This window comes from Vibrio sp. YT-17, assembly GCF_033337375.1.
GTDB lineage: Bacteria > Pseudomonadota > Gammaproteobacteria > Enterobacterales > Vibrionaceae > Vibrio > Vibrio alginolyticus.
Window position 1 is genome coordinate 1 of record NZ_JAWOQP010000005.1, and the last position, 115343, is coordinate 115343.

General features: G+C 45.0%; 101 protein-coding genes, 1 tRNA gene and 3 pseudogenes (1 of these 105 running past the window's edge). 61 read left to right on the forward strand and 44 right to left on the reverse strand.

What is annotated here, in order from left to right:
* The first annotated feature begins 348 nt into the window (after positions 1–348).
* Positions 349–1110, forward strand: coding sequence for a hypothetical protein (locus tag R7F67_RS06485; RefSeq protein ID WP_005374276.1), 762 nt, complete (start codon positions 349–351; stop codon positions 1108–1110).
* A 103-nt stretch (positions 1111–1213) separates the two neighbouring features.
* Positions 1214–2245 carry a hypothetical protein gene (locus R7F67_RS06490; RefSeq protein ID WP_005374275.1) on the forward strand — a complete coding sequence of 344 codons (1032 nt, stop codon included), beginning with the start codon at positions 1214–1216 and terminating at the stop codon, positions 2243–2245.
* Between the two features lie 163 nt (positions 2246–2408).
* Here R7F67_RS06490 and R7F67_RS06495 read toward each other — a convergent pair whose 3' ends face one another.
* A complete protein-coding gene (locus tag R7F67_RS06495) occupies positions 2409–2765 on the reverse strand; it encodes a YibL family ribosome-associated protein (RefSeq protein ID WP_005374274.1) in 357 nt (118 codons plus the stop codon).
* Between the two features lie 85 nt (positions 2766–2850).
* Entirely contained in the window at positions 2851–3846 is a 996-nt protein-coding gene (locus R7F67_RS06500; RefSeq protein ID WP_053350830.1) for a 2-hydroxyacid dehydrogenase, read from the reverse strand.
* A gap of 241 nt (positions 3847–4087) precedes the next feature.
* On the opposite strand from R7F67_RS06500, the gene R7F67_RS06505 reads away from it, so the two are divergent.
* Entirely contained in the window at positions 4088–4570 is a 483-nt protein-coding gene (locus R7F67_RS06505) for a murein L,D-transpeptidase family protein (RefSeq protein ID WP_054574480.1), read from the forward strand.
* A gap of 35 nt (positions 4571–4605) precedes the next feature.
* On the opposite strand, the gene R7F67_RS06510 is transcribed toward R7F67_RS06505, so the two are convergent.
* Positions 4606–5316, reverse strand: coding sequence for a glycerophosphodiester phosphodiesterase family protein (locus R7F67_RS06510; RefSeq protein ID WP_054576200.1), 711 nt, complete (start codon positions 5314–5316; stop codon positions 4606–4608).
* A 229-nt stretch (positions 5317–5545) separates the two neighbouring features.
* On the opposite strand from R7F67_RS06510, the gene R7F67_RS06515 reads away from it, so the two are divergent.
* From R7F67_RS06515 to R7F67_RS06555, 9 genes are all read left to right on the forward strand, one after another.
* Positions 5546–6211, forward strand: a complete 666-nt coding sequence (locus tag R7F67_RS06515) for a response regulator transcription factor (protein ID WP_005386018.1) — start codon at positions 5546–5548, stop codon at positions 6209–6211.
* Positions 6211–7584: a sensor histidine kinase gene (locus R7F67_RS06520; protein ID WP_258475482.1), complete on the forward strand. Its 1374-nt coding sequence runs from the start codon at positions 6211–6213 to the stop codon at positions 7582–7584. The genes R7F67_RS06515 and R7F67_RS06520 overlap by 1 nt, the downstream gene beginning before the upstream one ends.
* A gap of 207 nt (positions 7585–7791) precedes the next feature.
* On the forward strand, positions 7792–9885 hold the full coding sequence (locus R7F67_RS06525) for a TonB-dependent siderophore receptor (protein WP_054576198.1): 2094 nt from the start codon (positions 7792–7794) through the stop codon (positions 9883–9885).
* A 74-nt stretch (positions 9886–9959) separates the two neighbouring features.
* Positions 9960–10727: a DUF3450 domain-containing protein gene (locus tag R7F67_RS06530; RefSeq protein WP_005374260.1), complete on the forward strand. Its 768-nt coding sequence runs from the start codon at positions 9960–9962 to the stop codon at positions 10725–10727.
* The gene (locus R7F67_RS06535) at positions 10728–12095 is read left to right on the forward strand and encodes a MotA/TolQ/ExbB proton channel family protein (protein ID WP_042523423.1); all 1368 of its coding nucleotides are present in this window, start codon (positions 10728–10730) and stop codon (positions 12093–12095) included. It begins immediately after the preceding gene.
* Positions 12095–12649 carry a MotA/TolQ/ExbB proton channel family protein gene (locus R7F67_RS06540; RefSeq protein WP_017819708.1) on the forward strand — a complete coding sequence of 185 codons (555 nt, stop codon included), beginning with the start codon at positions 12095–12097 and terminating at the stop codon, positions 12647–12649. Before R7F67_RS06535 ends, R7F67_RS06540 begins: the two co-directional genes overlap by 1 nt.
* Positions 12646–13050: an ExbD/TolR family protein gene (locus R7F67_RS06545; RefSeq protein WP_005374257.1), complete on the forward strand. Its 405-nt coding sequence runs from the start codon at positions 12646–12648 to the stop codon at positions 13048–13050. Before R7F67_RS06540 ends, R7F67_RS06545 begins: the two co-directional genes overlap by 4 nt.
* Complete coding sequence (locus R7F67_RS06550) at positions 13050–13670, forward strand: energy transducer TonB (protein WP_005374256.1); 621 nt, start codon at positions 13050–13052, stop codon at positions 13668–13670. Before R7F67_RS06545 ends, R7F67_RS06550 begins: the two co-directional genes overlap by 1 nt.
* The gene (locus tag R7F67_RS06555; protein WP_005374255.1) at positions 13667–14839 is read left to right on the forward strand and encodes a tetratricopeptide repeat protein; all 1173 of its coding nucleotides are present in this window, start codon (positions 13667–13669) and stop codon (positions 14837–14839) included. Before R7F67_RS06550 ends, R7F67_RS06555 begins: the two co-directional genes overlap by 4 nt.
* Before the next feature lie 67 nt (positions 14840–14906).
* On the opposite strand, the gene R7F67_RS06560 is transcribed toward R7F67_RS06555, so the two are convergent.
* Entirely contained in the window at positions 14907–15395 is a 489-nt protein-coding gene (locus tag R7F67_RS06560) for a hypothetical protein (RefSeq protein ID WP_318057109.1), read from the reverse strand.
* A 729-nt stretch (positions 15396–16124) separates the two neighbouring features.
* Between R7F67_RS06560 and R7F67_RS06565 the strand changes: the two genes are divergently transcribed.
* The 10 genes from R7F67_RS06565 (at position 16125) to R7F67_RS06610 (ending at position 23727) form a co-directional block, all read left to right on the forward strand.
* Positions 16125–16754, forward strand: coding sequence for a PepSY-associated TM helix domain-containing protein (locus R7F67_RS06565; RefSeq protein WP_054576210.1), 630 nt, complete (start codon positions 16125–16127; stop codon positions 16752–16754).
* Between the two features lie 21 nt (positions 16755–16775).
* Complete coding sequence (locus tag R7F67_RS06570; RefSeq protein WP_054576196.1) at positions 16776–17315, forward strand: DUF2271 domain-containing protein; 540 nt, start codon at positions 16776–16778, stop codon at positions 17313–17315.
* Positions 17316–17330: 15 nt separating this feature from the next.
* Positions 17331–18161, forward strand: coding sequence for a DUF4198 domain-containing protein (locus R7F67_RS06575; RefSeq protein ID WP_025768070.1), 831 nt, complete (start codon positions 17331–17333; stop codon positions 18159–18161).
* Positions 18162–18203: 42 nt separating this feature from the next.
* The gene (locus R7F67_RS06580; RefSeq protein ID WP_005374251.1) at positions 18204–18524 is read left to right on the forward strand and encodes a hypothetical protein; all 321 of its coding nucleotides are present in this window, start codon (positions 18204–18206) and stop codon (positions 18522–18524) included.
* Entirely contained in the window at positions 18521–19072 is a 552-nt protein-coding gene (locus R7F67_RS06585; protein WP_054576195.1) for a DUF6162 family protein, read from the forward strand. Before R7F67_RS06580 ends, R7F67_RS06585 begins: the two co-directional genes overlap by 4 nt.
* Before the next feature lie 22 nt (positions 19073–19094).
* Positions 19095–20021, forward strand: a complete 927-nt coding sequence (locus tag R7F67_RS06590) for a metal ABC transporter solute-binding protein, Zn/Mn family (RefSeq protein ID WP_005374249.1) — start codon at positions 19095–19097, stop codon at positions 20019–20021.
* Positions 20021–20749, forward strand: a complete 729-nt coding sequence (locus tag R7F67_RS06595) for a metal ABC transporter ATP-binding protein (protein WP_017635536.1) — start codon at positions 20021–20023, stop codon at positions 20747–20749. Before R7F67_RS06590 ends, R7F67_RS06595 begins: the two co-directional genes overlap by 1 nt.
* A complete protein-coding gene (locus R7F67_RS06600; RefSeq protein WP_005393560.1) occupies positions 20749–21624 on the forward strand; it encodes a metal ABC transporter permease in 876 nt (291 codons plus the stop codon). Before R7F67_RS06595 ends, R7F67_RS06600 begins: the two co-directional genes overlap by 1 nt.
* A gap of 22 nt (positions 21625–21646) precedes the next feature.
* Entirely contained in the window at positions 21647–22516 is an 870-nt protein-coding gene (locus R7F67_RS06605; RefSeq protein WP_053307119.1) for a metal ABC transporter solute-binding protein, Zn/Mn family, read from the forward strand.
* Positions 22517–22731: 215 nt separating this feature from the next.
* Entirely contained in the window at positions 22732–23727 is a 996-nt protein-coding gene (locus tag R7F67_RS06610; protein WP_017635534.1) for a porin, read from the forward strand.
* Between the two features lie 215 nt (positions 23728–23942).
* On the opposite strand, the gene R7F67_RS06615 is transcribed toward R7F67_RS06610, so the two are convergent.
* The 4 genes from R7F67_RS06615 to speA form a co-directional block, all read right to left on the reverse strand.
* The gene (locus tag R7F67_RS06615; protein WP_081008300.1) at positions 23943–26108 is read right to left on the reverse strand and encodes a S9 family peptidase; all 2166 of its coding nucleotides are present in this window, start codon (positions 26106–26108) and stop codon (positions 23943–23945) included.
* Positions 26109–26418: 310 nt separating this feature from the next.
* Positions 26419–27624 carry a multidrug efflux MFS transporter EmrD gene (gene emrD / locus R7F67_RS06620; RefSeq protein ID WP_005374234.1) on the reverse strand — a complete coding sequence of 402 codons (1206 nt, stop codon included), beginning with the start codon at positions 27622–27624 and terminating at the stop codon, positions 26419–26421.
* Between the two features lie 410 nt (positions 27625–28034).
* Positions 28035–28955: an agmatinase gene (gene speB, locus R7F67_RS06625; protein ID WP_005374233.1), complete on the reverse strand. Its 921-nt coding sequence runs from the start codon at positions 28953–28955 to the stop codon at positions 28035–28037.
* A gap of 1 nt (position 28956) precedes the next feature.
* Complete coding sequence (gene speA / locus R7F67_RS06630) at positions 28957–30867, reverse strand: arginine decarboxylase (protein WP_031778854.1); 1911 nt, start codon at positions 30865–30867, stop codon at positions 28957–28959.
* Positions 30868–31190: 323 nt separating this feature from the next.
* Between speA and R7F67_RS06635 the strand changes: the two genes are divergently transcribed.
* Complete coding sequence (locus tag R7F67_RS06635; protein WP_005384195.1) at positions 31191–31916, forward strand: MBL fold metallo-hydrolase; 726 nt, start codon at positions 31191–31193, stop codon at positions 31914–31916.
* A 66-nt stretch (positions 31917–31982) separates the two neighbouring features.
* Here the strand turns inward: R7F67_RS06635 and R7F67_RS06640 are convergent, their stop codons facing one another.
* The 3 genes from R7F67_RS06640 to R7F67_RS06650 form a co-directional block, all read right to left on the reverse strand.
* Complete coding sequence (locus R7F67_RS06640) at positions 31983–32411, reverse strand: ATP-dependent zinc protease (RefSeq protein WP_005384193.1); 429 nt, start codon at positions 32409–32411, stop codon at positions 31983–31985.
* A gap of 65 nt (positions 32412–32476) precedes the next feature.
* Complete coding sequence (gene rimK / locus R7F67_RS06645; RefSeq protein WP_005374224.1) at positions 32477–33382, reverse strand: 30S ribosomal protein S6--L-glutamate ligase; 906 nt, start codon at positions 33380–33382, stop codon at positions 32477–32479.
* Positions 33383–33711: 329 nt separating this feature from the next.
* Complete coding sequence (locus R7F67_RS06650; RefSeq protein WP_054576193.1) at positions 33712–34326, reverse strand: TetR/AcrR family transcriptional regulator; 615 nt, start codon at positions 34324–34326, stop codon at positions 33712–33714.
* A 155-nt stretch (positions 34327–34481) separates the two neighbouring features.
* Here R7F67_RS06650 and R7F67_RS06655 point away from each other — a divergent pair, with 155 nt between their 5' ends.
* Both R7F67_RS06655 and R7F67_RS06660 read left to right on the forward strand, forming a co-directional pair.
* On the forward strand, positions 34482–35495 hold the full coding sequence (locus R7F67_RS06655; RefSeq protein WP_318057133.1) for an MBL fold metallo-hydrolase: 1014 nt from the start codon (positions 34482–34484) through the stop codon (positions 35493–35495).
* Positions 35496–35590: 95 nt separating this feature from the next.
* Positions 35591–35935, forward strand: a complete 345-nt coding sequence (locus R7F67_RS06660; protein WP_017635527.1) for a DUF5329 family protein — start codon at positions 35591–35593, stop codon at positions 35933–35935.
* Here the strand turns inward: R7F67_RS06660 and R7F67_RS06665 are convergent.
* Both R7F67_RS06665 and R7F67_RS06670 read right to left on the reverse strand, forming a co-directional pair.
* On the reverse strand, positions 35903–36802 hold the full coding sequence (locus R7F67_RS06665) for a LysR family transcriptional regulator (protein ID WP_017635526.1): 900 nt from the start codon (positions 36800–36802) through the stop codon (positions 35903–35905). The genes R7F67_RS06660 and R7F67_RS06665 overlap by 33 nt on opposite strands.
* A 1338-nt stretch (positions 36803–38140) precedes the next feature.
* On the reverse strand, positions 38141–38479 hold the full coding sequence (locus R7F67_RS06670) for a YggL family protein (protein WP_005374208.1): 339 nt from the start codon (positions 38477–38479) through the stop codon (positions 38141–38143).
* 266 nt (positions 38480–38745) lie between these two features.
* Here R7F67_RS06670 and R7F67_RS06675 point away from each other — a divergent pair, with 266 nt between their 5' ends.
* On the forward strand, positions 38746–40782 hold the full coding sequence (locus R7F67_RS06675) for a PhoX family protein (protein ID WP_017635525.1): 2037 nt from the start codon (positions 38746–38748) through the stop codon (positions 40780–40782).
* Positions 40783–40881: 99 nt separating this feature from the next.
* On the opposite strand, the gene R7F67_RS06680 is transcribed toward R7F67_RS06675, so the two are convergent.
* Complete coding sequence (locus R7F67_RS06680) at positions 40882–42273, reverse strand: 6-phospho-beta-glucosidase (RefSeq protein ID WP_318057110.1); 1392 nt, start codon at positions 42271–42273, stop codon at positions 40882–40884.
* A 148-nt stretch (positions 42274–42421) separates the two neighbouring features.
* Complete coding sequence (locus R7F67_RS06685; protein ID WP_064369501.1) at positions 42422–44482, reverse strand: sensor histidine kinase; 2061 nt, start codon at positions 44480–44482, stop codon at positions 42422–42424.
* Positions 44483–44660: 178 nt separating this feature from the next.
* On the opposite strand from R7F67_RS06685, the gene R7F67_RS06690 reads away from it, so the two are divergent.
* Entirely contained in the window at positions 44661–46010 is a 1350-nt protein-coding gene (locus tag R7F67_RS06690; protein ID WP_053349389.1) for a sigma-54-dependent transcriptional regulator, read from the forward strand.
* A 43-nt stretch (positions 46011–46053) separates the two neighbouring features.
* On the opposite strand, the gene R7F67_RS06695 is transcribed toward R7F67_RS06690, so the two are convergent.
* A complete protein-coding gene (locus tag R7F67_RS06695) occupies positions 46054–47262 on the reverse strand; it encodes a GGDEF domain-containing protein (RefSeq protein ID WP_005374203.1) in 1209 nt (402 codons plus the stop codon).
* A gap of 103 nt (positions 47263–47365) precedes the next feature.
* A complete protein-coding gene (gene brnQ, locus R7F67_RS06700; RefSeq protein ID WP_005374201.1) occupies positions 47366–48676 on the reverse strand; it encodes a branched-chain amino acid transport system II carrier protein in 1311 nt (436 codons plus the stop codon).
* A gap of 837 nt (positions 48677–49513) precedes the next feature.
* Between brnQ and R7F67_RS06705 the strand changes: the two genes are divergently transcribed.
* From R7F67_RS06705 to lhgO, 3 genes are all read left to right on the forward strand, one after another.
* A complete protein-coding gene (locus R7F67_RS06705) occupies positions 49514–50524 on the forward strand; it encodes a TAXI family TRAP transporter solute-binding subunit (RefSeq protein ID WP_017635521.1) in 1011 nt (336 codons plus the stop codon).
* 88 nt (positions 50525–50612) lie between these two features.
* Entirely contained in the window at positions 50613–52736 is a 2124-nt protein-coding gene (locus tag R7F67_RS06710; RefSeq protein ID WP_104040461.1) for a TRAP transporter permease, read from the forward strand.
* An 8-nt stretch (positions 52737–52744) separates the two neighbouring features.
* Positions 52745–53971, forward strand: coding sequence for an L-2-hydroxyglutarate oxidase (lhgO, locus tag R7F67_RS06715; RefSeq protein WP_104046218.1), 1227 nt, complete (start codon positions 52745–52747; stop codon positions 53969–53971).
* 47 nt (positions 53972–54018) lie between these two features.
* Here lhgO and R7F67_RS06720 read toward each other — a convergent pair whose 3' ends face one another.
* The 3 genes from R7F67_RS06720 to R7F67_RS06730 all read right to left on the reverse strand — a co-directional run bounded on the left by R7F67_RS06720 (position 54019) and on the right by R7F67_RS06730 (position 56995).
* Positions 54019–54423: a hypothetical protein gene (locus R7F67_RS06720; RefSeq protein WP_017635518.1), complete on the reverse strand. Its 405-nt coding sequence runs from the start codon at positions 54421–54423 to the stop codon at positions 54019–54021.
* A 174-nt stretch (positions 54424–54597) separates the two neighbouring features.
* Positions 54598–55596, reverse strand: coding sequence for a cytochrome d ubiquinol oxidase subunit II (gene cydB / locus R7F67_RS06725; RefSeq protein WP_005374173.1), 999 nt, complete (start codon positions 55594–55596; stop codon positions 54598–54600).
* Between the two features lie 10 nt (positions 55597–55606).
* Positions 55607–56995: a cytochrome ubiquinol oxidase subunit I gene (locus tag R7F67_RS06730; protein WP_017635517.1), complete on the reverse strand. Its 1389-nt coding sequence runs from the start codon at positions 56993–56995 to the stop codon at positions 55607–55609.
* A 159-nt stretch (positions 56996–57154) separates the two neighbouring features.
* Here R7F67_RS06730 and R7F67_RS06735 point away from each other — a divergent pair.
* Positions 57155–57906 (forward strand): annotated as a pseudogene (locus R7F67_RS06735) (RnfABCDGE type electron transport complex subunit D).
* A gap of 298 nt (positions 57907–58204) precedes the next feature.
* On the forward strand, positions 58205–59605 hold the full coding sequence (locus R7F67_RS06740; protein WP_053307136.1) for a tryptophanase: 1401 nt from the start codon (positions 58205–58207) through the stop codon (positions 59603–59605).
* 78 nt (positions 59606–59683) lie between these two features.
* On the opposite strand, the gene R7F67_RS06745 is transcribed toward R7F67_RS06740, so the two are convergent.
* Together R7F67_RS06745 and R7F67_RS06750 are read right to left on the reverse strand one after the other, a co-directional pair.
* Positions 59684–60295, reverse strand: coding sequence for a DUF2913 family protein (locus tag R7F67_RS06745; protein WP_005374167.1), 612 nt, complete (start codon positions 60293–60295; stop codon positions 59684–59686).
* A 32-nt stretch (positions 60296–60327) separates the two neighbouring features.
* Positions 60328–60411: transfer RNA gene (locus R7F67_RS06750), tRNA-Leu, on the reverse strand.
* A gap of 561 nt (positions 60412–60972) precedes the next feature.
* On the opposite strand from R7F67_RS06750, the gene R7F67_RS06755 reads away from it, so the two are divergent.
* Positions 60973–62181, forward strand: a complete 1209-nt coding sequence (locus R7F67_RS06755) for a NupC/NupG family nucleoside CNT transporter (protein WP_017635515.1) — start codon at positions 60973–60975, stop codon at positions 62179–62181.
* 54 nt (positions 62182–62235) lie between these two features.
* Here the strand turns inward: R7F67_RS06755 and R7F67_RS06760 are convergent, their stop codons facing one another.
* Positions 62236–63324 (reverse strand): DUF3541 domain-containing protein, encoded by a 1089-nt coding sequence (locus R7F67_RS06760; RefSeq protein WP_213914966.1) that lies wholly within the window; start codon positions 63322–63324, stop codon positions 62236–62238.
* A 69-nt stretch (positions 63325–63393) separates the two neighbouring features.
* Complete coding sequence (locus R7F67_RS06765) at positions 63394–63999, reverse strand: alpha-ketoglutarate-dependent dioxygenase AlkB family protein (RefSeq protein WP_065275108.1); 606 nt, start codon at positions 63997–63999, stop codon at positions 63394–63396.
* A gap of 132 nt (positions 64000–64131) precedes the next feature.
* Between R7F67_RS06765 and R7F67_RS06770 the strand changes: the two genes are divergently transcribed.
* Positions 64132–65487, forward strand: a complete 1356-nt coding sequence (locus R7F67_RS06770) for a sensor domain-containing diguanylate cyclase (RefSeq protein ID WP_258477699.1) — start codon at positions 64132–64134, stop codon at positions 65485–65487.
* A gap of 387 nt (positions 65488–65874) precedes the next feature.
* Here R7F67_RS06770 and R7F67_RS06775 read toward each other — a convergent pair whose 3' ends face one another.
* The gene (locus tag R7F67_RS06775) at positions 65875–67431 is read right to left on the reverse strand and encodes a DUF3612 domain-containing protein (RefSeq protein ID WP_225466069.1); all 1557 of its coding nucleotides are present in this window, start codon (positions 67429–67431) and stop codon (positions 65875–65877) included.
* Between the two features lie 174 nt (positions 67432–67605).
* Between R7F67_RS06775 and R7F67_RS06780 the strand changes: the two genes are divergently transcribed.
* A complete protein-coding gene (locus tag R7F67_RS06780) occupies positions 67606–68184 on the forward strand; it encodes a malate synthase (RefSeq protein WP_005374156.1) in 579 nt (192 codons plus the stop codon).
* A gap of 90 nt (positions 68185–68274) precedes the next feature.
* On the opposite strand, the gene R7F67_RS06785 is transcribed toward R7F67_RS06780, so the two are convergent.
* Positions 68275–69288: a GGDEF domain-containing protein gene (locus R7F67_RS06785; protein ID WP_005374150.1), complete on the reverse strand. Its 1014-nt coding sequence runs from the start codon at positions 69286–69288 to the stop codon at positions 68275–68277.
* Between the two features lie 349 nt (positions 69289–69637).
* On the opposite strand from R7F67_RS06785, the gene R7F67_RS06790 reads away from it, so the two are divergent.
* The 3 genes from R7F67_RS06790 to R7F67_RS06800 are packed head-to-tail and all read left to right on the forward strand — an operon-like array spanning position 69638 to position 73241.
* On the forward strand, positions 69638–70990 hold the full coding sequence (locus R7F67_RS06790; protein ID WP_182015789.1) for a DASH family cryptochrome: 1353 nt from the start codon (positions 69638–69640) through the stop codon (positions 70988–70990).
* Positions 70990–72534: a cryptochrome/photolyase family protein gene (locus tag R7F67_RS06795; RefSeq protein ID WP_005374147.1), complete on the forward strand. Its 1545-nt coding sequence runs from the start codon at positions 70990–70992 to the stop codon at positions 72532–72534. The genes R7F67_RS06790 and R7F67_RS06795 overlap by 1 nt, the downstream gene beginning before the upstream one ends.
* The gene (locus tag R7F67_RS06800) at positions 72534–73241 is read left to right on the forward strand and encodes an SDR family oxidoreductase (protein ID WP_017819732.1); all 708 of its coding nucleotides are present in this window, start codon (positions 72534–72536) and stop codon (positions 73239–73241) included. The genes R7F67_RS06795 and R7F67_RS06800 overlap by 1 nt, the downstream gene beginning before the upstream one ends.
* Positions 73242–73302: 61 nt before the next feature.
* On the opposite strand, the gene R7F67_RS06805 is transcribed toward R7F67_RS06800, so the two are convergent.
* Both R7F67_RS06805 and msrB read right to left on the reverse strand, forming a co-directional pair.
* A complete protein-coding gene (locus R7F67_RS06805; protein ID WP_005374142.1) occupies positions 73303–73449 on the reverse strand; it encodes a DUF2256 domain-containing protein in 147 nt (48 codons plus the stop codon).
* Positions 73450–73482: 33 nt separating this feature from the next.
* Complete coding sequence (msrB, locus tag R7F67_RS06810) at positions 73483–74625, reverse strand: peptide-methionine (R)-S-oxide reductase MsrB (RefSeq protein WP_005374134.1); 1143 nt, start codon at positions 74623–74625, stop codon at positions 73483–73485.
* 202 nt (positions 74626–74827) lie between these two features.
* Between msrB and R7F67_RS06815 the strand changes: the two genes are divergently transcribed.
* Positions 74828–75226: an OsmC family protein gene (locus tag R7F67_RS06815; protein WP_005374132.1), complete on the forward strand. Its 399-nt coding sequence runs from the start codon at positions 74828–74830 to the stop codon at positions 75224–75226.
* 129 nt (positions 75227–75355) lie between these two features.
* The gene (locus R7F67_RS06820) at positions 75356–75916 is read left to right on the forward strand and encodes a sugar O-acetyltransferase (protein WP_053304653.1); all 561 of its coding nucleotides are present in this window, start codon (positions 75356–75358) and stop codon (positions 75914–75916) included.
* 520 nt (positions 75917–76436) lie between these two features.
* Here the strand turns inward: R7F67_RS06820 and R7F67_RS06825 are convergent.
* From R7F67_RS06825 to R7F67_RS06845, 5 genes are all read right to left on the reverse strand, one after another.
* Complete coding sequence (locus R7F67_RS06825) at positions 76437–76628, reverse strand: hypothetical protein (protein WP_230856630.1); 192 nt, start codon at positions 76626–76628, stop codon at positions 76437–76439.
* 838 nt (positions 76629–77466) lie between these two features.
* A complete protein-coding gene (locus R7F67_RS06830) occupies positions 77467–77649 on the reverse strand; it encodes a hypothetical protein (protein WP_021035913.1) in 183 nt (60 codons plus the stop codon).
* A 164-nt stretch (positions 77650–77813) separates the two neighbouring features.
* On the reverse strand, positions 77814–78500 hold the full coding sequence (locus R7F67_RS06835) for a helix-turn-helix transcriptional regulator (RefSeq protein ID WP_053304651.1): 687 nt from the start codon (positions 78498–78500) through the stop codon (positions 77814–77816).
* Positions 78501–78547: 47 nt separating this feature from the next.
* On the reverse strand, positions 78548–78862 hold the full coding sequence (locus R7F67_RS06840) for a hypothetical protein (protein WP_021452372.1): 315 nt from the start codon (positions 78860–78862) through the stop codon (positions 78548–78550).
* A gap of 120 nt (positions 78863–78982) precedes the next feature.
* A complete protein-coding gene (locus R7F67_RS06845) occupies positions 78983–79906 on the reverse strand; it encodes a LysR family transcriptional regulator (protein ID WP_005374110.1) in 924 nt (307 codons plus the stop codon).
* A gap of 138 nt (positions 79907–80044) precedes the next feature.
* Between R7F67_RS06845 and yjjG the strand changes: the two genes are divergently transcribed.
* Both yjjG and R7F67_RS06855 read left to right on the forward strand, forming a co-directional pair.
* Positions 80045–80719, forward strand: coding sequence for a pyrimidine 5'-nucleotidase (gene yjjG / locus R7F67_RS06850; protein WP_005374109.1), 675 nt, complete (start codon positions 80045–80047; stop codon positions 80717–80719).
* Positions 80720–80770: 51 nt separating this feature from the next.
* Positions 80771–81310 (forward strand): NUDIX domain-containing protein, encoded by a 540-nt coding sequence (locus R7F67_RS06855; RefSeq protein WP_258457514.1) that lies wholly within the window; start codon positions 80771–80773, stop codon positions 81308–81310.
* Positions 81311–81389: 79 nt separating this feature from the next.
* Here the strand turns inward: R7F67_RS06855 and R7F67_RS06860 are convergent, their stop codons facing one another.
* The 4 genes from R7F67_RS06860 to R7F67_RS06875 all read right to left on the reverse strand — a co-directional run bounded on the left by R7F67_RS06860 (position 81390) and on the right by R7F67_RS06875 (position 84617).
* Positions 81390–81824: a hypothetical protein gene (locus R7F67_RS06860; protein WP_005480927.1), complete on the reverse strand. Its 435-nt coding sequence runs from the start codon at positions 81822–81824 to the stop codon at positions 81390–81392.
* Between the two features lie 20 nt (positions 81825–81844).
* A complete protein-coding gene (locus R7F67_RS06865) occupies positions 81845–82396 on the reverse strand; it encodes a YtfJ family protein (protein WP_005480925.1) in 552 nt (183 codons plus the stop codon).
* 79 nt (positions 82397–82475) lie between these two features.
* Positions 82476–83195 carry a carbonic anhydrase gene (locus R7F67_RS06870; RefSeq protein ID WP_017819741.1) on the reverse strand — a complete coding sequence of 240 codons (720 nt, stop codon included), beginning with the start codon at positions 83193–83195 and terminating at the stop codon, positions 82476–82478.
* Between the two features lie 78 nt (positions 83196–83273).
* Positions 83274–84617, reverse strand: a complete 1344-nt coding sequence (locus R7F67_RS06875; protein WP_025768039.1) for an OmpP1/FadL family transporter — start codon at positions 84615–84617, stop codon at positions 83274–83276.
* 771 nt (positions 84618–85388) lie between these two features.
* Here R7F67_RS06875 and R7F67_RS06880 point away from each other — a divergent pair.
* Genes R7F67_RS06880 through R7F67_RS06890 form a run of 3 tightly spaced genes read left to right on the forward strand, consistent with a single transcriptional unit; the run spans position 85389 to position 89921 of the window.
* Positions 85389–86564: an efflux RND transporter periplasmic adaptor subunit gene (locus R7F67_RS06880; RefSeq protein WP_005384341.1), complete on the forward strand. Its 1176-nt coding sequence runs from the start codon at positions 85389–85391 to the stop codon at positions 86562–86564.
* 1 nt (position 86565) lies between these two features.
* On the forward strand, positions 86566–88530 hold the full coding sequence (locus R7F67_RS06885; RefSeq protein WP_258476061.1) for a MacB family efflux pump subunit: 1965 nt from the start codon (positions 86566–86568) through the stop codon (positions 88528–88530).
* A gap of 14 nt (positions 88531–88544) precedes the next feature.
* The gene (locus tag R7F67_RS06890; RefSeq protein ID WP_199267647.1) at positions 88545–89921 is read left to right on the forward strand and encodes an efflux transporter outer membrane subunit; all 1377 of its coding nucleotides are present in this window, start codon (positions 88545–88547) and stop codon (positions 89919–89921) included.
* A 96-nt stretch (positions 89922–90017) separates the two neighbouring features.
* Here the strand turns inward: R7F67_RS06890 and R7F67_RS06895 are convergent, their stop codons facing one another.
* The gene (locus tag R7F67_RS06895; protein WP_005374097.1) at positions 90018–90560 is read right to left on the reverse strand and encodes a carboxymuconolactone decarboxylase family protein; all 543 of its coding nucleotides are present in this window, start codon (positions 90558–90560) and stop codon (positions 90018–90020) included.
* Positions 90561–90671: 111 nt separating this feature from the next.
* Here R7F67_RS06895 and R7F67_RS06900 point away from each other — a divergent pair, with 111 nt between their 5' ends.
* Positions 90672–91274, forward strand: coding sequence for a TetR/AcrR family transcriptional regulator (locus R7F67_RS06900; RefSeq protein WP_318057116.1), 603 nt, complete (start codon positions 90672–90674; stop codon positions 91272–91274).
* 151 nt (positions 91275–91425) lie between these two features.
* Here the strand turns inward: R7F67_RS06900 and R7F67_RS06905 are convergent, their stop codons facing one another.
* Positions 91426–92682 (reverse strand): SGNH/GDSL hydrolase family protein, encoded by a 1257-nt coding sequence (locus tag R7F67_RS06905; RefSeq protein ID WP_017635085.1) that lies wholly within the window; start codon positions 92680–92682, stop codon positions 91426–91428.
* Positions 92683–93148: 466 nt separating this feature from the next.
* Between R7F67_RS06905 and R7F67_RS06910 the strand changes: the two genes are divergently transcribed.
* Complete coding sequence (locus R7F67_RS06910) at positions 93149–95179, forward strand: S8 family serine peptidase (protein WP_053304645.1); 2031 nt, start codon at positions 93149–93151, stop codon at positions 95177–95179.
* A gap of 9 nt (positions 95180–95188) precedes the next feature.
* Positions 95189–95551: a hypothetical protein gene (locus R7F67_RS06915; RefSeq protein ID WP_017635087.1), complete on the forward strand. Its 363-nt coding sequence runs from the start codon at positions 95189–95191 to the stop codon at positions 95549–95551.
* Between the two features lie 85 nt (positions 95552–95636).
* Here the strand turns inward: R7F67_RS06915 and phnX are convergent, their stop codons facing one another.
* The 3 genes from phnX to phnW all read right to left on the reverse strand — a co-directional run bounded on the left by phnX (position 95637) and on the right by phnW (position 99051).
* Positions 95637–96452, reverse strand: a complete 816-nt coding sequence (gene phnX, locus R7F67_RS06920) for a phosphonoacetaldehyde hydrolase (RefSeq protein WP_053304644.1) — start codon at positions 96450–96452, stop codon at positions 95637–95639.
* An 89-nt stretch (positions 96453–96541) separates the two neighbouring features.
* On the reverse strand, positions 96542–97921 hold the full coding sequence (locus tag R7F67_RS06925) for an aspartate aminotransferase family protein (protein WP_318057117.1): 1380 nt from the start codon (positions 97919–97921) through the stop codon (positions 96542–96544).
* 26 nt (positions 97922–97947) lie between these two features.
* Positions 97948–99051: a 2-aminoethylphosphonate--pyruvate transaminase gene (gene phnW, locus R7F67_RS06930; protein WP_318057118.1), complete on the reverse strand. Its 1104-nt coding sequence runs from the start codon at positions 99049–99051 to the stop codon at positions 97948–97950.
* Between the two features lie 266 nt (positions 99052–99317).
* On the opposite strand from phnW, the gene R7F67_RS06935 reads away from it, so the two are divergent.
* From R7F67_RS06935 to R7F67_RS06955, 5 genes are all read left to right on the forward strand, one after another.
* Positions 99318–100328 carry a putative 2-aminoethylphosphonate ABC transporter substrate-binding protein gene (locus R7F67_RS06935; RefSeq protein WP_005384363.1) on the forward strand — a complete coding sequence of 337 codons (1011 nt, stop codon included), beginning with the start codon at positions 99318–99320 and terminating at the stop codon, positions 100326–100328.
* A 505-nt stretch (positions 100329–100833) separates the two neighbouring features.
* Positions 100834–101940, forward strand: a complete 1107-nt coding sequence (locus R7F67_RS06940) for a putative 2-aminoethylphosphonate ABC transporter ATP-binding protein (protein ID WP_005432488.1) — start codon at positions 100834–100836, stop codon at positions 101938–101940.
* A gap of 8 nt (positions 101941–101948) precedes the next feature.
* Positions 101949–103673, forward strand: coding sequence for a putative 2-aminoethylphosphonate ABC transporter permease subunit (locus R7F67_RS06945; protein ID WP_258476065.1), 1725 nt, complete (start codon positions 101949–101951; stop codon positions 103671–103673).
* Between the two features lie 9 nt (positions 103674–103682).
* The gene (gene phnR / locus R7F67_RS06950) at positions 103683–104387 is read left to right on the forward strand and encodes a phosphonate utilization transcriptional regulator PhnR (protein WP_005442366.1); all 705 of its coding nucleotides are present in this window, start codon (positions 103683–103685) and stop codon (positions 104385–104387) included.
* 66 nt (positions 104388–104453) lie between these two features.
* Positions 104454–105359, forward strand: a complete 906-nt coding sequence (locus R7F67_RS06955; protein WP_213961604.1) for an EamA family transporter — start codon at positions 104454–104456, stop codon at positions 105357–105359.
* Positions 105360–105452: 93 nt separating this feature from the next.
* On the opposite strand, the gene R7F67_RS06960 is transcribed toward R7F67_RS06955, so the two are convergent.
* Both R7F67_RS06960 and R7F67_RS06965 read right to left on the reverse strand, forming a co-directional pair.
* Entirely contained in the window at positions 105453–106004 is a 552-nt protein-coding gene (locus R7F67_RS06960; RefSeq protein WP_053304639.1) for an outer membrane beta-barrel protein, read from the reverse strand.
* A gap of 12 nt (positions 106005–106016) precedes the next feature.
* On the reverse strand, positions 106017–106943 hold the full coding sequence (locus R7F67_RS06965; protein WP_005384371.1) for a VirK/YbjX family protein: 927 nt from the start codon (positions 106941–106943) through the stop codon (positions 106017–106019).
* A 412-nt stretch (positions 106944–107355) separates the two neighbouring features.
* Here R7F67_RS06965 and R7F67_RS06970 point away from each other — a divergent pair, with 412 nt between their 5' ends.
* From R7F67_RS06970 to R7F67_RS07005, 8 genes and pseudogenes are all read left to right on the forward strand, one after another.
* On the forward strand, positions 107356–107715 hold the full coding sequence (locus R7F67_RS06970; protein WP_054576176.1) for a DUF3316 domain-containing protein: 360 nt from the start codon (positions 107356–107358) through the stop codon (positions 107713–107715).
* Positions 107716–107922: 207 nt separating this feature from the next.
* A pseudogene (locus tag R7F67_RS06975) lies at positions 107923–108257 on the forward strand (transposase); the annotation flags it as partial.
* Positions 108258–108422: 165 nt separating this feature from the next.
* Entirely contained in the window at positions 108423–109961 is a 1539-nt protein-coding gene (locus R7F67_RS06980) for a hypothetical protein (protein ID WP_155489403.1), read from the forward strand.
* Positions 109962–110083: 122 nt separating this feature from the next.
* A pseudogene (locus R7F67_RS06985) lies at positions 110084–110831 on the forward strand (IS5 family transposase).
* A gap of 116 nt (positions 110832–110947) precedes the next feature.
* Positions 110948–112348 carry an FAD-dependent oxidoreductase gene (locus R7F67_RS06990; RefSeq protein WP_017635100.1) on the forward strand — a complete coding sequence of 467 codons (1401 nt, stop codon included), beginning with the start codon at positions 110948–110950 and terminating at the stop codon, positions 112346–112348.
* Positions 112349–112461: 113 nt separating this feature from the next.
* Positions 112462–113586, forward strand: a complete 1125-nt coding sequence (locus R7F67_RS06995) for a M14-type cytosolic carboxypeptidase (RefSeq protein ID WP_017819760.1) — start codon at positions 112462–112464, stop codon at positions 113584–113586.
* 455 nt (positions 113587–114041) lie between these two features.
* A complete protein-coding gene (locus R7F67_RS07000; protein WP_005374035.1) occupies positions 114042–115022 on the forward strand; it encodes an OmpA family protein in 981 nt (326 codons plus the stop codon).
* Positions 115023–115222: 200 nt separating this feature from the next.
* Positions 115223–115343, forward strand: the 5' end (the start) of a protein-coding gene (locus R7F67_RS07005; protein ID WP_318057119.1) for a LysR substrate-binding domain-containing protein. It continues 749 nt past the right edge of the window; 121 of the gene's 870 nt are visible here — the first part of the coding sequence; it begins with the start codon at positions 115223–115225; its stop codon lies off the right edge, out of view.

Below are 115343 nucleotides of genomic sequence, written 5' to 3' on the forward strand. Positions count from 1 at the left end.
GAAAGCACCGGTCTTGAAAACCGGCATACGTTAATAGCGTATCTAGGGTTCAAATCCCTATCTCTCCGCCACTTTTAAAAAAACCGCTGTTCTTACAGCGGTTTTTTTGTATCTGCTGTTTTTTAACCGCTGTTATCGAAACTTCTAATTGATTTTTCTCTAGCTCTTTCTCCAAGTTTTTGCGTACCTACTTTGGGTTTAGTTTACGCAGTAATACCTTCAATCGAAGACATTTCCATACGTCTCATTTGGGCTTCAAATAGAGCTTTCTTAAGTCTCAACGTGGGATGCTTAAACGCATTTTGATAGAGTTCCAGTCTAAATACTGCGGATGCACTTGGAGAAAAAATGAAGCTACTTTACTGGTTAGATGAATGGCAAGCTCTTACTCAACAAGAACAAGAGATGGCTTTACCTATCTCTGGCTACGATTTACTTGATGATGTGTTTGTGAAGTATGAACTCGTCGATCTTAACAAGCCATTGTTGTTTACATTTTCTCCTTCCGGTACTGATGTGCAGGTACAAGATTTAACTCCGGATTTTTCTCCTTGGGGCTACGAGCTCGGAATACAACAACAAGTAAACATTATTGCCTTTCAACATTTAGGACAAAGTAATTGGTTCCGTAGTCGGAATTTGATTTTCTTTCTGGAGCAGCTATCTGAGTTGCTTCATCCCTTCAAATGTCGTTTGGGTTATGGGCAAAGTCGAGGTGGCTTTGCAATTGGCGCGTTCGCTAACTTGCTGAAACTAGAACATCTTTTGTTGTTTTATCCTGTTAGCACTAAAAATAAAGCGTTAGTGCCTTGGGATGATCGGCCGAGTACTGAGCTTGCTCAGCAGTTTGCTTGGGAAAGCGGCTACCATGATCGAGATTTGGGCAATGCCAAAGGTTATATTATTTATGACCCATCCAATCGCATTGATCGTCTTCATGCTGAACGTTATCCAGAGCTTACCCATTTAAAAGTCGTCGGTATGGGACACGGCACTCAATCCACACAATTAGATAAATTAGAATTTTTTAATCTGGTGGCGCAGGAGTTTGTTCGCCATCAAACCTTAGATATTGACCAATTTAATAAGCAAATTCACGCTTTGTTTTAAAAGAGGACTGATATCAGAGTCCCCTGTAACCAGGGGGAGATGATCACACACTAAAAACTAGATTTTTAACACAATTGCTAGGCGCAATTTAGATGGAGGATTAATGAAGTTACTGTACTGGTTGGATGAATGGCTGGCTCTTTCTCGTGAAGAACAGCAAACCAGGCTACCGATGTCCGGGGAGGACTTACTTGATGATGTATTTGTTAAGTATGAGTTTGTCGACCGCAATAAACCGTTGTTGTTCACCTTTTCCCCTGCTGGTACGAATCTACAAGTACAGGACTTACACTCAGACTTTGCGCCTTGGGGTTATCGCTTAGCCCAGAAACAAAAAGTAAATATTATTTCATTTCAGCATCTTGGGAAAAGTAACTGGTTTCGCAGCCGTAATTTGATTTTCTTTCTAGAGCAACTGTCGACTTTACTTGAGCCCTTTGAATGTCGTTTAGGCTATGGACTTAGCCGCGGTGGTTTTGCTATTGGTGCCTTTTCTAATCTATTAAAGTTGGATCAAGTATTGATGTTTCACCCGGTCAGCACAAAAAACAAAGTTTTGGTGCCATGGGATGATAGGCCAAGTACTGAACTTGCCCAACAATTTGATTGGGAAGGAAAGTATCACGACCTCGACCTTGGCGATGCAAAAGGCTATATCATTTATGATCCAACTAATGAAATCGACCGCCTTCACGCCAAACGCTACCCAGAGCTCACTCACTTAAGAGTCTTCGGGATGGGACATGGTACCCACGCGACGTATTTGAATAAATTCGGTTTTTATAAGCAAGTGGCCGTAGACTTTATACGTTATCAGAAGATAGATATAGCGCAGTTTCGTCATCAGACCAAAACGCTGCGCTTAAAAGAAGATTACTATCAGTGCCTTAACAAGGCGAATGCGAGCTCACAGCATCGTTTAAACTTACTGAGCACCGCTCATAATGTACTAATTGAAGAAAAGAAAGAACATGTGAAGGAGCATCAAGCGCAAATCGATATTCAGCCACTTGTTGATATTGCACTTAAGCATGAGTATGACAACCCGCAAGATGCGGTACAGCTTTTGGAAGTCGCTCAGCAGTTGGTTCCGAATGATCCCGTTGTGGAGCACAAGTTGCAGCAACTGTCGTAACGTTGAGATGTAATGCGGACGATATTGGTCGAAATAGGTCAGTGGCTTTTGTCGCTGGCCTTTTTAATAGCTTATGGATTGATATTTCGATGAAATCTAATGAAGCAGTACAAAATAAAAAGCCCAAGCAAATGCTTAGGCTCCATAAATGTTAATGCGAGTTTTAAAACTCTTTTGGCGCAAAGCCTGTCATCACATCAAGGCGAAGTTCTTTACCAACTTTTGTTAATGGGTGAACGATTACTAAGCCGCGTACGCGTTTTTTTAGTTTGCCTATGTCCGCTTGTTCTGCTTTGGTGATTTCACGAGAGAAAGGCATATCAAGTAAGCTTTTACGTTCTTTGTTCAGCTCATAGTTTTGCTTGTGCTTTAACTGGTTAAGCTTTTTGGTCAGCTGTTCTACTTCATCCGTGAACTTTGTAATCATTTCGTGATCACCACGAGAACGTGCCGCATCAAGTTTACGTTGGCATGTATCTAAACGGTTGTGCAGCTTTTGAATATCAGTTTTTATGCTCATGGTAATTTGGCTCAAATTTTAAATAGTCGAGGAGTATAGCATAGCTGAGATCACACGCTCTACTATACTTCTCGATTGTCTGGCTTTAGTTAATCAGTTCATTGCCCGATACGTTACCAGAGAAAAAGGCTTCGACGTTATCAAGCGTCACAGAGGCAATATTATTAAGTGCTTCGTGAGTCAAGAATGCTTGGTGGCCAGTAAACAGCACGTTATGACAAGCCGATAAACGGCGGAAAACATCATCTACAATGACATCGTTAGATTTATCTTGGAAGAATAAGTCTTTTTCATTGTCATACACGTCTAGGCCAAGCGCACCAATCTTACCTTGTTTCAACGCTTCTATCGCCGCTAGTGAATCTAGCAACTCGCCTCGACTGGTGTTAATGATCATTACACCATCTTTCATTTGCGCGAAGGCTTTTTCGTTCAATAAGTGATAGTTTTCTTCACTCATTGGACAATGGAGAGAGATAACATCCGCATTAGCGTAGATTTCTTCAAGCGAACAGTAACGGGCTCCCATTTCTAGCGCTAATGGGTTTTCGTAGGGGTCGTAGCAAAGCAGCTCCATGCCAAGCCCTTTGAAGATACGCATCGTCGCGATACCAATCTTACCCGTACCAATAACACCAACAGTTTTTCCGTAAAAGTTAAAGCCAACAAGACCCTCTAGCGAGAAGTTGGCGTCACGTGTGCGTTGGTAGGCCTTGTGAAGACGGCGGTTTAGGCACATCATTAAACCAACCGTGTGCTCTGCCACTGCTTCTGGTGAGTAAGCAGGAACTCGAACCACTTGTAAACCTAGTTCTTTGGCTGCTTGTTGATCAACTTTATCAAATCCCGCGCAGCGCATAGCAATAAGTTTGGTCCCGCCCAGAGAAAGCTGTTTAAGGACAGGAGCTGAAAGATCATCATTAACGAACGCACATACAACATCACTGCCGTGCGCCATCTTGGCTGTTTTTTCGGTTAGTCGGAAGTCGTGATAGTGAAATTCAAAATCGCGGTTATTTTTAATTTTATTAAAAGAGGCTTCGTCGTAGGATTTTGCACTAAAAAAAGCAATGTTAATCATGGTTCCCTCTCAAAAAGTACGGACTTTATAAATAAATATGCTTATAAAGTAATGCAACTTAGCCGCAATGAATAGAGAAATCTTCTTTTTGACTTTGTTGTATCAAATAACGATAAGAAGTACGCCTTTCAGCGAGTGCTATCTTACGGTTCCGCATTAGATACTGTTTGCTTTACGAGCATTAACTGACTAGCATTATCGCTCTTTTCTTGTTCACTTTATTAGCTTAGGCGTTACGACAATGTCAGTAAAATGGTTCTCTATGTTCTTGTGTTGTGTGTTTGCTTCGGGCACTCACGCAGCTGTTGACCTCGTTAAAGTCGACAAGTCTAAGCGTCGAATGTATTTGATGGAACAAGGAGCAGTGCTAAAAGAATACCGAATTGCTTTAGGAGCGAACCCGCAAGGACATAAACAAGAAGAGGGAGACAATCGCACGCCGGAGGGCGAGTACACTCTAGATTATGTTATAGAGGACTCTGCTTTTTATCGTTCTGTGCATATCAGTTACCCTGATGCGATTGATACGTTGGAAGCGAGGCGCCGAGGTGTCTCCCCTGGAGGGAACATCAAAATTCATGGCTTAAAAAACGGTGAGAGTCAGTTGCCGATTTACATCCAAAGTTTTGATTGGACTAATGGGTGTATTGCGATTACCAACGAGGAAATGGACGAATTTATCCAGCTCGTCGAGATGGGGACACCAATTCAGATTGAGTGGTAATAAAAGGTCCCCTTTAATGTTCTGGCTCTTATAGGCTATGGCATAAAGCGCTGTGGATGATCACTAAAAATACCGTCTAACTGAGGCAGGTATTTCAGTTTATTTGGATTGTTCACCGTATAGCACATCACTTTGTAACCGGCTTGTTGGAGTTTGTTTATCTGGCGAGTGCGAACCCAGTTAATGTTTAGGTTGCAGCTATAGGCACTAACTTCTTCCAAAAGGCGTTTATCTTTTCTCGTAAAGAATTCACTTAACACACCCAATCGGTAGCCACTGCAGTATTTGTGCATCGCTCTAATGACGTCATGACTAAAGCTGGATAGGAGTACATTCTCTTGCGGCATTGGACTTTTTGCTAACGCATTGGCTAGAGTCTGCGCCACTTCTTCCGCTGGATGGTTGTCTACTTTAACTTCGATATTCAAGTTAAGCTTATTCTCAGTAGCTAAAGTGAGCAGTTCATCTAGTGTCACGATCTTCTCGCCTGAAAAGTCTGTGCTAAACCAACTACCGAAATCTAATGCTTTTAAGTCTTCCAGGGTGAGCTCATCAACACGCCCTTGTCCATTGCTGCATCGATTGACGGTATGATCATGGCAAACCACTAAAACATTATCTTTGGTAGGCTGTATATCCACTTCCACCCACTTCAACCCCAGGTCAATGGCTGCCTGAATGCTTATTTTTGTATTCTCAGGGTATGAACCTGCCACGCCACGGTGACCAATTAATAACGTTTCCATTCGCTTTATCTTTTGCTTTGCGGTGGCCAGATTGTACTCGTTTTTTCTATGAAGATATATCTAGGTGCATATTGTTAGGAACCTTTAGTAAAAGTGAACATTAAACTCTAATGGCACGTTGCTGCTTCTTGGACTGAGTCCTGTGGACTTAAAGCATTAGAGTGTTAGTTGTTTAATTGGTAAATGAGTAATAAAATGCGAACCATTTTTATTTGAATGGTGAGTGGTAATGTCACGAGTTTTGATAGTCGATGATGACGTTCCTTTGTGTGAGCTGTTAGAAGCGGTTTTGCAAGAGGAGGGCTACATCGTCTCTTCTGTACATTGCGGTGAAAGTGCGCTGCAATATATGGAAAAAACGCCTGTAGATCTTGTATTGCTTGATGTCATGTTACCAAACCTTAACGGCATGCAAGTTGCTCGTAGGATCTGTCAGCGCTTCGCGACACCTATTCTAATGCTTACCGCTCTCAACGATGAAAACTCGATGCTTGATGGTTACCAAGCGGGGGCCGATCAGTATATCGGAAAGCCTTTTAATGTCGCTGAGCTTCTAATGCGCATCAAAGCGATTCTTCGTCGTGTTGGCTTGGAACGTCAACGTCAGACGATGTGTAGTACCGTTCAAACGATCAGCGACCAGCTTAATAGCTTACCCCTCACAAGTACGGAAGCTGAACTATTGAGCTACTTGGTAAAAAACCAAGGAGTCGTGATTTCAAAAGCAGAGCTTCAAACTGAAGTGTTAAAGAAAGAGCTGAGTCCTTTTGATCGCAACCTTGATATGCACATCAGTAACATACGTCGCAAGTTAGTTGAAGCGGGGCTTTCCAAGCAACATATCAAAACCTTCCGTGGCAAAGGTTACAGTTATTTAGAGGCTGTAAACCGTTAATGAAGCTCCGATGTCCACCTTTTATTGCAAAACGTAAAGATAGCTTAGCGTTCAAGTTATTTAGTTGCATGACCGCAATTGTCATTAGTATTTTGGTCGTGCAATCCTTAGCGGAACAAGCTCTGGTGAAAGCCATGTTGAAAGTGCCCGATAGTGTGCGAGAAGAAATGCTAGACCTTGCACATCAAGCCAATGTATTGATTGAGCACGGAGACATGGACGAACTTGCTGACTGGGCAAATGCGCAAAACTTTTATTTATTTGTGTTGAATGAACATCAGCAACCAGTTACGCACCGTCTGATGCATCCGCACTTCGAGTTCAAACTTCAATTTAAGAGAAGCATTGATGATCAACTTGAGGGGAAAGTGAATCGCCCCATCATCAATATTCCTTTAGTTCATGGCAATACTTTAGTGATTCAATTGCCACATCGACTGCACCCTGCAAATGACTTCATTCTGTATTTCTCTATTCTCAAAGTCGTGATTGCAGTGGTTATTTTGGCGCTCTTTTCGCTGCTAATGGCACGTAACTTACAGCAACCATTGGATCGATTGAGAGAAGCAAGCAAAAAGCTATCTAATGGCGATTTTAATGTCAGTGTCGTGAAAGAGCTGAAGTCGAGCACGCGTGAGTTTAACGAGTTAGCGCAAGATTTCGATCACATGACGCAACAGATTCATTCTCTCGCTGAAAAGCAGCGACTGCTTATAAGAGATGTCTCTCACGAATTGAGAACGCCGTTAGCGAGGCAGAACTTGGTTCTGCATCTTTTGCGAAAGCGTGTTGGAGAAAGTGAGCAAAGCCTAGTGGCAAGGCTAGGAGATGAAGCAAAAGAGCTAAACCATTTGATCAGCGATATATTGGAGTTCAGTCGCTTGGAAAATGCGCGCTTCGACAAAGCCACGAAACGCTGTGATTTAGAAGTTTTGCTCTCCCCGCAAGTAGAACGTTGCAAAATAGATTTGAAGTCAGAACAGACGTTGTCTTTCCGCTCAGAAGCTGTATGTGCTAAAGCCATTTGTGAAGAAACGCTGGTCATTCGTTGTTTGAACAATCTTATTGGTAATGCCATTAAATATTCAGGACCAGCATCTCAGATAGAAGTTTCTCTGGAAAATTATGTCAAAGAAGGGCAGCAGTTCACCACCATGTCAGTATCTGATGATGGGCCTGGTATTCCAGAGAACAAGCTGGTCGATATTTTTGATCCGTTTACACGCTTAGATGCTTCTAGAGATAAAAAGCTTGGTGGCTACGGTTTAGGTCTTGCGATTGTCAAAGAATCCATGCGTATTATGGGTGGAGCAGTCACGGCGAAAAACCGTGAGCAAGGCGGTTTGAGGGTTACTTTAGTGTTCAAGCAATAAGTATGATTAAGTCGTAATTTTTGTTATTAATGTCACATTATCATGGCGCATCATCAGAGAGTACTTTACAAAAGTTTGCAAATGCAAAGAATGTAAATTTAATGCAAATGGTAATACTTATCACTTATATTCACCCGCGAAATAATTAAGAGGGAATCGCATTCAACAAGTATGTGACCCGAAAAATAATAATCGGAGTGAAAGGATATGTTTACTAAGAGCCATTTGGCGTTAGTGATCGGTGCAGTGTTAGCAACACCTGCAGTGGCGGAAGTTCAAACAGACGAACATGTAGTTGTAGAAGGTCGAGAGTTCGGCTACAAGGCAGATACAAACAGTACAGCAATGCGCATGGAAATGACGCAGCTGGAAACGCCGGGACAAGTAGCGGTTATCGATGAAACGGTAATTGATGAGCAGCGTGCAAGTACACTTGGTGAAGTGCTACGTAACGATGCAAGTGTTAGCGCGGGTGGTACAAGCCGTAACCGCGAACGTTTCTCTCTACGTGGTTTTGAACTTAGCAGTTCAGACGGTTTTCTTCGTGATGGTCGTCAACACTGGTCACACTACCGTCAGCCAATTGAGCTTTTAGAGCGTGTTGAAGTGCTTAAAGGTCCATCAGGTCTGCTATACGGTAAATCTGAGCCGGGTGGTTTGGTAAACATGGTTTCGAAAAAACCAACAACTCAAACACAAGCAAGTTTGAGTCAAGATCTAGGTTCGAATGATCACTCACGCACTGTGCTTGATGTGAGTGGCGCGCTAAATGATGCAGAGACACTGCGAGCGCGCGCAATTTTTGCCAAAGAAAGCTACGGCTCTTGGCGCAGGTACGGTGATGGCACTGAGCCTAGAACAGATCGTACGGTAGCGGGCCTAGTGGTTGAGTACGACATCACCGACAACTTTATGGTGTCAGCGCATTACGATCGCACGAAAGACGATGGTAGCGTAGACTCTGGCGCATACATTGTTGATGGCAAAGCGGTTCGCGGTGATAAGTACATTTGGGATGCGCAGTGGTCTGAAATTGATAACGAAGTAGAAAACTACGGTGTCGATATTAATGCGCAAGTCACGGATAACGTGAACGTAAAAGCAGGTTACAACCGTCAAGACTTTAAGCGTTTTGATGTGGAGTCTTACCCAGGTTTCGAAACTTATGACCAAGATACTAAGATCGACCATTCTGGTAACGAACGCAAAGATAATTGGGTGTTTGATACTGCATATATAGATGTGACGACGGACTTTTCTCTGTTTGGTACAGATAACACGTTTTTGGTAGGTGCGAACTATCTAGAGTATACCTATGACCGTTTCCAAAAGTATTACAACCCTATAAGTATAGAAGCCGGTCAGACAGTGCCTCGTCCTGGCTACTCTGGGAAAGTTAAACAGTCCACAAGCGAGCACGATACTTGGGGTATCTACGCGCAAAATATGATGACTATTAATGATTACTGGCAAGTGCTTGCAGGTGTTCGTTATGACGAAAAGCGTGATGATGAACTGACCGAAAACCAAGTTTCTCCAAAGTTAGGTGTGATATTCCACCCATCGACGAATGGCTCGGTTTACGTTCAGTATTCTGAAAGCTTTATGCCGCAAGGTGAAGTCAGCAACGGTAGTCGTACCTACATCAATGAAGGTGAGAAACTCGACGCTGAGCGTGGTATCTCTTATGAAATCGGTACGAAGTGGGAACTGTTTGATCAGCGTTTATTTGTATCTGGTGCTGTGTTTGATATCACGTTAGAGAACATCTCGCTGGATGTTGAAAGCGGCAAAGACGCGGGCGGCAATCTCCTACACAAGAAAACGCAAGGTGGTGAGCAAGTTCACAAAGGCGCTGAGTTAATGGCTCAAGGTTTTGTGACCCCAGAGTTGTCGCTAACCGCTTCTGCAATGTATTTGGATGCAGAGCTTAAGAAGGCAGAAAGATATGAAGGTAACCGCCCTGTAGACGTGCCAGAGTTCTCGGCAAGTCTATGGTCTAGCTACAAGGTTCAAGACAACACTAACTTAAACCTTGGTTTGATTTATGAAGGTGATCGCTACGGTGATGCAAAGAACACCTTCAAGAAAGATGGCTACGCTCGCGTTGATATGGGCGTGTCATACAAACATAAGTACGATGAAAACTTGGATATTATTGCTCGATTCAATGTCGAGAATTTATTCGATACCGACTACTTCGCAGGTGGTGGTAGCACGAATGGCGAGCAAAAAGGTGCGAGTGGGGTTGTGGTTGGAGAAGGCCGCAACTACATGGCAACAATCCAGTTCAAGTACTGATAACAATTTGATTATTAAAGGGGAAGGGTAGTCTTCCCCTTTGGTCGTTTTTGGAACACAGAAATATAACTCGTATGAATCTAATGAAATCAAGTATCGCTCTGTTGATATCATCGGTTTTGATTCCCGCTCACGCGGCGAACTTAAACGATGCACAAGCTGTGCAGAGTAAAACAAACCAGTCGTCGGCGGTAAGCCAAAAACGTATTGATGCAAGCGCAGAAAAATCACTTACTCTAGAAGCTGAAATTGAGCAGCTGCAAGAGGAAGTCGGTAACTTGAAGATTTATCGCGATCACCTTGCAAGCCTTGTTGAAAGTCAAAATCAAGAAGTTGATAGCTTGAACGAGCAAATTGAGCAGATTGCTCAAACTCGTCAAGGTGTCGTGCCTTTGATGTATCACATGCTTGAGGGCTTAAAAGTGCTCGTCGCTAACGACAAGCCTATACGCAAAGCGCAACGTGAGGAGCGAATTGCAAAGCTGGATTCCATGATGACGCGTGCAGACGTTGCGGATGCAGAGAAGTTTCGTCGTATTTTAGAAGCGTACCAAATTGAAATGGATTACGGCACCAAGCTTGGCGTTTACCAAGGCAAGATTAACCTAGGTGACAATGAAGCTGTGGAGGCGGACATTCTCTATTTAGGGCGTTTGTCTTTGGTAGCGCGTAGCTTATCTGGTGACACATTTTGGAGCTGGTCACAGCAACAACAAGCATGGCAACAAGTGGGTTCTGAGCAAAAATCAGAGCTAGACAAAGCGTTCGCTATGGCGAATAAACAGATCGCGCCGAGCATGTTAACTCTACCAGTGTCGTTAACCGCTGCGGAGGGCAAATAAATGATGAAAAAATGGTTATCGGTTGCATTAATCTCGACAGCCGCATTAATGCCTTATACAACTTTTGCTAGTGATGCGTTGTTACAAAAGGCGCAGCAAGAAAATCGTCAACAGCAATCGCACAATGTCGCGCGTGAATCAGGTTTTAAGCAAACAGAGCAAGACCTACAGGCTATAAAGAATAAATTGGTGGCAGAGCGTGCTGCTCTTCAAGCAGAGGCGGACTCATTAAGTGTTACCTTCGGTGAAAATGAAGCAGAACTGGCACAGCTAGAAGAAAAGTTGCGTCTAGAAACCGGGAGCCTAGGTGAGTTATTTGGCGTCGTTCGCCAGAACGCAAAAGAGCTAGAGTCTGAGCTAAAAAGCTCAGTAACCGGTGTAGATGCAAACTCATATCAGAAAGATATCGATGCTATTGTTGCGGCTAAATCACTGCCAACGTTGACCCAACTTCAGGCGATGTGGCGCAGCATGGAAGAACAAATCAAAGCAAGCGGTGAAATGGCAAACGTCTCTTTCACACTGCTAAATGGCGAGGGTCGTGAACAAACGGTTAGTGGTGTTCGTCTTGGTTCTATGGCGCTGCTGGATGACACTGGCTACGTTAAGTGGAATGGTCAACGCGGAGATGCGGTAAACTATCTTCGTCAGCCTGAAAGCGGTCCAACAGCGAATACTATTTCCTCTGGTGACATTGATGCGCTTGTCATAGATCCGTCACGTGGCATTCTTCTTGAGCAGCTCGCAAACTCACCGACTTTGGCTGATCGCCTAAATGCGGGTGGCGTTGTCGGCAAAATCATCCTTGGTTTATTGGCTATCGGCCTATTGATTGCGCTCGTACGTGGTGCATCTCTGATGATTTCGCGCCAGAAAATCATGAAGCAACTGAAAACCCCAGCGCAGCCAGGAAACAACCCTTTGGGTCGCGTGCTTGCGGTATACCAGAAAGACAAGCATCGCAGCGTAGAAGCGTTAGAACTACGTCTTTTGGAAGCCGTTGTTGATGAGCAAACCCACCTAGAAAAAGGGTTGTCGATGCTTAAGCTTCTTGCTGCTCTAGCTCCTATGCTTGGCCTACTAGGCACGGTAACGGGTATGATCGAAACCTTCCAAGTCATCACTCAATTTGGTAATGGTGATCCGAAAGTAATGGCGGGTGGCATTTCGATGGCACTTGTGACTACCGTACTTGGCCTTGTTTCAGCCATGCCTTTGCTATTAGCGCACAACGTATTGAGCTCTCAAGCAGAAAATATTCGCAGTATCTTAGAAAAACAAGGCATCGGTTTAGTTGCAGAACAAGCTGAGCGTGATATGCCGAATAACAAAAGTCACTCTAACACCTTAGCGGAGAACGCAGCGTAATGGAGCAGATCCTACTCAGCACATTGGGTTTGATCAGTGAGGATTGGGCCACAACCTTGATGAGCTTTATGCAGCAAGGTGGTCAAATCCTATGGTGGCTGGCCGCCGTCGTGGCGGTGTGCTGGCTGTTGGTTATGGAGCGAGTTATTTATCTCACAACGGTTTTCCCTGGGGTAAAAAAACAGCTTTGTGAGCAGTGGCACGCAAGATCAGAGCACCACTCTTGGTACGCGCATCAAATCCGTGAAGGATGGATTGCAAAAGCGCAAATCGAACTACGCCAAAACCTATCGACTATTAAGCTACTTGTGGCGGTTTGCCCAATGCTAGGGTTGTTAGGGACGGTGACAGGCATGATTACGGTGTTTGACGTAATGGCATCGCAAGGCAGCAGCAATCCGAAATTGATGGCTTCTGGTATCTCACTTGCTACGCTGCCAACCATGGCAGGTATGGTAGCAGCGCTTGCGGGCATGTTTATTCATGCTCGCCTTAGCAAAGTGTGTGAACGAAAAGCTATCCAGTTAGAACAATCTTTAAGGAGTCAAAAGTGAGACTCGGACGCAGACCTAACCAACAAGATGAAGCTCAAGTCGATTTAACCTCGATGCTTGATATCGTCTTCATCATGTTGATCTTCTTCATTGTGACCAGTTCGTTTGTACGTGAATCCGGTGTAGAAGTGAATCGCCCCCAGGCTTCTAATGTAGTAAGTCAAAAAGACGCGGGCATTTTTATCGCAGTAACGGCAGCGAATGATGTGTACATTGACAAACGAGTGGTTGATATTGAGCGTGTTGAGGCCTCTATTGAGCACCTGTTACTTGATCAACCTGATGCCTCGTTAGTTATCCAAGCTGACGAGCATGCTTACAATGGCACTGTCGTGAAAGTGATGGACGCTGCAAAGGCGGCGGGTGTGAAGAACATTGCATTGGCGGCGGAGAAACCTTAATGGGCAGGCTGTTACTTGCACTACCAGCATCACTGTTAATTTCTGTGAGCTTGTTTAGCTTTATGGCGTGGATGGTTGATAAAGGCAACCAGCGTGCACCAGAAGCTTCAGAAGCCGTTCGTTTTGATATGGTGATGGTAGAGAATGAAGCAGACGTGCAGCGTCGTCAACGTTCAGTGCCGGAGCAACCCGAACCACCTCAAGCGCCGGAGCCAATGGATCTGTCTCAAGCTGACACTCAAATGGAACCAATGAGTCAGATGACGCCAGTCAGTGCTTTAGGTTTAAACACAGCCCTTGAAGGCATCGCGATTAGCGCCCCAAACTTGAAGGGAACAATGGGCAACCAGCAAGCACTGCCGTTGTATCGTGTTGATCCTCGTTATCCAAGTAAGGCGCTGAAACGTAGAGTGGAAGGTTATGTCATTATGCGTTTCACGATCGATGCAACTGGACGACCAAAAGATATTGAAGTGATCGAGGCTGAGCCCGAGCGCATGTTTGAAAGGGAAGCAATCCGTGCGCTTAAAAAATGGAAGTATCAGCCAAAAGTTGAGGATGGTGTGTCAATTGAGCAGTTCGGACAAACCGCTAAAGTGGAGTTCAAGTTAGCCAAATGATGAAAAAATTCTTAATCGGTACGGTATTAAGCCTGAGTGCACTCTCAACCATTGCCAGTGAGTTAAGCCAATACACCGCAGCGAGAGTTCAACGAGCACACAACTTGGCTCAAGAGGAGAAACTAAAAGAAGCGATTTCATCTCTTGAAGCTATGGAGCTTTCTCGTGGATATGACCAAGCTTATGTCGCTCGAATGTTGGGTATTTTTTACTGGCAGAACGAGCAAACTCAAGCGGCGATTAAGCAACTTGAGTTGGCAGTCAATAGTGGTTTGCTACAAGATGAGCAAGCATGGCAAACCCGAAAAATGTTGGCTGATATACTGCTGAACGAGCAACGTTTTTCTAAGGCTTTACCTCATTACTATGCCTTGAGCAAAAACATTCCTAAAGGTCAAAAAGCGCATGAACTATGGCTGCGTATTTCCCAATCTCATTATCAACTGAGTCAGTGGCAAAAAGTGCTTTCAGCAATGGCTCGTTATGAGAAGTTTGGTCAGCCAGACAAGCTTGGCGCATTGTCGATAAAGCTTTCTGCTGAGCTAGAACTGAAAAAGTGGAAGCCGGCAATCTCGACCATCAAACGCTTAATAGTGATTGAACCTGAGCGAATTGAATGGTGGCGTCAGCTTGTTGCTCTATATCTACGGGTTGATGACAACAAACGTGCCCTAGACTCTTTGGCGTTGGCAAAACTGAAAGGGTTACAACTTAGCCAAGATGACTTAAAGCTGCTGGCACAATTGTACGCGAAACGAGGTATTCCTGAGAGAGCTGCATTGGTGATGAACGAGCTAGAGGATGTAAACTCGAATAGTAAGCTAAAAGCTCAGCAAGCAACGTATTGGCAAATGGCAAAAGAGTGGGAAGAGTCTATTGATAGCTGGCGTATTGCAGCTCAGCTAGATAGGCAGTATTACTGGAACTATTCTCAACTGCTGGTGCAAGAAGGCCATTATAAAGATGCCATTGCCGCGCTCGATAATGTCAGAGGTCGTAAAGCGGATGTTGCACTTATCAAAACTCGCGCTTACTACAAACTTAAGCGGTTTGACGATGCGCTCGCTAATGCCAAAAGAGCGAATGAGATTAAGCCATCGAATCAGGCAAAAAGTTGGGTTAAGTATCTATCTCAGCTGCGCAAAGTAGAATCGACGCAGAACTCATAGCGAACATTTTTATTAAATACCCGAGCTCAGTCTCGGGTATTTTTTTGTCTAAAGTCATAAAGGCTATTTACTGCATGAGTTTTTCATAAAAGGCTAACGCATCAAATGGTCGGGAGAAAAAGGGTTTTTTCTCTATATATTCTTGATGTACTTTGCTCAGTGTTTCAAACTTTTCTATAAATGTAGGTTCGATATGAAAAGTAAGGCTTTCAGTCGATTCTACAAGCTTTAATGTTGAGGTTCTTGAAGCGTTATTTTTTGCTATTAATAAGTGATATGCTAGTTCTTGTTTCTCTTTTAAGACACAAGCTTCAAAAGCTTTTTCGCTTAAAAAAGGCAGAACAGGAGTTAATGCTTCTATATGGTTCTTTGAATACTCTAGGATTTTTTTGTCAGGCGTATTCTGTTTTGCCATAGATTCACACTGCTTTATCTTAGCACCATAATTATCAATAGATTGGCTTACATTTTTAAATAAACTGTCTTCAAATTTTGCATTTGCTAAAGCGACACTTGAGAAAAATGATAAGAGTATTATTACAGCGTTCTTGTTCATATTTTACATCCATCTGAGATCGCTTTCCAAAATCTATATTGCTTGCTATCGTGTACATGATCAAGTGCTTGGAAAGTGGCGATTTTTTCGATTTCTCTCAGCTTGATCTGATCTAAGGCACTATATGATTTGAAGTAATACTCCCAATTAGCTTGTGATATACTCCAAGCAGTTTGGCTTGCATCAGAAGAAATTCCTCTTCCTAATCCAATGCTAACATTTTTAGCGGTTTCCCATCCTGGTTTGGCGGGAATAGCAGTAATTGCTTTAGATAGGCCACTACTCGCTGTCCCCTTCAGGGAGTTTCCTCCAAAAATACTCCAAAGGTTACCCTAGCTAATAAATACTTTGGCCGATCTCTCTAATTCATGTAATTCATTTATTCTATCGATAGCTTTCAAACTCTTTTCATCAAATACAATACCGATGATCGCAGGACATTTATTCATGTTTTACACCGAAAGTAATTAGGTTAAAAGAACATAGTAACCTACGTTTATATGAGATCTATGTCATTTTTGCGAACTGAGGAAGTGGTTTAACTTTTAGTTATTTTAATTGAGATGATTATTATCTAAAAGGTAGGCAACCTGTAACTCGCATTGGCCCAAATAGCTAAAACATGCGCAAGCCAAGCTGAATTGAAAAAGTAAACAATGTAAATTAAATGCCAATACGAATGATTATCACCTAAATTATGCCCCACATTTATTGGTGATGATTGTTTCTATGTTGCTTAAAAGCAAAGGTGTTCAAACTTGGGCTCGCCGCCTACATATCTATATTTCGATGGCTCTTCTCTTAGTTACGCTGTTTTTTGCAGTAACTGGTATTACCCTCAATCGCCCCGAATTGTTTGAACGCAGTGAACCTATCATTCAACAACATACTCTGACGGTTCCGCACTCAGTTTTATTCTCACATTCAGATACCTTTCAACCTAATCGTGAAGGGCTGGTGGCTTTCTTGACTAAAGAAACCGAGCTTCGCGGCACTCCCTCCGCACTAGATGTGTATACCGAAGTTGAGCAAGGTGAGTTGTTACTCGGAGAGCTTTCTATGGATTTTAAAGGCCCGGGTTATAACGCTACGGTCTTTATTGATATGACTACTGGTTTAGCAGACGTCGAAACGACGCACTACGGTATTGTTGCGCTGCTGAACGATCTACATAAAGGACGCAACAGTGGTGGGATTTGGAAGTGGTTTATCGACGTCACTGCGCTTTTGATGGTGTTTTTTGTTCTTACTGGCGTGTGCTTGTTACTGCCTAAGAAGAAGACGCTCAGAACGTCAATGCAATGGATGAGCTTTGGTACGTTACTGTCGCTCGTAATTTATTTTGTTGCTGTTCCATAACAGCTTTTTTAGAGAACACTTATGTTGAACACAGGAAGATTTTTCCGCCGTAATCACTTTTGTAAAGCCGCTTTGATCGCGGCTTTTACTCCTTTCTCTCTTTCCGCGGCGCCTCTACCAGATAACGCGAAGGTCGACTTCGAACTCGAACTTCCAAAGATAGATACCTCAATGTATGCACGCCCTTATGTGGCGGTTTGGGTTGAAAACGATCAGCGTAAACCGGTTAAAACCATTCAGTTATGGGTAGGGAAAGACGAATGGTTAAAAGATCTACGCAGCTGGTGGAGAAAAGCGGGTCGTTATGATCGTGAACTTGTTGATGCGGTGACTTCTGCAACACGTCCTGCTGGTCAATACCGCTTTGTCTGGGATGGAACCAATGACTCAGGGGAGCGTTTGGAACAAGGAAATTACACGTTGTACGTCGAAGTCGTTCGTGAACACGGTGGGCGAAACTACTTACGTCAAAAAATAACGCTAGCGGACAGTGACGTGCGCTATGAGCTTAAACCAACACAAGAGACGGGTGTCATCACCGTCAATTATCAAGTTAAGTGATTAAAGGACACAACAATGAAAACCAAAATGAAAGCAGTGGCATTGGCGAGTGTAATGGCAATGGGATTGGCTGTAACCACCACCGCGCAAGCACATCCACGTTGGGTTCTGCCCTCTCACTTTACGGTTTCTAAAGAAGGCGGTGACTGGCTGACATTTGATGTTACTGCCTCTCACGGAACGTTTGTTTTTGATAAGCCTGCGGGTAGTGATCAGGCATTTGTGGTGATGCCGGATGGCCGCTCTGAGCGTCCTAACTTTGTTGTTCGTGGCAAGCGTCGCTCTATGTTTGATTTCTTTTTTACAGAAGAAGGCACGCACAAAGTTGCGATTAATAATCAGCCGAGCTACTACACACAATACAAAGCGGGCCGTCGTGATACGGTGAAATGGGCGCGAGCAAGCAAAGCTGAGCGTGGTGATGTGCTTCCCGAGCAAGCGCGTGATGTGGTTACTCAACTAAGTTACACCCGAGCAGAAAGCTACATTACGGTTGGTATGCCAACGGACAAAGCGTTGGAGATTGAAGGCAAAATGCTGGAGATGAAACCGATCACGCATCCATCGGACATCATTGAAGGTGAGCCTGTGACTTTCCAGTTTTTCTTTAACGGAGAGCCACAAGAGGGCGTTACTGCTGAGATTACACGTGAAGGTACTATGTACCGAAACCATCAAGAACAAATCGATGTGGTGAGCGATAAAGATGGCAAAGTGATCTTCACGCCAGAAGTCGCCGGGCGCTACTTAATGAAAGCGAACTACAAAGGTGAATTGAAAGATAATCCATTGGCGGATAAAGCGAGTGCCAATGTTCACCTTACGTTTGAAACTCAACTTAACTAATCGAATTAGGCTCAGCAATTGCTGGGCCATTTTGGAATTATCATGAATAACACTTCTCTTCTAAAAGCGGTTTTGCTTTTTTCTGGATTTGCGTCCTTTCACGCTGCTGCACATTTTCCTCTGATGAGCTGTCACTTGGCGCAAGATAAAGTGATTTGTGAAGCGGGCTACTCGGATGGATCGACAGCGGTCGACTACGATGTCGAAATGTACGATTACGACGACAATCTGATCGCCAAAGAAAAAACAGATAAGCGTTCCATCGCAGAATTTACTCACCCTGAAACAGATTTCTATTTGGTATTTGATGCCGGACATGAAAGCCCGGTGGAAGTGGATATCGTTGAGCTGAAAGAGAAATGAGCGTTCAGAAAGTTCGCCCTGATGATGGTAACCGAGAAGGAAAGTGGGTCGCACTGACAATCGCAGCGATTCTCAGTTCAGCAGCCATACTTATGCCCTACCATCAGGTCGCGACTGAAAAGCCAGACATGCAGTCTCATCAAGTGTTAATCACGGATTTACATCAAAATGAGTTGGGGTTGATCGCTGAACTTAAGCTCGCTCATGAAGAGATTCGTGATTTGCAGTTAGATACCGGAACTTGGCCTGAGATCTCTGATATGGAGGCGCTTTGGATTGCTCCATTCGTGAAAGACCAAAACTGGAAGCGTAAAGGCTCTCATCAGTGGCAACGAATTGATGACGGTGTCTACATTGGCGTGAAGACCAGTGCCCAAGGCTCTGCTTCCATGCTGTTGGATAGCCGCAGTTCTCAAGCTGATATTTGGTTTAATGATTCTAGCCGTTCGTTAAATGTGGAGGGATTGAGCGAGCTAGCAAAACGCCACGATTTCGGTTGGAAACAAATCATTCTGTCAGACTCTTCCTCTCACTCTCACGCCCATTAAGACAACATAATTGATAAGTACTATGATCAAACGCTCTCTTTTACGTCGTATTCTTACAGCCACCGCGTTATTGACGGTGTCTTCTACTGGCTTTGCTGCCGATAAACTCAGTATTGGTATTACGCTTCAACCTTATTACAGCTATGTTAAAGCCGTTGTTGGTGAGAAGGCGGACATCGTTCCTTTGGTTGATGCTGGTTTTAATCCTCACAACTATTTGCCACAACCTAATGATCTTAAGCGCTTAAATGAAATGGACGTAATAGTGATCAATGGTATTGGTCATGACGATTTTGCACTGAAAGTGATCAAGGCTTCTCAGCGTGATGATCTCGTGGTTATCGAAGCGAACAAAGAAGTGCCTTTATTGCCCGCTATGGGGCAGTCTGTTGGTCAAGGAGCAGTGAACCCTCACACCTTTGTCGGTTTATCAACAACCATTCAAAAGGTTTACACCATCGCGAGTGAGCTAAGCCAATTGGACCCAGACAATGCTACGTTCTATCGCCAAAATGCTCGTAAATACGCGAAAACATTTCGCCTGATGAAGCGTGATGCAATGTTGTCTCTTGGTGAGTTGGACACGGCTGGTATGAAGGTGGCGACAACCCACAATGCTTACGGATATATCCTTCAGGAGTTTGGTGTTGACGTTGCCGCTGTCATTGAGCCTGCTCATGGTGTTGAACCAAGTGCAAGTCAGCTACAGGAAACGATAGAGAAAATTCGTGAATCGGGCATTGATGTGCTGTTTTATGAGCTCAATATGCCGAATCGCTTTGTTGATACCATCGAAGAGGCGACTGGGGTGCAGCTTTATCGCTTTTCTCACATGACTCACGGTGAGTATGAGGCTGATAAAGTCGAGGTTGAGATGCGAGATAATGTGGAAACACTAATCGAAGCCATGAAATTTGTGGCGAGTAAGCGAGCAGGGGAAAAGGCGTAATGACTGGACCTTCCGTTTCCTTAAGTAACGTGGGCCTAAAATACGCCGACAATATCATTTTGCAGAACATCAGCGCCGAATTCGAGAACGCGAAATGTCACGTGATTATGGGACCGAACGGCGGTGGTAAAACCTCTTTGCTTCGTTCGGTACTTGGACTCACGCCATTTTCGGGAAACATAGCGCTCAATTGGCCAGAACCATCAGCTGCATCGGGGAAGATAGGGTATGTGCCACAAAAAGCGATGTTTGAAGCAAGCCTCCCGTTAACCGTGATGGATTTTGTACTGCTTAACCAAACTCGTATCCCTCTATTTTGGCGACGTAAAACGAAACAAACTCAACATGCCCTGGCCCAGCTGGATCGCGTGGGTATGGCAACGCGTAGCGACCGTCGTATGGGGCAACTCTCTGGCGGTGAGCAACAGCGTGTTTTGTTTGCGCAAGCTTTACTGGATGAGCCCAATTTATTGGTTTTAGACGAACCTACAACTGGCATGGATGAGCAAGGTGTTCGATATCTTGAAGGTTTGATTCATGAAGTCGTTGGAGAAGGCAAAACGGTGCTGGCAGTACATCATGACGTGACCGCAGTGCGCCGTTTAGATGCGCAGGTCCATGTCGTAAATCGTCAAATTGTGGCGTCAGGTCACCATTCAGATGTGCTAAGCCCTGATCGTATAGAAACATTATTTAAGCACTACACAGCAAAAGTGGAGGCTGCATAATGGATTGGTTGCGAGAGTTAGCGGTTAGCGGCGTTGAAGCTGGATGGTTAAGCGATAGCTTTTCTTATGCTTTCATGGTGAACGCAATTGTGGCAGCGCTGATATTAGGGCCATTACTTGGTGGTCTTGGTACATTAGTCATCGCCAAGCGACTGGCTTTTTTCTCTGAAGCGGTTGGGCATGCTGCGCTTACCGGAATCGCGATTGGTGTGTTGCTCGGTGAGCCGCCAGAGAATCCGATCATCGGATTGTTTAGCTTTTGTATGATTTTTGCGCTGTTGCTTCACTTTGTTCGTAATCGTACGAATGTACCTTACGACACACTGGTTGGGGTTTTTCTTGCACTAGCGTTAGCGGTTGGTGCTGCGCTGTTAATGTACGTTGCTCGCAAGATCAACATTCACATGTTGGAGAACGTGTTGTTTGGCTCGATCTTGACTGTGACGGACAACGATATCCTTATTTTAGCGATCAGTTGTTTGATCATATTACTGCTTCTTATTCCAACGTTTAACCGCATTTTGCTGACTTGTATTAGCCCGGATATTGCACGTGTACGCGGCTTTAATACCAGCTTTTATGATTACTTATTTGTCATGATGATCACCTTGGTCACCATCGCCGCGGTAAAGATTATTGGCGCGGTATTGGTTGGTGCATTGCTACTGATTCCTGGTGCAACGGCTCGGTTATTGACTAAACGCATGGGCAGTTTTGTTCTCCTTTCTTCTTTATTGGCAACCATTGCGTGTTTAGTAGGAACCATACTGCCGATGGAGCTTGAGCTACCAGTGCCATCAGGCGCATCCATCATCATTGTTTCTGCGGCATTTTTCCTAACAGCAACGGTTTACCGAATTATCCAAAAAGCGTAACCCTTTTTATAAAGTAATGAACATGAAGATAAAAAAATTAGCGATAACTTTTGGTTTGGTTATAGCGACGACACTTCCATCGTTGGCAAGCGCCAAAGACATTTTAACCAGCACTCCCGTCACGTACATGTTGTCTGAGCAACTCATGAAAGGTACAGGGATAGAGACTCAGTATCTGCCTCCAAAGCGTTACGGCGTTGAGCGTCTTGAGAACTGGTTCGCAAATAAAGGTACAGAGCAAGTTAAGCAAGCGGGTCAAGCCGCGACGGTTGCTGTTACTCTTGGTGCGATTTGGAAACAAGACCCGACTTATGTTTACGCTCGACAGGGCAACATTCACTTGATTGAAATCGATGCATCGCAGGCCATTTCTCCTAGAGCTCAAGGAGTTGCAGTACTGACATTGGAAAACGGGTCAACATCGAAGTACGCATGGCTGAACCCTACAAACTTAATCCGAATGGCGGGCATTGTTGGAGAGGATCTACAACGTGTATATCCTGAACACCAAAAGGCGATTCAAACGAATCAACAGGCTCTTATGCTCAATGTGCGTGAACTGATCAACCAACAACAGGCAGAGATCTTCGATAAAGGCATCGATTCAGTGGTACTGATGAGTGAGTCATTAGAGGACTTTGCCTCTGGCAACCAATTGTTTGTGGTTGGGCGCGAATTTAAGCCGGAACTCGAGTGGACAGAAGAAGACAAATTATCTTTAAAAGCTCAGTTTGAACAAGATAAAACGCTATGGTTAGTGACGGATAAACGACCGTCGAAAACCTTGACATCGCTTATTAAACCGAGCCGCATACTGCAAATTGATGTTATTGACCGCTGGGGCAGTAAGGGTATCAAAACTGAGAAGCCACTCGCACGTTGGGAGATGTGACACGTAAAAAGCCACAGATTTTATGATGGGGAATGAAAAGTTCCCTATTTTTTTGTGACTCAGTTCAAAATGTGAGCATTAATACCACTGGTTGCATAAGAAAGTGTTTGTTTCATTTCTATTTCATTACTACTTTGTTATGTGTTCGTTGCGATTGATTCGGATTTAATCTGTTTCTAAGCGAACCGGTACAAACAACTATACGGATGTTAACAATGAAAATGAAAACTCTAGCCGTTGCAGTGGCGGCACTAGCATGTGGTTCACAGGCCTTCGCAGCAGAAGTTTACAACAGCGATGGTACATCTTTATCGATCGGCGGTCACGTTTCAGTTGGCGTGGGTGAGTATTTCGAAGAAGATGTAAAAGTTCACCAAGTGTCTCCACGTATTAACGTTGCGGGTAAGAAAGACATTGGCAACGGTATTACTATCGACGCTAAAGGTGAATGGGCGCTTAACTACCTAAATGGTGGTGAACAGTCATTCAAAACTCGTCTAGGTTACATCGGTGCTACTCATGAGCAGTTTGGCCGTTTAGTAGCAGGTACTCAATGGTCACCTTACTACGATGTCGCTGGCGTTGCGGATCTACCAATCGCGTTTGCGAACGACTTTTTGTACGACAACCACGGCAACCTAGGCTCAGCTCGTGCTGATAAAATGCTTAGCTACCGTAAAGGTTTTGAATTTGGTGAAGGTTTTGCTTTCAACCTAGGTCTAGGTTGGCAAGGTGAGCAAACTTCAGATGCAACAACATACGAGCAACGTGGTCAAGTTGCATTGAGCGGTTCTGTAGCTGGCTTTGGTCTAGGCTACGTATACAGCGGCGGTGATGTTAAAAACGCGACTCTAGGTACTAAGAATGCTGAATCACACCTATTCTCTGTAAACTACGGTCAGTACGGTTCAGGTCTATACGCAGCAGTAGTATACGGTATGAACGAGTACTTCTACCAAATGCGTAAAGACACTTCTCAACTTGAAGCTCTTTTGGCATACGGCGTAAACGATTGGACATTCAGCGTTAACTACGAAGGCGTAGAAGACGAAGAAGACAATAAGACAGTTTCAAGCGAAACTGCGCTACAAGCAGAGTACGCTGTAACTCCTGCTTTCGTAACGTTTGCAGCTTACCAGTTTGATCTAGGTAACGACTACAACAATGAAGAGAACGACTACTGGACTCTAGGTGCTCGTTACTACTTCTAATAAATAGGCCAGTTTCTACTGCCTAAACACATTTATTGTGTTAACGCCTACTCGTTGTGAGTAGGCGTTTTTCTTTCTGCTATCCTTTGGCTATAAGAGACGCTAGTCATTCTGTGCTTAGGTAACCCCACTCTTTGTTTAGAGAGTGCGTCTATAAAAATGCCCGCAACTTGCGGGCATTTTTTGTTGTTAGAGATACAGTTCTATTAATACGCTTATTTTTTATCGAGTAAATCGAGGAAGAAGGCATACTCTAGCGCATCTTCTTTTAAGCGCTTAAATCGACCAGATGCGCCGCCGTGTCCGGCTTCCATATCGGTTTTGAACAACAAGACGTTATCGTCTGTCTTCATTTCACGAAGTTTGGCGACCCACTTCATTGGTTCAAAGTACTGTACTTGAGAGTCGTGCAAGCCAGTCGTTACCAACATGTTCGGGTAGTTTTGCGCCTTGATGTTGTCGTAAGGCGAGTAACTCAACATATAGTCATAGTATGTTTTGTTATTTGGGTTACCCCATTCATCATACTCGTTGGTGGTCAATGGAATTGATTCATCGAGCATAGTGGTTACCACGTCCACAAACGGAACATGAGCGCCGATACCGCGATACAGTTCTGGTGCTTGGTTGATGATAGCCCCCATTAAGAGGCCTCCTGCAGAGCCACCAACAGCGAAGACTTTATCTTTCGCGCCATAGCCTTGTTCAACCAAACCTTTAGTCACATCAATAAAGTCGTTGAATGTATTTTGCTTGGTTAGTTTTTTACCGTCTTCATACCAAGGGCGGCCAAGCATTTCAGATCCACGAATATGAGCAATGGCGTAAACAAAGCCGCGATCCAATAGACTCAAACGTGTCGAGCGGAAAGTTGGCTCAATGGTTGCGCCATAAGATCCATAACCATATTGGTAGAGTGGATTCGTACCATCTTTCTTAAATAAGTCTTTACGATACACCAAAGAAACGGGTACTTCTTTACCGTCACGGGCTGTGACCATGATGCGTTCTGATTGGTAATTGTCAGGATTAAAATCACCAAGTACAGGTGTTTGCTTCATGATTTCTGACCCGCCCGTTTTTAGATCGAAATCGTAGTAGGTTCCTGGAGTGGTTAAACTGCTGTAATAAATACGAACTTTCTCGTTATCCAGCTCTAGGTTACCTGTCAAATAGGCAGCAAACGCATCGTCATTAAATGTGAGGGGGAATTCTTTTCCTGTTGAAAGCTGACGTACAGTGACGCTTGCTAGGCCGTTAGAGCGCTGCTCATAGACGATGTGATCATCGAATAACTCGAAGTCGACAAGTTGATTGTTGTCGTCTGCGGCAATCACATCTTGCCATTTAGAGCGGTCATGCATGTCATTTTGATGAACTTTCATCAAACGGAAGTTGACGGCTTGATAGTTAGTATAAATGTAGTACCAATCGCCTAGCTTAGAAATACTGTATTCAATGCCATCTTCACGAGGATAGAACGGTTTCGCCTTTGCTTTAGGGTTGTTCGCATCAATGATAGAGACCCCACTGGTTTCTGTACTCGAATGCCAGATATAAATATCTTCGCCATCTTTGCTTTTGCTTAGTGAGGTGTAATAGGCGCTGTCGGTTTCCTCAAAAATCAGCTCATCGCTGCTTTGTGGTGTGCCCAATACATGACGATAAACTTGGTAGCCCAATAAGGTCTGTGGATCTTTTTTGATGTAGTAAAAGGCGTTGTTATCGTTCTGCCATGCGACAGCGCTTGAGGCCCCTTCGATTTCATCTTGTAGGTAATTGCCTGTTGTCAGGTCTTTGATCTTAAGGGTGTACACGCGGCGGCTTAATGTGTCTTCGCCATACGCCAATAAGTTTTCATTCGGACTAACGTATAGGCCGCCGATACTGAAAAATTCATGTTCTTTTGCTAGTTCATTGACATCTAAAATGATTTGTTTGTCTTTGCCTGCAAAGTCTTTAGCTCGCAAATGGACTTCGTACTCGTTATCTCCGGTCACTTCACTGGAGTAGAAATAGTTGCCTTTACGAACCGGTACTGAGTTGTCGTCTTTTGCGATGCGCCCTTTAATTTCTTCAAATAGCGTATCTTGAAGTGTTTCAGTGTGCTTTAGAACGGTTTCTGCGTACTGATTTTCTTTCTCTAGGTGCTGTAAAATTTCAGGGTCTTTACGTTCGTCGTCACGCATCCAGTAGTAGTTATCAACGCGGGTATCGCCATGAATAGTCATCGAGTGAGGGACTTTTTTCGCAACCGGAGCTTGAGTTTGTTGAGCAACGATCTGTGTTTGGGAGTATTGAGTCATGCTGGGGATTCCTTGATTGCTGCATCCGGCGACAAGCGCGACCGAGACGGCCAACGTAGTTAAAGTGAAACGCATCTGATTTTATCCTTATTGTACACCCAAGTGGCCTCATCCTGAGGGCTGGGCTTTCATTTTGTTAGTGGTTTTCAGTTGTCCATTCTTTGTTATGGGGTATACCGAAAAAGTGAGAATCCTCAATATTTCGAGTTGGATACTCAATTTGAAGGGAGCTGAAAACACATTGTGTAAGCAGCTGTTATTTTTAACAAATATCAATTCGAAAGTTAAATCATTCTCATCGGGAAATCGATATAGTGTGATATGAAAAAAGGGACACACTTGTTGAGTGTGTCCCTTTTGGACTTTGAAAGTAAGCTGATAATGATCAGATAACTTGCGGTACTTCGTTTGAGTGATTGTGTGCTCGATTCACCCACATTAACCCAAGCATTGCAATTACCGACATTGCCATCATCAAAATGCCCAAAGGCATCTGGTTATGCGCTGGAAATAGTGACGCGAGCAAAGTTGCGACACCTGCCCCCAAGTTTTGCATGCCACCCAATGTCGCGCCTGCTGTTCCTGCATGGTATGGGAATGGCGCAATCGCTCCAGTTGTTGCTGCTGGGAAGAGAATACCTGCACCCAAAAAGTACACGGTTGCGCCTCCAACCAGCGTTAATGCAGTGGTTAAACCAAACAAGCCTGGGATGAGCACAATAGCAGAGCCCACAAAAATAGAGACCAAGCCTACATTTAAAGCACGACGCTCAGAGCGACGTCTTGCGATGTAGCTAGATAAGCCTGCACCCACCAAGTAACCTGGGATCGGCAATATAAACAGCAAACTTACCGTTGTTGCCGGTAATTCTAATACCCCACCTAACAACACCCCAGCCGCCGCTTCGAATACACCCACACCAGCGAATGTTGCAACCAGGCAAATCAAAAAGCCTTGAAAGCGACGGTCAGACAAAACGTGTTTGTAGCTTTTGGCTACTGGTTCGAATTTGCGTTTCTCTTTTGGTAGTGTCTCCATCATGCTTGTCATCATGGTGATCACAACCGCGATAGCAAATAGCGCTAAGAACAAGTAGCTTGACCGCCATCCGAAAGCTTCTGTTAGGTAACCGCCTAATACTGGTGCCATTAATGGTGAGAAAATCACACACATGCTAATTAAGCTGTTTGCTCTGTGTAGATCAGAGCCTTCAAAGCAATCGCGAGTCAGAGTGCGTGACATCGCACCGCCGCAGCCAATACCTAAGCCTTGGATAAAGCTACCGATCAAGAACCATTCAAATTGATGTGCAAATAATGCCACCAGTGTACCCGCGATGTAGATAAGCAGCCCGACGATGATGATCGGTTTGCGTCCCAAGCGGTCCGATAGTGTGCCATACGCAAATTGCGACAAGCCATATGGGATTAGGTAACAAGCCATCACAGCTTGAAGTGATGACGCAGATACCAAAAACTCGCCCGCCATATGACCGATTGAAGGCACGTACATTGTCTGGGTCATTTGACCCACGGCAGTCAATATAGCGATTAAAAAGGTAAGTTTCGCTAATGGAAACGAAGCAGACATTTGCGTATCTCTCCAAAAAATTTAAGACGTAAAAACCCTTAGCACTCTTTTACAGAGTGCTAACTGAATTCTTGTGTTGCGGGGGGTATTTGCGCGAGATAATAGTGCTTGCTTGTATAATTAGCAATCGAAAAGTGTGAAGTTGAGCAAGATAAAAATCTATGATTTCAATTAGAAAAACTAATCCGATTTTGTTTTCAAAAAGAGATGCATTTCTTTGTCTAATTAAGTTAAATCTTTTACTTTTCGTGAATAGAATGAGCCTTATAGGTAACTGGTTTTAATGGTTAAAGTGCAAAAATAAAGCGTCTGCTCGGTTGATCTGAGTTCAAGATGAAACGAGTGAATAAAAGGTAGAGGAAGGCATCAGAAAGAAAAGGGAGCCGAAGCTCCCTTAGAAATGATTATGTCTATTCGCGCTCAGATGCGTATGCGTAAAGCATTTCTAGTGCGATGGTTGCTCCCGCTAGTGCGGTAACATCACTGTGGTCGTATGGAGGCGATACTTCGACAACATCCATACCCACGATATTCATGCCGGCTAAACCACGAATAATTTTCAGCGCTTTGTCTGAGTTCAAGCCACCACAAACTGGTGTACCAGTTCCCGGTGCGAAGGCCGGGTCTAAGCAGTCGATGTCAAAAGTGACATATACTGGCTTGTCTGCGACGGTGCGACGAATTTCTTCTAGGATCTCGTTCACCGACATGTCATTCGCTTGCATCGCATTAATCACATTGAAGCCGTGATCTTGCTGTTTGTACTCCGTACGAATGCCGATTTGTATTGAGTTCTTTGCTGAGATCAAACCTTCTTTCGGCGCATGGTAGAACATCGTACCGTGGTCGTATGAACTGCCATTTGCATAGGTGTCCGTATGAGCATCAAAGTGAATCAACGCCATTTGGCCATGATGCTTCGCATAGGCACGCAGGATAGGTAGCGTAATGAAGTGGTCACCGCCCAATCCCAACATGGTTTTACCACTTTTTAGAATTTCACTGGTTGCCGCTTCAAGGCGGTAAGTAAAATCTTCCGCATCACCGCAATCGAACACGAGATCACCTGCGTCGATCACTTTCAGTTTATCCAATACGTTGAAGCTCCAAGGGAACTTCTTACCTTCCCATGCCAAGTTGACTGAGGCACGGCGAATTGCATCTGGACCCATACGCGCACCTGGACGACCAGATGTTGCCATGTCCAGAGGGACTCCCAACACCACAACGTCTGCGTCTGCCGATACCGGGTTACGAATGTACGGCAGACGTAAAAACGACATAGAGTTGGAGTAAAGCGAATAATCAGTTTTAGTAAACAAATCATTCATATCAGAAGTCCTCTAAATAGGTGTATCCTGCTAGACCTTGTTCTAGTTCTGCTAGGATTTGTGCTTGTTCATTGGCTTCAACTCGCTGTGAAACCAATTGTTTATAATTGTCACGAATCGCATCCACGTCGATATGAACGTAGCGCATCATGTCTTCTACACTATCACCTTCGTTGATGTAACTGATCTCAAATTGACCATGTTCATCAACATTGACTACAGCACTGTGGGTATCACCAAATAGGTTGTGCATGTCACCAAGGATTTCTTGGTATGCGCCTACTAGGAAAAAGCCCATTAAGTACGGTTTGTCTTTGCTCCAAGCTGGTACAGGTAGCGTGCTCTCGATGCCTTGACCATCAACGTAGTGATCGATCGCGCCATCAGAGTCACATGTGATGTCCAACATCACTGCACGACGTTCTTCCGCCTCGCCAAGACCAGAAAGTGGCAGAACAGGGAACACCTGATCAATACCCCAAGCATCTGGTAGAGATTGGAAGAGAGAGAAGTTCACGAAGAACTTATCCGCAAGACGTTCGCTCAACTCGTCCAGAATCGGACGGTGGAAGCGATTCTTAGTGCTCATCTTTCGGCTTAATTCGAAGTAAATGCGCAGTGACAATTGTTCTGCCCACGCACGTTGTTCCAAGTTAAGCACACCTGTAGCAAATTGAGAGTGCACTTCTGCCAAATCACTTTGGGTATCATTGTAAATCTCAATTAACGCACGAGCGTCTGTACCATCTTGCAAGTTTTCCCAGTTTCGCCACATGTTTTGTAGCAAAAGCGGAGCGTCCTCATCAAGCTCATGTACTTCTTCCGGTAGGTACGACTCGGTACCAATTACGTTAGAAATCAATACAGCGTGGTGCGCTGTTAGCGAGCGACCCGATTCCGAAATGATCACTGGCATTGGTTGTTCGTATTGCAGACACACATCGCCCACTGTGTTCACAATATTACGTGCGTATTCTGCAAGGCCGTAGTTCATCGAATTCGATGATTGGCTGCGTGTGCCGTCATAATCCACTGCCAAGCCGCCGCCCACATCGAAGTACTCGATGTTTGCACCGAGTGCGCGTAGTTCGCAGTAGAAACGTGCAGACTCGTTCACACCATTGCGTACATCACGGATGTTTGCCATCTGTGAACCAAGGTGGAAGTGAACCAGTTGCATCGCGTCTAGGTTGCCTTCGCGTTTAAGACGTTCAATAACGCTAAGCACTTGCGATGCTGATAAACCAAACTTCGATTTTTCACCGCCACTTGCTTGCCATTTCCCTGCGCCTTGAGAGGCGAGGCGAATGCGTAAACCAAGGCGCGGTTTTACGCCCAAACTTTTCGCTTCTTCTAGTACCAGATCCAGCTCAGAAAGCTTCTCTAGTACGATGAATACCTTGTGACCCAGCTTTTCACCGATCAGTGCAAGACGCACATACTCACGGTCTTTGTAGCCATTACACACGATCACGGAGCTACCTTGTTGAGCCAATGCAAGTACCGCCAACAATTCTGGCTTGCTACCCGCTTCAAGACCAAGCTGCTTGGTTTCTAGTTGAGCTTGGCTCGCTAGAATTTCATCCACCACTTCACGTTGTTGGTTTACTTTAATTGGGTACACCAACAAGTATTTGTTTGGATATTGGTATTCTTCAATTGCTTGGTTGAATGCGTGGCAAATACCATGCACACGTTGGTGCACGATTTGCGGGAAGCGTACTAATACAGGCAGATTTAACTGCTTCGCTTCTAGCTCATTTACAATAGCGCTGAAAGGGATTTGATGTGCACGATCACTACGTGGTGATACATATACTTCGCCTTGGTCATCAATGCCGTAGAAACCTTGGCTCCAGTAGTGAACGTTGTAGTCCGCGCGGATGCGGTCTAATTTAGTTGCTTTTTCCAACTCGATTCTCACAAAAATGTACTTAACTCCTTAATTAATTAGAAGGAAAAGTACAAAAAAGCAAATCATGAGGCATTTACCTCATACCCTGACACGAACTCCGTGTGCGCGCATTAACGGATAAAAGTGCCTTTGAGTCTAATGATTAAAATCTATCATCTCGATTATGATTTGTTGTCGTCGCTACGTGTGAATATTTGTTTACCGAAGCGTCCATTCTGCTGTTATAGTTGGTCTGACCAGTAAGGGTTCGGTCATGAAGCATCTCACTAAAATAAGGACATATTTTGCAGCTGCACAGAATTCAGGGGTACATTCAGACCATGTATCTCGCCGAATATCCCGATAAATTATTGTTGCTTGATGGTGCCAGTCGAGCAGACATTCCTCATCTTAAAGACTTTATTGAACATCAACTCCATCGTCCTTTTTCTGACCTAAAGTTGGTTGTTGTGACCCACATGCATCCAGACCATGCTGGTGGTGCGCACAAACTACGTGATTTAACAGGATGTAAGCTATTGGCCGCAAAGCGAGAGAGCCAGTGGTATAGCGGTGTAGACGGTTGGCTAATGCATTTGACCGATTTAATGTTAGCACGCTGGATGGCGAATCGGATGCGTAAACCAAAGCAAAACCTTTGGTATTCCCGCAAGTTAAATCCAGATATTGAACTTATTGATGGAGAGTTTATTCCTGGATTTGATGATTGGCAGGTGCTAGAAACGCTAGGGCATACTGATCGAGATCTGTCGGTTTATCATTCTGAACAAGATGTGTTGTATGTGGCGGATTTAATGGTGCAGGTGAAAAAGCATCTGATTGCGCCGTTTCCCATATTTCATCCGAATCAATATCGGCAATCATTAAAGCGTGTGTTTGAGATGAATCCGCAATGTTTGCTTTTGGCACATGGGGGAGAGGTGACTTTGGATGAAAAAGCGTATCAGCACATTTTGAATACAGCGCCAACTAAGCCAATGACGCACTGGCGAGTGACAAAAGTTAAAGCGAAGGGATTGTTGTTTGCGTTATTTCGTAGGAAGTAGGCGAAGATAAAGCCAGACGAGTGATGCTCAACAAAAACGTTCGATCACTCATCTGAAGCTACGGGGTTAAGATGCCAATAAGTGAGATTGGCTAGGATCAACGAGCACTTTGTCTGCCATGCCCTGACGACCTAACAACATCATGTAAGTCATTTTTTCACGGTTAGTCAACGTAATGTCGATTGGCCATTGTTGGTCGCCCATACGCAGCATCGTTGTGATCACGCAGCGGTGCTCAAAAGTACCGTTAGAAGATTTAACCTTACGGTTTGCTTTTAGTTTCGCTGTGCAGCGAACCACTTGTTCTAAATGGTATACATCTGGGTGTAGATCGAATGCAACATAAGACTGACCATCTTTTTCAAAGCAATCAATATTGTCTACATGTAATGAAGAGGTTTGAGCGCCTGTATCAATACGCGCTTCAAGGTGAGTAATCCCTAACTCTGGCAAGCAAATAGCTTCGGCATTCCCAATGATCATTTTCTGATTCATAGTGTCATCCTAGCGACGAGTAACAAGAGAGCCGGTTTTTGGCTCTCTTGTGCGTTAAACAAAAATCAACCTTTACCGCGAGTACGGTTTGAATTTGGCTTAGCGTTTTTCTCGATAAAATCGAAGATCATACCTGCAATGTTTTTACCCGTTGCTAGTTCGATGCCTTCTAGACCAGGGGAAGAGTTCACTTCCATTACCACTGGGCCATTTTTAGATTGAAGGATATCCACACCACAAAGGTTCAAGCCCATCACTTTCGCTGCATTTACAGCGGTCGCACGCTCTTCTTTGCTCAAACGCACGAGTTGTGCAGAGCCACCACGGTGAAGGTTAGAACGGAACTCGCCTTCTTTTGCTTGGCGCTTCATTGCGGCAATCACCTTATTTCCGACAACAAAACAACGGATGTCCGCGCCTTTTGCTTCTTCGATAAATTCTTGCACCATGATGTTAGCTTTCAAACCCATGAAAGCTTCAATCACGCTTTCTGCCGCTTTATTTGTTTCAGCAAGTACAACACCAATGCCTTGAGTGCCTTCTAGCAATTTAATTACTAGAGGTGCGCCACCAACGTTTTTGATCACGTCCTGAATGTTGTCAGGATGGTGAGCAAAGCCAGTGCGTGGCAAACCGATGCCTTTACGTGATAGCAGTTGCAATGAGCGCAACTTGTCACGAGAGCGGCTGATCGCGACAGATTCGTTGACACAAAATGTACCCATCATTTCAAACTGACGTACAACAGCAGTGCCGTAAAACGTAATAGATGCCCCAATACGTGGAATAACAGCATCGTATTGCGGTAATTCTTCACCCTTGTAGCGGATCTTAGGGTTGTTGCTCGTAATGTCCATATAACAGTGAAGCGTGTCGATCACATCGATTTGATGCCCACGTTCTTCACCCGCCTGTTTTAGGCGCATGGTTGAATATAAATTCTCATTACGAGAGAGAATAGCAATACGCATGGCAATTCCTTAGTAAGTCAGTACCAAATTAAAATATAAGTATAGAGCATAGAATGCAGTAGGCAGGTGATCATGTTATGACATAACCTACTTACTTCAACGATTTAGAATTGTGGTTGAACAACCACGTCGTCAGAGGTGCGCACCTTAGGGCGTTTTTTTGTGAGATGAAAACGAAAAAGCATCGTCGACACGACAAAAATATTTTATCGAACGCTCACGCCTTGCGGTATGAGACTGTCAAGGGTGAGATAAATAAAATTGAGCAAAAATTTCATCGCTTTGTCACGAATTATCGCTTAAAAAAGCGGCCAATTTGACCGCTGTTTTTAGCTGTTTTGATAGTGACTTAAAAAAAGTTCCGCCGTTTGGGTAGCTAACAGCCTAGATTCTTCATTCGACAAAGAGGGGCGAATTCCCATTAACTGCGGCCAGAATGCACTGCCTTTAAGTAAGTTGTGCAATTGAGTGCTTGCTATATGTACATCATCAATTTGCAAAGCGCCACTGTTCGATTTCTCAGTAAGCCAGCGGTACAGGGCGGTTTCCTGTTTCGACATTTGTTCTGCTTGTTCTTTGAGATCTTCTGGCTTAAATAAGAAGTGCCCAAATGCCACTTTTGCCAGCTCAATATAGTTTGGTTCCGTCACCACAATGATCTCGCTGTAGAGTAATTCAATCAATTGACCTTTGAGTGGCAGAGTGGCCAAGCGTTTAATATCGCTTTCCATCATTGACGAACGCCAAAGCTCAGTCAGCAACTCCGTCACGATCGCTTCCTTAGAAGGGAAGTGATTATAGACCGTGCGCTTAGAGACTTGTGCGATTGCAGAGAGCTTATCCATGCTGGTGTTTTGCACCCCAAACTCTTGGAACGCTTGCCTTGCCGCGCACAAGATGGCTTCTCTTTTGGTTTCGCTACGACTTTTTCTTTTTACATTCATAAGCTTGCTAAGTTAAGAAGATCATTTCTTGATCTATTTTACACTAAGTAGTTTACTTTTGATAATTAGAATGTAAACTGCACCGTGTAGTTTACTTTTGTTCGGGTTAACTTTTTATGAAAAAAACTTTGCTAGCCACAGTAGGAGCGTTCGCGATGGGTACATCCATGATTTCTTGTTCTAATGTTGATACTGAAAAAGCGCCAACATACCCGGACAAATTTGCAAATACAGAGTTGGAATACAAAAGCGGTTTGGGCGACATGTTCGAAATCATGAAAGCGTATTTTACGACTGAGCGCCTTAACCCAACACCAACGATTGAAATTCCAGTGCATGCGATCACAGCGCGGCAACTGTTAGAAGAGCAAGATGACGTCATCTATCGTCTGGGTCACTCAAGCGTATTAATGAAGCTCGACGGAAAACTGGTGATGACCGACCGTGTATTCAGTGATCGCGCGTCTCCTGTACAATGGGCAGGGCCAAAACGCTTTCACCAAACCCCCATCACGATAGAAGATTTGCCAACTATCGATGTGGTGGTGATCAGTCATGACCATTACGATCACCTAGATAAAGCTTCTATTAAAGTGCTAGGCGACAAGGTGGGCACTTTCTTGGTACCGTTAAAAGTTGGCCAATTACTGGTGAATTGGGGTGTGCCGAAGGAGAAAGTGATCGAGCTAGATTGGTGGGAGTCACATTCTGTCGACGGTATTGAATATACATTGACTCCGACTCAGCATTTCTCCGGTCGAGGTTTGACAGACCGCGATACGACACTGTGGGGCAGTTGGGTTATTAATGCACAACAACACAAAGTGTTCTTCAGTGGTGACTCTGGTTACTTCAATGGCTTTAAAGAGATTGGCGAAAAGTACGGTCCGTTTGACTTCACCATGATTGAAACAGGTGCGTACAATGAACTCTGGTCAGACATTCACATGTTCCCAGAGCAAAGCGTTCAAGCACACATCGATGTGCAGGGCAAAGTGATGATGCCGATCCATAACAGCACGTTTGATTTATCAATGCACGATTGGAATGAGCCAATGCAACGTGCGTTAGACATCAGTGAAGAGCGCGGTGTTACGTTGGTGAGCCCTGAGATTGGTCAACGCTTGGCGATTGCGGAGCCTCAGCCTGCTAAGGCATGGTGGCAATAATTGCTGAGCTAAACAGCCAAACACCAGAATAGTTAAGTCACTTATCAGTAGTTACTATTAGTAGTTACGTGGTCAGGGATAAGGATAAAGGTGCGATGAAAGCAAAGTGGACGTTATTACTTACATTAAGCATTCTGCCCACCTTTGCACTAGCAGGGGTAGAGCAAGATATCTCGACGTTGATAAAACGAGTTGAGCAATCCTCTTGCACCTTTATCCGCAACGGCAAGGCGTACACTAATCAAGAAGCGGCAGAACACATGCGCAATAAATGGGATTACGCCAAAGATGACGTTGATTCCGTGGATGTGTTTATAAAAGAAGTTGCGTCGAAAAGTTGGTTATCTGGCAAACCATATTGGGTGGATTGCCAAGAGGAACGCATTACCAGCGAAGAGTGGCTAACATCATTGATGCGCACCACCGATCACATCCAATAACACTTCTTTGATGGTCTGATAGCGCAGAGGTAGAGCACGACTGCGCTTACGAACCAGAAATAGCTCTTCACATACAGTGTTTTTCAGTTGAGCAATGTATAACGTGTCTTTTAGTGGAAAATTGTCGACCGCACTTTGAGGCAGCACGGTGAAGCCAAGTCCTTTGCTGACAGGCAGCAAAATTTGGCTCAATTGATTTACGTAGCCGGATAATGGTAAATCGCTCATCTTAATTTCTTGGAGCTGTGGTTCTTCACATTGGTCAAAAAACAGCGTCATGTAATGCTCGGCATCAGGGTGGCTAATGACACCACAGTCATGCAAGAGTTGTGGCGTTATCTGCTTATTTTGATAATGCTTTGGCAGAACCAAGCACAACCTCTCTTTACCAATTCGCTCACTGTGAAACAGACCTTTGTTGGGAACATCAGTCACGATACCAATATCGATGTGCCCTTGCGTTATGGCGTTGAGAATAGATTGATTTGGCGCGGCTTCTAAATGTAACGATAAGCTCGGGTGCTGTTTTTGCTTCTCCAAAATGGGCCCATACAACATTAACGCCATTGCACCAGAACAAGCCAGTTTACAGTGGCCTGAAAACGCATCATCAAAACTGAGCTCTTCGAGCAGCTTCTTCTCTCTATCTTCTAACTCGAGCGCATATGCGTAGACAATCCTGCCTTGCTCGGTTAATTCGAAGCTTTTGTTTTCGCGCTTGATCAAGGCATGCTGACAGCTTTGCTCTAATTTTTTGATGTGTTGGCTGACGCCAGGCTGAGTCATAAAAAGTTTTTCTGCCGTTTGCGTAAAATGACCGACTTCAATCAATGTCTTAAATGTATGTAACCAAACAGGATTAAGCATAGTGTGTGATTTTCTGAGAGCTTTGTTGGGAGACGTAAAGAAAATGATAGCACGGTGTTTTATGAAAACAGAGAAGACTTAAACGATAAAAGATGAATCGTTATCAATACATTACAGACAAAATAAAACCCCGCCTGGTTTCCCAGACGGGGCTTATTCTTTTTCGCAGCAATCCAGCTACTAATAGGTGCTCCCTGCATCTATCCTTGATTGTGGCTAAGTCCTTTAACCGAGTTCCTTGTTCATCGCCTTCCTAGCGGTGTCCATTCTTGCCTATCATCCTGACGGGCGAACTCTATCCTAGAGCTTAACTACATCCTTGCTGACAACTCATCCTAAGTTATCAAATCTTCATCCTGAAGATACCCAATCCTTTAGGCTTTTTTCCTGTTCCCGCCAACATCCTGTCGACAAATTGAGTATTGATGTTTTGCTGATTTGACTCAATTAACTTTTCTAAATTATTTTTACTTATTATTTTAAGTGAATTTAAATATTGCTTTTAAATCATATATTTAATGTTTTTTCTGGCATTGCTCTTAGAGGTGATTAATCTATTTGCTTACAACTCTTGTAAGAGATCTCGCACAAGTTTGGTGGTAAATGTATTAATGTGCGCTTTTTGTTCCGAGTTCTGTGGATTGAACTGGATCACAATGCGTTAAAAGGGAGACGATAAAGATGAAAGTGAATTGATCTTGAGTAGAGATTTGTTTGAAAAGAAATAAAAATTCTTGCGGTTTTTATAAACAGTATGGTAAATCTGAAATGCCCACCTTGTTAATCCTTATTAAGATTCAATGACAGTATAAGTAGGGAACTTGATTGCCATTTTTCTGTCATATCTGGTGAGTAAGTTAACCGTGTCAGATAGATAATATGCCGTTTGCCAGTAAAAACATGCTGCAAGAAACCGGTAATTATCATTATGTTGTGAAATTGGTCACGGTTAAATGATTGGTTCCCTTATAGATTGAAGGGGATACGACCTTAGACAATAAGCTCCATGAGGAGCGTTACTTATATAAGATGAGGGACTTTACTATGAAAAAGACTAGAAGAGCTCAGCTACATCGTGTGCGTATTCAATACTGGAAAGACACGAAAGACGCACCAGCTAAAAAATCATAGTTAATTATACCTAAAGGCACGAGCTGGCTGTGGAACGCAGTTTCCCGTTGATTGCCAGCTCAAAAACACCACAATCACATTCACTCCGCGCAACTTCCCAACCCACCTATTTTTACTATCGCATTCTTCAAAAAATAAAAAAGCCAGTCTTAAGACCAGCTTTCTCTACCATTTATTGAGCTCTGCGTATTACAGGTTGCCCTTTAGTTACAGGTAGTTGGCGTCAACTAGTTCGCCCGCTTGCGCGCTTTTCACTTCTGGGCGTGCTTCTAACCATTTGATAACTTGCGCTTTCTGTTCTTCAGTCGCACTGCCGTAACGGTCAGTAGAACATAGGAAGCCTTCAAACAGTTCTAGACCACCGCCACCGAAGCAAAGACCAAGCTCGTCAATGTAGTCGATAAAGTCATCAACGAATGCATCGTAACGGTCGAAGTCGTTAATGTCTGTTTCACAGCTGATCTCGAAACCTAGGATTGCGAACTCACCTAAGAACAGCTTTTTACGGATACGACGGCTCTTGTTATCGATCTTGTCTAATTTCATGATTATCTCTCGTAGATGATTTGATTTCGTACACCTTATACCTTCTATCATACTTTAGCCCAAGTAAAATCAGAATGAAGCGATACAGTTGGTGATTATGTGACCAGAATTTAATTGCTTCGTTAGCTGTGTTGGTTGGTTTGCAGTATTGTTGAAACACAAGTTTCATATGTTTTAAGCACTTTTGTCATTTTTCTTATCCAAACTTCTTGCCGTTCAACTAATCACTTATTTATTAATTAAACTATAAGATCGGGAAAGTAAAAATGAGCAAGGAAACCTTTGACGCGACGCGTTATAACCAAAGTGAAAACAAACCATTTGAAGAAGTATTAGAAGCGAGCCTATCTCGACGCAGCATTCTGAAAGGTGGTTTAGGTATCAGTGCGATGACAGCGTTTGGTGCTTTCGGATTGGCTGGTTGTAACTCGTCTGACTCAGGGAGTACAGTAAGCAGTGGTTCGGGCGCATCTAAAGCCGTTCTTAACTTTGAATCTATCCCTGGCTCACTCACTGACGCAGTTTCAATTCCACAAGGCTACACCGCACAAGTACTAGTACCTTGGGGAACACCACTTAATGCGCAAGGCAGCGCATGGCAAAATGATGGTACCAACACCAGTACCGATCAGTTAAATGCGCTAGGCATGCACCATGACGGCATGCATTTTTTCCCATTGAACGATAGCACTACAGATGGCTTGCTATGTATTAACCACGAGTACATCGACACATCAGCACTGCATCCAAACGGTCCGACGGTTGAAAATGGCGTACGTACCATTGTAGATGAAGTGCGCAAAGAGATTAACGCGCACGGTGTATCAGTGGTTCGCATTCAACTGGAAGACAACATGTGGAAGTTGGTTGATACCGACCCACTAAACCGTCGTTATACTGGTGCGACAGTCATGGATTTGTCTGGCCCGGTAGCCCACACATCTTTAACTGTCACTCGTTTCTCACCAGATGGCAGCCAAGCGCGTGGTACGTTAAACAACTGTGGCAACGGCTACACGCCGTGGGGCACTTACTTAACGTGTGAAGAGAACTGGCCAGGTTACTTTGTTAACGCCGGGACTCGTACAGAAGAGCAAGATCGCATTGGTGTCGATGACCAAAGCACTCGTTACCTATGGGAGACATTAGCAGGAAATGCAGAAGAGCGTCTTGATGAGTTCTCTCGCTTTAATGTGGCTCCAACAGGAGCAAGTGCGATGGATGATTACCGTAATGAAGCCAATGGTCACGGTTACATTGTCGAGATTGACCCTTACACGCAAAACTCACGTGCGAAGAAACGTACTGCGCTAGGTCGTTTCCGTCACGAGGGCTGTACTTTCGGTAAGCTTGAAGAAGGCAAACCAGTGGTATTTTATTCTGGTCACGATTCTCGCTTTGAATACCTATACAAATTTGAATCTGCGGCAGCGTGGGATCCAGCAGATGCTAACCCTGATAACCGCTTGGCGATGGGTGACAAGTACATGGACGAAGGCACACTGTATGTGGCGCGCTTCAATGAAGACAGCACAGGTACTTGGTTACCATTAACGCTTGATAGCGTAACAACCGCTGGTGGTACATTAGCGGATCACTTTGATTCACTGGCTGAAATTATCATCAATACTGCGGGTGCGGCGGATTTAGTTGGGGCAACACCAATGGATCGACCAGAGTGGTGTACGGTTGATCCATTCACGGGTTCAGTATATTTAACATTGACGAACAATACGCGCCGTACAGATGAAACCAATCCTGCGAATCCACGTTTAAATAATAAGTTTGGTCATGTTATTCGTTGGGATGAAGGTGCTTCAGCAACTGACTTTACTTGGGATATCTTTGTGTTTGGTTCGCCAGCAAATGGTGATGCAGATACCAACCGTTCTGGCTTGAATGAGTTAAACCAGTTTGCGAGCCCAGACGGATTAGCGTTTGATGGCCGTGGTATTTTGTGGATTCAAACGGACAACGGCGCAGATGAAGTCACGTCTTACACCAATGATCAAATGTTGGCTGTTGTGCCATCTAAGCTAACAGATGAGAATGGTGATCAAGCTGTGATTGGTGCGGATAATCAAGCTGAATTGAAACGCTTCTTTGTCGGACCAAATGGTTGTGAAGTAACAGGCTTTACCATCAGCCCTGATTACAAATCATTGTTTGTGAATATTCAGCACCCAGGTAACTGGCCATACAGTGAAGATGCAGCCGAAGAAACGCCTGCTGGTGTTTCTGTGCGCCCACGAGCGGCGACAGTGGTTATTCGCCGTGAAGACGGTGGAGAGATTGCAGTTTAATCTCTAAATGAATAAACACCTTAAAATTCAAGCCCTGCAATTGCAGGGCTTGATGGTTTAGGCGAATGCCTAGTTGCACTTTATACCTAGACAACAGGCTTATCTTTTCAATGAACCGCCTGAAGTACGAATCACGTCTTGATACCAGAAAAAGCTTTTCTTGCGTTTACGTTCTAGCGTTCCTTGCCCATCATCATGACGATCGACATAGATAAAGCCGTAACGTTTGCTCATCTCAGCGGTTGAGTTCGCGACCAAATCGATTGGTCCCCAACTGGTGAAGCCCATCAGCTCAACGCCATCAAGAATCGCTTCGTGTGCTTGCACAAGGTGGTCGTTCAAGTAAGCGATGCGGTAATCATCCTGAATCTCACCGTTTTCATCGATTTCATCACGCGCGCCTAAGCCATTTTCTACGACGAACAGTGGCTTTTGGTAGCGATCGTGAAGGAAGTTCAGCAGAACGCGAAGACCTTTTGGATCGATCAGCCAGCCCCATTGGCTCTTTTCAAGATATGGGTTTGGTACGCTATCGACGATGTTACCCACTTCTTTCTGTTTCGGATCCGCGCTAGCACAGCCACTTGCGTAGTAGCTGAATGAGATGAAGTCGACACTCGCAGACGCAATTTCTTCTAAGTCGCCTGCTTCCATCTGAATTTCAATGCCGTTTTCGCGGAAGTAACGCTTCATGTAGCCAGGGTACTGACCACGTGTTTGCACATCACCGAAGAACAACCACTTGTTGTTTTCATGCATTGCAGCAAGCACGTCATCAGGGTTACAGGTATATGGGTAGTTGATTGCGCCAAGCAGCATGTTACCAATCTTGCCGTTTGGTACGATTTGCTGACACAGTTTTACCGCTTTTGCGTTGGCGACTAGTTGGTGGTGAATCGCTTGGTAAATCTCTTGTTCACTGGCGTCTTCTTGCAAACCAACACCAGTAAATGGTGCGTGCAGTGACATGTTGATTTCGTTGAACGTTAACCACAGCTTCACTTTGTCTTTGTAGCGTTCCAGCACAGTGCGAGCATAACGTTCGAAGAAATCGATGACGCGACGATCGCCCCAACCACCGTAGTTCTCGACCAGTGCGTAAGGCATTTCGTAGTGAGATAATGTCACGAAAGGTTGGATGTTATGCTCGGCAAGTTCGTCAAAAATTTTATCGTAGAACGCCAAACCTTCTTCATTAGGTTCTAGCTCGTCACCGTTCGGGAAGATGCGGCTCCATGCTAAAGATAGGCGCAGACAGTTAAAGCCCATCTCCTTGAATAGCGCGATGTCTTCTGGGTAGCGATTGTAGAAGTCGATCGCCACATCTTTGATACCCGGTGTACGTTCTTCACGGGTTTGATACGGACTCAAAATACCGTTTGGCAGCATGTCTGATGTCGATAACCCTTTACCCCCAAGGTTGTACGCCCCTTCTACTTGGTTTGCAGCAATGGCACCACCCCAAAGAAAATGTTCAGGAAACTTAATCATGTTTCTCACTCTTTATATTTAGGAAATGTTTGTGGATTTATTGCTTGAGAATAGTGTAGGAGACACCTCGATACTTGTATCGAGATCGTATTTTTCTCAAACAGCGGGGATGCTTAGTTCTAATGATGATTTTGTAATCAATATCAACCTAGGCTGATTTGAACAATAGAGTGAAAGTCAGCCCATTTTGTTCATTCTTATGCACGGTAATTTGTCCGTTCATATCACGCATATTGTTGGCCGTAATCGCTAAACCCAGCCCCAATCCTTCACCAATTTTCTTTGAGGTTTGGAAGGGTTCGAACATGGATTCAAGCATCTCATTCGACACGCCACAGCCATTGTCACTGACGATCAGTTCGACCTGATTAACAGTTGGATTGACGATCAAGTTGAGCTGCGGGTTGGTGGTGTTGTTCATTGCGTCTAGCGCATTCGAGACAAGATTACCGAGTACCTGAAGCAGTCGTTGTTCTTCACCCATGACGTTAGGTAAGTCATGAGGAACTCGAACACGTACATCCACTTTGTCTAATTGGGTTTGATAAACGCGTAAGGTCTCTTCGAGTGCAGAGGTGAGAGAAATTGCCTGTAAGCTTTCTGGTTTGTTGTAGGCGAACGTCTTTAACTGACTGGTCATGCTTGCCATACGATCAATCAGCTTCTGTACCAAAACATTGTTGGCTTTCATCATCTCGGTTTCGCCACGTTCCGCTAGCAGCTCGTTTGTAGTGAGCAGGGTTCGCAAACCTGTTAGTGGCTGATTGAGCTCATGAGTGATCGCGCTCGACATGCGACCCAAAGCGGCCATTTTGCTCGATTCAATCAACTGGCTTTGTGCTTCTTTTAGCGCTTGAGTTCGCTCTTCTACTCGCTGTGCCAGTTCTTGGTTGACCTGTTGCAGTGACTGTTCGGCTTTTTTCCGCTTGCTGATGTCGATGATCGTTGCAAGGAAATACTGCTCGCCATGCCAAGGGAAACTGGTTAGCGAGAACAGGACAGGGAAGACGCTTCCGTCACTGCGTCTGGCAATGGTTTCGACCGTGCTGATCTCTGCGAGCTCTTTATGTTTAGGTAAGTCTTTCAGTAGCTTAAGTGTGGTGGAATTGGGATTGCCTGCATCGAATAACTCCCAAGCAAAAGCGTGTCGATTGACGCTTTCTGGTAAACAGAACAAACGCTTCGCCATTGGGTTGAGATCGAACAGTTGACCTTGTTCATCAATCAATAGCAAACCAACGTGGGTCTTATTGATCATCTGTTTCAAGCGGCGTTGGGACTCTTCCAACAGGGCTTGAATTCGTTGTTGGTTGATGTGCTTTTGGCGACGTTGTAGACCAATGATGACGAGTAATACAACCAATAAGAGCAACACAGCGACGCTCCAACCAATCACGTTGATGGTTTGTTGAATCGGCTTAGAAGGGGTGAGGTAGCTTACGTACCAATTCAAATCATCCAATTTAACGGTGTGCGCAAAATAGCGTTGCTGGTTGAGCGTCCACACACTGATATTGGTGTTGTCGTATAAGCGTTGCGTTTCTAACTGAACGGTGTTGCTCGGTTCGTTAAACCAGTCAGCGTTATAAAGCGCGCTACTCGATAGGAAAAAGCGTTGTTGACGATTCTGCAACGTGATGATGTCTTGGCTAGTAATGGTCTGTTCGGTCAACAAGCTAAGGTTGATTTGCACCACCACAATGCCAGCGATATCCAGACCATCGTAGATAGGGGCTGCAAGATAATACAATGGGCTCGAACCTTTGGTTTTGTTCACCAAGGAAACACCGCCGCCTTGGTTGTGAATTTGTTCCACAATGGCTTTGCGGTCAGACAGGCTAAAGCGCTCTTCGATTAAACTCGAGACCAATACTTCGCCAGAGTTAGACAGGATTAGCCAACCTTCCGTATTGGCGGCTTTATCTAGCTGAGTCAGTTGGGTTTGCAATGGCTCGTAATAAGTCAGATTCCCTTTCACAAACGCGATGGTTTCTGGGTTATTGGTTACGAGGTAAGGTAAGTGGTAGAAGCGTTTGAGTGCACGGCGAACTTCACCAATATAGTCGAGTAGTTTTTGTTGAGCTTCGGTTTGAGTTTGTACACTCAACCACTGACGGGCAACCTCTCTGCTGGCGCTATAGCAAGACAACATCAGCACTGCCGCAATTGCGACCACAAGCCATGTTTTGCCATTCCTTTTGCGCTGCATACCGACTCCATTCAGCTAGTGCGTTCTCACCAACAGTCATTAAAGAGTGCGCCTAACTGGTTGGATGTTAAAGACTTGTAAGCAAGAAGTGAGATCTAGCTCCTTTTCTCCTCAGTGGTTTTTGCTACCGTTAATAAAGATCGATTTCTTTCCCACCCCACAAAGCAGGCAGTAACTCATGGCTTTTGACGACATCCCTAAAATTGCACTTATCGAAGACGATGACATTGTTCGTCAGGCTACCAGCCAATGGCTGCAACTGGCGGGGTTCGATGTGACCTCATTCAGTTTAGGCGAAGAGGGCAAAGCGGCCATTCTGAGCCAAGAATTTGATGCGATTGTCAGTGACGTTCGCCTGCCAGACACCGATGGTTTGTCGATACTAGAAAGCCTGATTGCCAATCACGTCCCAACGCCAGTTATCTTGATCACCGGACATGGTGACGTCGATATGGCAGTAGGGGCGTTACAAAACGGTGCGTTCGATTTTATTGAGAAACCTTTCCAACCTGAGCGTTTATCCCAACGAGTAACCGAAGCGGTCGAGAGCTATCGCGCACAAACGTCTACTCAAGATCGCCAAGAGTACCTATCTAGCGTTAGCGGCTTAGAAGAGGTGTTGATTGGGCGAAGCCGAGTGATGCAACAGCTTAGAGAACAAGTAGCCAAGTTAGCACGCATTGATACTAACGTGATCATTTACGGCGAAACAGGTTGTGGTAAAGAGCTGGTGGCGACCAGTTTGCATAATGAAAGCCAACGCAGATCCTATCATTTTGTGCCAATCAACTGTGGCGCTATTCCTGAGAACCTGTTTGAAAGTGAGCTGTTTGGGCATGAAGCAGGGGCATTTACCGGAGCGGGTAAAAAGCGCATTGGTAAGTTGGAATACGCGGATAAAGGCACTTTATTCTTTGATGAAATCGAGAGTATGCCGCTGTCCATGCAGGTGAAAGTGTTGCGTTCATTACAGGAACATACGGTAGAGCGCGTTGGGGGCAACCAACAGATCTCAGTTGATTTGAGAGTGATCGCCGCCGCGAAAGAAGATCTCAATGATCATGACGAGTTTCGTCAGGATTTGTACTATCGTCTTAATGTGGCGCAGATCTATTTGCCACCGCTACGTGAGCGAGAAGAAGATGCGTTGATCTTGTTCGAACACTTTGCTCTGAAAAGTAATCCTGAGAGTCGTCTGCTGAGTGAAGCCGATAGAAAGGCCATTCTTGCTTACTCTTGGCCCGGTAACGTACGTGAGCTTAGGAATGTAGCGATGCGTTTTGCATTGGATGAAACCGTCTCCGTGATGGAAATTCTCTCTAGTCGACCATCCTCAACAACCGAAGAGACGCATGCGGGCGTGCCGTTGGCGATTCAGCTACATAACTTTGAACGTAAGGTGCTACATGATTCTTTAGTCAGGCATCATGGACGCATCAATGAGGTGATGCAGGAGTTGGATTTACCACGTCGAACCCTTAACCAAAAGATGCAGAAGTTTGGTTTGAATCGCTCCGACTATACTTAGTGCGATTTCTAGCTAATTCGAAATTACTGGCATAACAAACACGTTATGCGCTTTTGGCTGGAGCTGGGACAAACTTATAATTTAGGTCTTTACCTTCTCCAAACAAGGTAACGAGGTTCCTTCCAGTATGTTTAGAGCTATATAGCGCTTCGTCTGCTTCAGCAAGCGCCTCTTGAAGTGATTGCCCCTCAGATAACTGACTGATACCAAAGCTCATGGTCACTTCAGTTTTAAATGATTGCAAAGCGGTTTCAGTTTCGACCGCAAGGCGAATTTGCTCTGCGACAATTTTGGCTTGCTGTGCTTTTTCGAGCAAAACAATCATGAACTCGTCACCACCAAATCGCACAATGCAGGCGGACTCAGGAAGATGCTTTTTAAAAATAGTGGAGATCGTTGCCATGACGGAGTCGCCAACCGTGTGACCATAGTGATCATTAATCGCTTTGAACTTGTCGACATCAGTCATAATAATGCTGATTGCTTGGCTTTTTTTATGTGCTTTACTAACCAAGTTTGGAACGATTTCTTCCATGGCTCGACGATTATATAGCCCTGTGAGTGCATCTAAATGAGAGAGATCATTAATGGATTGCACCAAGCGTCCGTTAATTAACCACAGCATACTAAAGCTCAAAGCAACGATCAGGCAGATGCTAAATAAGAACGTCAGCTGATGGATAAGGCCTGCGACCATAAAGCTTGGTAACTCACCTGAAAAAGTACTCCAAAGCGCCCTAAATCCCATAAAAAAACTAAATCCAAAGAAAGAGTAAGCCATTGCTTTAACAGGGAGCTTTAAGTCCTTTTGGGTACCTTTAAGCATGGCGACACCACTAAAGAAGGTGACGATACAAATATACATGCTCAGATAAATAATGCGGCTTTTGATAGAAGGGTCATGGAAGGTGAAATAGTAAAATGAACCACTGAAAACAGGTGTTAACAAGGTAAGACAGTGAGCCAATTTTAAAGGGTATTGACGAAAAATGCTTACGCTATATAGCGTAAGCAAGAAGCCGACTAATATGAGAGTGTTGGCTATGACGATGGTCAGCCAGTCTGGCGCAGAGCCTCTAAAGCCAAGTAAAAAAGGGCCTAAACCAATAAACAGTAGTGATATCGAGAAGGTTTTTAAGCCTTTGACTCTACCCTGAGTGTATTGATAACAAAGCAGACTAATAGAGTAAATGCAAGAGAACAGAATAACGATAAAGTTCAGTGTTCTGATGTCTAGATACTGATTATCCATAGGCGACCCATATCAATCTTTCATTCAGGCAACTCCTTTGCCTGATATCAATAAGCGAGCTACATAGTAACGCACTTATTGAGCGATGTCTTATGTTAAACGGCTATTCATTCACCAGCTCGAATTGTTCGGTTTGGTTGGTTTTCGTCGTAAACAGCAGACCAACAATCATCATAAATACGCTAGGCACAATCCAGCTAGCAAAGTCATTGTACAGAGGCATGTAATTACCCATCCACTCATCAGTGGAACTTGGCATGTAACCTAGGATGTGCAGCGCATCAACACAACCAAACGTTAGAGCAGTGAATGCGGTTGCTACCACCATGATTTGCGACATCTTGTTGCGCACTGGTGCCATGATCATCAACGCAATCGCGACTGGGTGAAGCGCCACAACCGCTGGCAATGTGATAGCCAATAGTTGCTCTAGACCTACGTTGGCGATCAAACCAGCCAATACCATGGTCGTGATAACGCAGCCTTTGTAGTTCACTTTGCTGAAAGTGTTGTCGTAGAACTCACTGCCTGCGGTGGTTACGCCGATAGCAGTAGTCAAACACGCCAATACCATCACGGCACCTAGTAGTAGTGAACCAAACGCGCCGAAGTGGCTGAAGGTGAATGCCGTTAAAATGTCGCCACCATTGCTGAACTCAGAACCCAAGTATGAGCTTGTCGAGCCAATGTAAGCCAATGAGATGTAAACAAACGCCATGGCAACCGCGTACATCAAAGCTGCGATTAGCGTGTATTTTGCGGTGGCTTTCGGGCAATCCACACCCATGCTGCGAATCGCGCGGAAGATAATCCAACCAAAACCGATAGAACCTAATGCATCCATGGTCATGTAACCTTGGGTTAAGCCTTCAGCAAATGCACCAGATAGGTATGGTCCCGTTGCGGCAGTTAGCTCACCTGCAGGAGAAACCAAAGCCGTCACAGACATGATGATCAAGATTGCCATCAAGGCAGGCGTTAAGATCTTGCCTAGGTTGTCGACCAATTTACCCGGATATAGGGCAAATAGAATGGTGATAGCACAGAAGGCAATAGTGAAAGGCACCAAAGCTGCATCACCAAACATTGGCGCAAAGCTAAATTGGTAAGCCACGGTAATTGCACGTGGGATCACGAACGCAGGGCCAATCACGATAAACACCATCACCCAAAAACTGGTCGCCAAAGGTTTAGGTAGGGCAGCGGTTAATTTGTCTGAACCGTTTACGATAGCCACCATCACCAGTGCCATCGCAGGCAGACCTACACCCGTCAAGAGGAAGCCAGACATCCCGCTCAGAAAGTTTTCACCTGCTTGGTAACCCAAAAATGGAGGGAAGATCAGGTTACCCGCGCCTAAGTACATGGCGAAAGTCATGAAGCCCAAAGCGGCGATATTGCGTGCGCTTAACATTGTTATTCCTCTTATGTTTCGCTTGGAAGAAACTGAAAGGAATGGGAGGAGTATGTGGTGTTCCCGTCAGCTTCTTCTCAAGCTGACAGAAAGTTTAGATATAGCCTGTCAGCTCTGAATCAGTTTCAGAGAGAGCAGGAGGATCGCAGCAGCAACGCCAGATGGGCGTTTTAAAGCGAATTGTAATTGCGCAGTTGCTGACATGGGTGATCCTTAAAGACGAAAAAATACCAAGGAATACGTTTGCCTTGGCGTGTTGTTACACTAACGAACATAGGGCCATTGGCACAACCCCGAAGTAGAAAATAAGTTGATACGGTCAATGTTTATTTCTGAACTGGTGGATCGAGCTGCTTTTTAAATTAAAAATTAGAATAAATGACTTTTCATTTTTGTAACATGGCTTTCTTTGCTGTATTTTTGTGCTATTTGTAGTCGTTTAGGCTATAAACCTCAGCTGATAAATTGAGCAGTTTAGAATGATGCGCTTTTTCTTCTTATTGTTAAGACGCTCATTAGTTGCAATTCAATCCAAAATTGCATCGGCAAAATATTGCTTATTAGTGAATCGTGCATTTATTTTGTCTTGATCACATTTTATTAACCTTTTGCGATCTAGGCGTGCAACCTTCTCCTCTTCAAATGAGCAAGATCTTGCTCATTACTTTGCTATCAAATCAGCATGATTTTGCTCATTTTTGATGTCTTTCAGCTCTTAGTTCAATAAATACAAAGGGTTAAAAGTTGGCATTTCAATTGCTCTAGGGAATGTGTTGTTAATAAAGGTTTAACATGATGTAAATCCCCAATGGTGAAACGACTACACGGAGAGTAATAATGAAAATGAATAAGCTGGTAAAAGCTTTGGCTGTCGCTGTGACTTCTTTTGGTATTGCTGCTAACGCTGCGGCAGAAGATCGTAGCTATATTCTTGCAACGGCATCGACAGGTGGTACTTACTACCCTGTGGGCGTAGCGTTGGCGACGTTAAGCAAAGTGAAGTTGGCACCAAAGCACCACTTCTCCCTTTCTGCAATCAGCTCTGCGGGCTCTGGTGAAAACGTTAAACTGCTGAATGAAAACGAAGCACAGTTCGCGATTCTACAAGGTCTTTACGGTGCGTGGGCTTGGTCTGGTGAAGGTCCTTATGAGAAGAGCGGTCGCCAAGAACAACTGCGCTCAGTCTCTATGCTTTGGCAAAACGTTGAGCACTTTATTGTTCGCTCTGACCTAGCAAAAACGGGCACAGTGACTGATCTGAACAACCTAGATGGCAAGAAGTTCTCTATCGGTAAGAAGAACTCAGGTACTGAGAACTCTGGTCGCCAAATCATGAAAGGTCTGAAAGTAGATCCTGATAAATTCAATCTTGCTTACATGGGTTACGGCGGCAGTGCGAGCGCACTTCAAAACGGCACCATTGACGGCATGAACACGCCTGCGGGTGTACCTGTTGGTGCGGTCACTCAAGCTTTTGCTGCGTTGGGTAAAGACATTTCGATTCTTTCGTTTACTGACGAACAAATCAAAGAGGCGAACGGCAATTACAACCTATGGACGAAGTACGAGATCCCAGCGAACACGTACCCGGGTCTAGATAAGCCGATCACCACCATTGCACAGCCTAACTTCTTGGCAGTTCGTGAAGATATCTCGGAAGAAGACGTTTACCAGCTAACCAAAGCGATCTACGAGAACCTGCCTTTCCTACAAGGCATCCACAAAGCAACAAAAGCAATGGCGATTGAGAAAGCGATCGCTGGCTTGCCAGTGCCTCTTCACCCAGGTGCGGTGCGTTACTACAAAGAAATGGGCATCGAAATCCCATCAGACCTGATGGCGAAATAACGCCAACTTCGCCCCGAGTTTCGGCTCGGGGCATTTTATCCCTACCGATTTCTAAGATGGAAAAAGCCGCCAGAGCTTGGAGTATGAGATGAGCGACTCAATAGAAAAGGAATTGCAGAAGTTTGAGCTGCCCACGCGCACTGATTTTCCGTGGGTAACCACCACAATCACAGTGTTTGGCGTGGTGTTGTCTGCTTTGCACATTTGGTTTAATACCTTATCGACGTTACCAGAGTTATGGATTTCCGCGACCCACTTTGCTGGCTTTGCGGTGATTTGTGCGCTTTGGTATCCGGCTCATATCTCTCTCAAGCAGAGTAAGATTGCACTCGGCATCGATGTGTTGATTGCCATGGGCGCGGTCGCGTGTTTGCTCTACATTCCCTATGCCGAAGATGCGCTATATGAACGCGGTGTGAAGTTCGTGACCAGCGATTGGGTCTTCGCCATCATGGCAATCCTGATTGTTATTGAGCTTATCCGACGCACCATGGGCTGGTTTATTCCAGTGCTGATTGTGGTGTGTCTGAGCTACGTTGTGCTTTGGGGTAAGTGGGCAACAGGTATTTTCCACTTCCCGGGTTTGAGCATGGAAACCTTGCTCTACCGTAGCTTCTATTCTTCCGAGGGCATGTTTGGTTCTATCTCGCGCATCAGTTGGACTTTCGTATTCATGTTCATTCTGTTTGGTGCGTTTCTTGTGCGCTCTGGTGTTGGTGATTACATCATCAATGTGGCTCGTGCTGCGGCTGGCAAAATCATCGGCGGTCCGGGTTTTATTGCGGTGATTGGCTCCGGTTTGATGGGCTCAGTATCGGGCTCTAGTGTGGCAAATACGGTTTCTACCGGTGTTATCAGTATTCCTTTAATGCAAAAAGCAGGTTTCCCTTCGCGCTTTGCTGCGGGGGTTGAAGCTGCAGCGTCAACAGGTGGTCAGTTGATGCCACCAGTGATGGGGGCGGGTGCTTTCATCATGGCGTCTTACACGCAAATTCCTTATGTTGATATCATTGCGGTTTCTTTCATTCCTGCTCTTATCTATTTCTTGTCTGTTGCGTTCTTTGTGCGTATCGAAGCCAAACGCAGCGGCGTTCAGAAGATCACGACCAGTGATGAGTCTCTATTAAAAGTGTTGATCAGCGGTTGGCACAACCTTATCCCTCTGGCGGTGTTGGTTACTTTGTTGGTTCAAGGTTTTACACCGACTTACGCTGCGGGCTTGTCGATCATTTCTGTGGTGGTGGCTTCTTGGTTCTCGAAAGATCACAAGATGGGACCAAAAGCGATCATCGAAGCACTTTCGCAAGGCGCGAAAAACATGGCGACAACTGCCGTATTGCTGGTGGGTATTGGTTTGGTGATCAACGTGATCAGTACAACAGGCATCGGCAACACCTTCTCATTGATGATCGATGGTTGGGCGAATGGTGACTTGTTCATCATGATCGTTCTGATTGCGCTCGCTTCTCTTGTTTTGGGTATGGGTTTACCCGTGACAGCGGCGTATATTGTATTGGGTACACTGTCTGCCCCTGCGCTTTACAAGTTGATTGCGGAAAACCAATTGCTTGAATTGATGGTGTCGGGTCAATTGCCTGAACAAGCAAAAGCCATCTTCATGTTGGCGGCGCCAGAAAAGTTGGAACTGCTTAATGCGCCAATGGCGTTGGAAACCGCGAAAGAAATGGTGGCGCTAGTACCTGCGGACTTTATGGAAACTCTACTAGAGCAAAGTTTGGGTATGGAAGCGGTAGGCTTGGCGTTGCTAGCTGCTCACCTCATCATCTTCTGGTTATCGCAAGACAGCAACGTTACGCCTCCAGTGTGTTTGACCGCATTTGCAGCAGCAACCATTGCAAAAACACCGCCAATGCGTACCGGTTTGATGGCATGGAAAATCGCTAAGGGTTTGTATCTTGTACCATTACTTATTGCCTACACAGGCTTAGTCAGTTGGGATGTGACGTCAGTGATTACCGTGGGCTTCTTTGCCATCATCGGTACCTATGCATTGATTGGTGCGATTGAAGGCTACTTGGAAGGCCCTCTAAACATTCTGACGCGTCTCTTGTTGGTAGTGGTGGGTACATTGTTGGTTTGGCACGACATCCCAATGTTGGTTCGTGTGGCAAGTTGCGCGGTATTTATCGCGGTGTTCATTTACAGTGGTCGCAAGTTCAAATTGCAACAATCTCAACTATCGGTTTTATAAGAGGTCGTATGAAATCAGTCTATGACTACATCATTGTTGGTGGCGGTATCGTTGGTGTGTCGACGGCATGGCAACTGCAGCAACGTCATCCAGACAAATCCATTTTATTGGTTGAGAAAGAGTCCGGTTTTGCCAAGCACCAAACCGGACACAACAGCGGCGTGATTCATGCCGGGGTGTACTATGCACCGGGCAGCTTAAAAGCCGATTTTTGTAAGCGTGGGGTAGAGCGAACCATTTCGTTCTGTGCTGAGCACGATATTCCGGTGGAGAACTGTGGCAAGTTACTGGTTGCGACCAATGAGCAAGAAGTCGAACGCATGAATGCCCTCTATGAGCGCTGCCATGTCAACGGCATCGACGTAAAGCTACTCGATGAAGTTCAACTTAAGCTGGCTGAGCCAAACATCACGGGATTGGGCGCGATTTATGTCAAAACCACCAGTATTGTCGATTATCGTTTGGTCACGGAGCAGATGGCGGAAGAGTTCAAAAAGCTCGGCGGTCAAATCAGTCTGAGAACCAAAGTGGTGGCTGCCGAAGAGAAAGACGAAGAAGTTCAGTTGACCTGCATTTCAGACGGGCAAACCATGCAGCTCAATGCCAAATTCTTGGTCACTTGCAGCGGCTTGATGGCGGATCGCATGACGAAGATGATGTCTATTCCGACCGATTTCCAAATCATCCCCTATCGTGGTGAATACTACCGTTTAGATAGCAAACACGACCAAGTGGTGAATCATCTTATTTACCCAATTCCCGACCCTGACTTGCCATTCTTGGGCGTCCACCTGACCCGCATGATTGATGGCAGTGTGACCGTAGGTCCAAATGCCGTGCAAGGCTGGAAGCGAGAAGGGTACGACAAGGTTAACTTCAGCTTGCAAGATACCATGCAAATGCTCAGTTTCTCCGGCTTTTGGAAGGTGACACAAAAGCATCTAAAAACCGGACTGGATGAGTTTAAGAACTCGTGGTGGAAGCCGGGCTACCTCAAGTTGGTCAACAAATATTGCCCAAGCATCAAGGTAGAAGATCTCAAACCATATCCTGCGGGTATTCGTGCGCAAGCAGTGTTATCCGACGGAACCTTGGTTCATGACTTCTTGTTTGCCGAGAGCGCAAGAAGCTTACACGTTTGCAACGCCCCCTCTCCTGCAGCGACATCTGCAATGCCTATTGGAGAGTACATTTGCGATAAAGTGAATGAAAAGATAGAGGCGAAAACGGTATAAAACAAAGGCGACGTAACTGTCGCCTTTATTGTATTTGAATCTGGGAATTAGGAGTTGCCATCTTTAGGGCAGAGTTCACCTTTCTTGGCGTGTCTTTCTATCATGTAATCGCCTCGGGCACTGTGCAATACAATTGCATTCCAGACTTGACCATCTTGCAACTCGAACTCAAACGCATAATGGGTGCCGCCGACCATTTTCGTTCTCACCTCATGAATTGCTTTCAATTTATCATCGGCATTCATTTGATAAAGCACCATGTTAAGTGAACGTCTGGCGTCAGGAGTTGCTTCGGCAAGTCGCCAACGGCCCTGCTCGTCTGTTGCGGAGCAAATAGACCGCATTTTACTTTTAATGGCGGATGACATCTGCTTGTCTACGGCCAATGCATTTGGTGAAAACAGTGGAACCGTCAAAGGAATCAAAGTTACCAGAAACCGCTTTAAGGTCATAAAAACACTCCGTTGTTTTACTCTTGCTTGAGTATAGACCTCAATGGCTTCAGATGTGGTGCAGTAGACTCTGGGCCTACAATATCGCAGTTCGTATCAACGAACTGATGATAAACAAGGCGACCACGCTTACCAGCCAAATGCCAATGAACCACAAAATGGGTTTTAGTTTCATCAGTGATATCCTTCTCCACGTTTCATCTTGCCGCGGAAAACCCAGTACGAATAAGCCGTGTAGGCTATGATCAGAGGAAGTAATACCACCGCGCCGGCAAGTAAAAATGCCAAACTTTTGTCTGGCGCGGCGACGTCTTGATAAGTGAGTGCGAATGGGACCAAGTAAGGGAATGTACTGACACCGAAACCCATCGCGGACACAAGAAACAGGCCGATCGCAAGAACGTAGGCTCGGACGGCTTTGTGGTCGAGTAAGGCTTTGAATAACTGCCAAATAAGTGCCGCTGCAATAATTGGTAAAATGAAAAACAGTAGCGAGTTTGGTAATGAGAACCAACGTTCAAATACGATATTTTGGCTCAATGGCAGCCACAAACTGGCGATGAATATACAGGCTACCATCGCTAGCCCCCATCGTCGCGCGACCACGTAATAGCGCCCCATCAGCTCTTCTGGAAGCTTGATTAATAACCAGCATGAACCGAGCAGAATATAAGCACAAACAAGCGCCAAGCCACAAAATACGCTAAATGGTGAAAGCCAATCAAACCATCCACCTGCGTATGCTCGTTCACTAACCTCTATACCTTGGAGCAGGGTTCCGAGCATAATGCCTTGCATCAATGCTGCGGTGAGTGAACCAATGAAAAAAGCGCTATCCCATAAAAACTTTCCGCGTTGTGTTCGGAAGCGATACTCAAAAGAAACCCCGCGCAGAATTAATCCGAGCAGCATTAAAATCAGAGGAGCATAGAGTGCTGGCATAATGACCGCGTAGGCGAGGGGGAACACGGCAAAAAGCCCACCACCGCCAAGAACTAGCCAAGTTTCATTCCCATCCCAAACAGGAGCGATGCTGTTCATCATCATGTCGCGCTCTTCATCGTCATTAGCGCTGAGGAATAGGATACCAATACCGAGATCAAAGCCATCTAACACGACATAAATCAGAACGGCGAGCCCAATCAAAGCGTACCAAATTAATGCGTAATCCATGAGTTAGCTCCTAGGTTAGATGGTTAGAGTGTGTGATGGCATCGGTTTTCGTGCCATCAGGAAGTCGGCTATCTAGACCTTCTTCATATCGAGTTGGAGACTTGCGCATCAAGCGTAGGAGATAGAAGAAGCCAGCTCCAAAAACCACAAAGTAAACCACGATGAACGCCGTCAGGGAGACGCTCACCGCGGCGGCATCAATAGGCGATGCCGAATTGGCTGTGGTTAAAAGACCGTATACGGTGTAAGGCTGTCGACCGACTTCGGTAGTTATCCAGCCTGCTAAAACTGCAATGAACCCCGCTGGGGCAAACAGCACACAAATACGTTGAAGTGCCCTCGAATCAAAAAGTTTGCGACGTTTTCTTAGCCAAAGGCTCCACAAACCAATAACAAGCATGCCAAAACCAAGCGCGACCATGACTCGGAAAGACCAGAAAACGATAGAGACAGGAGGGTGTTCCTCCTCTGGAAAAGCATCTAATCCCTTCACTTCACCGTTGAGGTCATGAGTTAAAATCAAACTACCGAGTTTGGGGATTTCCAGTGCGTATTCCATGCGTTTTTCTTCATCGTTAGGGATACCGAAGAGGATCAATGGCGCGCCTTGGTGAGACTCATAGTGCCCTTCCATCGCGGCGACTTTGGCGGGTTGATGTTCAAGGGTGTTTAAACCATGCATGTCTCCAGCAACGATTTGAATTGGTGTCACGATGGCAGCCATCCACATTGCCATCGAGAACATAATTCTGGCTAGAGGGTTATGGTTTGCTTTTAGTAAGTGATAAGCGGCAACGCCGGCTACAACAAAGGCAGTAGTAAGGTAAGCGGCGAGCAACATATGAACGAGCCGGTAAGGGAAGGAAGGGTTGAAGACAATCGCCCACCAGTCTTCTGGGATAAACTGTCCGGCTTCGTTGATACTGTAGCCCGCTGGTGTTTGCATCCAACTATTAACCGAAAGTATCCAAAACGCAGACAAAAACGTCCCGAATGCAACAATACAAGTCGCGGCGAAGTGAAGCTTCTTACCCACCTTATCCATACCGAAAAGCATCACGCCTAAAAACCCCGCTTCGAGGAAAAACGCAGTAAAAACTTCATAACCCATTAGCGGGCCCAGGATTGGGCCTGTTTTGTCGGCAAACACGCTCCAGTTAGTACCGAATTGATAGCTCAACACGATGCCACTCACCACACCCATACCAAAACTGATGGCAAAGATTTTGAGCCAGTACTTATAGATTTGCATGTACTGTTTGTTGCCCGTTTTTAAGTACAAGCCCTCTAATACAGCGAGATAACTTGCCAAACCAATCGTAAAAGCTGGAAAAATAATGTGGAAAGAGACAGTAAAGGCAAACTGGAATCTAGCTAGGTCAATGGCGAGTGTGTCCATGAGCGGTCCCTTTTTCGTTGGATAAACTGTTCGCCGGATTTAAAGAGGAGACAGAAGAGTGGCGAACAAGGTGAAATACGAAGAAGGAAGACGAAGAGATTAAAAAACGATCGCTTTTTACACATGTGCGTACCATCTTTTAGATAAAGGAGGAGCGTTATGAGCCTTAAACATTACTTTGAGAAAGCGACACCTAAGTTTGGTCCAGGTGGGAAGTATCACAAGTTCTACCCACTTTTCGAAGCTGTCGAAACCATTTTTTACACGCCTGGTAAGGTAAACCAGGGCGCGCGTTCTTATACTTTGCCTATCCTGCCAACATGTCCGGTGGTGCCGTGTGGGTCGCGGCTGATGGTTACTCTGGCGCTACTCCACTTAGCCAATGGTATGAAGGAGGGCAAAGTGCTTTGATAAATAATATGACGGGAGAGCCAATTTCATGGGGAGATGCTTTTGTTGGTAATTTACCAGGCTCGATGGGTGAAGTCTCCACGTTGTTGATCGCACTAACAGGCTTGGTTCTCATCTTTATGAAGATTGCATCGTGGAGAATTGTTGCGGGCGTGTTGGTCGGTTTAATCGGAGCTTCATTACTATTGAATGCGATCGGTTCAGACTCTAACCCCATGTTCTCCATGCCGTTCTACTGGCACTTCGTGATTGGTGGGGTTGCGTTTGGTACCTTCTTCATGGCGACAGACCCTGTCTCGGCAGCTTTTACCAATAACGGGAAATGGGCATACGGACTATTAATCGGCGTGATGACGATTTTTATCCGAGTGCTGAACCCGGCTTATCCAGAAGGCATCATGTTAGCGATTCTATTTGCTAACTTATTCGCGCCACTTTTCGATTACCTAGTCAAAGAAAGTAATATCAAACGCAGAATGAAAAGGGCGAGACCTTCTTAAAATGAGGGTGACCTCACTGAAAATTGATTGAAAACTGCACTATATTGAAAAGGTCAGAGACATGGGGTTTCTGACTTTTTATTTTTATCAGGAGGACGAAGACGATGAGAATAAAGGATATTCTCGATAGCCGTTTGGTGCTGTCGTTCTGGTATAACCTAGACTACTGCTTGTCTCTTCTTAGTAAAATCTCTTCTCGTTGATTTCCTCAATGCAATCGCATTGAAAAGCATTCTATCTATTTGTTTTTTAGTCTTACGTGAAACTGCGTAGGGCAATGCGTATAAGGAAATTAACAATGAAACGTATTCCAGAACCTTTCCGTATCAAAATGGTTGAGCCAATCAAAATGACGACTTTGGCAGACCGTGAAGTCGCGTTAAAAGAAGCGGGCTATAATCCATTTCTTCTTCGTAGTGATGATGTTTATATCGATTTGCTGACTGACTCTGGCACTGGTGCCATGAGTGATAATCAGTGGGCTGGCATCATGATGGGGGATGAATCCTATGCGGGGAGTCGAAATTACTACAACCTGTGTGATGCAGTGGAGCACTTCTTCGGTTATAAGCTCACCGTGCCTGCACACCAAGGGCGTGGTGCCGAGCAAATTTTGTTCCCAGCTTTGATTGAGCGTATGCGTCAGGTGCGTGGTGGCGAAACGCCAGTATTTATCTCGAACTACCATTTTGATACCACAGCGGGTCACATTGAACTCAATGGCGGTAAAGCGATTAACGTGGTAACGGAAGAAGCATTCGACACCACTACGCCTTATGATTGGAAGGGCAATTTTGATATCGATAAGCTGGTGGCAACAATTGAAGCGCACGGTTCGCATAACATTTGTGCAATTATCACCACGATTACTTGTAATAGCTCCGGTGGTCAGCCTGTGTCGATGGAAAACATGCGCAGTGTGTACGAGATTGCAACCAAGTACGATATTCCAGTGGTGATTGACTCGGCTCGTTACTGTGAGAACGCCTACTTTATCAAGCAGCGTGAAGCGGGTTACGAGAATAAATCGATTCTGGAAATCATCCGTGAGATGTACCAGTACGGTGATATGCTCACCATGTCAGCTAAGAAAGACCCGATGGTAAACATTGGTGGCATGTGTTGTATTCGTGATCATAAGGAGTTGTTCCAGGCGGTGCAGACGCGCTGCGTACCCATGGAAGGATTTGTAACATACGGCGGCATGGCTGGGCGTGATATGGAAGCGCTCGCTCGCGGTTTGTATGAAGCCGCGGATGAGGATTTTCTTCACTATAGAATTAGCCAAGTTCAATACTTAGGTGAGCGCTTACGTGAAGGCGGTATTCCGATTCAATACCCAACGGGTGGTCATGCGGTGTTTGTGGATGCCGCTAAGATTTTGCCACATATTCCAGCGGATCAGTTTCCTGCGCAGGTATTGTGTAATGCTTTGTACTTGGAAGCGGGTATTCGAGCAGTAGAGATAGGATCGTTGCTGCTTGGTCGAGATCCGGAAACGGGTAAACAAAAAGTGTCAGAGCTTGAGTTGATGCGTTTGACCATTCCACGTCGTGTCTACACAAACGATCATATGGATTACATTGCGGATGCGATTATCGAACTGAAAAATCGTGCACATGAGTTAAAAGGGCTCACTTTCGAGTACGAGCCACCAGTGCTGCGCCACTTTACTGCTCGATTTAAAGAGATCGATTAACTCAAGTTTAAATCTAGATAAGCAAAAGGCCGCGAGTTTCGCGGCCTTTTTCGATTCGTTTATTTCTTAGCGTTACACTTACGCCAACTCTAATGTGATGCGAACGAACTGGTCGTCTTGATACTGCACTTCATAATTGAAGGTACCACTGGCGTAAATGCTGCCAAGAAAAAGTGAACGTTGACTCATTGGTCCGCGGAACAGCATCGAAATAGGAGCGATTAGGGCGTTATTATCATCGAAGTGCTGATTTAAGTTCTCAGAAAGCACACACAGCAAACAGCCGTGTTGGTCGTGAGATAAGTCGACGTCTTCCGGTCGAGATAATAACACGGTAGTCCCCAGTTTCTTCTCAATCTCGTTGATCAGCAGCAAGTAGCTATCTAGATCGGGTTGAGGGTTGCTGGGTTTGTCTGCACCGACGCAGCGCTCGAGTAATGCTTCCAGATTTCCGTTCTCACCTTTTGCCTGCTGAGTCAAAGATTTTAACGGCTTTTTAATCAGCTTATAGCGATTACTCTTCAGTTTTGGTTTCAGCCATTTCTGAAGTAAGTCATTACGTTCTTTAAGGGAGAGGCCATGCGAGGACGCGTGAATTTTAAAGTGCAGGTGTAATAAAGCGTGAACCGCAAGCTCACTCAGAAGTTGATTAGCATCTGTAGACTGTCTTGCCTGCTTAGAACTTTGCATTACACTCGAACAAAATTAGGGAAGAAGGATAATGGTGCCGAGAGAGGGACTCGAACCCTCACACCAAAGGCACTAGCACCTCATGCTAGCGTGTCTACCAATTTCACCATCTCGGCATCATGATGCTCTGAATACTCAGAGGCCTCGAAAGAAGCAACGCGAATTGTATAACCAAAATCCACCTGTTGGCGAGAGCAAAATGACGAATTTTGGCTCTTTCGAGTTTGATTGCATATTTATTGGTCACTTTTATGTTTTTTACCATCAACGCCTATCCTTATGCCCTTACTTTTATTAATAGTATGACGACAAAAGAGTACTTTTGCCTAAATTTTGAACGCTTGAACGTTTGCGTAAATAAATGTGATGAATATCTCTTTTTGTTGGCTATACTTGCGTCCCGTTTAAGCGGGAATTAGGGTTTAGTTGTTCAGGACCCTTACCCATACAAGCCGTCACATGGAGCAGGCCAAGCAACATGCTCGCCAGCAGTGAATGACCCCACGGACCGGACCAGCTACGTTCAATTGCTTGTATAAGGTAAAAATAAGATGTCGAACTATTCGTTCTGTCTACATTCTGGATCTAAAAGTGAGTTATCACTCGCTGCGTTGTCCCTTTCTTCTGCCAATTCCTTTGGCTCTTTTTTCTTTTTCAACGTTTAGTAGGTCCAGCTCATGAGTGTTCTATTTAGTCTATTTGGTATTGTTGCACTGCTAGGTTGTGCTTTCCTACTTTCTGAGGGTCGTTCTTCCATTAATTGGAAAACTGTATCTCGCGCCTTGATGCTACAAATGGGGTTTGCTGCTTTGGTGCTCTATTTCCCGTTGGGTCAAGCGGCGCTGGCGAGTTTAAGTAATGGGGTCGCGGGGCTACTCAGCTTTGCTGATGAAGGGATTAAATTCCTCTTTGGTGACCTCGCTTCTTCTGGCTTTATCTTCGCTATTCGTGTCCTTCCTATCATCATCTTCTTCAGTGCTCTTATCTCCGCCCTTTACTATTTGGGCATTATGCAAAAAGTAATTCAATTTATTGGCGGCGCTATCCAGAAGTTCTTGGGTACGAGTAAAGCAGAGTCTTTGGTTGCAACAGGGAACATCTTCTTATCTCAAGGCGAGTCACCACTTCTTATTCGTCCATTTCTTTCTAACATGACTCGCTCTGAACTGTTTGCCGTGATGGCTGGTGGTATGGCTTCAGTGGCGGGCAGTGTGCTTGGTGGTTATGCTGGTTTGGGTGTCGACCTCAAATACTTGATCGCGGCAAGCTTTATGGCAGCGCCAGGTAGTTTGATGATGGCAAAAATTATCGTTCCTGAGCGTCAAACGCCAAGCGATTACAACAATATTGAGCTAGATAAATCAGAAGAAAGCAACGTAATTGATGCGCTAGCAAGCGGTGCTATGGGCGGTATGAAAGTTGCTGTTGCTGTTGGTACCATGCTTATCGCTTTCGTGAGTGTTATCGCGATGGTGAACACGGGGCTAGAAAACTTGGGTGAGATACTTGGTTTCTCTGGCGTAACGCTACAAGCGATTTTTGGTTATTTGTTTGCACCTCTCGCATGGTTGATTGGTGTGCCAAGCCACGAAATCCTAGCTGCGGGTTCATACATTGGTCAGAAAGTGGTGATGAATGAGTTTGTTGCGTTTATCGATTTTGTGCAGCACAAAGCGACACTGTCTGAGCATACTCAAATTATTATCACTTTTGCGTTGTGTGGTTTTGCGAACATTGGCTCAATTGCGATTCAGTTGGGTTCTATCGGCGTGATGGCACCTGAGCGCCGCAAAGATGTTGCAAGTCTAGGCCTAAAAGCGGTTGCTGCTGGTACACTCGCTAACCTGATGAGTGCGTGCTTAGCGGGCATTTTTATCTCTCTCTAATTTAGATTGAAGATACACACTAAACACCCGCCTAAATGGCGGGTTTTGTTATTTCTAAGGCTTGGGCATTAAGCCGTAAGGTATCGATTTAAAAGCCTCTGGGTGCTCTTGATAAGTTGGCGCTTTATGTACCCCTTTCCAATCGAGCAGCATGATGGCTAGCACGTTACGGTGTTCGCCGTACTTGAGATCAAAGTTACCGTCGACCGACGGAATCATCCCTTTTTCTGCGTTGATTGCGTGACGAATGGCTTGGCGGGTTTTCTTTACGACCGGATCATGGTCCAAGCCTGCTAACAAAAACGAAATGCCGACTTCCGCAATCACGTCTTCTTTGGCGCGCAGTAGGATAGTGTCGATATTGTTGCGAAAGTAATCATAAATCCATTGGTGTTTCTTCTCGCTTACTCGCTCCTGATAATACTGTGAATCGGCAAAGATGATGTGCGTCATCCCATAGAGTTTGTTCCAATACTGCTGAGCTGAAAGCATCTTATCTTTATCGTCGGGGTAGGTGTCACGGAAGGTTTGAGTGAATTCCTCGACCACATCTTGCTCTCCTAACTGACGAAGCCAGTAGACTTGGTTTGCAAGCTGAGCTGCCCATGCTTCTATCATCTCTTTGTCCGTAACGTAACGCGAGAAATCGTAGCGCCTAATAATTTTTCTCAGCGTTTTGTCTTGTTTATGCTTTAGGTCGTATTCGTTTGCTCTTGCCATTGCGCCAAGCAAATCCACACCAAGATAAAGGTACTCAGGATGGTGTTTAGTCACGGTATAGCGTCGCTGCCCTCGTTCGGTTTCTTTCTCTTGATACGTGGTCAGCCTTTGAGATGAATAGAGAATGATGTCTTCTGGTTCAACAACTTCATTAGCAAATTGGTTTAACCGGCTGGCTACTTGTGCCATGTCGGTCCAAATGGCAGCGTGATATTTCTCATCTAATGTTTGGCGGTACATGCGTAAGCCAAAATGGCCCTCTTTAAACGCCGGGAAAGTGAACAGTTCCTGTTCGTAGGTACTACGAATCAACTGCGCTGATTGAGTATTATCGAGAAGCGGTACCTCTTCCTGTGATGCCTGAGCTGCAAAGGTAAGTGAGCAAGAGAGTAAGACCGCTAAGCTAAGAGGTTTAATACGCATAAATCCATTCCCTATGAAGTCCTGAACCTAAACCTACCATCAATATTAATTGAGAATGTAAAAGCTGAGTCAATAGTTAAAAATTTGCCTAAAAGTCAGGTTGATACGTTCACCTTTGGTTTTCGCGGTTTTTGGTACGCAGTGCTTCCAGTGATGCTGTAGCTCGCCAGCCATAATCAGTAAGGAGCCGTGAGAAAGCTCATATTCAATCTCAGTTTTACAATGTAAATTTCTAAGCAAAAATCGACGTGTTTCACCTAAGTTCAAAGATGCGATAACAGGGTTTCTACCTAACTCTGGTTCATTATCTTGGTGCCAGCCCATTGAGTCTTGGCCGTGTCGATATAAGTTAGCGAGAACAGAATTAAAAGTGACATCAGCAACTGATTCACAACGCACTTTGAGCTGAGTTAACTCAGGAGTCCAAGGGTGAGGCTGCATGGTTAAGCCTGAGTAAGTATATGCTGCATCACCGTGCCACGCTTGTAAGCGAGGTTGAAGTACTGACTTGCCGAACATAGTAATGTGTTCTTGGTGCCATGGCAGTGTCTTTCGAAGTTGGTCAAAGTAATTATCCGCCTCAAGATGGTTAAGAAATTGAGGATCATAATAAAGTTTTCCTCTTTCTACTTCTTGCCATAGATCGCCGCCAAATAAATCGCCTTGTTGATGCATCATCTCACACCTAAAACATAAAAGTTGTCAATCACTGTTACCTTTCTGATTATGATTGGTTATTCTTGTGATAATAAGAATTTTAACAATAAATAAAAAATCTCGTAGTTGTATACGAGTTGTGGGGAGAAAATGCGTTATTTACCCAGAAAACGATGCTATTTTGCATTGTTCTTCCTCACCTTTTTCGCTTTGTGTATTGGGGTTATCGAGCTGTTAAATCGAAACCAGCAAGAGCTTCACAAAGAGCGAGTTCAAGTTGAGGCCAAAGAACAACTTTCCATTCTCCGTTCCAATTTGGAAGCGGTACTTATGGCGGATATCTACAAAGCCAGTACTTTAGCGACACTCATTACGTTACTTCCTAAAAACCAAGAAGAAGAATTGAGTATCGCCGCTCACCGAATCCTAAATAAAAGTAAACATATTACAATCATCGGTATCGCGAAAAATGATGTAATTAGTCATGTATTTCCACGCCAAGGTAATGAGCGCCTAATCGGCCTTGATTACCGCGCAGTGCCACAGCAGTGGGTACAGGTGCAAAAAGCCAAGGATGTACAAGAAATTTTCATCGCAGGGCCAGTGACTTTGATTCAAGGTGGCCGAGGTTTGATCGTGCGTGTGCCTGTTTTTCTTGATCCTCCAATGAATCAGGACTACTGGGGAGTGATCAGTGCGGTGATTGATTTCGATGCTCTGATGAGAGAAACCGGCGTAATTGATTTCTCGTATCGTTACCCTTTAATGATCCGTGGTTACGATAGCGGTGGCTCATTTGGTGATGCTTTCTTTGGCGCGCAAAGTGTAAGTAGCATGGCATATGCAAAAGAGATGGTTCATTTTCCTTATGGTGGGTGGAGTATGGTGGTTTTCTCTGGAGGCAAAGCTGATCGCCAAATCTCTTGGCATCAGTTGCATTTAGCTAGAGTAATCGGCTATCCCATTATATTCGCACTTAGCCTCGCGCTGTTCGCCATTTATCGACTGTATACCATTGCAGATGACAGAGCTTTACACGATGAACTCACGAATTTACCAAACCGTCGCTATTTTATGAAGTTTTACAAGCAGCAGTTCGAAATAGCGAAACGTTATAAAAAGCGTTATAGCTTCGCCTTAATTAATATTGACCTAGATAGGTTTAAACACATTAACGACACCTATGGTCACGACGCAGGTGACAAAGTTTTAATCGCTACGGCTGAAAGGGTAAAAAGCTCTCTGCGTAAATCAGACATCGTGGCCAGAATGGGCGGTGATGAGTTTTTAGTTGTAGTCCATCACCCTGGAACGGAAGAAAATGTTCAGTCCCTTCTACAAAAACTTCGATTAGCGCTATGCTCGACGCCCGTCATTTACGATGAAACGCTTATCTATTTGAAAGCCAGTATTGGGTACGCGATATTTGACCCGAAAATGTCATCTCCTGAGCAAATGATGAAAATAGCCGATGAGAGAATGTATCAACAAAAGCATGGCGGATGAGCCTGAACCCAGTTTCAATAAGGGGTTAGAGGAATGGTAAAGTTGGGAGCCCGAAATCTCATCATCATTGAGGTGCAAGAATATGTGACTTCATATGTTCACAGACACTTTGCTGAGAGAGTCGTTATTAGCAGTGCATTCAGTGGCATATTTGCATAATGTTGCATTTTGCAAATGCAGTTTGCGAAATTAATGGTTAATAAAGCAACGATATGCATCTGGATCTACTAAAAAACGGCTTTTTTAAAGTTGGCACGCATCGTGCTTTACTTAGAGTGACCCTTATTAAGCCGAGGGTCACCTAGCCAACTGACGTTGTTAGTGAATACAAATTGTTCACAAGTATATACCGCCAATCACGTTTATTGTGATTGGCGTTTTTTCTTTCTAAAGCCTGATGATATTCACATCGTTGCCCGTCTCATCAGCTTCTCCGCACTTGCTGTAACAACTAGGTTGTCTTGGACAAACCGCCCCTCTGGAGCAGATCAACCTTGCTTGGGTTTGAATCCCGCGCTCTATCCAGTTGATGTTTAATATCTTAGCGATAGTCGTTAAGTCTTTTTTGATGTGGGGAGGAATAACACTACTTCCGCCGGAAGCGACACAAAGGGACTTAAGTTCTTCCGCTATAGAAACGGCGTCGCCACCTTGTGCAGAAATGGCAGGGTTAAGATCAATACCGGCACATAGCACGCGATTATTCCCCGCAGGATCAAATACGTTGACCGATTCGCAGCAGTAGATACGTGGCTCGTCGCCAACATTTAAAATCGAAATTTGCGCTGAACTGGTATCCAAAGGCTGGGAAAGGCGTCGGAATACGGCCCAGTGCTGGCAAGGGTCGTTCACTTTGCGCATGTTGCCCCAAGGCAATGGAATACCATTTCCGCGATACACGGCTTTTAACTTGCCAGGGCCATAGGCATCAAAATAGTGCCAATGAGGGTAAGGCGAGACCACCGTCATGCGACGCATTGCAACGGAAGGAGAAACCCCCGCCTTTTTGTGAACATCAATCTCGTAACCAGAACGGTCAAGCAACTGACGAAAGGGTACTTTGGGGCAGAGTAGGGCACCGGCAAAGAAGCTGGACTCAAAATCACGCCAAGCTTGCAGGATATCTTGCGAATTGAGTTCAGAGTTCGACACAGGGCTGTCCATTTGCTCCCAATTGTTTTGATGCCCGATAGATAAAACGTTATTCATTGCATCGCTGCTATGGAGCACTCGATGGCCGATATATACCGCCAAGTCATACTTCAATCGGGTTGGATAGTCACGCATTCGTTTATTGAGATAAATAGTCCCAGGTGGCTCCATGAAAGACGTAATCAACTGTTTGGCGCTGACGCCCAGTTCATCAATCACATCTTGTGGCGCTCGGTCTACCCAGCGAATATCCAACCCCATACTCTTTGCAATGTCGATCAGATCTTCCACTGACAGATTAAGTCGCTTTAAGCCCACTTCTTCCGCTGCCCGTTCTAAGTCTGGGAAATGGTTTTGGTGGTTCTCTTGGTGTGCACGGATCAGTAAGTGGGCGAATTGACGCCCTGTGATACCTGTTTGGGAGAGCATTTCTGGTATCGCGATTTGAAGAATATCATTGGAGAACAGGAAGCTCGGCTCCAGCGCCATGCCACTAATCCCACCACGATTCCCTTTGTTGGGTGTGATGGCTTCTAATTCGGGTTCATCATCTAAAAACCACGCAGGATCTTTTTGAAAAACTTCCGCGATCACTTCGAGCATATCGATACTCGGTACGCGTTTTCCGCGCTCAATCATCGAAAGGTAAGAAACCGAAGGAGCGTACTCTGGATTAATTCTTACACAACGGGCAGATAAATCCTCCATCGTTAAATGGTTGTTTTTTCTTAGATTACGAATTTTCGTACCAAGAAAATGAGACTGACGAATAAGGCTTTTTGACACAGACATTTTGTAAAATTCACATTGTAAAATTTTTGTTGTGAAATTGTAGTCAATATTTCGCTAGTCTACATAATGAGCAGGCAAGGAAATTAACCATCCACTTCACAGAATTGCCTGAAACTTAAATAAAGGATTTAAGTTTTTACTCTAGGACGAGTTTTTAAGTGCGAGGATATGACGATGAATATGCTGAACTTCGATAAAAAAGAGATGCAACAACAACAACGCCCATTTATCGCTGAAGCCGTATTTGCCGTCGAAGCGGTAAGTGCCGAGCAGCAGAGTGAGAAACAAGTAAAAGCGAAGCAACTGCTTGACCGCATGTTCCCATTGGAGAACGGGTCGCACCAAGACGTATCAAGTTACGTAATTGATTATCGCCATGTATTGGCTTACTTCAAAGACGGTACGCATAGCGGCCTGAAAAGCCCGAAACATTTTGTGGCGTACACTGGTGAAAAGGAAGATCCAAAGTCGATTTTGTTTAAAGATGATTCGGGCAATCATGTAGAAGTGCTGTTTGGCTGTCACAAAGGCACTGGTTGCGTGGAATTAGTGGACATTGACGATATTCAATTGGAAACTCGCACGACGTTTCATCCTGAACTAACTGGCAATGCACCAACCGCGATGCGCCATTGGATAAGTCTAATCAAAGGCGACAAAAAAGGTAAGCCGATGGCATGCAGTGAAGATAAAGAATATACCGCAAAAAATGGTGACGACTACATTCTAAGTTACTGCTACAGCGTCGATTAAGATACTCATGATTGGATATAAAAACCCCGCACTTTACGTCGCGGGGTTTTCTTTTTCATCGTAAAAGTCGTTTTCGCTTAGTCAGTTTATTTAAATTGGCATCACGCGGTTACGACCGAGTTGTTTTGCTTCATAAAGCTGTTTATCAGCTTTATTGATTAAGGCTTCAGGCGTATCACCCGGCTCAAATTCTGCTACCCCAAAAGAAGCGGTAATGCTGTGAACTTGTGTGCCTGAGCGCTTATCTCTGATACGCAGTTTTTCTATCATCCGGCGTAGTGTGTCTGCATATTGGCGAGCAATTCGCAGAGATTTGTTAGGTACAATTAACGCGAATTCTTCACCACCAAAACGGTACGCACATATCCCATCTCGACAACTTTGTTGTAGCCGGCGGGCAATGGCTTTTAATACTGTATCGCCAAAAAGGTGCCCGTAATTGTCGTTAAATGATTTGAAATGATCGATATCAAGCATGATCAAGGTCATTGCCTGATTTGATGCAATAAGTGAAGAGAGATCTTTGTCAAATGCTCGGCGGTTGTATAGGTTTGACAAACCATCGAACAACGCATCTTGCTGTACTTCAGCCAGTTGGTTTTTGAGGCGAGAAATTTCTTCACTCGCGTTAGTCAATTGGCTATTCAAAAACTTTGTTGAGTGACGAATTTCGTGTGACTCTGCGACAAGTTGACGAATCACTACCATCACTTCTTCAATGCTTAGGCTATTGTCCTCAACTTTTTCCAGTTTATTAAAGCTTTTGTCTACCATCTCAGAAAAGGAGGAAGTATCTGAAATTGTATCGCTCATTGAACTGGATACTTCATGTAGCAGAACTTCTACATTGGTTCTAAGATCTTCAAGGCTGGTTTCTGCTTTGCTGGCCACATAGTTGTTGTAAAGCTGTTTATTGGTTGCTGGCGGGCAAATACCGTAGTTTTCTAACACCGTGTCTAACTCAAAGTTGAGTTCTGGAATGGTCTTGTCAACGTAGGTATACCAAAGCGCGTAGTTGGCTGGCGTGGCAGCAACATGGTTTTTGATCATCAGTGGGACCGCTTTTTTTAAATTAGCGGTTGATTTCTTAAACTCGTCGGTCATTTCTGCGATGGTACTAGCAAAATGGGATTGGGCTTAGATTAACGGATATTAACTAATGTCGCTTTAATTTTTATCACTTTTGCATGGTTTATATAGAAAATGAGTGATTAAGATCGTGATCAATACCGTTGGATTCAAATTTTATAAAATATCAGTATGAAACATGTACAGGCATTTGGTGGTATTGCGTGTTTTGAGATATCCAGCAAATGGATTCCGTGTAAACGCTAGTAACCTAATGATCGTCAAACTCTCGTTTTCGTATAAAAGCAAGTAAATCAAAAGGCTTAACGTCAGGGTCTCCGTGAAAAGAACTCGTAGACGAAGAATTAACATCTGAGGGTGCGAATTGAAAAAGAAAATAGGACTTTATTGGTTCACGAACGACTTGCGATTGCACGACAACCCACTGTTGAAAAGCGCCAGTGTAGAAATGGACGAGTTAATTTGCTTGTATTGCTACCCTTCAATGACGCCTTACTTGCATCACTTTGCGCAGGAAGCCTCTTTCGGGCGCGCGAAATTGCAGTTTCTCGACTCATCGCTTAGTGAACTCAATCAATCTTTGAATCACCTTGGTCAGCGATTATGGGCGGTTGAACTAACGCCCGATCAAGCAATCAAGTATGCTGTTAATCGCTTCGGCGTCACACATATATATGCTGACGCCTTTCCCGGTTCGGATGAGCAACAAGCGTTAGATCGCGCAGTTGAAGGCGCGTCTCATGTAAAAATAAAACAGCAAGCAATCCGGACCCTGTTAAGGGAAGAACAACTGCCATTTGACTTGAGCAATCTGCCTACCACTTTCACGCAGTTTAGAAAGCAAGTTGAAGGTTCAGACATCTCTCGGCCCCACGAGAGTATCCGTTCGTTACCTCCAATTCCTTTAGGTGTGAATCTTCCTTCCGTTACTGCATATTACTTTGACGCAAAAGCTGCGTTTCATGGTGGAGAAAGCCGCGGGCTTGAACATTGTCGCCAGTATTTTGCTTCCACACTAGCCAGTGAATACAAACAAACACGCAACGGTTTAGATGGCATGGATTACTCCACCAAGTTCTCTCCTTGGTTAGCTCATGGGTGCGTTTCTCCGAAAACTATTTATGCCATGTTGAAACGTTATGAAGCGGAGAATGGTGCAAATGATTCAACCTACTGGATTTACTTCGAACTGCTTTGGCGTGAATACTTTTATTGGTATGCCCGTCGACACAAGCGACAGCTCTTCCGATTCGGTGGCATCCAAAATCGAGCACCACTCACCAGCTTTTACGCGCACCGTTTTCAACAATGGAAGAAAGGTGAAACGCCATTTCCTATCGTCAATGCGTGTATGCACCAACTTAATGAAACGGGTTATATGTCGAATCGTGGCAGACAGTTAGTTGCCAGTTGTTTGGTGCATGAGCTTGGCCTCGATTGGCGTTATGGCGCGGCGTACTTTGAGTCACAACTGGTCGATTACGATGTGGCATCAAACTGGGGAAATTGGCAATACTTAGCAGGCGTTGGTGCTGATCCGCGTGGTTCACGACAATTCAACCTCGAAAAGCAAACCGAAATGTACGACCCGCACATGGAGTTCATCGATAGGTGGCAAGGTCGTTGTCCTGGCGCGCATTTGGATAGTGTAGACATGGTCGATTGGCCGATTGTGATGGGCAGCAGTGACAAAGCTTCGTCATCGGAGAAACCGTAATGCAATTTGAAACCGTACGATTGATCTTGGGCGATCAACTTAACAGTGAGCACTCTTGGTTTCAGCAACCGGATGAGCAAGTGCTTTACCTGATTGCGGAGCTCAAGCAAGAGAATACTTACGTCACGCATCATATTCAGAAAGTGTGTGCGTTCTTTTCCGCAATGGAACAGTTTGCGAAAGAGCGTCAGAGTGAAGGTCACCAAGTTCTGCACCTCACGTTGGATGACACACAATCCTTCGACGATCTTGAGCAAGTCTTGCAACACTACGCGAGTGAAGTTGGTGCAAGTAAGTTTGAATATCAACGCCCGGATGAATACCGTCTTCTGGAGCAGTTAGCCAAACTAAAGCTGGATGGGGTCGTGACGCGTTGTGTCGACTCGGAACATTTTTTGTTGCCGTTTGAGGAAATAGAATCGCAGTTTCCTCAAGGTAAACACATCATGATGGAGCACTTTTACCGCCGTATGCGCAAGCGCTTCGACATCTTGATGCAAGACGGAAAGCCCGTCGGCGGAAAATGGAATTACGATGCCAATAATCGTAACAAGCTCAAAGCCAAAGACATTGAACAACTGCCACAACCTTTGATGTTCAGTACTGACATCCACGGCATTATTGAGCGGCTGGCACGACATGACATCAAAACCATCGGAAATCTCGAAGGGGACTTGTTGTGGCCGATTAATCGCGCGCAAAGCCTCTCTTTACTCGCGCATTTCTGCCAAGTCTGTCTGCCGTTATTCGGACGTTTTCAAGATGCCATGACAGGCCAGCACGACGCTAAGTGGAGCTTGTATCACAGCCGAATTTCATTCTCGCTTAACAGCAAATTACTGCACCCGAGAGAAGTCATTGATGCTTCACTCAAGGCATTTCATTCCAACGCGGACATCGACATTTCTCAAGTTGAAGGGTTTATTCGCCAAATCTTAGGATGGCGAGAGTACATTCGAGGGGTCTATTGGGCGAACATGCCTCATTACCCGAAAAACAACGAATTGGGCGCAGAAAGAAAGCTGCCAGATTTCTTCTGGAATGGTGAAACTAAAATGGCTTGTATGCGCAATGCGATTGGGCAGTCCCTCGATTACGCCTACGCACACCACATCCAACGATTGATGGTCACTGGTAACTTTTGCTTGCTAACCGAGATCGACCCAGATCAAGTGGATGAGTGGTATCTCGGTATCTATGTTGATGCGATTGAATGGGTCGAAATGCCGAACACACGTGGCATGGCATTGTTTGCGGATGGCGGCATTGTTGGCACCAAACCTTACGCGGCGAGTGGTTCTTACATCAACAAAATGAGCGACTACTGTAAGGGTTGCCATTACGACAATAAGGCGAGGAGTGGGGAAGGATCGTGTCCGTTTAACAGCCTTTATTGGCGCTTTATGAACAAACACGACAAGCGCCTCGCAGCCAATCCACGAATCGGGATGATTTTCCGCTCTTGGGACAACATGGAAGAACAACAACGCCAAGCGATTCTTGATACCGCAGAGCACTACATAGAAAACGTGGAGAACTTGTGATGGAAATACTCATCGTCGGTGGCAATGGTGGAATTGGTTTGGCGATGGTGAGAGAAGCCGCAGCTCGGTTTCCTCAAGCTCGCGTGCATGCCACTTATCGTAAGCAGCAACCAGATTGGCAACACCCAAATGTCGTTTGGCATCAAGTGGATGTATCGCAAGACGAGCAGGTAAAAGCGTTCAGTGAGCAGATTGAACACGTCGATTGGTTGGTGAACTGTGTTGGTATGTTGCACACCCAAGAGAAAGGTCCTGAGAAGAATCTTAGCTCGCTCGACGCAGACTTCTTTCAGCAAACCATCACGGTTAATACTTTGCCAAGTTTGCTGTTGGCGAAATACTTCACGCCCAAGCTAAAGCGCAGTACTGCACCCAAGTTTGCGACCATTTCGGCCAAAGTTGGCAGCATTAGCGATAATCAGTTAGGTGGTTGGTACAGCTATCGAGCATCGAAAGCCGCATTAAACATGTTCCTAAAAACCATGTCGATCGAATGGCAAAGAGTGGTCAAACATGGCACGGTGCTTTCACTTCACCCTGGCACCACAGATACCGCTTTGTCGGCACCTTTTCAAACCAATGTCCCAGAGGGAAAGTTGTTCACGCCAGAGCGAGTTGCTAAGGATTTGTTAGGCTTGATAGAAAAAGCAACCCCGCAAGATAGCGGGGCGTTTTGGGCTTATGATGGGACGTTATTACCTTGGTAAGAGAACGCGTACAAACGTTAATACAAATGAAATAACATACTCCAGAGAGGGTCGGAGTGACCTACGTTTTCGTTGATTTATTTCTTCGGCAACGCTCAGAACAATAAACGATTTCCTCCCAATTTCGCGCCCACTTCTTTCTCCAAGAAAATGGGCGCTGACAGACCGGACAGACTTTCATGGGAAGGTTGGATTTAAAACCTTTCATCGCGCTGAATGTTCACTCCTAATTTGGTTAAAACTACTTATCAAATAGGTACAGGTAATCGCCGTAGCCTAAACTCGCCATCTTGTTCACAGGTACAAATTTCATCGCAGCAGAGTTCATACAATAGCGTAATCCCGTCGGCTTCGGACCATCTTTAAACACATGACCTAGGTGTGAATCACCAAACTTACTGCGGATCTCCGTTCTAGGGTAGAGCAGTTTATAATCGGTTTTCTCCACGATGTAACCCGGGTTAATTGGTCGAGTAAAGCTTGGCCAACCTGTGCCAGATTTGTATTTATCAGTAGAAGAAAATAGCGGTTCACCGGTCACAATATCCACATAAATTCCCGCTTCTTTGTTGTCCCAGTATTCATTATCAAACGGACGCTCCGTGCCTTCTTCTTGCGTCACGTAATACTGTAGCTCTGTTAAGTTTGATTTGATTTCAGACTGAGCAGGTTTACTGTACGCTTTCACTTTCGAAAGCAGCTTTTTTTCTTCAATCAACTGTCGAAGTGTTTTAGGGCTTTCTTTTCGATCTTCACCAAACACTTCGTCGAGGTATTTATCGCGACCTGATGCGTAGCGGTAGTATTTGTATTTCAGGCTACTCTTCTTGTAGTAATCCTGATGGTACGACTCCGCAGGGTAAAACTTTTCAAACTCGATCAGCTCTGTTTTCAACGGTTTTGGATAGATCATCGCCTTGTCGATTTCCATCATAAACTGCTTAGCAATCTGCTTTTGCTCCGCATTATGGTAGAAGATCGCTGGACGGTATTGAGGACCACGGTCAACAAATGAACCTTTATCGTCGGTAGGGTCGATATGACGGAAGAAGTAGTCCAGCACTTGCTCGTAGTTCACGACAGCAGGATCGTACTTCACCTCAATCACTTCAATATGACCAGATTTACCAGAAGAGACTTGGCGGTAAGTCGGGTTTTCAATATGACCACCTGAATAACCTGATACAACATCGATTACGCCGGGCAGTTGCTCTAAATCCGATTCTGTACACCAGAAACAACCGCCAGCTAGCGTTGCGATTCTTGTATTCTCTGAAGCCTTCAGCTTATCCATCGTATCGGCGGTACCTGTTTTACTCAATAGTAGAAACAAGACTGGAAGTGCGAAGGAGAAACCGGCCAATAACTTAGACATATTCTTCATAGCTACCTCATCGTTATTTTTGTAGAAAGTGTTACTTAAATAAAAAGTGTTACGTATAGAGAAAGGTAACCGAGCGAAAAAATTACAGTAATGTTGAAAATTCCGTTGCCCTTTTATGCGATAGAGCTAAAGTATCGACAAGAAACACACCGCTAGTAAGGGCAACGATGCCTTGAATAAGCGATGCTAAATGAGGTAAATCATGCAAGCTGAAGTTAAATGGATAGAAGATTTTAAATTCCTTGGGCAATCTCAGTCGGGCCACTCCGTAGTGATGGATGGCAATGGTGGTGCAACCGCACCAAGCCCAATGGAAATGGTACTAATGGCTGCTGGTGGCTGTAGCTCTGTCGATGTTGTTGATGGTTTGAAAACGGCAGGCCAAAAGGTCTCGTCAGTTAATGCCAAGCTAACCACAGAGCGTCGTGAAACCGCACCGCGTATCTTTACGCAAGTGAATATCCACTTTGAAGTGTCAGGTGACGAGCTTGACCCAGAAGTCGTAGCAAAAGTGGCGGCTGACTCGCTAGAAAAATACTGCTCGGTTTGCTTAATGCTAGGTGAAGGTGTTGAGATGACCCACAGCTGGGAAATTGTGTAAGCCGACAGACTCCACAAAATATAAAAACAGGAAAGAGAAAAGTCCGGGCTTTTCTCTTTTTTTATTTCGCAATTCACGTACCTTGTGAGGAATCTGAAAGCAGTAATTGCAGGTTGTAGGAGTCTTCCAGTGACAGAACTAGAAAAAATGATGTCTGGCCAGGTCTTTGATGGCATGGACAAAGAAATTGACGCCATTAGAAGCCATGCTCTTCAAGCACTTAGAGCGCTCAATAATAACACCGACGAAAGTCAGCGCGACGAATTGCAAAAGCAGCTATTTGGCAAGGTAGGCCGTTGTATTGTCCAGTCCCCTTTTCATTGTGAATTTGGTAAGACCATCGAAATAGGTGAAGAAACCTTTATCAACATGAACGTGGTCATGCTCGATGGTGCCAAAATTACCATCGGGAACCACGTGCTCATTGGACCGAGCGTGCAATTTTATACCGCTTCTCATTCTGTTGATTACCGAAGTCGTCGACGTTGGGAAACGTTTTGTAAACCTATCACGATTGAAGATGATGTGTGGATTGGCGGAAATTCCGTCATCAACCAAGGTGTAACAGTTGGCGCTCGCTCGGTGATTGCGGCGAACTCGGTCGTTAACCATGATGTGCAGCCAGATTGTCTATACGGAGGCACGCCAGCTAAGTTGATTCGTCGTCTCAACGAAGAAGAATTATTGTAAGAGAGCAAGCGTCGTTGTGACAATTATATAGCTTTCGAGAAGAATATAGCTTATTCGAGTTACATTAAGCCCAAATAAGCTATTTCTACATTATTCAACTTCAAAGTTTCAACTTGAACTTGAAAAACAATAAGGTATTAAGGGTTTAAACTATCTACTAATGCGAGTATTCCAGCTGAAGAGAATACGACTATCAGCATAGAGGAGTTTATAATAATTATTCCTATTAATAGAATTGATAGTGAACGGTACCATCTAGGCACTTCTTTGGAGATATCGGGTAACTTTCGTTTTTTACCTGAGCTAGGTTGGACGATTAAACGAACAAACATCAATGTTCGGAAAAATGCGTAAGGCCATCCCGTAAATAGAGCTAGTTCGAAAGTGTTAAAATAAGGTTCTGTAAAGTAACTATTGACAACTTTTTTTGGCATTAAAATATGCATGATACCTATAAATAATGTCTGGAGAAAAATAATCAATATTCCAGAAAACATTAAGTATCCAATAATATTCCAAACTAATTGCATATGGCACCCAAGTTTGTCTTTGAAACTAAGTCAGGCTGAGAGCCTAAGTTGTTGTATGTAAGCACAGCTGCTTTACCGGAGGCGTACCCAATAGCGGTAGTACCGGCAGCGAGTACAATGGCAGTCCACCAGTCAATAGGGTTTGATACTAAAAATAGACCGACTAACGCGCTGGTACCCATTCCTACAGCTGTGCTAGTTATTGACTCAACAAAAATTTCATTCTTCTCATGTTGGTCTTGTGTATTCGCAATCTGAATGCAGGAAGCCGTTAGACCAACACATACTAAAACATGTCCGCCAACTTTAGATGCTTGAGCTATTTTATTCAGTTTTTCGGCTTGTTTAACTATATGAGCATTCGCAGGTAACCCTCCACTTCGAGCTATGCGAATAGACTCGTAAGCTTTTTATTATCAAGTGATAAATTTAGCCTTTCATATGGAGCACCATACATGTTTAATATAATTGATGATAAGTTATCATGAGTTTTTATTTTATACTCAAATAATCCCGACACAGAGCACCTCTAGCTAATAATTTGTTTGTGCAGATACTAACAAAAAACTATATTTAAAAAGGTTTATTTTTTGCATTCTAGACTTTCATTTTAAAAAGTTACAAATTAGCTGATGTATTTATTATTTGTATGAAATTGTTAATGTGATTTTTTACATTTAAAGTGTGATATTAAACTTGGTTGGATAAGTGAAGGTCATACATGATTTGCTAGTGATAAAAAATACAAGTGCTAACATTGTAGAGTTTATGATAATTACCCATATTGTTATGAAGGATAATAGGCGGTACCACCTAGGCCCCTCTTGGGATACATCAGGTAACTTTCGCTTTTCACCTGAGCTAGGTTGAACGATTAAACGAACAAACATCAATGTTCGGAAAAATGCTTAACGCCAACCTCCAAATATAGTTGGTCGTGTATAAAATTGATAAACTTAAATGGCGAGATGTAAGCCTTGCACAACTAACAAAGGTTGGTTAAACAAGGCTAATAGTCGGTTATGGATGAATAACGATTTGTTGCTCCTCAGTCATCACAAGTGTCGCTTTGCTTTGTTCGATAAGTTGGGCAGCATAAGAAGGGGTAACGGCCTGCATATCACCTTTAGATCGAAGAGTTAAAGACTCCCACGCTTGATCTCGATATTTCCCTGCTTGGGTGTATTGAATCAGTACTTTCATAGCTTCACGATCCGGTGTGGTTGACGTGCTACTTAAGTTAACGATCTTAGGTTGGTTGCGCATCTGTTAAAAATGAAACATTAGTTTAACCAAATGTGCATTTCCAAATATCGCGCATTGAGCAGAGCAATTTATAATCCTTGTGATGGAAGGATGAAGAACACTCAATCTTTCGATTCATACTGCGCAATATAATGTTTGAGAGATTTGGTTTCCGCACTCTGAAACTCTTCATCGTGCATACGCAGTGCTTGGATACGGTCGAGGCGGAACTGGCGGTAGTCGTCGCGCAATTCGCACCAGGCGACCAGCGTCCAGACTTTGCCCCAAAAGAACTGGCCTAACGGTTGGATTTTTCTTTCGGTCACTTGTCCGCTTTCATCTTGGTAATCCAAACTGACCTTTAACTGATGATCAATCGCGTGGCGCAGGAGCTGCCCTCGTTTGGCAGTCTCGGATTGGGTGTGATAATCGGGCACAATCAGCGGACAATCTTCCACTTGTTGCTTGAGCTTATCGGGCAATACCGAAAGTATTTTGGTGGACGCAGAGTGAGACGCTTCGGCGAGTTCGGCATCCGACCAAGCTCGAACCATCCGCATACCCAGTTCAAGCGCCATCATCTCTTTTTCTGAAAACATCAAAGGCGGCAGATGAGAGCCAGCTTGCAATAGGTAGCCAACACCTGCTTCACCTTTAATAGGAACACCAGAACTAAGCAACGACTGAATATCGCGATAAATCGTACGTTCGCTAACTTCCATTCTTTCTGCGAGCTCTTTCGCTGTCACGGCGTAACGCTTTGCGCGCAGAAGCGTCAGTAGCTCAAACAGTCGTTCTGATTTGCTCATGATGTTCCTTATCTAGACCTACTGGTTGTTAGTGGTAGTGTGGCTGATTACTTCTCTAGCTCACTGCACATTTTTAAGTTGTGATGTTTAAGCTCGAAGCTTTCGCAGTCAATCATTGATAACAGAGGCTGAAATTCAGCGGCTTGCTTAATCTGTTTTCCCGCCTGTTTGGCATCGTCCATTGAACGCCAGTAAATGATGTCTGTCCACACATCGTCCGTAGCTTCGTGACTGAGCGAGCGATACAAAAAGCCCGGCAGATTCTTCACAAACGTTTGTGACTGTTTGGCAGCGGCGATCACGTCTTGCTCTGTTGTGCCTGCGGTTAGACGAAATTGCACAGTTTCGATAACGGTTTCCATATTGTGATTCCTTATTGGTTTGGTTTTGGCGGATTGCCTGTTGAGTTCCAAATAAGGTTACGCGGATGGAATGTCAGAACATGTCAGTAGTGAAATCTCACTCACTTATCATCAATATGGTTATTTTTCTGGGCTATTGTAACGATCCCAGTAAGGTAAATCTGTGCCGAGCTTTTCGCTGATAAAATCGATAAAGGCTCTTACTTTCAACGGCATGTGCTTGCGCTCAGGGAACACCGCATAAATGGCGTGTTCTGGTAGAGAGTACTCTTCCATCACCGGTTTTAGATTTCCTGCGGCAAAGTCTCTTCCTGCAATAAATGTTGGCAGTTGCGCAATGCCCGAACCTCTTAACAGCAACTGGCGAATGGCTTCGCTGTTATTGACGATAAAGTTTCCTTTTGGAAGTACCTTGTATTCGCTGCCGTTGTTGATGAACATCCATTCGACGCCGCCACGGAAATAGGAGTAGCGCAGGCAGTTGTGACCGACTAAATCACTTGGTTTTTGTGGTGTTCCAAACTCCTCTAAGTAATCTGGTGAGGCACAAAGCACACTTTTACAAGGAGCGAGACGTTTTGCGATTAGATTGGAAGAGGTGAGTTCACCAATACGGATCCCCAAATCAAAACCATCTTTAACCAAATCGACCATTTTGTCTTCGAGGTTTAAATCCACTTCAATTTTCGGGTAACGAGCGAGAAACTCGCTGATCAAAGGCGCGATATGCAGCACACCGAAAGACATCGGCACGGTAATTTTGAGCCGACCTTGTGGAGAGCCTTGCAGCTCCGATACCGCGTCCACGCCTTGTTGGGCTAGGTTGAGCGCTTGAGAGGCGTACTCAAAATAGCGTTCTCCCGCTTCGGTCAGGCTCAGCTTACGCGTGGTTCGGTTAAGGAGACGAATGCCCAAATCGTCTTCTAGTTGGTTGATGCGTTTGCTGATCGCCGATTTCGTCAGATTCAGCTGTTTGGCCGCAAGGGAAAAGCTGCCGCATTCGACAACAGCAACAAAAACGGGCAGGGAGGCAATCGCGTTCACATCAATCTCCTATTATCGTGAAGCATTTATTGTTGAGCACAAGGATACAATTAATTTCCAATTATAGAGATTATCTTCAAGAAGAAAACAATCTAGACTATGCACCAATATTACGACCTTGATTTTGGGAAGAAGAAAATGAAGTACGATTGGATCCTGTTTGACGCTGACGAAACCTTATTCCACTTTGATGCTTTCAAAGGTTTGCAGCTTATGTTTTCTCGCAAAGGCGTAGATTTTACTGAACAAGATTTTGCTCATTACCAAACCGTAAACAAACCGCTTTGGGTGGATTACCAAGACGGCAAAGTAACGGCAGATGAGCTAAAACATAAGCGTTTTACCGAGTGGGCTGAGAAGTTGAATACCACAACAGCAGATCTCAACAGTGCATTTTTAGAAGCAATGGCCGATATTTGCAGCTTGTTGCCAGGTGCAAAAGAGCTGATGGAAGCGCTGCAAGGCAAAGCTAAAATGGGCATTATCACCAACGGTTTTACAGAGTTGCAAGCAATTCGCCTTGAGCGCACAGGGATGACTGAGTACTTCGATAAAGTGGTGATCTCTGAACAAGTGGGCGTAGCAAAACCGGACTTAGGTATTTTTGAATACGCGATGCAGCAAATGGGCAACCCATGCAAAACGCGCGTACTGATGGTGGGTGACAACCTGCATTCCGATATTCTGGGTGGTAATAATTTTGGTATTGAAACTTGCTGGTTAAATACCACAGGCGCAAGCGTCGATGAGCGTATCGCACCAAATTACACCGTTGAGTCTTTGAGTGAACTAAAGAACATTTTGGTGGCGTAACCGAATCGGGTATTATTCCGCAGTAACCCTCAGAAAAATCAAGGAATAATCATGTCAGATATCAAACAGCTAGACAGCAAAGTCGTTTACCAGAACAAGTGGATGACGGTGCGTGAGGACAAAATTTTACGTCCGAGCGGCGCAGAGGGCATCTATGGTGTGATCGACAAACCTGATTGTGCTGCGATTCTGGCTATCGATAACGGGATGATTCACTTGGTTCAGCAGTACCGTTACACCGTAGGTCAACGTTGTTGGGAGATCCCACAAGGGGCGTGGGAATCAAACCCAGATGCGGATCATCTTGAGCTTGCCAAAGGCGAGCTGCGTGAAGAAACGGGCATGCAGGCGAGCGCCATGGCGTATGTCGGCGCGCAGTTTATCGCATACGGCTTTTTGAATCAGACATGTCACGTCTACTTCGCCAGTGATTTAACGGACGTGGGCAATCAACTCGACAGTGAAGAAGAGGATTTGATCACTCGCGCTTTTTCTGTTGAGGAGTTCGAACAGATGATGATCGACGGTACGATCAAAGATTGTGTCACCATCGCTGCTTATGGTTTGGCGAAGCTGAAGAAATTCATTTAGTTATTCATGACGATTTTTTAATGAAAACAGCGGCCTAGTGCCGCTGTTTTTAGTTTGGGTGAGTTCGTTGAGCCATCGCTTACTCGTCGATTTTCTTACCTAAGATTTCCACTTGCGCTTTTTTGGTCACCCCCGCGACTTGCAGCGCAGTGCTGCCAACCGATTCATAGTTCAACTCGATTTTGTCTAACTTCGCGTTATCTTTTGTTGGTAGGCTTAAGCTTCTTGATGACATGCCTTTAGTCAGAACCCCTAAACTGTCGAACGTCTTTTCCTGACCATCTTTCATGATTACTTTAACGCTTTTCAGATCGACCGTACCTTGCGTACATTTGATTTTTATGTGGCTGAAACGAGCGTTAGCAAATGGTGACAGTGGATTGACTGTGTCGGTTTCCGATTTAAAACTGACGGTCTTATCTGCAATCTTATCCCAATCGTTGTCTCCTGCAACCGATTGGAAAGAGGCTACAGCCGCTAAAAGACAGAGTGCGATGGTGTTGAACAGTTTCATAGCTTTTCCTTACCTTAGGTTTAGATATTCTGTTTAATCAGTTCGATGACGTGTGTGACTTCGTCTTGAGTTAAAGCCCCTTCTTTCACGAATAAAATTTCGCCTTGTTTATTTTGTACGATAATCGCAGAACTTTCTTGCTGTAGATCCCAAGTTGTTGCTAATACGCCATTTTTGTCTAACACCATGGAAGACCAAGAGAATGTCTTTTTGCTGTCCTCTGCCGACGATTTAACAAATGTACCGGTTCCCCAAATGGCGTCTTCTTGGTTGATCACGGTTGTGGTCTGATACTGATCTTCAGGAAAGTGAGCGGCAGTGATTGCTGACATCAGCGGCGCGTTCATCTCTTTGGCTTTACTACGACCTGCAATGGCTTGTATCACACGGACTTTGCCTAACATCTGCTGAGTTGCCCAAGGTTGATAAGCCACATCGTCTCCTTGCAGCGTCATTTCGCCATAGGTATCAATGCTGACGGAAGGGGTGGTTTGACCGACAGAAAGGTTATGAGAGAAGGCGAATGTCGGGGCGAGTGCGAGTAAGAGTGACAGAACAGATGGAGTTTTCATTGGGGGTCCCTGTAACGAAGTGAGGTTAGAGCGAATCAAAATAAGGGGCAAATACGATGCCCCTTATCGGATGTGGCATTTAGTTAGAAAGTACAACGCGCGCATTTAGCGGTTGCAGCGGACGATTGTTTTGTCCCATGACTTCCATCAGTTTCGCGGCTTGATCTTTGGATAAGGTTTGAGTGTCTTTAAGCACAAACCAGCGCACACCTTCTGAACATGGCGGTGTGGTTAAAGAGCCGTTAAATCGATAGTAGTTTGCAGTTTTTGGCAGTAAGTCGTTAATCTCAAACGTATCTTTAAAGAAAGTGGTTTGATTCTCTTGTGGGATTGCGTTGATCAGTTTAGACAGTGCTGCGTTTTGATCGCCAGCATCAAACATCACCGAAATTACCGCCAACTCGCCATCTGCGTTGGCGTGCACAAAGTGCGCTTCAAGTGGATATTGGCGGCCTTTGATTTGGTTTTCTGAAGGTGTGTGGAAATGGAACTGTTGCAGCTCGAACGTCTCGCCATCGATGGTGAAGCTGTTACGTCCGTTCACTTGCGCTTGCAGCGTATGACCATTGTTGGTTAAACCAATGACCTGACCAGTGTACGAAAGGTTCAGTGCTTCCAGTTTTGCATCGGCTGGGTTGTCGATGTTGATTGGGCTTTGGTTTTTCGTGGTTGCGCAGTCTTTGGCGATTTCTCCCCAGTGCTCTGGCCCGTGTTTGTCATTGCCATAGCCCCATTCTGAAGCCTGAGCCGCGCCTAGAGTGAGAAGTGAGAGTGAAAAAGCAAGTAGTGTTTTGTTCATAATAATGTCTCTGTTCGGTCGCTTCGATAAGCGTTGTTACAAGGCAATGACCTAGAGGTTTGATCACTGCCTGACAAATTAGAAACGGTGGCTGAGTTGGGCACCAATTAGGAACGCATTTGAATGGGTCACGCCCGTCACCATCGGTGCAGGAACACCTTCATACGCGTACTCTTCTACGTTGACATCTTCACCAATCAAGTACGTCATGCCGATGTCAACCGTGGTATCTGATGACCATTGGTAAGAGGCGCCCGCAGATAACCAGTGACGGTTCGAATCTGGGATAGAAAGCGAAGTCAGCTCATCGACAGGTGTTTTGTCGAACATGTAACCCGTGCGTAGTGTCCAACGTTCATTGGCGTACCAAGTCGCACCGATGGAGTAGTGCGCGGAGTCTTGCCACTGAAAATCTTTTAGCAACTGATCATCAGCTTTCAAGCTGTCAAATGCTGACCAACCAATCCACTGCACAGAATAGTGCAGGGCAAATTTAGGTAAGACGCGGTGATAACCGGAAAACTCCGCAATATCCGGTAGCGGCATAGCAAGTGAGTCGTACGATTCGCCCGCAAAGTGGATGTCGCCCTTGGCATCTATGTTAGGGCTGTGCTTGTAGCTTAAACCTAAGCGATGACGTTCGTTAAACTCGTACATCATGCCAATATTCGCACCAAGCCCAATGCCGCCTGCTTCCACATCAAGTGCGTTGCCTTTTACGGATCCACAGCGTTGTTCTAGTTCGTTTCCAAGTATGTTCCCACCAACGCAAACACCCACGTCCATATCGCGGTACAGCTCACCAGAGCCGTAAATCACATCAATACCACCACCGATACTAAAACGGTCGTTCACCTTGTATGCCAAGCTTGCGCCAAGGTTGACACTCGCTACGCTGGTGACACCGCCAAAAACAGGTGCGCCATAGTTTGGTTTAAACTCCATGTCGGTTCCGAAGTTGGAATATGCCGATAAGCCTAGATACCAGTCGTCGTTGATAGGGTGAATAAAGTAAAAATTGGGTACAACGGCTGGTTGACCAACGCCATCGACGTCATCAATGTCGGTCACGGTTTGAGAGAAGGACGGGGTAATGTCAACTTGAGGGGACGGAGGAAAACCACCCATACCAACATTGACATCCGCATTAATGTTAGCTCGATGATATTGCGCATTTTTAACGGTAACGTCAGGTTTGACGTAAGTGACACCGAACGATAAGGCATTTTGTTTAAACAGCGTCATCGCTGCGGCGTTGCGGCTGATTACAGACGCATTATCACCAATGACGGCATCACCAGCAAAAGCACGACCAAGACCCGTCGCAGAATGTTCGTTAATTTGAAAACCACCGGCATACGCCGTCGAGGAGGCTAACCCGATTAATAAATAAATCGGTGAAAGAGTTAATTGTCGCTGCATGTTTTTCTCATGAATTAATTAGAAGTTGTATTGCAACGAAAATCAGTAAAATAAACAAATCTGACCAGTGCATTTAAGAGTAAAACTAACAGTGTGTTGACAATAAGTAAATTTAACTTAATAAATATTTATTGTTGAATTTATTAATGCTTCATGGCGTGAATATAGTGGTTATTTTACGTGTAAATTAAATCCTGAACCTCTATTTTTATTTTTGCGGTATTACTTCTCTATTTTTATTGTACTGACTGTTCCCTAACAAATAGAGGGAAATCCAGCGATAAAGTGTCCGTGATGGAAACTCTGAGTCATTTGTATTTCCATTGCATCCCAACGTTGGTAGTTCGAATCAGCAAGAGAACTATCGTTTAAACCCACATGACACACTCCTCTCGGTCTTACCTGTGTTATGTGGGTATTTTTTATTTAACTTGCCACTTAACTCCTCTTGAAATTCAATAATTAAAAATGGCCATAATGAAATTTTGATGGATTGCATATTGAATAAGTTAAGATTTTTACTGGTTTGTTGGTATTTAAAAGTTTTGTTTATAATACTTATAACTTGAATTTCTATATTAAAAATGGTCTTTGCTATACGTATTGAATAATAAATTTTTGAAGTGACTATAATATCTCTGATTTTTCACGTTAGTGAAGTTATTCATTCAGTTTCTTGACGTTAATTTACCTATCTTTACGTCTCGTACCCTGTACGGCTAAGACAAATAGCAGTATAAAATCAAAACGATTATTTACTTCACTCCTGCTATGAAACTCAATAAAAAATGGCTCGTTTTGTGTGGCCTACTTGCTATTGGTGCTGGTGGTTATCATTATCTGCAACGTCCAGAACCCATTTCTCCTTACGCGACAGAAGTCGTTCGCAAAGGCAATATCGAAAAGGCGGTATTAGCTAACGGCATGTTGCAAGCGTCCAAATTGGTGAATGTAGGTGCGCAAGTATCTGGGCAAATTCAACGCCTCGCTGTGAACTTAGGGGATGAGATAAAACAGGGGGACTTGATTGCACAGATTGACAGCCTGACTCAGCAAAACAGCCTCAAAGAAGCCCAAGCGTCTCTTAATAGTCTCAACGCTCAGTACCAGGCTAAGCAAGCGCAGATTAAACAAGCAAACTATGAATACGTGCGCCAAAAAGGCATGTTGGCAGCGAAAGCGAGCTCACGAGCTGATTACGAGAATGCCGAAGCGACGCTCGCCATCTACAAAGCCGAGTTAGCGCAACTGGATGCCGAAATCGAGAAAGCCAAAATCAACGTCGACAATGCGCAGTTAGATCTCGGTTACACCACCATCAACGCACCGATGGATGGCACGGTGGTCTACACCGCGGTGGAAGAAGGACAAACCGTAAACGCCAATCAAACCACGCCAACGATTATCGAGTTAGCCAAGTTAGATACGATGACGGTGAAAGCCGAAATTTCGGAAGCCGATGTGATTTTTGTTCACCCAGGCCAAACGGCGCTGTTCACCATTTTAGGCAAACCGAATCAGCAGTTTAAAGGTACATTGCGCGCCATTGAGCCGGGGCCAACCATCATGGATGGCGATGACAGCGATTTGAGCATTTCAGATAGCGATGCCATTTACTACAACGCTGTATTTGACGTGAAGAACCCGCAAGGTATTTTGCGTATCGGCATGACTGCGCAAGTTTCGATTGTCCTTGAGCAATCGGAAAATACCTTGATTGTCCCTTCACAAGTGCTGCAAAAATCTGGCGGCAAAGGCAACTATACCGTACCAGTGCTTGAACAGGGCCAAGTGGTGCAAAAGCCCGTGACAGTGGGTATCAACAACAAAGTGAACGCAGAAATTCTCTCAGGTTTGAAGGAGGGCGACCAAGTTGTTCTTGGCAATGCTATGGATGGAGAATCATCAAGCCGAGGTGATCGTCGTCGACCTCCAATGAGGTTCTAATATGAGTGACGTGCTTTTAAAAGTTGAGGATTTAACTCGACGATTTGTCTCTGGCGACGAGTCGCTTACCGTGTTGAACCACATTAATTTAGAGATAAAACGCGGTGAAATGGTCGCGATCGTGGGGGCATCAGGCTCAGGTAAATCGACGCTGATGAATGTGCTCGGCTGCTTGGATAAACCGTCCAGCGGTCGATACTTCATTAATGGGCAAGATGTCTCGACGTTGGAATCTGATCAACTGGCGGAACTGCGCCGCGAGTATTTTGGCTTTATATTCCAGCGTTACCATCTGCTGGGGGATTTAACCGCGGTGGCAAACGTGGAAGTACCGGCGGTTTACGCGGGAGTTCCTCATCGTCAAAGAACGGATCGAGCGCAGTCGTTATTGGCTCGCTTAGGGCTGGAAGATCGTTTCACTCACAAGCCCAGCCAACTGAGTGGTGGCCAGCAACAGCGCGTGAGTGTTGCTCGTGCACTGATGAACGGCGGTGAGGTGATTCTCGCTGATGAGCCCACTGGCGCATTAGACAGTCACAGTGGGCAAGAGATGATGGCACTGCTTAAAGAGTTGCATCAACTTGGGCATACGGTCATCTTAGTGACTCATGATATGAACGTGGCGAACTTTGCGGATCGCATCATTGAAATCAAAGATGGTGAAATCATTGCAGATACGCCAAATGCACAAGTTGTAATCAATGAGCAAGCAGTACAGACACCGAGCACGTCTTTTCATCGCCCAGCGCAAGTCGCCAGTAAGTGGTGGAAGTGGGACAGTTTTATTGACGCGCTCAAAATGGCGCTGCTGGCGATGTCTAGCCACAGAATGCGCACGTTTTTGACCATGCTCGGCATCATTATTGGTATAGCCTCGGTGGTTTCCGTGGTGGCACTAGGTAATGGTTCACAACAGCAAATTTTGTCGAATATTTCATCCATGGGAACAAACACCATTGATGTCAGGCCGGGCAAAGGGTTTGGTGACCGCCGCTCCGGACGAGTGAAAACGCTAACCGCCGACGATGCTAAATCGTTGGAGAGTCTACCTTTTGTCGACAGTGTCACGCCGTCTTTATCCAACAGCTTAACCGTGCGTTACGCCAATCAGGATGCAACCGCGTCTGTGGAAGGGGTTGGGGAAGATTATTTCCGTGTGCGCGGTTATGAGATCGCCAAAGGTCAGTTTTGGGATGAAGAGAGCGTGAACTCACTCGCCCAAGAAGCAGTGATTGATGACAACACCAGAAAGGAAATGTTTGCGGATAGAAATCCGATTGGTGAAGTGATTTTTCTTGGTTCATTGCCAGTGCGTATTGTGGGTGTCACGCAGAAAAAAGAAGACGCGTTTGGCAACAGCGACGCGCTGAAAATTTGGGTGCCATACACCACCATGTCGGGACGAATGATGGGACAACGCTACCTCAACGGCATTACTGTACGGATTGATGAGCATGCCCCAAGCGCAGCGGTAGAACAGAGCATCATCAACTTGTTAAAAATGCGCCACGGTACAGAAGATTTCTTCACGATTAACACTGACACCATTCGTCAGAGCATCGAGAAAACCACCGCCACCATGACGTTACTGATCTCAGCGATTGCGGTGATCTCCCTAATTGTCGGCGGAATTGGTGTAATGAACATCATGTTGGTGTCGGTGACAGAGCGCACGAAAGAGATCGGTGTGCGAATGGCTGTGGGTGCGCGGCAAGCGGATATTTTGCGTCAGTTTTTGATTGAAGCGGTACTAGTGTGTTTGTGTGGTGGTATTGCTGGTATTGGGTTGGCGTTTTTGATTGGTTTTGCATTCAGTACATCTGGCAGCAGCTTCCAAATGATTTACTCAATGAACTCGATCATCTGGGCGTTTATTTGCTCAACGTTGATTGGCATCGCTTTCGGCTTTTTACCCGCTCGCAATGCCGCCAAACTCGATCCGATAGAAGCGCTAGCGAGAGACTAAAAATGAGTAACACAATGAAATTCAAAACTCGATTGGTCGCGGCTGCCTTAAGCGCAGTGTGGTTGTCAGGTTGTGGTTCGCTTATGCGTAGCGACTATCAAGCTCCTGAGGTGCAAGTGCCTGCAAATTGGCAACAGATGCATGTTGCGGGTGATGTCAGTATGGATCCTTGGTGGTTGGCGTTTAACGACCCAACTCTTAATCAATACATTACTCAGGTGTTGGCTCAAAATAACGATTTGACGCTGGCAACGCTAACGCTAAAGAAAGCGCGTTTACAGCTGGGTTTAGCGCAAGATGACCTTTTCCCTACGTTGAGTTCTTCCACATCAGGACAAGTTCAAAAATCTCTTGATAGCGGGGAATCGGCAGATAGTTACAGCACTAACTTATCCGTCAATTACGAGTTGGATTTATGGGGAAAAATCTCGGCAGACGTTGACCAAGCCAAGTGGTCGGCGATGGCAAGTCAACAAGATCGCGAGGCGACCGCACAAAGTTTGGTAGCAACGACGGCATCGCTATATTGGCAAATCGGCTATCTGCAACAGCGCTTAAACCTCAGTCAGCGTAATGTGGCAGACGCAGCTCAAACGCTACAATTGATTGAAAAACAGTACCAACTTGGCGCTGTGGATCAGTTAGATGTGCTTGAAGCAAAACGTACGTTGGCAAGCTTACAAGCGCAGCAAAGTGAGTTTGAACAGAGTTTACTTGAGGCAAACAACGCCTTTGCGATTTTGTTCAATCAACCGCCGAAGAGCATCAGTGCAAACATCCAAATGCTGCCTGAAGGCGATATGCCATCGTTGAGTGTTGGTGCTCCGTCTGATTTATTGATCCGCAGACCCGACATTAAAGCAGCGATTTATGAAGTCAAAGCCGCGCTAGCAAATAAAGACGCAGCAGATTTGGACTACTTGCCTAAGCTGACGCTCACTGGGGCTTTGGGGGGATCGTCACAAGCGCTCAAAGACCTGCTTTCCAACCCGATCGGCAGTTTAGGTGCGGATATGACGCTACCGTTTTTGCAGTGGAATGAGATGAAAAACAGCCAAGCCATTGCCGATTTAGACTATCAATCGGCCATTGTGAGCTATCGCCAAGTGTTGTACGCCGCCTTCCAAGATGTCGAAAATGCCTTGTCAGCACGCGAGAAATTGAAGTATCAAGCGGCGCGTTTACAAGAACAATATGATGCCGCAAGTGCCGCTGAGTCCATATATGCTGCGCGGTATCAGTATGGCTCGACATCGATCATGGACTATTTGAATGCCCAAGAAGACACCAGAAACGCACAAGCTTCTTTGTTGGAGAACCGCTACAACCAGTTTCTCACTCAGGTTACGCTTTACCAGTCTTTAGGAGGAACCGACGTTGCGCCGTTGTAATTAGGTGTCAGCTCACACTAGCGAAGCGCCATGCAACAAAGCCTTTTTTGAAGGTATTACTGGTCCCATGAATGGGACCAGTAATAAAAGCTTAAGTTACTTGGCGAACTTCTTGAAAGGTGCATCAACCGGGGTGTCAGCTAGGTGATTGGTGTAGTTACTCATCACTTTTTGCGCTAGACCAAGTACAATTTCAAGCAGTTGCTGCTGTCCGTAACCTGCCGCAAAGAACTTCTCTATCTGAGACTCTTCCACTACACCACGTTGACGCACCATTTGAAGCGTTGTTTCTCGTAGTGTTTCAAGTTTTTCGTCTGCCAATGGTGTTTGGTTGACGAGAGCATCAACAATCTCCTGATCCACTTTCATTGACGCCGCGATCGCACTATGAGCAGGAACGCAGTAGTGACAACCATGTTCAACGTTGATGGTTTGCCATACGACGGTCAATTCTTCTGCGTTAAATGATGTTTGTTGAAAGAGCTCATGCACAACTTGATAACCCTCAAGCAAGGTTGGCGCTTCAGCCATAACAGCATGAAGATTTGGTAGCATGCCAAACGCTTTGACTGAATTTTCAATCAGATGCTTTGATCCTTCGGGTGCGTTTTCTGCGGTATACAGTTTAAATTCTGCCATGTTTAAATCTCCTGTAATTGGATATGAACGAATTAGGCAAGAACAGGATAGTTGATTTTGAGCGGTCGCTCAATATAAAATTGAGCATATGTTCAAAATTGATAATTGCTCATGGCGAATACAAAGAAATTCCAACGTGATGAAGTGGTGAAAGCCGCCTCGGATCTATTCTGGAAGAAAGGTTTTCATGCAACATCTACACGTGATTTGCAAGATAGCGTTAATCTGCGTCCTGGAAGTATCTATGCGACGTTTGGGTCAAAAGAGGGGCTATATTGTGAAGCGCTAAAAATGTACGTTGCGAACTTACAAGCCCTGTTTGAGTTGCATTTAGCTCAGAACACAACGGTTCTAGATGCAATAGAAGCTTTCGCGATTGATGTGGTTATCAATCAGCGAGACTCCACTCCCAGTGAAGTGTGCATGTTAGTCAAATCAGCAAGTGAATTTGCTGAGGATTTTAATGCGCTGCGCAATCAAACAAACAGCTTAGCAAACCAATTTGAATCTTTTCTTGCAAAGCTGTTTGAGCGAGCAATCGAGAATGGCGAAATTGAAGCCCAGGATACATTGCTTCTTGCTCAGTTGTTCCAGGTTCAGTTTACGGGTATACGAGCCTACTCATACCGCAGTGATGATGAAACCTTAAAGACGTTGATCTCTATTATGGTGAACAGCTTCCGCGGTAACGTACCAAAACAGAACGCTGAATGAGACTGCTCAAAGTCAACGTCTCTAAATCAACGGCTTGAACTAAGCGAGCTCAAATAAACCCGTTATCAGGGGTCGATATCGATAAAAAATGACCACGAAGCATCGTGGTCATTTTTATGCAGATTAACTTGCAATGAACAACAACGGCTTATTAAAAGCGAAACTCTTCTAAGTTATTGCTGCTTTCTAACATTTTTTCAGCCACATAACGATGCGTTGCTGTGGTTGGGTGAGTCACATCCCAGAACACGAACTTATCTGCGCCAGATGCTGCACATTCAGAACGTAATGAGTGAGTGTACATGTAGTCAACAGAAGATGAACGGTTGATGTCTAAGCAAGGGTCGCTTGCATTTACGAAACCGTGTTCTTCTGGTGCCGAGGTTAACTTCTCAAACAGTGCGTGTGTATCAAACAATGCGATGTTGTAGCCTTGGGCTTTGTAGTACATCGCTTGTGCTTTGATGAACTCGTTCATCTTCAATACTTTCGCACGAATCGTTTCAATTTCTTCCTGTGTTGAGTATTTGAACTGTGGTGCTTTGGTTGCATCAGGCAGTGTCATCAACATGAAGTTCTTCGCGCCAGCGTCTGTTAAACGAATCAGAGCTTCAGCGTAATCCGCTTTTACTTCCGGCACGCTACGGTTGTAGTTCATGAAATCATTTAAACCAAACTCTAACGTAAACAATGTGTTAGCAGGGTTGTAGTTCTTCGCCAGCTTTGTGTAGGTTAAGTAAGAAGAAACTTGTTCGCCGACACCAGTTAGCGCGATGTATTGGTTTTCACCTGCTGCGCCACCAACTGCCCAGTTGTATAGCGGTAAGTTTTTGGCTTTAGCAACGTATTCCGTCCAAACAAAACCGTTTGAGAAGTGACCCAAGAACCAGCTATTCGGGTTAGGGAAGCGCCATTGGGACGCGTTAAAGATGTTGCCTGTATCAGACAAGCTATCACCCAAAGCCACTACCTTGTTGATTTGATCTGGTTGCATTGCAGCATCATTGCTCCAGATCGTGTGGTTATAAGAATAACGATTGTCAGCAGCAAAAAATGTAATGTCTGCGTTCTCGCTCGCTAGATCTAGTGTTTCTTCACAACGCTGGCGAATTACGTTTTGTGAGGTATTGGTGTAGAACATGTTTTTAAATGAGACAGAGCTCCACCAATAACCATCGATAGTGAAGTCACTACCATCTTGGTTTTTTGCCCATTTCCAATCGGTAGCCGCATCGTCCTTAGAGTGGCTCGTACGATACCAGCATCGAACGTACGTATAAGTTTGATTTTCTTGCGCGCTAACCACTTCAGCCGCAGAAACCATTGCTGGTGATAAAGTTGGCTCCTCTGCAATGGCGGAGGCAAGCGGAAGTAATGCAGTTAATAGTGTGATTGTTTTTTTCATCATTCACTCTTCTTGTAATGGTTATTGTTCCGAATGCGTGAATACGCTCGGCTATAACAGTATTTAGATGAGAATTTTTCTCACTAAACCTTCTAATTCTGAGTAAATGCTCAAGACAGTCAACAACTAAATATTCAATATTTCAGTTTTGGCACCACGGTCAAAAAATCCATTCAGCATAGCAATCGATTAAATGGGTGATATTTAGAATAATTACTCACTAACATTAATTTAACATTCACTTTTTGTTAATTAAGTAATTGCTTTATAAGGTTTTGTCGGTGATTTTTAATGTTAACTTAAAGTGTTTATTGAATGATCTTTTGTACAAATTTGTATATTCATGAAACAAATTGTTTGGCATTTTTGCTCTGTAAACTATAGCTGAAGCTCTCATGCAAACATCATGATGATGACTTTTCATGAGAATATAGTGAATAAAAATTAGCTCAAATAAGGAATAGGGCAAATGCACTACACAACAAGTAAAAAACAAGGCTTATTTTCGTTGTCTGCCGTAGCAATAGCACTGACCACTTCGATGTCAGCGTTTGCGGCTCCACCAATGGGATTTGATGAATCTAAGTTACCGACGAAGTACATCGTCAAATTCAAAGAAGATGCAGTCAGCCGTTCTTCAATGGGTGGTAACTCATTCTGGGGGCCACGAATCGCGCAGGAGTCTGTTCTAGAACAGGTGAAGGCACGTAAGGTGGAAAAACTGGGCAATCGCGCCATTTACAGCGTTGAACTGGATGGCGATGACTTAGAGCCGCTTCGCAATCGTAGTGATGTGGAATACGTGGAAGTCGATCCACCTCGCTATTTGCTCAGCGAAACGACCCCATGGGGATATGAAGCGGTTAATGCTCAACTGCTAGCTGACTTCAATGCGGGTAATCGCACTGTATGTATTATCGATTCAGGGTACGACATTTCGCACAACGACCTAAGCGGTAACCGCGTTGCTGGTACTAACGATAGTGGTACGGGATCATGGAGTGATCCGGGTAACAACAATGCCCACGGTACTCACGTCGCGGGTACGATTGCTGCGATTGCCAACACCGAAGGTGTAAAGGGTGTGATGCCAAACCAGAATGTTAATTTGCACATCGTGAAAGTATTTAACGAATCGGGTTGGGGTTACTCATCTGGGCTTGTTAAAGCAATCCAGACCTGTGCCGATAATGGTGCTAACGTTGTGAACATGAGCCTTGGTGGTAGTCAATCAAGCCGAACTGAGCAAAATGCACTGCAAAATATTTACGATCAAGGCGTTCTATTGATTGCCGCTGCAGGTAATGATGGCAATACAGCGCACAGCTATCCAGCTTCTTATGACTCAGTGATGTCTGTTGCGGCTGTTGATAATCAAAATGATCATGCAGCGTTCTCACAATCTACTAATCAAGTTGAGATCTCAGGCCCGGGTGTGGCGATCTTATCAACGGTTACGGTAGGTGAAGGTAAACTTTCTGATATTACCTTGAATGGTGTAAGCCAGTTTGATCGTGGGATTGTTCCTCACAATCGTTTGATCAATAACGGTTCTTCGTATGTTCCGGATCCAATCGCGGGTTCAGTAACGGCAATGCTAGATAGCTGTGATGTATCTGGCGGTAACGTTAACTGTGGTGATATGTCGGGCAAAATTTGTTTGACTGAGCGTATCGGCAACCAGTCTTCAGGAAACTACCCTGAAGTAGATGCGGTTCAGGCTTGTTACAATGCGGGTGCGCGAGCTGCAATCGTATACAGCAACTCTGAACTACCTGGTTTACAAAACCCATTCTTGGTAGACACAAACAACGCTTATCGTATGGTTTCGGTAACGGTTGATCGTGCATTTGGTCAAGAGCTATTGGGGTATGTTGGTCAGGAAATTACTGTTGCAACAACCTCTGGTGAAGATTACGAGTACTACAATGGTACATCAATGGCGACACCGCACGTAACGGGCGTAGCTGGCTTGGTGTGGAGTTACCACCCAACCTGTACAGCAGCGCAAGTACGTAATGCCCTAGTGAAAACTGCAACAGATATTGATGTTGCTGGTCGAGACAACCGTACTGGCCACGGCCTAGTTAATGCTGAAGCGGCGAAGCTGTTCTTGGACGCTGGCTGTAATGGACCTGATGGTGGTAGCTCTTCGGACTCTAGCTTCTCAAATACCAGCCCTGTTGCGATTCCAGATAATAAATCTTCTGGCGCAATCAGTGCAGTAGAAGTCGATCGCTCTGGTGATTCAGGCACAGTAAGTATTGACGTTGATATTAGCCACACTTACATCGGTGATCTACGAGTGACTTTAACGTCACCGACTGGTGGAGAAGTTGTACTTCACAATAATACTGGCGGCAGCGCTAACGATATAAAAAACACGTTCCAAGCGGATTTTTCTGGTTTTGAATCGCAAGGTACATGGGAACTAAAAGCGGTAGACAGTGCCAGAAGAGACACAGGCACCATCAACAGTTGGACTCTGACCTTTCAATAAGGAGTGACTATGAAGAAGTTGACCTTACTTTCTTTGTCTGCGGTAGGCGCTACCGCACTATTGGCAATCGGACTGAGCTCAAGCAGCTTGGCAAACAATCAAGGATTTCCTCTCGTGGATGAACGCCAAGATCAAGCCGAGCAGCAACCTGAACGTTACTTTATTAAGTATCATGAAGGAAAAGAGAGCGAAGTGAGAGCGCTTCTTCGTCAGCACAACATTGAAGTAGTCGACGCTCTGGTGAAACAACATGTGTTGATTGTGGTGGGTGAACAGGCGGAAGTCGATAAGCTCGCCGCTCACGATGCGGTCGAATACACCGAGCAAGAGCCGACAAGGAAGCTGCTATCTAACGGAACTACGCTTCAATAAGCCAAACCTCCTTAAGATAGTGCCAAAAAGAAAAGCGCCCCTCACGTAAGGGGCGTTTGTTTCATTTATTTGTGGAAGATGAAGACTAAGGACGCTCACCTGCTGCTAGGCGACGTTCGATATCTGCAACCACTTCTGGGAAGTCAGCGATTGTATCGATAAGGTAGTGCGGCGAGCTCTTGAGCAGTTTTGCACGCGCTTTTTCACGAGCGGCATCAAGCGTTGCTTCGTCCGCGGCTTGGTATTCTTCAAAAGTTAGACCTGCTTCGTTACCAGAAAGCAGCAAACCAACGGTCCACATACCAGCGTTATGACCTTCATCGATGCCCGGTGCGGCGTCATCCACTTTGATACACGCATTAACGTCGGTAACATTCAGCTCAATCACGTTTTTCAGTGCCATAAATGGTGCTGGGCGACCACCTTGCGACAGGTCATCCGTTGCTACTACGTAATCCGGTTTGTAGCCGTAATCCGCAGCCACAGGAATCAGCACATCCATCACTTCGCGGGGGTAACCAGAACAAGAACCGATCTTGATGCCTTTGTCTTTCAGACCGTTCACAACTTCAATCGCATTAAGGATTGGGTCTGCATGGTCCGCCACTTTTGCTTTTTGTAGCGGCATGAATGCTGCGTAGATAGCGTCGATATCTTCGCTGGTCATTGAGCGACCAAACTTCTCATTCCAGCGCTTATCAACGGCAGGAATACGACCCACTGCTTGGATGTGATCCCACTTGCCAAGACCCATTGGTTCGCGCGCTTCTTCAAGGTCGATTTCAAAATCAAAGCCTTGTTTGAATGCTTCCACAAAGATGCTAGTTGGCGCAAAAGAGCCGAAATCGACGATAGTGCCAGCCCAGTCAAAGATCACTGCTTGAATTGGTGAGTTGCTCATGTTCAATCCTTTTTCTTGCTTGCCAGAGCGCTGCCTACACATTGGAACCGCGCTCTGGATAAATTGGTTTTTGTTGAGGTCAGTCGACCCTAAAAGTAGTTAAAGTCTTTGCACACTTTGGCGATGGCTTCTTCGAAAATTGCCAACGCTTCTGTCAGTTGTTCGCGAGTGATGATCAGCGGTGGGCTGAGTTGAATCACGTTACCTTGCGATACCTTGAAACTCACTCCGTTGTTGAGGCATTGGTACAGCACAGCTTCCGCTTCGTCATACGCGCGTGCTTTGCTTTCGTGGTCAGTGACCAGTTCAATGCCCCATAACATGCCGATGCCACGCACATCACCAATCACTGGGTACTTAGCTTTCATCTCTAGCAACTTTTCACGCATGAACTGGCTGTCAGCTTTGGCTTTATCTAGCAAGCCGTCTTGCTCAATAGCTTCCATGGTTGCCAGTGCTGCAGCACAACCGATAGGGCTTTTCTCATGAGTGTAATGGCCCATGGAGATTTGCTCGGCGGTGTTGTATTTGTCTTTGGTTACCATGGCTGCGATAGGCACTAAGCCACCACCCAAACCTTTACCGATGCAGAGCATATCTGGCTCGATGTCGTAGGCTTGGTAGGTAAACCATTCACCACTGCGACCCATGCCGTTAGGGATGTCGTCGATGATCAGCATGACATTTTGTTTGTCACAGATTTCGCGGATGCGTTTCCAATAGGCTTTACTCGGCACTTGTACGTCGGTATTACGAACTGCTTCTGCGATAAACGCGCCCACGCCACCTTCTTTCTCAATCACGTATTCGAGGTAATCGGCGTAATGCACATCGCTGCCGTCCGCGACTGGGAAAGCACCACGGTAAGATACGGCTGGTGGGATTCGCTCAACACCTGCCATTAATGGTCCCATACCTTGGCGGAAACACGCTTCGCCGCCCACTGAGATGGCATCCAACGATGCGCCGTGGAAGGAATCCCACAGAGACACCACCTTGTAGTTGCCCGTGATGTGGCGCGCTAGTTTAAGTGCCATGCCCACTGCAGATGTGCCACCTGGAGCAAACAACACGCGGTTCAATTCGCCGCCACAGATTTGGGTGAGTTTTTCGGCACATTCAATCGCGGTCTCGTTGGTAAAACGACGTGGTGAAAACGGCAGTTTGGCAATTTGCTCTTGCACACGTTTAATCACATGCGGGTGACCGTAGCCCAGTTGATGGACGTTATTGCCATGGAAATCCATGTACTTTTTGCCGGTAGTATCTTGGATATAGATGCCTTCCGCTGCTTCCAAGGTATCTAAGCAAGGTGTTGACATGGCTTGATGAAGAAAGACTTCCGAATCACGCTTCAATAATGTTTGCGTGCGTTCGTCGTCCATCGATGCATTCCAAGCTTGGCGCGCTGGTGTCGTGTTGATATCGCCTTCACTACGGAAATGGGTCGGTTTGATATTCTGAGTCATAACGCTCTCTCAATCAGAAGGCTGCTTTACGCAACTTGCCAGTACATTGCTTTTTCAATTGCACCGATTAAGCGCTCGATATCTGCTGGGTAAACTTCGCCAATGTTGCCGATACGGAAGCAATCTGCGTTCGACACCTTACCCGGATAAATCACGAAGCCCTGCTCTTTCAAACGTGTGTAGAACGCTTTGAATTGGTAATCACTGTGCGTCGGAGAGTAGAAAGAAGTGATGATTGGCGAGTGAAGGTCATCACTCAGTAGTGGCTCAAAACCCAAAGAACGCATACCTGCAACCAGTGTTTTCTGGTTAGTTTGGTAACGGTTATGACGAGCCTCAATGCCGCCTTCTTGTTCCAGCTCTAACAAGGCTTGATAGAAAGCGCGAACCGTGTGCGTTGGAGACGTAAAACGCCATTTGCCGTGGTTCACTTCCATGCAGTGCCACTGGTCGTAAAGATCAAGGTTCAAAGAACGTGCCTGACCTTGGCACTTTTCTAGCTCAGTTTGTTTCGCAATCACAAAGCCAAAGCCCGGTACGCCTTGAATACATTTGTTTGCAGAGCTGATCATGAAATCGATGCCTAGGTCGGCGATATCGATAGGAATGCCACCAAAGCTCGACATGGCATCGAGAATCACCACTTTACCGTGTGCTTTTGCCGCAGAAGCAAATGCCTCAATTGGGTTAAGCATGCCAGTGGTTGTCTCACAGTGAACAATTGCCACGTGTGTGATTGTAGGATCCGATGCCAATGCAGTTTCCACCTCGTTCAAGTGTGGCTGTGATGTTTCGCCTGGGGAAACTACATGGCATGGAATATTTAGGTAATCAGCGATCTGAGCGATACGCGCACCGTAAGCGCCGTTGTCGACAACCAACAACTTTCCATCTTTGCCAATGGCACTGCCAATCGTCGCTTCTACTGATGCTGTGCCGCTACCTTGCATTAGTACGCTGGTGTAGCCGTCTTGCTCCGTCGCCAGTTTTACAAGCTTAGTGCGGATCACTTCTACAATGTCTTTGTTGTATTCATCATCCCAAGTACACCAGTCTTTCAGCATGGCTTCACGTACCGTTTCAGAAGTAGATAGAGGACCTGGAGTCAGTAGTAGGTATTCGTTTTTCATCTCGATTTCCATCAGAATAATCTAGTTGGTCTACACCAAATTTCGAGTTCACTCTAGCGAGGAAGAAAAGGGCAGTAAATAGGCGAATCTTCAATTTCATAAAACTTTAACATCCAGAAAATAGCGGATCATTTGAACAATTATTCATCGCAAATTTTCGTAAAACTGCCATTTAATGGTCATGATTTCGTCACAAAGGCTCAGTAGGGTGGTTATCGTCAACTGGTACAGACCAAATGAAAACTTAGCCAAATTAACTGGAGAAAATGATGAAAAACCGTTTGATGAAAGGATCGCTGGCTGCACTTGTCTCTCTGCTAGCTACGAATGCAATGGCAGCACAGGAAGTCACGGTTTACACCGCTTTCGAAACTGACATTCTTGCTAAATACAAGTCTGCGTTTGAGAAAGATAACCCAGATATCAAGATTAAGTGGGTTCGCGATTCAACCGGTATCATGACGGCGAAATTGCTGGCAGAAAAGAACAACCCTCAAGCGGAAGTGGTTTGGGGTCTTGCTGGCTCGTCAATGGCACTGCTTAAAGATGAAGGTCTTCTTAAGCCTTACACACCAAAAGGTTTGGAAGAGCTGCACGCGAACCTAAACGACCCTCAATCAAACCAAGCTTGGTTCGGTAACGATGCGTTCTTTAACGCAGTTTGTTTCAACGAAGCGGTAGCGAAACAACTTAACCTACCGAAACCAACGTCTTGGGAAGACCTAACGAAGCCGGTTTACAAAGGTCACATTGCAATGCCGAACCCAGCGTCTTCAGGCACTGGCTACATGCAGGTTTCTGCTTGGCTACAAAACATGGGTGAAGATCAGGCATGGAATTACATGCGTGACTTAGACAAGAACATTGCACACTACACGCACTCTGGCTCTAAGCCATGTGTTCAAGCGGGTATGGGTGAAGTGGCTATCGGTATCTCGATGGCAAGCCGCGGCGCGAAGCTGAAAACACAAGGTGCACCACTAGCGGTGATCACACCAAAAGGCATCGGCTGGGAATCAGAAGCCGTTGGTCTAGTAAAAGAGTCTGATGCAGCGAAACGTGTTGTCGACTGGTCAATCTCTAAAGCAGCAAACGAGCTTTACGTAGAAATGTACCCAGTGGTTGCACATAAAGAAGTGAAAGCGACTGTGTCTAACTTCCCGAACGTTCAAGAGAACATGGCGAAGATGGACTTCGCGCAAATGGGCAGCAAGCGTGCAGAGATTCTAGCGGCATGGTCTGAGAAGTTCGACGCGAAATCAGAACCAAAGTCTTAATCGAATTTGCTTTGAGTGGAATACTGAAATCCACCTCGGTTGAGGTGGATTTTTTGTTTCTCTGTTATTTCAGAGTTTGCTGAAAGTAGATTCCTAGTCTCACCTAGGTTCGCTGGAATGACGGACTTAAGAAAGTTGGGAGCTTCTATCCGCACTCACAACGTCATTCTCGAGAGCGACGGAGGAGTGAGTCGGGAATCTCAGAAAATAGTGCTTGTAAGAAATTCCGGATGGCTCGCTTAGGCTCGTCCGGAATGACGATATTAAGCATATGGAGTGTAAGTCAAAGCTCGTAATTCTAGGCAATACGTGTGATTCAGAATTTATAATCCACACTCACCACGTCATTCTCGAGAGTGACGAAGGAGCGAGTCGGGAATCTCTAATTGTCACGTAAACAAACTTCGCTTCTCTTCATCTATTTGTCATCTTCTGGCTATAAATTTGTCATTGGAACGTAACACTCCAAAACTAAAGTTGGTATATACCATTTGGAGCATGTGTTATGTCAACTAACCAACATTACCTAAATATTGAAAATGTAGTGAAGCAATTCGGACAGTTCACTGCATTAAAGAAAATCTCGCTAGCGATTGAAAAGGGCGAGTTTGTTTGTTTTCTTGGTCCTTCTGGCTGCGGTAAAACCACTCTGCTACGTGCCATTGCAGGTTTAGACTTGCCAACGTCTGGTGCGATTTTTCAAAACGGTCAAGAGACCACATTCCTACCACCAGAGAAGCGCGATTTCGGCATCGTATTCCAATCTTACGCGCTGTTTCCGAACCTAACTGTGCAAGAGAACATTGCAGTGGGTTTGAAGAACCAAGGCATGTCGACCAAAGAAGCGTTAGAGAAGGTGGATTATTGGTTAGAAACCATTGGTCTTCCAACCTCCGGCGAGAAATTCCCTAACCAACTTTCTGGTGGCCAGCAGCAGCGTGTTGCTTTGGCTCGTGCATTAGCTTTGTCTCCGGGTCTACTGCTGCTTGATGAGCCATTATCGGCGCTAGATGCAAAAGTACGTGTTCACTTACGTGACGAGATTTGTAAGCTGCAACGTAAGCTGGGCATCACCACCATCATGGTTACGCACGATCAGGACGAAGCATTGTCGATGGCGGATCGCATTGTGGTGATGAACCATGGCGTGATTGAGCAAGTCGGTACACCTCAAGAGATCTACCAACAACCAGCAACGCGCTTTGTCGCTGAGTTTGTCGGCAGCATGAACTTTATTGAAACCTCAGTAGCAACGGACTCCCAAGTACGCATTGCAGAAACCCTAATGCCAGCGCCAAGCTTGACCAATCGTAAGATCCAACGTGGTGACCGCTTCGACCTTGCGGTGCGTCCTGAAAGCATCAAGTTCGTTGAAAACTACACCAACTCTTTACCTGTGCGAGTTACCGCAACCGAGTTTCTGGGGGCGTTTTTCCGCATTGATTGCGTATTGCAAAACGACAGCTCAACGAAAACCATCGTCGTGGATGTGCCTGTGGAAACGGTTCAAAAACTCAATATCAAGGCGGGCGATGTACGTTACATCCAGTTTGCTGAAGAAGGGCTGCATGGTTACGCCGTGCCCTCGGTTGATAAAGCGCTAGCAGCGTAGGTGTAAACATGGATGTGAAGACAATGACGATGAATAGCTTGACCACACAAGACAAAGCAAAATCTTTACTCGGACGTGTTAGCCGCGACAACCTTGTGTTGTTTGGTTTGCTCGCTGGCTTGTCGACCATGATGGTGCTGTTCATCTTAATGCCGCTTTGGGCAATGTTGACCAAGAGTGTGCAAAATGCCAATGGCGAATTTGTCGGTCTGGCAAACTTTGCGACGTACTTTTCCTCTTCAAGCTTGTGGGTGTCGGTGGGCAACACCTTCACTTTGGGCGTGATTGTCACCTCGGTAGTGGGTGTGCTTGCATTCGGTTATGCCTACGCGCTGACTCGTTCATGTATGCCGTTTAAAGGTTTGTTCCAAATCCTAGGTACTGCGCCGATTCTCGCGCCTTCGTTGTTGCCGGCGATCAGTTTGATCTTCCTTTTCGGTAATCAAGGCATTGCCAAAGAGATGCTGTTAGGAAACTCGGTTTACGGCGTGATTGGTATCTCGATGGGTTTGATTTTCTGGACCTTCCCTCATGCATTAATGATCTTAACCACTTCGCTGCGTACTTCAGATGCCCGTTTGTATGAAGCAGCGCGCGCACTTAAAACTTCACCCATCAAAACCTTCTTTATGGTGACGTTACCTGCGGCGAAATACGGTTTGATCAGTACGCTTATTGTGGTTTTTACATTGGTTATCACGGACTTTGGTGTGCCGAAAGTGATTGGGGGCAGCTACAACGTTCTGGCGACTGACATCTTCAAGCAAGTCGTGGGACAGCAAAACTTTGCCATGGGTGCGGTGACTAGCATTATGTTGTTATTCCCTGCGGTAATGGCGTTCGGCGCAGACCGCTGGGTACAGAAAAAGCAAAAGAGCTTATTCGACACACGCTCGGTGCCTTATCAGCCAGAACCTAACAAAGCGCGCGACAGCATTTGTTTGGTTTACTGCAGCATCATTTCTATCGCAGTGTCGGCAGTGCTAGGCATGGCGGTGTATGGCTCGTTAGTTACATTCTGGCCTTGGAACAAAGCGCTGACGCTAAACAACTACAACTTTGCCGAAATGAGCACTTACGGTTGGAGCCCATTCTTCAACTCGCTAACGCTGGCAGGTTGGACGGCAGTTATTGGTACAGCCATCATCTTTGTTGGTGCTTACTGCATTGAGAAAGGGCGCGCGTTTGGTCCAATTCGCCAAGTGATGCAAATGCTCAGCGTGGTGCCGATGGCGGTTCCGGGTATGGTGCTTGGCTTGGGCTACATCTTTTACTTCAACGATGCGAACAATCCTTTGAACGTACTTTATGGCACCATGGCATTCTTGGTAATTAACACGGTAGTGCATTACTACACAGTAGGTCACATGACCGCCCTGACAGCTCTAAAGCAGTTGCCATCGGAGATTGAAGCCACGGCGGCATCGGTGAAGCTTCCTCAATACAAGTTGTTCTTTAAAGTGACATTACCTGTGTGTTTACCTGCGATTTTGGACATTGCGACTTACTTGTTTGTTAATGCATTGACCACCACTTCTGCGGTAGTATTCCTTTACTCAACCGATACGATTCCGGCTTCGGTCTCGATTCTGAATATGGACGATGCAGGTCAAACTGGCGCTGCAGCGGCAATGGCTGTCATGATCATGATGGCTGCCGCAATTGCGAAGATTGTTCAGATGACTTTGGGTAAATTGTTAGAAAATCGCACACAAGCTTGGCGCAAAAGATAAGGACACTTCGTGCAATACGTAAAAATTAAAGATTCGATTGTTGAACAGATTGAAGCGGGCATGCTATCGCCGCGTCAAAAACTGCCAGCAGAGCGTAAGTTGGCGGAGTCGTTCGATACTACACGCGTCACTCTGCGTGAAGCTTTATCACTGCTAGAAGCGGAAGGTCGAATCTATCGCGAAGATCGCCGAGGTTGGTTTATCTCACCTGAGCCATTGCGTTACGACCCAACCCAAACGCTAAACTTCCCGAACATGGCGAAAGCGCAAAATCGTGTGCCAAAAACGGAGTTGGTTGCAGCAAAAGGGACGTTGGCAAACAAACAAGCGGCGCGTTTGCTGGACTTGCAGCCTTTCTCGGATGTGTATCGAGTTGACCGTGTGCGATACCTTGAAGACAGACCTGTGGTGTTCGTAACAAACTACATTCGCCCAGAGCTGTTTCCGAACCTGTTGGACTACGATTTATCAAATTCACTGACGGACATTTACCGTGATCATTATGGCGTGACGTATCAAAAGATTCGCTACCGCATTTCAACCAGCACTTTGTTGGGGGAAATGGCTCAGGCACTGCGTGCGACAGCCGGTACGCCAGCGATGGTAGTGGAGCGCATCAACTACAACCAGCACGGTGAGTTGATTGATTGCGATATCGAGTATTGGCGACACGATGCCATCAGCATTGAATCTCTTGCGGAACTCAATCGTTAAGTGGATTTTCTCATCATCTAAGGCTCCATCTCGGGGCCTTTATTTTATTCAGACAGGAACATTGAAATGGATTTGTTGGCGATTGGTCTCGTCGTTTTTTCTGCTGTTCTCCATGCGGGTTGGAATATCCTTGGCAAAAGCAACTCAGGCTCTGGACTCGCGTTTACTATGGCGGCCAGCTTTTCTGCATGTGCCATTCTTACCCCTTATTTGATTTGGTATTTGGCGACCATTGGCTGGACATCATTACCGAGTGAATTTTGGGGATTGCTGTTCATTAGCGGCATTTCACAAATGGTCTATCTAGTCGGTTTGATTGTCGCTTATAAGCACGCAGACGTGGGTGTGGTTTATCCCATTGCTCGGGCACTGCCTGTGATGATGGTCGGCGCAATCAGTGTGGCATTGGGACATGAACTATCCAGTCAGCAGTGGCTTGGGTTCTTGCTGATTACCCTTGGTTGTATGCTGGTACCACTGACGAATTTTCGTCAGATGACATTGGGCTCTTATTTGAACGTTGGTGTGTTCTGGGCATTGATTGCCGCAATAGGCACAACGGGTTACTCGGTGGTCGATAAAGAAGCGCTGAGTTTACTTACAGGGCAAGCGTCAGAGATCTTGAATGATCAGTACAGTGCGATCTTTTACTTAGGCGTGCAGTTTTGGGCAATTGGTATTCCTGCCCTTGTGTGGTGCTTGGCTACAGGCAAGCCAGATGAGATTAAGACAGCGTGGCAGATCCGCAAAACAGCCAGCATGGCAGGGGTAATGATGGCATCCACCTACGGCTTGGTGCTGTTTGCGATGACCATGACCGACAACGTGAGTTTGGTGGTGGCACTAAGGCAAATCAGCATTGTGTTTGGGTTGTTTATGGGGATTTGGTTTCTGTCTGAGAAATGGTATCTCACCCGAGGGCTTGGCGTTACTTCTATCGTGGCGGGGATCATTCTTGCGTTGACGAACTGACTCATATTGATGAAAGAAAAAGGCAGCGATTCAGGCCATTGCTGCCTTTTTCTTTTTTTAGTTTTTGGGGAAGGGGTAGGAGTATAAGGGACGTCAGAAACGCAATTGAGCGCCGAACATCACGCCACCAGAATCAAAATCACTGTTCTTTGAGTACACATACTCTGCGTTTAAACCAAAGTGCTTGTAGCTCCATCCTAATCCTGCCGCCGCTTCACCGCCAACGCTAGTGTGTTCAATGTTTCGGCTCTGTCCATTCACCTTGTAAGTGTACTCAAGGGTGTAGAGCGTCATACCTGCTTTACCGTAAAGTTCGAAACCAGCACCAAGTGGATAGCTGGCATAGCCACTCAAGCGAGGTCCGGAGAAGCTCGTATCGGTGACTTCTGAAATCGGACTCACGAGTATCGAGCCGATACCGTCAAACGCGCCTTTATAACCTGCTTCGATACCAAAGTTATGTGTTGGCATGTAGCGGTAATATATTTCACCTAAGAACATGTCGCCTGATTCTTTGCTTGTCGGAGCATCGTAGTTCACATCGCCATAGCCAATGTTTGTACCTATGATGTGCTCACTGGTTTCTGCATTGGCTGACAAAGAAAAAGCCGACAGCACTAAAGCAGTAATGAATGAATAACGCATGAACGTTTCTCCTTAGCTTTTAGCTTGCTCGCCTTTTAATATTTGTTCGAAAGTGATCTTGGTGTTGTCTAGCCATTCATAACGGCGACGATACATCGAACGCTTAGAGCGCGACATGCCTTCGATATCTCGACGGGGTGCATTTACATCAATTGAGTAAAAATGACGATTGTATTCGGTGCCGCCCAATTCTTGCCAGAGTGCATCGTAATCCGTTTTTATTCGCCCTTTGCTGTAACGTTTAGCTGCGTAAGTATGGGACTGCGTTTTCACCGCTAGAATCGTATTTACTTCCCAAATTTGTGCGAGCAAAGTGAGCAAGCTCACCATCAAGCTTTTTGGTCTCTGTCCGTAAAGCTTACGAGTTAGCTTTTTAATTTTCGCGTTGTTTTCTTCACTGCTTCGCGGTCCTTGTAAGCCGCCAATCATAATGCTGCGTCCAGATTCGATGTGACCTAGCGTAAAAGAGAGCGTGTAGAAGTTGCCATCTTCAGCGCTGTGCAGCACTAGGCTCATGTCGCCTTCTTTTTGATAACGTGCTTCGTATACTAATCTCACCGAGTACAGTATTTCGTCAATTTCAAAAGAGGCTAATGTTAGGCCTTTCGAGTCTGTGTAGATTTCTTCGATTGTTTGTTTAGAAAACAGTTCTGAAATCGTTTTATAGTGATCAACTACCAAGTTAGAACGATCGAACGCTGAGTTGTTTTTGATGATATACGGACGAAACGGTTTCTCTAAAAACCGATGCGTACGTGTACAAAGCAACTCTAACAATGACGATTCAATATTGTCTGAAAGGTGCTTAAATGCACGTTTGTAATAAAGCGCACGTAAGATGAATTTAGCTCTGTAGGTCCAAATTGGCTTGTAGACATCAGCATAATCATCTGAGTAAATCGATTTGCTATGGTAAAAAATGGATTTGTTCGCGGTCATTTTCACTCCAGATTAACTTGTGCTCAATAGCGACAATTAAGAACCGACGGACGAGCAGCGAAGAACCCGAAAAGGAGGAATGCAAAGCACGACTGAAAAGAGGTGATTTTTGCTGTGTCCGACGTTTGTGTAAGGTTTTGAACACTGTTCTTTTGCTGGAATTCTAAGAGAAAATTGACCTTAGGTATTGTATGGTTTGGTAAGGAAGTGTCAGGTTGAAACCCATTGTTCAAAAGAAAGAAAATGCGAATGTCGGCTGAATATGACGTTGAGTTGCTAAGTTAATGTGAAATAAGTTGAACGAAAATTGAACATTATTTGAAATTGTTTTGACGTGTTTTAGGTCTTTATACGTACCTTATAAGTATCGAGCCAATTTTGGCCCGATGTAAAGGTAAGTAAGGAGAGGTTTATGAAACGCTTAACAACTTTAGCAAGTACGATTGCTCTGATTGCTGCACCTTCTATGGCTCTTGCTAGTGGTTATCAGTGGACAAACGATACCGAAACTATCCATGGCGACGTAATGGATAGCAAACAAGCGGCTTATGAAATGGGCCGAGACATGATCCAAAGCTACCAAAATAAATCATCTGGACAACTCCGTGATGAGTTTACGAGCCTTACAACGTATGTTGATCGCCAATCGTTTTCTATCACTGACTCAAAAGTCATGGTAAATGAGTTCTTGCAAAGTGACGGGCAAGTTGTTTACCAGCCTATTCTCAATGTTCAATACGAGTACCGCATGCGTGAACCTGGTAATCGTTAATTAATTTATTCGCTAGCATTTATAACTCTATTGCCTATTTAATCCTTGTTGTGAATTCGTTTTATTATTTTTGGGGAGCATTTGCTCCCCTTTTTATTATTAAATATATATTCCTGATGAATGTGTGTCTTAAATGTAATATCTCGTAAGAACCTATCTCAATAGGTGTTGCCTGAGTTAAATCAACACCTATTGAAAACACTGTAAATGAGTTCAACACAATACCTAATCTTCGATGCGCTCTGGGAAAAAATAGAGCCATTGTTGCCCGCTCACAAGACTAACCATCCTCTCGGTACGCATTGAAAACGAGTCGATAATCGTGATGCGATGAATGGCATTCTTTTTGTTCTCAGAACTAGTTGTCAATGGAATGCGCTTAACACAACGGGTATTTGTACCTCTAGCTCTGCGCATCGTAGCTTTCAATAGTGGTGAGATGCAGGCGTTTTTGAGCTATTTTGGCAAAATGGTCTGATTTACGAGGGTGTTGATTGGCGTTCTAGATCAATGGCTGCCAAACTAAAGCACCTTTTGCTGGCTATGAGCGACAATCCTTTTGATTCTTAGCACTGTTCATACCGACCACAAACCAGAATGAAACTGCTCAACTCTTTCGCTGGCTCTGTTTCGCTGACTTAACATCACCGCCTTGCCACTATTTTCTGTTATAGTGCTGATACCATAAACAACAATTACACCAGTTAATGAGAAAAATTATCTTACCGCTTGTCATGGTTGGATTTTTTGCACTTCCCACTGCGCTTAAAGCCAATACGGAAAACAATGCATGCAACGATACAACCACTGCTAAAACGCGAGCACTATTTTTAAAGCATTATCAGAAAAAAGATTACACAGCAGCCTACTACGCAGCTTATCTTTATGCTGATAGTTGCCCAGCTTTGTTTTCGGCGCATTCACCGTCAGTAGAAACACTATGGCTGCTTAGCGACTATTCTCTCGCGGCATCACGGAGCGATAATCAAAAAGCATGTGACGACATAGCCTCCCTTGTTAAGGCCGATACGTTACAGAAACATTCCCGTATCGCCCAAGCAATACAAACCAACCTTGGCCTATGTTCACTTAAGCAAACCGAATCACGGATTGATACACGGCTTACTCGCTCAAGTTGTGCTTTTGACAAAAACTTCCTTTCCGTGCCGGCATCTTGGCAAGGCAAAGTCGCAAATCATGACTCGATAGAATGTATTGGCCCCAAAACATTAACACAAGGGACATCACTAACCTTACTAAAGGCGGACACCGAAAATAAAGCAATTCGCATTCCCTTCGACGGTGTTATACCCAACGATGGCAAGACCCGTCTTCTCTTCCTTGGCGACGAACGCTCTATGATGGTTGCCTATGTCTTTAACACAGAAGGCCCCCTGCAACCCCAATCCGTTAACAAACGTACCGAATACTATTCATTACGCGCTTATCAAACCAACGAAACAACGCAACAGCAAGTCGCACAGCTCAATACCGGTATGGTACAGAGCAAAAGCGACAATGATTACTCACCGGAACACCTTACTGAGCTAGAAAAAACAATAACGACAGATTTTACCGTCGACCCATACAACTGGTGGGGACATAAAGCGCTCATCGACATCAATGAAATGGCTAGTGAGGAAAACTTCCTTGTCGCTCAATATAAGGATCGTATTGAGCTAATTTATAATCTTGGCAATGATATAAAGACGCTTGATTTGCTAACGGGTAACAAAAAGACCGTATTCACAGCACCTGAACAGGTCTATGTCCATAGTATCGAAGAATCACTGCTGTATATAAAAAACAAACAGGATGATTATTTTGAGCTAGATCTCACTGCAGCATCCCCCTCTCTGGTACAGGTTCCCTATGTGCCACCTCCGCACAAAGGACGCTATTCGTCCGTACCGCTAGTATCAGCCGACCAACAAAGTCAAATAAGCAGCGATGACGGCCAATTACTCGTTGAAAGCCCCTACCATAAAAGCATTCTGATTAATGATCACTACGAAAACTGGGTGATCAATAACCTTTCTTGGGGGGGCGATAGTTATGAAATCTATTTTGATAACTCATCAGCCTATGCCTGCATCTGGCGAGTTGATTTACTCAACCGTAAAATCGAACGAGTTATTCCGATAGAAGCTGCCGTTGAGCCCTATGGATTTCGTGTTGGCAATGTCCCTTATGTGGTGTATGTCGATAGAGACAAAGACAAACTCTATTTAGCGACCCCCATGTAATAATCAATCGTCGACTTCCCAAGTGATATCGCAGCCCTCGAGCTAAGAACCTATCTCAATAGGTGTTGCCTGAGCTAAATCAACACCTATTGAAAATACTGTAAATGAGTTCAACATAATACCTGATCTTTAATGTGCTCTGGGAAAAATTGAGCCATTGTTGCCCGTTCATAAGACTAACCATCCTTCGGTACGCATCGAAAACGAGTCGATAATAGTGATGCGATGAACGGCATTCTTTTTGTCTTTAGAACTGGTTGTCAGTGGAATGCGCTTAACGCAACGGGCATTTGTACCTCTAGCTTCGCACATCGTCGCTTTCAAGAGTGGCGAGATGCAGGCGTTTTTGAGTGATTTTGGCAAAATGGCATGATTTACGTTGGTGTTGATTGGCGCTCTATATCAATGGATGGCTGCCAAACTAAAGTGCCTTTATCTGGCTCAAAAAAACAGCAAAGAACCCAAAAACAAGGCATAAAACGCAGTTTGTTGACGGATGCGAATGGATTGCCACTTGCTGTAGTCAGCGTGGTGCCAACGTTCACGATATCAAATGGGTACTTCAAACTTTAGATGCATTAGAAAGCTATCGACCACCTTTACAAGCGCCACTGTATCTCGACAGAGGTTACATGATGAACTGGTTACTTTGAACTACATCCCTCATGTTCAATCACGAGAAGAAGAGGCAGCTAGCTTAAAACAATCGGATGATTTTAAGGCTCATAGTTGGGTAGTGGAGCGAACCCATAGCTGGTTAAACCATTATCGTAGATTGCTTGTTCGTTGGGATAAGAAATAGAAAACTACGAGGCCATGTCGCATTTTGCTTGTGGCCTCATTGTTTGGAATAAACCCCTTTTGGGATAGGAGCTAAATATTTTCTAATGCTCAGCGTAAGTTTTTCTAGCTCGTTGAATATTCGGTAGGTTTGTAAAGTGGTGACAAAGCACGGTTGTGTGCGTCACTTCTACAAAGGATACCCGATGACACATCATTCATATTGGTTCAAGCAGGCAATTGAAGCTGAGCAACCAGAAACGCCACAACCGTTACAGCAGAACATTAATACTGACGTTGCGATTGTTGGTGGCGGATACACCGGACTTTGGACCGCGATTATGATTAAGCAGCAATCTCCGGAAAAAAAGGTAGTCGTGATTGAAAAAGGCCTTTGTGGCAGTGGTGCATCGGGCGCAAACGGCGGTTGTATGCTGACTTGGTCTACCAAGTTTCCGACATTGAAACGGTTATTCGGTGAAGAACATGCTGCTTGGTTAGTAAAAGAGTCGGAACAAGCAGTGCTCGAGATTGACGACTTTTGTCAGCAGCACAACATCGATGCGCACTTATCGTTGAAAGGGGTTTATTACACTGCAACCAATCAGGCTCAAACTGGGGGAATGCAGCCAGTTGTGGACGAGTTAAAGCGATTAGAAGTGAACAGTTGGCGTCGTTGCTCGGTGGAGGAACTGCGTGCCAATGCGGGTTCACCTCGACATATAGAAGGCTTTCACTCTCCAGTTGCAGCCAGCGTTCAACCTGCATTATTAGCGAGAGGGTTACGCCGTGTTGCTATTGATCTGGGTGTAGAAGTTTATGAGGACACGCCGATGACGCGTCTAGATTATGGAAAACCTGCCATTGTCTGTACACCTAAAGGAAACATTCAAGCGCAGCAGGTGGTATTGGCATTAAATGCATGGATGGTGGAGCAGTTTAAACAGTTCAAAAACAGTATCGTGGTGGTCTCTTCCGACATGGTGATCACCAGGCCGCTTGGTGACGCACTACCTCTATCTGGTTGGCAGGCAGGTTCTAGCGTGTTGGATTCACGTATCTTCGTCCACTATTACCGAGATACGCCAGATGGCCGTTTGATGTTGGGGAAAGGCGGCAATCAGTTTTCTTTCAATAACCAAGTTGACGCAATGTTTAACAAGCCAACACGCTACCAAGGTCTACTGCGCAAGTCGTTCGATAAGTTGTTTCCTCATTTGAGAGGGGAGGAGTTTGCTTATTCATGGACGGGGGGCTCTGATCGTTCTGCTACTGGTTTCCCTTTTTTCGGCGAGCTAGATAAACAGAGCAATATCTTTTACGGATTTGGTTATTCAGGCAATGGTGTAGCGCAGACTCGAATGGGCGGAAAGATCCTATCTTCATTGATATTGGGAATCGATAACGAGTGGACGAACAGTGGTTTAGCCAAAGGACCGTTGGGGTGTTTCCCGCCAGAACCGCTTCGCTGGACCGGGGCTATGATAGTGCGCAACGCGGTACGTCGCAAAGAGGAAGCAGAAGATAACGAGCAGACGCCATTCATCTGGGATAAGTGGCTAGCAAAACTCGCGGGACCAGCAGGCAAAGCGGATAAGCTTGACTAAACTGAAGACTTTAGCCACAAACGAGACAGTTTGCAGTGAAAGTCATTGGGGCGCGATGAAGCCTTGTGTTAGCCTCTGTCTTTCAAGCTCAGATTTAAAAGGTGAGTCATAAAATGAAAGTATTCAGCAACTTCGATAGCGGCAGCATTCACGTAGTGAAAGCGGACGACAAAAACGACATCCAACTCAAAATTCCTAACGACAATATGTCGGAATTCTACCAGTGGTTCCACTTCCGTCTTGAGACAGAAGCTGAGCAATCGCACACCATCAAATTGCTTGATTTGGCTAAATCGGCTTATCCAGAAGGATGGCAAGGTTACGATGTGGTTGCGTCTTACGATCGTGAAGAATGGTTCCGAGTACCGGCAGAGTTCGATGGCGACACGCTGACTTTCACTGTAATCCCTGAGCGCAGCTCAATTTACTTCGCGTACTTTGCGCCATACACGTACGATCGTCATTTAGACTTGTTACACATGGCACAAAGCGCGCACCACTGCCAACTTGAAACACTAGGCCACACATTAGACGGCAACGACATGAGCTTGCTTACTTTCGGTGAGCCAGAAGAAGGTAAAAAGAAAATCTGGATGATTGCACGTCAGCACCCAGGTGAGACAATGGCGGAATGGTTCATGGAAGGTATGATCCAACGTCTGTTAGATGAAAACGACACGGTTGCGCGTGCATTGCTTGAAAAAGCGGTGCTTTACGTCGTACCAAACATGAACCCAGACGGTGGTATTCGCGGTCACTTGCGTACCAACGCAGTAGGCGTAAACCTAAATCGTGAATGGCAAACGCCATCAATGGAAAAGAGCCCAGAAGTCTACCTTGTGCGTCAGCGCATGCTGGAAACGGGTGTTGACATGTTTTTAGATATTCATGGCGATGAAGCGATTCCGTATAACTTCGTCGCTGGCTCAGAAGGTATTCCTTCTTACGATGAAAATCTTGCCGCTTTAGAGACATCATTTAAGCAAGCGTTACTGACTATTACGCCAGAGTTCCAAGATGAGATTGGTTACGATAAAGATGAGCCTGGTAAAGCGAATTTGACTGTGGGTTCAAATTGGGTTGCAGAGCAGTTCAAATGCTTGTCTTACACAATCGAAATGCCATTTAAAGATAACAACAATCACCCAGATCCACTTTACGGTTGGTCTCCTGAGCGTAGTGTCTTGTTTGGACAAGATGTATTAGCTGCAACGTTAACCGTAGCGGATAAAATTTAGCGCGACGAGTTAACGCTTTTTCATTATTTCGAAAACAGCTCATTTTAAATGAGCTGTTTTTTTGTGCTCTCCATATCCACGCTCCCCTGTAAAAATTTGTTGCCATTCACAAGCTTAAATGATGATTCTTAAATTTGAGAAAGTGGCTTTTTATGGTGATTTGCGTCACAGAAAGTTGGCTTCTTTGTGATATTCTCCGCAACGAATTGACTATGGCTAAACCAACGCAACGAGCTTTATTTTTCGGTTGGGTATGCGGATGAAGCTCATGAATAGATGGTCTTGAGGTTACCTTTTTCCGTTTTACGTCATTGGCGTTTGAATATCATTTTTGATTCTTTCCTACGCTATTTAGCTATTTCTATTCGAAGAAAAGAGAAAGTTACGGCTTCATATTTTACGGCAGTATGCTGCCGCGGTGTGTTGCTTTGTGTACAAGAAAAAGGAAAAGAATAATGAAAAAAATCGCTATAGCAGTGGCTACTGTACTTGCTGGTGGTGTGATCTCAAACGTTGCACTTGCTGACACTTACATGGGCGGTAAAGTAGGTTACAACTCTCTAAACGATGCGTGTTACCTAAACGAACCTTGTGACGACGACAGTTTTGCAGCATCTATGCATTTAGGCTACAGCTTCAACAAGTACGTTGCAGCAGAGTATGGTGTTGATTACCTTGGTGACTTCACTGCAAACTTCAAAAAGCCTGGCCTAAACACCGTTGATGGTGACCTTTGGGCGTTGACGCTTGCTCCTAAATTTAACCTACCACTAACGGATTCTTGGAATCTATTCGCGAAAGTTGGTGCTGCATACATGATGGCTGGTGACGAGAAAGATTTCGTACCAACTGGCTCTCTGGGTGCTGAATACCAAATCAACTACAACTGGAGCCTACGTGCTGAATACCAACGCTACCAAGATATGTCTGATGATGTAATTGAAGACATGGATTCAGATTTCTTCGGTATTGGTTTCAACTACAAGTTTGGTTCTGAGCCTGTCGTTCAAGAAAAAGCCGTTGAAGAGGTAGTAGAAGCACGTCCTGCAACACGCATTGTAGATCATGTTTACCCTGCTCAAACAACAGCGACAGTACAATTCGACTTAGAAAGTGCAGAAGTGAAAGACGCGTCGAACCTTTCTGGTACCGTTGATTTGATGAATACTTACCCACAAGCTCAAGTTGAGATCACGGGTTACAGCGATACGACAGGTTCTGCGGCTTACAACAAGCAACTCACAGAAAAACGTGCGAAAGCCGTTGCTGACGAGTTCCAAGCAAAAGGTATTGCGGCTGAGCGTATGACAGTGAAAGGCATGGGTGAAGCTAACCCAGTGGCAAGCAACGAAACACGTCAAGGTCGTCAAATGAACCGTCGTGTTGAAGTGGTTGTTCCTGCGTTTGAATACCAAACAACTGAAAAAGCAGAATAATTCCTGCTTAAGATAAAGTTCCAAAAGCCAGCGTGTATCACGCTGGCTTTTTTGATCCCGCTTAACTAACTCAGTAGTTGTGTAGAAACATAGTTATATCGGGACGCTTTGACATGTGCTCAACATACGTAAACTCAGCACCTTCATCAATTTGTCATCACCAGTTCATAGCATGACAGCCAAGTGTTTGGGAGAATGATATGCAAAGTTTACCGCCGCTCAATTTGCTCCGAGCTTTTGAAGCCACGGCGCGACTACAGAGTTTTACAAAAGCCGCAGAGGAGCTAAATGTGACTCGTGCGGCCGTAAGCCAACAGGTGA

Bases quoted from the DNA above. Each gene is read 5' to 3' on its own strand.
- R7F67_RS06485 (WP_005374276.1), top strand. From the start codon at position 349: ATGAAGCTACTTTACTGGTTAGATGAATGGCAAGCTCTTACTCAACAA.
- R7F67_RS06490 (WP_005374275.1), top strand. From the start codon at position 1,214: ATGAAGTTACTGTACTGGTTGGATGAATGGCTGGCTCTTTCTCGTGAA.
- R7F67_RS06495 (WP_005374274.1), bottom strand. From the start codon at position 2,765: ATGAGCATAAAAACTGATATTCAAAAGCTGCACAACCGTTTAGATACA.
- R7F67_RS06500 (WP_053350830.1), bottom strand. From the start codon at position 3,846: ATGATTAACATTGCTTTTTTTAGTGCAAAATCCTACGACGAAGCCTCT.
- R7F67_RS06505 (WP_054574480.1), top strand. From the start codon at position 4,088: ATGTCAGTAAAATGGTTCTCTATGTTCTTGTGTTGTGTGTTTGCTTCG.
- R7F67_RS06510 (WP_054576200.1), bottom strand. From the start codon at position 5,316: ATGGAAACGTTATTAATTGGTCACCGTGGCGTGGCAGGTTCATACCCT.
- R7F67_RS06515 (WP_005386018.1), top strand. From the start codon at position 5,546: ATGTCACGAGTTTTGATAGTCGATGATGACGTTCCTTTGTGTGAGCTG.
- R7F67_RS06520 (WP_258475482.1), top strand. From the start codon at position 6,211: ATGAAGCTCCGATGTCCACCTTTTATTGCAAAACGTAAAGATAGCTTA.
- R7F67_RS06525 (WP_054576198.1), top strand. From the start codon at position 7,792: ATGTTTACTAAGAGCCATTTGGCGTTAGTGATCGGTGCAGTGTTAGCA.
- R7F67_RS06530 (WP_005374260.1), top strand. From the start codon at position 9,960: ATGAATCTAATGAAATCAAGTATCGCTCTGTTGATATCATCGGTTTTG.
- R7F67_RS06535 (WP_042523423.1), top strand. From the start codon at position 10,728: ATGATGAAAAAATGGTTATCGGTTGCATTAATCTCGACAGCCGCATTA.
- R7F67_RS06540 (WP_017819708.1), top strand. From the start codon at position 12,095: ATGGAGCAGATCCTACTCAGCACATTGGGTTTGATCAGTGAGGATTGG.
- R7F67_RS06550 (WP_005374256.1), top strand. From the start codon at position 13,050: ATGGGCAGGCTGTTACTTGCACTACCAGCATCACTGTTAATTTCTGTG.
- R7F67_RS06555 (WP_005374255.1), top strand. From the start codon at position 13,667: ATGATGAAAAAATTCTTAATCGGTACGGTATTAAGCCTGAGTGCACTC.
- R7F67_RS06560 (WP_318057109.1), bottom strand. From the start codon at position 15,395: ATGAACAAGAACGCTGTAATAATACTCTTATCATTTTTCTCAAGTGTC.
- R7F67_RS06565 (WP_054576210.1), top strand. From the start codon at position 16,125: ATGTTGCTTAAAAGCAAAGGTGTTCAAACTTGGGCTCGCCGCCTACAT.
- R7F67_RS06570 (WP_054576196.1), top strand. From the start codon at position 16,776: ATGTTGAACACAGGAAGATTTTTCCGCCGTAATCACTTTTGTAAAGCC.
- R7F67_RS06575 (WP_025768070.1), top strand. From the start codon at position 17,331: ATGAAAACCAAAATGAAAGCAGTGGCATTGGCGAGTGTAATGGCAATG.
- R7F67_RS06580 (WP_005374251.1), top strand. From the start codon at position 18,204: ATGAATAACACTTCTCTTCTAAAAGCGGTTTTGCTTTTTTCTGGATTT.
- R7F67_RS06585 (WP_054576195.1), top strand. From the start codon at position 18,521: ATGAGCGTTCAGAAAGTTCGCCCTGATGATGGTAACCGAGAAGGAAAG.
- R7F67_RS06590 (WP_005374249.1), top strand. From the start codon at position 19,095: ATGATCAAACGCTCTCTTTTACGTCGTATTCTTACAGCCACCGCGTTA.
- R7F67_RS06595 (WP_017635536.1), top strand. From the start codon at position 20,021: ATGACTGGACCTTCCGTTTCCTTAAGTAACGTGGGCCTAAAATACGCC.
- R7F67_RS06600 (WP_005393560.1), top strand. From the start codon at position 20,749: ATGGATTGGTTGCGAGAGTTAGCGGTTAGCGGCGTTGAAGCTGGATGG.
- R7F67_RS06605 (WP_053307119.1), top strand. From the start codon at position 21,647: ATGAAGATAAAAAAATTAGCGATAACTTTTGGTTTGGTTATAGCGACG.
- R7F67_RS06610 (WP_017635534.1), top strand. From the start codon at position 22,732: ATGAAAATGAAAACTCTAGCCGTTGCAGTGGCGGCACTAGCATGTGGT.
- R7F67_RS06615 (WP_081008300.1), bottom strand. From the start codon at position 26,108: ATGCGTTTCACTTTAACTACGTTGGCCGTCTCGGTCGCGCTTGTCGCC.
- emrD (WP_005374234.1), bottom strand. From the start codon at position 27,624: ATGTCTGCTTCGTTTCCATTAGCGAAACTTACCTTTTTAATCGCTATA.
- speB (WP_005374233.1), bottom strand. From the start codon at position 28,955: ATGAATGATTTGTTTACTAAAACTGATTATTCGCTTTACTCCAACTCT.
- R7F67_RS06635 (WP_005384195.1), top strand. From the start codon at position 31,191: ATGTATCTCGCCGAATATCCCGATAAATTATTGTTGCTTGATGGTGCC.
- R7F67_RS06640 (WP_005384193.1), bottom strand. From the start codon at position 32,411: ATGAATCAGAAAATGATCATTGGGAATGCCGAAGCTATTTGCTTGCCA.
- rimK (WP_005374224.1), bottom strand. From the start codon at position 33,382: ATGCGTATTGCTATTCTCTCTCGTAATGAGAATTTATATTCAACCATG.
- R7F67_RS06650 (WP_054576193.1), bottom strand. From the start codon at position 34,326: ATGAATGTAAAAAGAAAAAGTCGTAGCGAAACCAAAAGAGAAGCCATC.
- R7F67_RS06655 (WP_318057133.1), top strand. From the start codon at position 34,482: ATGGGTACATCCATGATTTCTTGTTCTAATGTTGATACTGAAAAAGCG.
- R7F67_RS06660 (WP_017635527.1), top strand. From the start codon at position 35,591: ATGAAAGCAAAGTGGACGTTATTACTTACATTAAGCATTCTGCCCACC.
- R7F67_RS06665 (WP_017635526.1), bottom strand. From the start codon at position 36,802: ATGCTTAATCCTGTTTGGTTACATACATTTAAGACATTGATTGAAGTC.
- R7F67_RS06670 (WP_005374208.1), bottom strand. From the start codon at position 38,479: ATGAAATTAGACAAGATCGATAACAAGAGCCGTCGTATCCGTAAAAAG.
- R7F67_RS06675 (WP_017635525.1), top strand. From the start codon at position 38,746: ATGAGCAAGGAAACCTTTGACGCGACGCGTTATAACCAAAGTGAAAAC.
- R7F67_RS06680 (WP_318057110.1), bottom strand. From the start codon at position 42,273: ATGATTAAGTTTCCTGAACATTTTCTTTGGGGTGGTGCCATTGCTGCA.
- R7F67_RS06685 (WP_064369501.1), bottom strand. From the start codon at position 44,482: ATGCAGCGCAAAAGGAATGGCAAAACATGGCTTGTGGTCGCAATTGCG.
- R7F67_RS06690 (WP_053349389.1), top strand. From the start codon at position 44,661: ATGGCTTTTGACGACATCCCTAAAATTGCACTTATCGAAGACGATGAC.
- R7F67_RS06695 (WP_005374203.1), bottom strand. From the start codon at position 47,262: ATGGATAATCAGTATCTAGACATCAGAACACTGAACTTTATCGTTATT.
- brnQ (WP_005374201.1), bottom strand. From the start codon at position 48,676: ATGTTAAGCGCACGCAATATCGCCGCTTTGGGCTTCATGACTTTCGCC.
- R7F67_RS06705 (WP_017635521.1), top strand. From the start codon at position 49,514: ATGAAAATGAATAAGCTGGTAAAAGCTTTGGCTGTCGCTGTGACTTCT.
- R7F67_RS06710 (WP_104040461.1), top strand. From the start codon at position 50,613: ATGAGCGACTCAATAGAAAAGGAATTGCAGAAGTTTGAGCTGCCCACG.
- lhgO (WP_104046218.1), top strand. From the start codon at position 52,745: ATGAAATCAGTCTATGACTACATCATTGTTGGTGGCGGTATCGTTGGT.
- R7F67_RS06720 (WP_017635518.1), bottom strand. From the start codon at position 54,423: ATGACCTTAAAGCGGTTTCTGGTAACTTTGATTCCTTTGACGGTTCCA.
- cydB (WP_005374173.1), bottom strand. From the start codon at position 55,596: ATGGATTACGCATTAATTTGGTACGCTTTGATTGGGCTCGCCGTTCTG.
- R7F67_RS06730 (WP_017635517.1), bottom strand. From the start codon at position 56,995: ATGGACACACTCGCCATTGACCTAGCTAGATTCCAGTTTGCCTTTACT.
- R7F67_RS06740 (WP_053307136.1), top strand. From the start codon at position 58,205: ATGAAACGTATTCCAGAACCTTTCCGTATCAAAATGGTTGAGCCAATC.
- R7F67_RS06745 (WP_005374167.1), bottom strand. From the start codon at position 60,295: ATGCAAAGTTCTAAGCAGGCAAGACAGTCTACAGATGCTAATCAACTT.
- R7F67_RS06755 (WP_017635515.1), top strand. From the start codon at position 60,973: ATGAGTGTTCTATTTAGTCTATTTGGTATTGTTGCACTGCTAGGTTGT.
- R7F67_RS06760 (WP_213914966.1), bottom strand. From the start codon at position 63,324: ATGCGTATTAAACCTCTTAGCTTAGCGGTCTTACTCTCTTGCTCACTT.
- R7F67_RS06765 (WP_065275108.1), bottom strand. From the start codon at position 63,999: ATGCATCAACAAGGCGATTTATTTGGCGGCGATCTATGGCAAGAAGTA.
- R7F67_RS06770 (WP_258477699.1), top strand. From the start codon at position 64,132: ATGCGTTATTTACCCAGAAAACGATGCTATTTTGCATTGTTCTTCCTC.
- R7F67_RS06775 (WP_225466069.1), bottom strand. From the start codon at position 67,431: ATGTCTGTGTCAAAAAGCCTTATTCGTCAGTCTCATTTTCTTGGTACG.
- R7F67_RS06780 (WP_005374156.1), top strand. From the start codon at position 67,606: ATGAATATGCTGAACTTCGATAAAAAAGAGATGCAACAACAACAACGC.
- R7F67_RS06785 (WP_005374150.1), bottom strand. From the start codon at position 69,288: ATGACCGACGAGTTTAAGAAATCAACCGCTAATTTAAAAAAAGCGGTC.
- R7F67_RS06795 (WP_005374147.1), top strand. From the start codon at position 70,990: ATGCAATTTGAAACCGTACGATTGATCTTGGGCGATCAACTTAACAGT.
- R7F67_RS06800 (WP_017819732.1), top strand. From the start codon at position 72,534: ATGGAAATACTCATCGTCGGTGGCAATGGTGGAATTGGTTTGGCGATG.
- R7F67_RS06805 (WP_005374142.1), bottom strand. From the start codon at position 73,449: ATGAAAGGTTTTAAATCCAACCTTCCCATGAAAGTCTGTCCGGTCTGT.
- msrB (WP_005374134.1), bottom strand. From the start codon at position 74,625: ATGAAGAATATGTCTAAGTTATTGGCCGGTTTCTCCTTCGCACTTCCA.
- R7F67_RS06815 (WP_005374132.1), top strand. From the start codon at position 74,828: ATGCAAGCTGAAGTTAAATGGATAGAAGATTTTAAATTCCTTGGGCAA.
- R7F67_RS06825 (WP_230856630.1), bottom strand. From the start codon at position 76,628: ATGGGTACCAGCGCGTTAGTCGGTCTATTTTTAGTATCAAACCCTATT.
- R7F67_RS06830 (WP_021035913.1), bottom strand. From the start codon at position 77,649: ATGAAAGTACTGATTCAATACACCCAAGCAGGGAAATATCGAGATCAA.
- R7F67_RS06835 (WP_053304651.1), bottom strand. From the start codon at position 78,500: ATGAGCAAATCAGAACGACTGTTTGAGCTACTGACGCTTCTGCGCGCA.
- R7F67_RS06840 (WP_021452372.1), bottom strand. From the start codon at position 78,862: ATGGAAACCGTTATCGAAACTGTGCAATTTCGTCTAACCGCAGGCACA.
- yjjG (WP_005374109.1), top strand. From the start codon at position 80,045: ATGAAGTACGATTGGATCCTGTTTGACGCTGACGAAACCTTATTCCAC.
- R7F67_RS06855 (WP_258457514.1), top strand. From the start codon at position 80,771: ATGTCAGATATCAAACAGCTAGACAGCAAAGTCGTTTACCAGAACAAG.
- R7F67_RS06860 (WP_005480927.1), bottom strand. From the start codon at position 81,824: ATGAAACTGTTCAACACCATCGCACTCTGTCTTTTAGCGGCTGTAGCC.
- R7F67_RS06865 (WP_005480925.1), bottom strand. From the start codon at position 82,396: ATGAAAACTCCATCTGTTCTGTCACTCTTACTCGCACTCGCCCCGACA.
- R7F67_RS06870 (WP_017819741.1), bottom strand. From the start codon at position 83,195: ATGAACAAAACACTACTTGCTTTTTCACTCTCACTTCTCACTCTAGGC.
- R7F67_RS06875 (WP_025768039.1), bottom strand. From the start codon at position 84,617: ATGCAGCGACAATTAACTCTTTCACCGATTTATTTATTAATCGGGTTA.
- R7F67_RS06880 (WP_005384341.1), top strand. From the start codon at position 85,389: ATGAAACTCAATAAAAAATGGCTCGTTTTGTGTGGCCTACTTGCTATT.
- R7F67_RS06885 (WP_258476061.1), top strand. From the start codon at position 86,566: ATGAGTGACGTGCTTTTAAAAGTTGAGGATTTAACTCGACGATTTGTC.
- R7F67_RS06890 (WP_199267647.1), top strand. From the start codon at position 88,545: ATGAAATTCAAAACTCGATTGGTCGCGGCTGCCTTAAGCGCAGTGTGG.
- R7F67_RS06895 (WP_005374097.1), bottom strand. From the start codon at position 90,560: ATGGCAGAATTTAAACTGTATACCGCAGAAAACGCACCCGAAGGATCA.
- R7F67_RS06900 (WP_318057116.1), top strand. From the start codon at position 90,672: ATGGCGAATACAAAGAAATTCCAACGTGATGAAGTGGTGAAAGCCGCC.
- R7F67_RS06905 (WP_017635085.1), bottom strand. From the start codon at position 92,682: ATGATGAAAAAAACAATCACACTATTAACTGCATTACTTCCGCTTGCC.
- R7F67_RS06910 (WP_053304645.1), top strand. From the start codon at position 93,149: ATGCACTACACAACAAGTAAAAAACAAGGCTTATTTTCGTTGTCTGCC.
- R7F67_RS06915 (WP_017635087.1), top strand. From the start codon at position 95,189: ATGAAGAAGTTGACCTTACTTTCTTTGTCTGCGGTAGGCGCTACCGCA.
- phnX (WP_053304644.1), bottom strand. From the start codon at position 96,452: ATGAGCAACTCACCAATTCAAGCAGTGATCTTTGACTGGGCTGGCACT.
- R7F67_RS06925 (WP_318057117.1), bottom strand. From the start codon at position 97,921: ATGACTCAGAATATCAAACCGACCCATTTCCGTAGTGAAGGCGATATC.
- phnW (WP_318057118.1), bottom strand. From the start codon at position 99,051: ATGAAAAACGAATACCTACTACTGACTCCAGGTCCTCTATCTACTTCT.
- R7F67_RS06935 (WP_005384363.1), top strand. From the start codon at position 99,318: ATGATGAAAAACCGTTTGATGAAAGGATCGCTGGCTGCACTTGTCTCT.
- R7F67_RS06940 (WP_005432488.1), top strand. From the start codon at position 100,834: ATGTCAACTAACCAACATTACCTAAATATTGAAAATGTAGTGAAGCAA.
- R7F67_RS06945 (WP_258476065.1), top strand. From the start codon at position 101,949: ATGGATGTGAAGACAATGACGATGAATAGCTTGACCACACAAGACAAA.
- R7F67_RS06955 (WP_213961604.1), top strand. From the start codon at position 104,454: ATGGATTTGTTGGCGATTGGTCTCGTCGTTTTTTCTGCTGTTCTCCAT.
- R7F67_RS06960 (WP_053304639.1), bottom strand. From the start codon at position 106,004: ATGCGTTATTCATTCATTACTGCTTTAGTGCTGTCGGCTTTTTCTTTG.
- R7F67_RS06965 (WP_005384371.1), bottom strand. From the start codon at position 106,943: ATGACCGCGAACAAATCCATTTTTTACCATAGCAAATCGATTTACTCA.
- R7F67_RS06970 (WP_054576176.1), top strand. From the start codon at position 107,356: ATGAAACGCTTAACAACTTTAGCAAGTACGATTGCTCTGATTGCTGCA.
- R7F67_RS06980 (WP_155489403.1), top strand. From the start codon at position 108,423: ATGAGAAAAATTATCTTACCGCTTGTCATGGTTGGATTTTTTGCACTT.
- R7F67_RS06990 (WP_017635100.1), top strand. From the start codon at position 110,948: ATGACACATCATTCATATTGGTTCAAGCAGGCAATTGAAGCTGAGCAA.
- R7F67_RS06995 (WP_017819760.1), top strand. From the start codon at position 112,462: ATGAAAGTATTCAGCAACTTCGATAGCGGCAGCATTCACGTAGTGAAA.
- R7F67_RS07000 (WP_005374035.1), top strand. From the start codon at position 114,042: ATGAAAAAAATCGCTATAGCAGTGGCTACTGTACTTGCTGGTGGTGTG.